The sequence below is a fragment of the Jeotgalibaca sp. A122 genome (assembly GCF_052266715.1).
In the GTDB taxonomy this organism is placed as follows: Bacteria; Bacillota; Bacilli; order Lactobacillales; family Aerococcaceae; genus Jeotgalibaca.
This window is the reverse complement of the sequence record NZ_JBQPRB010000002.1, coordinates 173,014-288,356: the sequence shown is the minus strand read 5'-3', so window position 1 is coordinate 288,356 and position 115,343 is coordinate 173,014. Positions and strand designations below refer to the sequence as shown.

Here is a 115,343-nt window from a genome sequence, read left to right as displayed (position 1 = left end):
CTAATTGGTCCACGATAATTGCTTGAATTTTTTCGAATGTCATAATAAATTCCTCCAAAGTTTTGTTTTTTATAGTTTTATTATTAGCGAACCCCATGTGAGGCCGCCACCAAACCCGGTTAAGAGAATGTTATCTCCTGGTTGGATTTGTTTTGATGCTATCATTTGGTCCAGCAAGATTGGAATACTTCCTGCTGAGGTGTTTCCTGTTTCAGAAATGTTCAACCCAAATTTTTCGAAAGGTATCTTGGTCTTTTTACTGATTGCTTCTAACAGCCTTTTATTTGCTTGGTGAGCAACCACCCATGAGATATCTTCTTTATTTAATTTGCCTTTTTCGATGACATGATTGATTGTGGTCGGTACACTTCTTATTGCAAAATCAAAGATTCCCCGTCCATCCATTTCCAAATAATATGATTGTTCCTCATTATTCGGAATAAAAGGATTTTGAGTATTTTTTTGATCAGCAACAAGTGCCATGTGACGCGTCCCATCGGAGTGCAAATCTTCTGCAATGAATGAGTCTTCTTCCGAATCCATTGCTTCCAATAAAACACCACCCGCACCATCACCGAATAAAACAGCTGTTGAACGGTCTTGCCAGTTAATGACCTTGGACATGGTTTCTGCCCCTAGCACAAGTCCTTTTTTATAGTTACCACTTTTCATAAGATGACTAGCAGTGGAAAGTGCGTATATAAATCCCGAGCAAGCTGCACTCACATCAAAGCAAAATGCATTTCCTGCACCAATCTTATCCTGCACTACGCAAGCTGTTGAAGGGGTCAAGGAATCCGGTGTCATCGTTGCAAGGATAATGAAATCCAACTCTTCTGCAGAAATGCCCCGTTTAGCCAAGATTCTCTTTGCAGCTTCACTTGCTAAATCAGAAGTATTTTCACCGGTTGATATGTGACGACTTTTAATTCCGGTTCGCTTCTGAATCCACTCATCACTTGTATCCATAAACTGAGCTAAATCATCATTTGAAACAGTGAATGCTGGTAAATAGTGACCTGTAGTGGTTATTTTAATTCCCATTGCCTCAATCCCGTTTATCGATATTTTCAACCAGTTCAAATAAGAAACTGTGAAGATTTTTCAAACCCTTTAGCAATACTTCTACCTCTTCATCTTCCATACCTACAATCGTTCTTTTAACCATTTCGCGATGAAACTTATCATGAAGTCGGTAGACAAGTTTTCCTTTTTTTGATAATCCTAGTCTGATGACACGCCGATCGTCTTCTCTCCTTAGACGGACTACATATCCTTTATTTACCAGTGTTCGAATCGCAACCGATAATGTTCCAGCTGTAATATTCAATTTTTTGGCAACTTCAGAAGACGTATGTTCTGCATAAAGACCGATAGCTTCGATAGTGTGCATCTCGCTGATAGATATGTCAGAAAAATTACTTACTTGCAATGCCTCCTCTTCAATATCCAGTACTTCGTTAAAAATGGAAACCAAATAATGATTGATTTGGTCTATGGAATGACTCAAAGAAAGGCCTCCCCTTAATAAAAGTATTTTTAATTAGTTCGATAACCAAATAGTTTGATACTCAAACCATTTGACTTACAAACTATAAATAAAATTCTGAAACTTGTCAAGAAAATTTGTAAAATCCATCCGAGCTTTACTTTTTTTTAATATTTAACCCCGCGAATACGTGGTTTTAGAATATTGTTTTTTATAGGTTCCGCGCTGAATAGACAAAAAACCGTTGAGAAATTTCACCCAACGGTTTTAATCTTTATTCCTGTAAATATGTTGTACTACTCCCGATTTATAAACATTCGTCTCAACCAATTTCAATTCCACTCGATTTTTAATTGCCACAAAAAGGGGCTTCCCGGCTCCCAAAATGACAGGATGAATGGATAAGCGATATTCGTCTATTAAACCTTCATTGACAAATGCAGTTATTAATTCTGAACCTCCATATAACCAAATCCCTTTTCCTGGACGTGCCTTAATCTCAGCCATTTTTTCACTTATAGCTCCACTTAAGTACTCCGCTCCATGGCGTGTACGTGAAAAAACTAATATCTCTTTTTTAGCCAATGATGTGTCATCCAGCTCACGATACACATCATAACTTTTTCGACCCATAATAACGGTTTCGATTTGATTCAAATATTCACCAAATGCCATTTCGTCATCCAAAATACACCAATCTATTTCACCGTTTTGTCCTTCGATAAAACCATCGAGTGTGACCGCTAAATCCAGACTTATCTTTCTATTGCTCATTTCCCCATCTCCCATAAAGATACTTTTTTGATGACGTGAAGAACTTACTGAATAGAGTATAACAAAAAAGGTCCACCCAATAAATGGATGGACCTTTCTTAAGACGTCTCAGGAGGGATTCGAACCCCCGACCGTTCGCTTAGAAGGCGAATGCTCTATCCTGCTGAGCTACTGAGACATTATTTTTAAACCAGAACATTGATTATTGTACGATATATTTCGAGAAGAGTCAATACTATTTTCAAAATAAATAAAAGAAAAATGACATGCCGTTTTTTGCCAGTGGAAAGCATTTATGTTTTCTTTTGAGATGCGACATAAGAAAAAAATTATCATTAGGTACCCAGTTCTTTCACCTGAATTTTGTAAAGACAGTTTGGCCAGAAAGCTTGTGAATCTCATTCAAGAGAAAAGTATGCTATAATAGATACAAATAGCAGGTTTTGGTTCTTGCTGATAAAGTGAGGAGACATCAAATGACGAAAAAGATTTCTAAAGAAACAAAGACTATGATTGAAACTCAGTTACGAAAAGGTACTAGTAATTCACGAATTGCAAATTTGTTAGGTGTATCGTACGAAGAAGCTTTAGAAGTAGTTGATAGAATTAAGGAATCCATTCGCCCTGATGTTGGTGATGAAATACGGTTTACTTTCCGTGAGCATAAAATGGTCGGAACAATTCAAAAACTACTTACTAATAGTGCGGTCGTTGAAATAAACTGGGATCAATCCTCAGAAATTATGCGCGATATCTGCGAAGATAAAACGATTGTAAACTTCAAAGATATTGATGAATTTATGAATATCGGTTAATAAAATACAAAATAAAAGAACCTTCCAAAAGTGGAAGGTTCTTTTTTATATTATAGTTTGGCGACGAAAACTTCTTCTACCGCTTGGGTTACTGCCAATTTGACATGTTCAAATGTCAGCCCACCTTGAATATACAATAAATAAGGGGGACGAATAGGTCCGTCTGCTGATAATTCAATACTTGCACCTTGAATGAACGTCCCTGCCGCCATAATGACTTGATCCTCATATCCCGGCATCGGTGCAGGTATGGGCGTAACATTTGAATCAACGGGAGAATATTTCTGTATCACTTGAGCAAATTGAATCATTTGCTCTTTAGCTGGTAAAGCAACCATTTGGATGAGGTCCGTACGTGGATCATCCCATTTAGGTGTCGATTCCACTCCAAATTTTTCGAGCATTGCAGCAGTATAAACTGCCCCTTTAACCGCCTCACCAACAACGTGAGGAGCCAAGAATAGCCCTTGGTACATTTCCAATAAGCTATATAATGAAGCACCCGCTTCACGCCCTATTCCTGGCGTTGTAAGGCGATAAGCACACTTCTCGATTAAGTCCTCATTACCCACTAGATAACCGCCCATTTTGACAATTCCACCGCCAGGATTCTTAATAAGTGAACCTGCTATCAAATCCGCCCCAACTTCCAAAGGTTCCCGTGTTTCCACGAATTCACCATAGCAATTATCAACGAAGAATATAGCATTTGGAACGTGAGGTTTAATTGTTGAAATTATATTTTCAATCTCATCAATGGTAAAAGACGGTCGATTGGCATAACCACGAGAACGCTGAATACCAATTATTTTAGTTTTATCAGAAACACGATCCAGAACAGTATTAAAGTCAACGCTGCCATCTTCCAATAAATCGATGTGTTGGTAACCGATATTAAATTCTTTTAAGGAGCCAATGCCATTTCCTGTGACGCCCACAATATCCAAGAGGGTGTCGTAAGGCTGACCTGTCACATACATCAATTCATCACCTGGTCGTAATACGCCTAATAAGGCAGTTGAAATAGCATGTGTCCCTGAAATGATTTGTGGCCGAACAATGGCGGCTTCTCCTTTAAATATATCCGCGTACAATTCTTCCAATGTGTCGCGCCCCATGTCATCGTATCCATAACCCGTACTAGGATTGAAATGATAATCGCTGACATTACATTTTCGGAAACCATCCAAAACTTTTTTTTGATTTTTAAGGGCTATTTTTTGAATCCGGTTAAAAATCGGTTGAATTTGCAAGTCTACTTTTTCTACTATTTCATCAATAAGACTAATTTCAGTACTACTCATTTAAACGTTTGTCTCCTAACCATTTTGAATTAGCTTTCGCATAACCTGTAACTACATATTCATTTGTTTCTTCATTCAAATCGATTGATTCAACGAATGTTTCTTGCTGAATTTGATTCAGCTTTGATCCGCCATCCAATAAAGAGACTGTTTTTGTATAGGGAACAAGTAATTTTTTAACTTCTTCCCATAAAAAACTTTTCAGGCGGTCAATATCTTCTGCATCCAATGCTGATATGACAATATTTGGTTGTAGATGCGGTATGAAGTCTGGATGCATAGCATCCTTTTTATTGTAGACAGTAATCACCGGAATTTCTTCCATATCAAGATCCCGGATTAGGCCCATTACTGTTTCTTCCTGCTGCTCTACAAACTCTTGTGAGCAATCGACCACATGCAACAACAAGTCAACACTCTTACTTTCCTCTAGCGTGGACCTAAACGCATGAACCAACTGTGTGGGCAAATTTTGGACAAACCCTACCGTATCTGTAAGTGTAGCCTGAAATTGATTGGGAAATGTCATTTTGCGTGTTAGTGGGTCCAAGGTAGCAAATAGCAAGTTTTCCTCAAAAGTATCGGCGTCAGTTAAACGATTTAGCAAGGTTGATTTACCTGCGTTCGTGTACCCTATTAAACCAATTTGGAAAACATGACCTTCTTTTCTTTTTTCACGTGAACGTTTACGGTGCTCCTCTGTTTCTGCGAGACTTTTCTTGATTTCGGTTATTTGACGATTGATATGACGACGGTCGGTCTCTAATTGCGTTTCACCAGGTCCTCTCGTGCCTATACCACCACCAAGACGGGACATATTAATCCCTTGCCCGGTTAAACGAGGTAACAAATAATTCAATTGCGCAAGGGAAACTTGTAACTTCCCTTCTTTACTTTTTGCCCGCATGGCAAAAATATCCAGTATTAATTGGATGCGGTCGATAACTTTACAGTCAATTACATCCTGGATATTACGCATATGTCTAGGAGAAAGCTCCTGTTCGAAGATGACCGTTGACGGTTGTAATTCTTCTACCAGGTGGCTTAGCTCCTCCATCTTTCCTTTACCAATGACAGTTTTTGAATCGATGCTGTCCTTTTTTTGAGTTAAAACAGCCACAACTTCCCCTTGAGCCGTTTCAGTCAATCTTTTTAATTCTTCTAATTCATACTCAAATAAATCATCACTTTGTCTTGTTTGAACACTCACTAAAATAACTTTTTCTCTTTCGTTTGCTGTTTCGATGGTGTTTCCTCCTTTCTAAATGCTTCAGTTAGTTGCTGTACTTCTTTTAAATAGCTTTGATCGGTCACGTCGAACCAGTGAACGTTTTTCATCCGATTGCGAAACCAAGTCAGCTGACGTTTGGCGTAACGACGGGAATTTTGTTTGACACTTGCTATTGCTTCTTCAAAAGCAATCCTGCCATCTAGATATGGGAACCATTCTTTATAGCCGATTCCTTTATGTGCTTGATTCATTTCTTTATCAGCCAATCCATGCAATAAACGGGCCTCATCGAGCACTCCAGCTTCAACCATCATGTCCACGCGTCTATTAATACGGTCATACAAGACTTCCCGTTCACAATTTAAAGCAATTAATAGCGCCTCAAATTTTGGTTCCTGAGAAATATCTTCCTGTTCAGAAAATAAAACCCCACTTACGTGGATGGCTTCCAACGCACGGATAACTCGTCTTGAATTATTAGGATGGATATTTTCAGCTGCTGTAGGGTCAACTTCGTTTAATTTCTGCCATAATGCTTGAGCACCAGCGTCTTTTAAATATTCCTCCAGCATGCCACGATACACTAAATCTTCACCCGCATTTCCAAAATGCATGTCATTTAACAATCCCTGTATATATAACCCTGATCCGCCTACAATAATCGGGAGCTTCCCTTTTTCCAAGATAAGCTGGATAGCTTGCTCAGCTGCTTTTTTAAAGTCACTCGCATTATAGGGTTCGTGGACATCAACGATATCTATTAAATGATGGGGAATACCCGCCATTTCTTCTTTTGTTACTTTCGCCGTACCAATATCCAATTGGCGGTATACCTGCAAGGAATCGCCATTAACGATTTCACCATTGAATTTTTTAGCCAGTGAAATACTAAGAGCTGTCTTACCAACGGCAGTTGGTCCCATGATTACAATAATTTTTGGTTTATTACTCACCTTGAATTTGTTTCCTCACTTTCATTGCCCTACCCGGATAATCGGTAATAATCGTATCCACATTTTTACTTAAGCAGTAACCCAAATCAAAAAGGCTATTAACTGTCCATAGACGCAAGGGGAAATTATCGGTATTGGAACGAATCATCCGGTTTATTAGCGTAAAACGACCATGCCAGGATTGAACAGGAATACCATTTGACAAGCGCTTGGCTTCCAAACCTTGCTTACCGAATAAAATGCCAAATTCTGCCTGGGGATTAATCGCTAAAAGCCTTTCTAATGTATCATAATTAAAACTGGAATAGATAATCTTGTACGTCGGCTGGATAGTCTCTACCAAATTTAACACAATAAGCTCTATGTCTTGATAATCAATCTGATCAGTCTTTAATTCTATATTCAATATTCCGTCAAAATGTTCATGTTTCAAAAAAAGTAATACTTCTTCGAGCGTGGGGATTTGTTCATCCGCGAATTTTTTCTTGAACCAGCGTCCCGCATCCAATTTTTTCAATTCTTCGACCGTGAATGATTGGACTAAGCCCTTCCCATTTGTCGTCCGATCAACAGATTCATCATGTATGACAACGGGAACTTTATCTTTGGATAGATGAACATCCAACTCGATACCGTCACATCCGGTTTCCAAGGCTTGTTTAAATGAAATCAAAGTGTTTTCAGGTGCCGTTCCCTTACTGCCGCGATGCCCCAAAATATGTGTCCGCATAATCACGCTCTCCTCACTTTTCCTTCTTTGCTAAATCCAGCAATTCTTCAGCGTGAGCAATAGACAAATCTGTAATCTCGGTCCCCGCTAACATTCTGGCGATTTCAGTCGTTCGTTTTTCGCCGGAAATTTTTTCAACATGCGTATATGTCCGTTCGTTGCTGACTTCTTTTTCAATGAAAAAGTGGTGGTCACTTATGGCTGCTACTTGGGCTAAATGTGTAATACAAAGAACTTGCGAGTGCTTGGATACAGCATGGATTTTATTAGCGATAGCTTGAGCAACTCTTCCGCTGACACCTGTATCCACCTCATCGAAAATAATGCTGGTAATACCTTGTGTTTGCGTGAAAATAGTTTTCATGGCTAACATCATACGGGACATTTCTCCCCCACTGGCTATTTTTGCCAATGGTTTTGGCGGTTCACCAACATTAGGCGCAATATAGAATTCCAGGGCATGGAGACCATGCGGTCGGATGTTTTGTTGGGAGTCAAACACAACTTGGAAAGTTGCTTTTTCCATATAGAGTGCTTTTAGCTGGTTTTGGACTTCCAACTCTAATTTACGGGCTATCTCTCGACGCTTTTCAGTTAATAACTGACCCGTCTCAACTAGTTGTGTATACGCAGTATCAAAGCGTTTCTGTAACTTTTCCAAATAACTTTCCTTATTTGAGATCATGTCCAGTTCCACTTGTATGGATTCATAATATGATTTTATCTCAGTAATTGATTCACCATATTTACGTCGCAATTGCTTCAATGTTTCCAGCCGCAGTTCAATCTCATTAAGACGACCTTCGTCATAACTCATTTCATCGATTTCATTACGGGTCGTGGTCGCAACATCCTGGAGTTGAAAATAGGCCTCAGATACACTGGTAGCCAATTCTTGGTAACTTTGTCCAAATGTTTCTATCCGTTGGATCGCTTCTAGACCTAATCCCACTTGATCGATAGCATTACCCTCTTCGCCTTGAAGGACTGCATATAAAGTAGTCAACCCCTGCAAAATTCTCTGGTAATTCGCCAATAATGTACGTTCTTCTAACAAGGTTGTTTCTTCATTATCATCTTGTAAATTTGCTTGTTCAATTTCATTTATCTGAAAGGTCAAAAGATCGATTCTTTGAATATTTTGTTGTTCATCCACCATTAAATTTGAACGTTCACTTTGGATTTGCTGGAATTCCCTGTACAAATTGTCATAATCATTCACTAGCTTTTGAAGTGATGCGTCTCCAAACTGATCCAGTAAATACAAATGTTTCTGCGGATTCATTAATTCTTGATGTTCATTTTGCCCATGTATATCAATGAGATAACCGGCAATTTCTCGTAAAACAGCAACAGTGACAATGGTCCCATTTACACGCGTAACATTTTTTCCGCTAACGCTGAGTTCTCGTTGGAGAATGACTTGGTCGGGGTCAGGGGTTATACCATATTCTTCCATCAAGCGAGCAAGTATGGGTGTTGAGGGCATTTCAAATAAGCCTTGCACAACTGTCTTATTCTCCCCATGACGTATTAAATCTGAACTTGCTCTTCCACCTGCCAATAAACCAACAGCATCAATAATAATGGATTTACCGGCACCCGTCTCACCTGTAAGTACGGTCATTCCACCATCAAAACTAATTGTTAGGTTATCGATAATTGCGAAATTTTTTATTGCTAGTTCTTGCAACATGTCAATTCTCCTTACGTATCAGTGAAGCCGAATGGTTTTATTTTTTAGTTGCTCATGCGCATCCTCGATAACAGCGTCTATAGAAACTTCTCCAGAGGTCGTCCCCAGAGCACTATCTTCTGTCGCTACTAAATGAGCCAAGAACTCTATATTCCCTGTTCCTCCGGTAATAGGAGAAAAATCCAGGCCAGCTACATCAAAGCCTGTCAAATTTGCAAATGCAAGTATTTCTTCCAGTACTTGTTTATGAACGCTCGGATCAGAAACAATCCCTTTTTTCCCGACTTTTTCTTTTCCAGCTTCAAATTGCGGTTTAATCAAAGCTACGGCTGAACCACCAGGTTTTAGAATTGTCTTTAAGACGGGAAGAATCAGTTTTAATGAAATGAAAGATACGTCCATACAGGCAAAGCCCGGTTGCCCTTCTTTAAAATCTTCCAGTTTACTATAGCGGAAATTAGTTTGTTCCATTGTTGTGACACGTTCATCATTTCTGATTTTCCAATCGAGTTGGTTTGTTCCTACATCAAGTGCATAACAATGAGAAGCGCCATTTTGTAGCGCTACATCAGTAAAACCGCCTGTAGACGAGCCAATATCCAATACGATGATTCCCTCTAGCGAGATATCAAAAACATCAAGTGCTTTTTCTAGTTTCAATCCCCCACGACTCACATACTTTAACGTTTCCCCTTTTATGTGCAGTTGGGTAATGACTGGTACCTTTTCACCGGGTTTATCATAACGTAAATTGTTTTGGTCATAAATTTGGCCTGCCATAATCATTCGCTTTGCTTTTTCGCGTGAATCAGTAAGTCCTTGTTGCACTACTAATAAATCAATCCGTTCTTTTTCCATCTTTTATGCTCCCATTTCAATCCTGACATAATCCATCATCTGGAGTAATATATTCAAACTTTCTAAATTGTATGTTCCAGATTCAAGCGAACGCGCTAAATTATTAATTTCTTTTTCTGCAGCCTCGATTTCGCCTTCCAATTGTTTTAGGGCAGGTTCCAACCCTAATAACGAAGGATACGTATTTTTCCCTAATTCAGCGTCTTGGCCTGCTTTTTTTCCGGATTGGTCAGAATCATAAACAACATCTTTTAAATCATTATGAATTTGATAGGCTAATCCTAAATGTTTTGCATAACTCAAAAGTGAGATGGATGCATTTACCGGTATATCCGCAATGAGGCTACCGGCAGAAATCGCATATTCAATCAAGGCACCCGTTTTTTGACGATGGATTGCTTGTAATTCTTCCAATGTTAACTCTTTGCTTTCGCCTTCGATATCCGCCATTTGTCCAGATACCATTCCTTTAGGACCAGCTGCGACCGCCAAATTTTTTGCAAGTTGGACCCTTTTATTGAGCGGCAACTCTTCATGATCCAAAATCATCGTGAAGGCGGTAGTCAGCATTGCATCACCCGCTAAAATAGCTATCGCTTCATTAAATTTTTTATGGGTCGTAAGCTTTCCTCTGCGATAGTCGTCATTATCCATCGCAGGTAAATCATCATGAATTAATGAATAAGTATGAATCCATTCTAATGCCGCTGCTACCGGAAAAGCTTGAGTCATATCCCCGTTACCGAATTGAACAACAGCCAAGAGCAACATAGGGCGGAACCTTTTTCCACCTGTAGAAAGTGCATAGGTCATGGCCGATTTGAGAGTATCAGAATCATTCGCATAGCGATTTAAATTTCCTTCCATATACTCTTCAAATTCCAGCATATATTTTTTTAATTCCTTTTCCATTATTTCACCCATTTCTGATTATTCCAAAGTCTCTAAATCCTGGATATCCCCGTCAGGAGAGATCATTTTAGTCAATGTCCGTTCAGCATTATTTAGGGTATCTTGACAATATTTGCTTAAGACCATTCCCTCTTGAAAATTTGATAACGCATCTTCTAACGGTACATCGCCAGATTCTAACTTTGTAACAATGGCTTCCAATTTCGCCATGGCATCTTCAAAAGTGAGTCCATTTAATTCTTTATCAGTCATGTTCATTCTCCTTGATTTCAATGATTTTAGCTTTCAAGTTTCCGTCGAGCAAGTGGATCTCTACAGTTTGATTTAATTTTGCATCATCAACGGATTTTAAAATACCATTCTCATCCTGGATGTATGCATATCCACGGTTCATGATTTTTAGGGGGCTTAACATATCAAGGGAAACCATTTTTTGGGAAAGCTCTTGTTTTTGTTTATCCATATAACGCAACATCGTTTCATGCAAATCCTCATCCGCATTTTTCCAGGTTTCTATTAAGATGCGAACTTGATTGAGTGGATTTACATTTCTCAATTGCAGTTCGAGACGGTGATGGTTATGGGTTTGCTGTTCCATCATTTTCATGGCAACTGTTTGAAGATTGGAAGTTAATTGATCTACCCTCATCAAATGCCCTTCATACAAACGCTTTGGTTGCCTGAAAACATAGGAGTGCATGAGGCGATTTAATTTTTCACTTCCGATGGCTACTTTATTACGCATCACTTGATAGAGGCGCTGTTCTTCTTTTTGAATAGATAAGAGCACTTCTGCCAATACGGGAACGGATAATTCTGCTGCAGCTGTCGGTGTCGCTGCTCGTACATCAGCCGCCAAGTCAGAAAGTGTTGTATCCGTTTCATGGCCAACTGAAGAAATAATTGGAATATTCATGGCAACTATTTGTCTGATGACCGCTTCTTCATTAAAAGACCATAAATCTTCAATGGAACCCCCACCACGTCCGATAATTGCCAAATCAAAATCTTCCGTTTCATTAATCCGTTTTAAGTTCGTAACAATGCTCTGGGCAGAGTCTTTTCCTTGAACAACTGTTGGATAAAGAACTAATTGGACAATGGGATAACGTCTTTTAATCGTAGTCATGATATCTTTAATGACTGCCCCACTCTGGCTTGTTACTATTGCTATTTTTTTTGGATATTTTGGTAAAGTTTTTTTCGGGCGACTGAACAATCCTTCTTTGGACAGTCTCTCTTTTAATTCTGAATAAGCTTGATATAAGGCGCCGATGCCATCGGGCTCCATATGTTCAACGACTATATTGTAGCTTCCGCTTGGTTCATAAACATTTACCCGACCGATGACCAAAACTTTCATGCCATCCTCAAGCTTGAACTTGAGTCGGTTAAATTCTCCCCGATACATGACTGCTGCTATAACAGAGTTATCATCTTTGATACTAAAATATTGGTGATTCGGCCGTTTTCTATAGTTAGAAACTTCACCCGTTAAAAAAACCCGTTCTAGATAGGGATCAGCATCAAATTTACGCTTTATGTATTTTGTTAGAGCTGTTACCGTTAAATATTGTTGGGTGCTCACTTAACCACCTCAGTCTGTTTCTACTTTATTTATTGTTTGGTCCAATAACATGGTAATGGTCATCGGTCCAACTCCCCCTGGTACGGGTGTTACGAAACTCGCAATACCCTTGACAGAGTCTGTATCTACGTCCCCAATAAGCTTACCCTCAGCACTTCGGTTCATTCCCACATCAACGACAACGGCACCTGGTTTAATAAATTCTCCCGTTATCATATGACCTCGCCCAATAGCCGCTACAAGGATATCCGCTTGTTGTGCCAATTCTTTCAGGTTTTCAGTTCTTGAATGGGCGATGGTGATGGTCGCATTTTTCTGCATTAACATCAACGCCATTGGTTTTCCAACAATGTTGCTCCTACCTATGATTAAAGCATTTTTACCTTCTATAGAGATATCATAAGCTTCCAGCAACTTCATTATTCCATAAGGCGTACATGGCAACGTACTGTCATTACCTAATAGAAAATTTCCCATATTCATCGGATGGAAACCATCGACATCTTTGGAATAATGAATGGTGCGTAGAACTTTTTGCTCATCGATATGTTTTGGAAGTGGTAATTGAACCAATATTCCGTGGACAGTCTCATCCCTATTTAATAACTCTATTTGATCGAGCAATTCTTGCTCGCCTATTGATTCGGGTAAGCGAATCACTTCTGATTTTATACCTACTGTATTAGCTTGCTTTTCCTTATTTCTTACATAAACTTGACTGGCTTTATCTTCACCAACTAAAATAACTGTTAACCCAGGAATTTTACCCTGCTCCCGTAAACGGTCCACGCGATTTTTCATATCAGCTTGCATTTGTTGTGCTAATTTTTTGCCATCTAATATTTTTGTTTCCATAAAGTTACCACATCCTGAGTTTTTTCTTTATTCTATCATAATGGGGAGAACTACCAAAGCACCTTAATCAAAAGAAAAACCCTAATGATTTTACTCATTAAGGGTTTTGGATTTCTTTAAGTAAATTTGAAAGAACTGCATTTATGAATTTACGTGAACTGTCATCGCAATACTGCTTAGCTAGTTCTATCGCTTCGTTCAAAGCAACTGTTTGTGGAACATCAGTGTTTTTGGAAAAAACCATTTCATAGGTCGCAATCTGTAAAATAATGACATCAGCTTTTGCCAGGCGGTTCATAGTCCATTTCTTTAAAAAGGGCTGAATTGCCTCATTAATCGCTGCTTCATTGTCTAATACACCGTTTACCAACTCATCTAAATAAGGATATTCTGGAATGACAAATTCATCGCTTGCTTCTTCTGAATCGCTAAGAAGTGCCATCGAAATTGCTTCTTCGCGGTCTAATTCCGCGTTTGATCGAATTTGGAAAATCGCCTGTAATGCTTTTTCTCTAATTTGGTGCCGATTTAATGAAGGAAAGCTCACGCTTGCTCCTCCAATCCTTTGGCTAGGGCCGCTTGATGTTTTTCAACTTCTCTAGGCGTAACCAGACCAACTACATGAACGTTGACAATCGCAATGTCTAAATCACTCATGAATAAGATTTGTTCTTTAATTTTTGTTTGCATTTCAAGAGCTACTTTTGGCACGGAGACCCCGTATTTTAAGTAGCAATACACATCAATGGACAATCCATCTTCAGTATTATTCAAATGAATGCCTTTATTGTGTGAGGAGCGTCCTAATAATTCGTTTACCCCACTCTTGAATGAACCTTGCATCGCATAGACACCGTCGATTTCATTTACCGTAATGCCAGAAATGATTTCCAGTACTTCAGGTGCAATTTCAATCGTACCAAGGCCTTTATTTTTTTCTTCTAAAAGAATGTTTACTTCTTCCACACTCTTCAACCCCTCTTCAGTCATTATTATCCACGTGATACGTATGAACCATCCTCAGTGTTGATAACAAGTTTGTCTCCTGCATTTACAAAGAAAGGGACGTTAACATATAATCCGGTTTCCATTTTAGCTGGTTTTGAACCACCTGAAGCTGTATCTCCTTTGATTCCTGGCTCAGTTTCTTCAACTGTCAATGTAACGGTATTAGGTAATGTCACACCTAATGTTTCTGTTTCATACATAATAATATGTACTTCCATGTTTTCCAACAAGTAGTTTAGTTCGTGCTCAAGTTGTGCGGCTTGCAATTCAACTTGTTCATAGTTTTCAGTATCCATGAAAACATAAGAACCGCCAGATTCGTATAAATATTGCATTTTACGGTTAGAAATGTGAGCACGCCCAACTTTTTCGCCAGCACGGAAAGTTTTTTCTTGAACAGCACCAGTACGTAGATTTTTTAATTTAGAACGTACAAAAGCTGCCCCTTTACCTGGCTTAACGTGTTGGAAGTCAACTACTTTCCAAAGGCCACCATCCATTTCGATTGTAAGACCGGTTTTAAAATCATTCACTGAAATCATATTGAATCCTCCTGAGACATCATTTTGCTTAATTTTACCACATTTTCGTTCTTTCTACCTACGAATTATACAATAATTAGCTCTTTGGGTGAAAATGTCAATACTTCATTCCCATTTTCGGTAATTAATAAGTCATCTTCGATACGAACCCCGCCCAAGCCTTCAATATAAATACCTGGTTCGTTGGTGATAATGTTGTTTGGAACTAATACTTTGGGTGATTTCTGTGACGTGTTTGGACCTTCGTGAATTTCCAATCCAATACCATGACCGTTAGAATGGCCGAAGTATTCACCGTAACCTTTTTCCGTAATATAATCACGCGCTACACTGTCTACTTCGATACCGCTCATACCTGCTTTTGCTTCCGCGTTTACTTTCAACTGTGCTTGAAGAACAATATCATAAATTTCTTTCAACTTAGGATCAGGTTCACCCACAGAAACTGTACGTGTCATATCAGAAACATATCCTTTGTAATAACAACCAAAGTCAAGGGTTACAAAATCACCTTGTTCAATTAATTTATCACTTGCCACACCATGGGGCATTGCAGAACGGTAACCACTCGCCACGATTGTTTCGAAAGATACGCCAGTCGCTCCTTTTTCACGCATAAAGAAATCTAATTTATTGGCAATTTCGATTTCTGAAACCCCAGGTTTGATGAAATCAAGAATATAAGTGAATGCTGCATCAGAAATAGCACAAGCCGCTTTAATAGTAGCAATTTCTTCTTCATCTTTAACTTCTCTGAGTTCTTCAATAATACCTGAAGCCGGAACTAAGTCACTGGACAGTAAAGATTCCAGTTCATCATAACTTCTGAATGAAACATAGGCATCCTCGAAGCCTAATGTTTCGATTTTGCAATCTTCAACAATTTTTGCAACTTCTTTAAATATTGGTCCAAGGTTGCGAACCACTTTAAATCCTCTTGCTTGATCTGCCGCTTGTTTTGTATAACGGAAATCCGTTACGAAATATGCTTCATCCTGGGTAACGACAGCCAGACCTGTAGTACCGGTAAAGTTGGAAACATACCGTAGGTTATATGGGCTGGTCACCAGTATTGCATCCATTTTTTCTTCTTTTAAAACTGCTTGTAATTTTGATAGTCTGCTCATAAACAGCAACTTCCTTTCTGCATTTCAGAAATCATTCTTATCTATTATAACAAAGAATTAAACGTTTCGGAGAAAAATACCGTTTGCCAACTGATTTTTTTCAGTTGGCAAACGGTTAGTTGATAATTATAGTTTTAATTTCAGTATAACCGGAAGGCAGATGGCAGGTTAGCAGGTAACTCTTATCACTGATTTTTTCAATTTGTACCCTACCGATATTAAATGCAATTAATTTTGCATGATCATTTTCACTTAATTCACTTTCCGTAATAGAAAGTAGAGTTTGGGCCTGGTAGTGTTGGGATAAGAGAATATAGGTTTCCATTTGATTCTCATATATTTCCATAACACTAAAAAAAGTAAGTTGGGTAATAACGAGTGCTACCAATACAATTGGGAGGACTGCGCCTCTATTGCCTTTTCTTTTCAATCGCCATCGACCCTCTCAAAATTTGACCATTTTTGAAATGAGATTCTATTGAAAGACCATTTTCAGTTTCCTGAAATTTTACATCCTTGACTTTATTTAACATGGGAACATAGCCAGTGCCGTTTCTCAGCCATTTAATTTTTGCAGCTGAAAGCGAGTAGGTGATTTTATCTTTTGTTTGATTTTCCTCTAGGGTCACTTCGTAAGGGACGACTTTTATCATTTTTTTATCAATAACATCATTTTCAACTTGATTTAGAAATATATGCCACTCAATATTTTGTTTTTGATCTTCCATAACGGTTTCTGTTTTCACCATTGTCTGCAGTGTCGTTCCCACCAATAGCAACACCAAACTGTTTACCATCAACGCAAACAAGCTTTCTAGGAGTGTGAATCCTTTGTTATTTCTGAATTCAAGGCAATATTTCCACATATAACACCTCTATTCCTTCGGGATAAGAAATCGTTATTTGCTGCTTGTTTTCTTGTCCACTCCATATCATCTGATAACCGTCACTAGTCCTACTGGAAATAACGCCACGGTCTTTATGAAGAATCACACTATCCTGGAAATAGCGCCATCCTTCCACTTCTCTTTGGATATTTTGAACTTTTTGCATCATTTGTGCGATTACAGGAATCATGGTCACAATCACGAGACTGATTATGCTCAAACTGACCAAACTCTCAACTAACATGAAACCACCTTCATTTTTTAGTTTCTTCAACTTCCATCCTCCCTAATCCAAATTGGAAAGATATTCTGATATTCAAATGATTGTTCCAAAAATTGACGGTGGAAGGAGGTATGTATCCCGTATGACTTTTAATCCAGAAGGAACTGAAATTAGTGGCTGTTACTGATGAAGGTAAAACAAGTCGTTTTTGAGTTCCCATTTTGATTGAGTCATCTTGGGAAAAATAATAAATAGTTTCTCCATTCTCTTTTTTTCTTTCAACAATGACTCCTCTTCCTGTGACGACCGCCTTATTTTGTGCATTTTCGATTTCACTCATAAATTCTTTAACAAAAAAACGTAGTTCGTAATTATCTGTTTGAATACTTTTAACTTGTATACCAACCATGAATATTATGGATGTAATCAAAAGCACAGTAAGAGTTTCGAGCAAAGTGAATCCTGCTTTTTTCACGGTATGGTAATTGCCCAAATCTCAGCTTTATCAACCTGTTCTTGCGTGAGGTATCCACCCTGTTCTAACTCTGCCAGCGTACTTGGGGCGGTTCCATTCTCTAACTTATATATGCTGGCTTGTGACTCAATAACCCGGGTTAAAGCATACTCAGCTTCCTCATCTACATTTTCGGTTGTTTTGGAAATATTTGGAACAATCAACAAACTCAGTACTGAAACAATTACCAGCACAATCAGCATTTCTATCAATGTAAAACCTCGTTTATTTTTAATTGCTTTCATTTTAATAGACTCCTCTCATCATGTTTAGCATCGGCAACATCAACGTTAAATAGATTAGTATAACCAGTAGCCCTATCCCCATAAAGATGACTGGCTGAACAATTTGAATCAATCTCTCAATCCGTTCAATTAATTCTTTAAAGCATGTCACAGAATAAAATTTTAGTTTGATAGCCACTTGACTAGTAAGTTCACCGTGGTGAATAATCCATGACATTTCTTGATTGAAAATTAGGGTATCTGATATAAAGTGAGGTAAGGTATCCCCTGAAAGAAGACTATTGGACATTTTATGTGCTAATTCTGCCATCAAAGGATCGGTTTTTAATTGTTTCATCATTTCAATCATTTGACTGACTGAAAGCCCATTCTCCAAAAAGCAGGAGAGTTCCCTGGCAAAATAAAAAGAATAATAAAGGCGCACGTAGTTACCAACTAGGGGGATTTGTGTCAAAAAGCACGCGCGATAATATACGTCTTTCTTTTTCCAATAAAATCCAAAACAACATAAGGTAATAAACAGGACGCTCGTCGTTCCCCATGCAATGTGAGGTAAGTATTTCAAATACCAAAGTACAAATCGCGTCAAGTTATTAGCATTCCCCCCTACTGACTGGAGGGTCGGCAGCATAAAACGTCTAACAATAAACAACATCGTAATGGCCATAAAAACAAGAAACAAGGGATAAATGGCAACTTTTTTTAACATCCGACGTTGTTTATCAATTGTTTGAATATATTCGGCACAAAAATTCAATGTTTCAACAAAGTTACCGTTTAGAACAGATAAATGAAGTTGGGTTAACATTCTATGGTTAAATCCTAATGGTTGGATAGCATCAACGAAAGAAAAACCTCGTTCTAATTGTTGTGAGACAGCGTTGATTGCTTTTTTTTGTGATCCCATTGTAATTTGTAAAAAATGAAGACCATCAATCAGAGGAAAACCTTCGTGTAACAATTCTGATAACTGCAATAAAAAATTCACCTGTATCTTAGAGGACCACTTTTTATGTAACATAGTGGTTTTTAAAGTCTTTTTCGCTAATATAACCACAACCATAGGCTTTTCGTAACTTTGCATTCATTTTTGCAAAGTCTCGATTCCCCTCCTTACATTTCAAAGTCGATTCTAAATTTTTTGAGGATAAAATTTCAAACATAACGGCTTTTTTCTCGGTCGTTTGATTATGACGACAGTATATTGAACAAGCGCCTTCGCATAATGGACAGAATTTATTAATCAGACGTTGCGATAACACCCCAATCAGGGACTGACGTAATTGCTCCATTGAAACCCCTAATTCCAATAAGCGTTCAATTACACCAACGCAGGATTTAGCATGAATGGTCGCTAATACTAAGTGCCCAGTTAATGCGCTACGGATAACCATTTTGGCAGTTTCGACATCCCTGATTTCTCCAATAACAAGAATATCGGGATGATGCCTGAGAGATTGTTTAATTAAAACCTCGTACGATAGACCTGCCTTTTCATTGACTTCCGCTTGTAAGAATTTGGGTTCCTTAATCTCAACGGGATCTTCCATAGTGATTACTTGCATGGGTTCACTCGCATACTTTTGCCTTAATAAATGATAGATGGTGGTAGTCTTCCCTGAACCAACAGGACCAGAAAATAAAATCAAGCCACTTTTGTGATTGAGTAGGCGTTCTAGTTCATCGTATTCACCTGGAAAAAATAATTGCATTTTTTCATTTGATTGTTGGTGATGGTCATACAGGATTCTTAAGACCATTGATTCCTGATACAAATAATTTGAAATAGTCGATATTCTCAATTCCAATACTTGACTATCAATCTGAATATGACAAGATCCAGATTGCGGTCTACGCCTTTCACCAATATCCATACTAGCTGAAAATTTAAAATGAGCCAGGTAACGCAATCCAGTGTCTAACGGCATTTGAAACATTCGCTGTAGTCCAGATGGAACACGAAAAAATACTTCGTACTGAGAGGGGCTTGGTAAGACATGAATATCCGAGATGCCGTTTCTCATGGCCAGGCGTAGCATTTCTTGAATCTGCTTTTCCAATGTTAAATTCCTCCTTTCATATATATATAAGCAAAAAAAGCTAAAAAGCTTTTTTTTAAAAATTAATTTTTTCTCATTAAGGGATTTGTTTTCTGAAAACTGATTGCTTCGGGCTATAATGGATTCATTCATGTAAGAAAGGAGTTTTGAAGAATGAAAAAAAATATATTTTATTCCCTTTTGTGGTGTACACTAGGAGCTTTCATTTTCTCAATTGCTATTAACACATTCTCGATTCCCAATAATCTGGGTGAAGGTGGCGTAACCGGAATTGGATTGATGATTTATTATTTAACGAGCTTGCCTGTTTCTGTCACCACGTTAATTTTAAACGGCATTATATTAATTATTGGCTACCGATTCTTGGATAGAATGACGATGAGACTAACAATTTTTTCTATGCTGATGACTTCTATCTTTCTCCAATTGACTTATGGCTGGTCCTATGAGATGGATTTAATCATTTTGGCACCGTTATGTTCCGGAGCTTTAGTGGGAGCTTCAGTTGGAATCATTATGCAAGCGGGAGGATCAACAGCAGGAACTGATATCATCGCTTTAATCATGAACAAGTATTTGGGTTGGAGTACAAGTATCGCCTTGGTAGTATTGGACATCATTATTGTGACACCTTCCATCTTTATAATTGGTTTGGAGAATGTGCTGCTGACGATAGTACATCTATATGTACAAACCAAAGTGCTAAACTTTATTCTAGAAGGGTTCAATCCCAAAAAATCTGTATTCATTGTGAGCGATAAGCACGAAGAAATTGCCAAAGAGATTGAACATATTATTGGTCGGGGCATGACCTTATTCTATGCAGAGGGATATTATCGTAAAGATAATAAAAAAGTCATTATGGTTGTGATTAACCGTCAACAACTGATGCCTCTGAATAAACTCATTACACACATTGATGACAAAGCTTTCGTTGTTATTAGCGAAGTACAAAATGTGGTTGGTGAAGGGTTCTCATACATTGTTTCAGACGAAGAATATCAAGTTAAAATGACAGAGTATATCGAAAATAAGGAATATGAGAGTTAATCTGTACAAAAAAAGGTTTGGCGAAAAAATTCGCCAAACCTTTTTGTTATTCTTCATCATCTAAATTTGCGTTGTGATAAACTTCTTGCACGTCATCGTCTTCTTCTAACTTTTCAAGCATTGTGCGGAACATTGTTTCTTTGTCAGCATCAATATCAACCATTGTCTGCGGGATCATTGTCGATTCGGCTTGCGCCAAAGTATAACCTTCAGACTCCAAAGCATCACGAACTGCATTCAATTCAGAAGGGGCAGTATAGATTTCGAATACATCTTCACTTGTTTCCAGTTCTTCACCACCTGCTTCCAATACACTCATTAACATTGTATCTTCATCAACGTCTAAACCTTCACGCTCGATTGCGATATACCCTTTGCGATCAAACATATAAGCTACTGAACCGGATTCTCCTAGAGCCCCACCATTTTTATTAAATGCAACACGAATATTTGTGGCTGTACGGTTACGGTTATCTGTTAAGGCTTCAACTAATACTGCAACACCGTTAGGCCCATAACCTTCATAATAGATTTCTTCATAGTTTTCACCTTCCCCAGAAGATGACGCTTTTTGAATTGCTCGATTGATATTATCATTTGGCATATTTGCCGCTTTTGCTTTTTCGATTTTCAAACGCAAAGCCGGATTAGATGAGGGATCAGGACCGCCTTCTTTCGCTGCAATATAGATTTCCTTAGAAAATTTTTGGAAAACTTTCCCTCTTTGTTGATCTGCTGCACCTTTAGAATTCTTGATCTTACTCCATTTTGAATGTCCTGCCATTCAAATCCCTCTTCTCTCATAGTTTATTTACTCACATATTCTATCAATGAATGATGATTCATGCAATTCCTTTTGCGTTTTAGAAAGTAATAGTCTAAAGTAAATAATAGTAATTAATGGAAGGAAGTTTTCAAATGAAATATGCATTGACATGGGACTTGGAAAGTATTTTCTCCGGAGGCAGTCACTCTGATGCCCTACAGAACAAGCTTAAAGAAATAAGCACCTTATTGGATGAATATACCCAACTAGCTGAAGAATGGAAGCCACTGAACGATAAACCTGATTATCATGGTCTTTCTGTTCTTATATCAAAAAGTGAAGTGATAACAAACGGTCTCGGCCAAGCTGGAAGCTATATTAATGCCGTTCAATCAGCAGACGTTTCTGATGCGCATGCAGGCACTGTACTTTTCCAAGTAGCTAAGCTTCGCGGAAACTATACCATCATACAAAATACAATCGTCAAAAAACTGGCAACCATTACTGACGAAGATTTTAAAACATTAATCAGTAATGATGCTTTTAGTGCATTATCCTTTGCTTTATCAGAAACGCGTGACGAAGGAAAGCGTCTTTTGAGTGAAAAGGAAGAAAACGTGATTTCCAAATTAAGCCAGGATGGATTCCAGGCCTGGAGTAATCATTACGATTCACTTGTATCTTTGATTAAAATATCTGTTAAAGATCAAGATGGAAATATACAAGAATTATCAGCTGGCCAAGCAATGAACCGGATGTATTCAGATCCAGACCCGCAAGTGCGTAAACAAATTTTTGTGGAATGGGAAAAAGCTTGGGGACATTTCGCACCCCTCTTCGCAGATACATTGAACCATTTGCAAGGATTCCGTCTGGAAAACTATAAATTACACGGTGAAACAGACTTTATGGTAGAGCCATTACGCTACAATCGCATTGAAAAAGCTTCTTTGGATGCAATGTGGAACGCCATCAGCAAAAATAAACACCCCTTCTTGGACTTCATGAACCGTAAGGCTGCTTTGATGGGCAAGGAAAAACTAGCTTGGTACGATGTTGATGCGCCAGTTTCCATCGGCGATTTCAAAGCTCGTACATTTAGCTATGATGAAGCCGTAGATTTTATTATCGAAAACTTTGCCAAATTCGGTCCTAAGTTGGCAGAATTCTCACAAAATTTAATTGAAAATCGTTGGGTTGAGGCAGAAGATAGATCGGGGAAACGGCCGGGTGGTTATTGTACAAGCTTACCCGAAACAAAAGAATCACGGATTTTTATGACCTTTACCGGTTCAGCAAGCGATATGAGCACGTTGGCTCATGAAATTGGTCATGCCTTCCATAGCTATACAATGTGGGATTTACCACGCATGAATACTCGCTATGCAATGAATGTGGCAGAAACAGCCTCAACTTTTGCTGAAACGCTTGTCGCTAGTGCAACGGTAGAAGCAGCTGAATCTGAAGAAGAAAAAATTTCATTATTGAACACAAAACTGGAAAATGCGACGGCAATGTTTATGAATATTCACGCGCGTTTCCTATTCGAAAATGCCTTCTATTCCGAACGTCAAAATGGACTGGTAACAGCCGATCGCTTATCAGAATTAATGGTAAATGCTCAAAAAGAAGCATTTGATAATCAGCTAAGTGAATATCATCCCCATTTTTGGGCCTCAAAACTTCATTTTTTCATTGATGATATTTCCTTCTATAATTTCCCTTACACTTTCGGCTTCTTATTCAGTTTAAGCATTTTTGCAGAATACAAAAAGAATCCTGAAGGTTTTGAGGATAAATATATTGCCTTGTTGAGAGATACAGCAGTAATGAGAACAGAAGACCTTGTCCAAAAACACTTAGGTAAAGATATCACCGTAGAAGATTTTTGGAAACAAGGCATTGATATTATGGCCGAAGATGCGAAAGCATTTCTGGAATTAACTGAAAAATATATGGACTAAAGTACAGGAGAGTGTGAAAAAAGGCGTTTAGCCCTGAACCACTGGAACGAATAAGCATAGGAAGGTCGCAGACCAGCTGAGCATTATTATGGGGGCACTGTCGGCTGACGCCCAAGTGTATCATGTTTGTAAGCTGCTGAAGCAGCAATAACCAGGACAAAGTGGCGTCGGGGCTGTCTTTTTGAGCACGTTTGTGTTGAATTATTCGTAATAGATAAGGAGCAGGGAGTTATCTCCCTGCTCCTCTTTATGTAGGTTAATTGGTGTTTGTTGAAGGAAATGCCTTACAGGATTCCCGAGAAGAATACTGGCCAACACCATAAATGATTGAATCTTTATTTTTTTACAATCACGGGTAAAACCTTGGGAAATATTTTAATAACCAGGCTACCTCCTTGCTCTTTTTCGCCATCAATGTTGATGCTCGAATTTTCTGGGACTTCGATTTTAGCCTCTGAAAACGAAAAAATATTTATTTGCGGATTCTGGTGAATTTTGCCCGCTAGTATTTGTGCGACAAAGAAACCGGCTTTTATTAGCTTAAAAATAGGAAAGAACATGATATGCAGCTTACCGTCATTGGGTTTTGAATCTTTAAAAAACTTCTCCATTCCAGCTACAGAATTTCGCAAAGATATGACTAATAAGGAGGTTTCCCCTTCAAATTCCTGATTATCCAACTGGATTTTATAGGGAAAACTTTGTTGTTTAAAAGCATACCGAACACCGTTCATAAAGTATGCTCCCCTTCCCCATTTATTTTTAGCCTGTGAAGTTACATCATGAATAGCCTGGGGAATGCCTCCAAGGGCAATCAACGAGATAAAGTAAGAAGTATTCACTGATCCGACATCAATTTTTTGAATACTATTCTGTCCTAATATGTTAATGGCTTCATTAGGATCTAGGGGAATATCCAAAGAACGAGCCAAGTCGTTAACAGTCCCAGCAGGTACAATACCTAAGGTAGCCATGTTCTCATTTTGCATCATGCCATTTACTACTTCTCGGACGGTCCCATCTCCACCAACTGACACAATAATATCTGCAGTGGTATCTTTCGCAAATTGGGTTGCATCTCCTTTTCCTTTTGTGTAAGCTATCTCGACCGGAAAATATTGTTGATTCAATTTTTCAGTTAAAATATTTAAAAATTTATGGAAGTCTGCTTTTCCGGATGATGGATTAATAATGACGAGACATTTTTTCACACTATCCCCCCTTTTGTTTAAAAGTCTAACATGTGAGCTTTTATGTAGCCACAAATAACTATTAGGACTATAATAAAGAGTAAAAGTAAAAATTATTGGAGGAATTATCATGGCAGGAGATTTTCGTGTCCTACTATTTTATAAATATGTAGAAATTGAAAATGCAGAAACATTTTCTAAAGAACATTTAGAAGTATGCAAAAAACTAGGTTTGAAAGGTCGTATTTTGGTATCAGAGGAAGGCATCAATGGGACTTTGTCAGGAACAATCGAACAAACAGATGCCTATATCGCCCTTATGAACGAAGATACACGATTTAATGACATTATGTGGAAAATTGATGAGGCAGATGGACATGCTTTCAAAAAAATGTTTGTCCGTTACCGTCCTGAAATTGTTTCTCTACAATTGGGAGAGGATGATTTAAATCCTAATCAAGTAACCGGCGATTACCTATCACCGCAAGAATTTAAAGAAGCAATCCTGGATGAAAACACAGTAGTTATCGATGCACGAAATGACTACGAATACGACTTAGGTCATTTCCGTGGAGCGGTTAGACCTGACATCCGTAATTTCCGTGAACTCCCACAATGGATTCGTGATAACAAAGAACAATTCATGGATAAACGTGTCGTAACCTATTGTACTGGAGGAATCCGTTGCGAGAAATTCTCCGGTTGGTTAGTTAAAGAAGGTTTTAATGATGTCGGCCAATTACATGGTGGGATTGCTACTTATGGAAAAGATCCAGAGGTTCAAGGCGAGCTTTGGGATGGCAAGATGTATGTTTTTGACGAGCGCATCGCTGTTGACATTAACCGCAAAGAACATGTTGTGGTAGGTAAAGATTGGTTTGATGGTTCTCCTTGCGAACGTTATGTTAACTGCGGAAACCCAGATTGTAATCGTCAATTCCTTTCTTCGGAGGAAAACGAACATAAATACTTACGGGGTTGTTCACACGAATGTCGCGTATCTCCTAGAAATAGATATGTTTTGGGTCATCATTTATCGGCAAGTGAAGTCGAAGACCGCTTAGCGAAAATTGGCGAGACAATTGAGAGTGTTGAACTTACAAATTAAATCGAAAAGAAACCAGTTATATTACAGTCTGGTTTCTTTTTTATATCTATCAAGCCACAAAATAGATACATGCTCCAATTTTTGGTATAATTGTTCGAGACTATGGATATTAGAGAGAGGGATAAAATGAATAATTCGAACGGGAACCAGTTTGACGCAATTTCAAAACAAGTTTCTGCATTCTCGAAAAAGTTATATGTCAGTACTTCGCTATTTTTAAAAGATACGTATAAGCAACTCAAGTCAAACAAGAATTTACATATGATTGCATCTAAAGGTGCATTTGGTTTTAATGTTACTTACGGTGTGGTAAAAACGATTATGATTTCAATTGCACTGATTATTGCACTTCTAGGTTTTCTGGGTGCCGGTGTGGGCTTGGGATTATTTGCCTCATTGGTTGATACAGAAACTCCGCCAGATCGCACAGTGATGTCACAGGCAATCGGAAACGTAGAATTAGTTTCAAGTCTTCATTACAGCAATGGTGACAGGATTTCTGAAGTGCGTACAGATATTCAACGTACGGTTATCCAACACGATCAAATTTCACCTTATATAATTGATGGGTTGATTTCGACGGAGGATGAATACTTTCATGAGCATAATGGGATTGTTCCCAAAGCTGTTCTAAGAGCTCTCATCACGGAAGTAACGGGTGTGGGTGCAACAACTGGTGGATCAACAATCACGCAACAACTCGTTAAGCAACAATTACTTACAAGCGAAGTCACCTTTTCGCGTAAGGTAAATGAAATGTTGTTGGCGATGCGATTGGAAAATTATTTTGATAAAGACGAAATTTTGACAGCCTACTTGAATGTTTCTCCTTTTGGACGTAATAGCGCCGGTTCAAACGTCGCTGGTATTGAAGAAGCAGCGCTCGGAATTTTTGGTGTTCATGCTAATGAGGTGAACTTACCACAAGCTGCCTTTCTAGTAGGTTTACCGCAGAATCCATATATCTATACCCCATACACAAATACCGGTGAATTATATGAAGATAATTCAGCTGGTATTGACCGGATGAAAACAGTTCTGACACGGATGTTTGAAGAGCAAACAATCACAAAAGAAGAATATGACTCTGCAATGACCTATGACATTGCAGCAGATTTCGTTCTCGAACAAGATAGCAATTTAGATAATCATAACTTCCTTTACCAACAAGTAGAGAAGCAAACGATTGAAACTTTAATGGCTGTCGAGGCTGAAAAAAATGGTTTGAGTTTTGAAGAAGTCGATGCAGATGTTGATTTATATAATGAGTACTATTTTAGAAATCAAGATTACCTAGAAACGGCTGGTTTGAAAGTCTATTCTACTATCGACAAAGACATTTATAATGCGATGCAAGAAGCAGCAGCTGAATATGCTCCGAATCTAGGAGAAGAATATATTGATACTTATGTAGATGAAGAAACAGGAGAAACGAAAGAGCAAATTGAATTGGCTCAATCAGGTAGTGTATTACTTGAAAACACAACGGGACGGGTGCTAGGGTTTATTGGCGGTGTTGACTTTTCAGTTGACCAAGTAGATCATGCCTTTGATGCCCCACGTTCCCCTGCTTCAACCATCAAACCTTTAGCTGTTTATGCTCCGGCCATTGAAATGAACTTAATTTCACCGGCTTCAATGCTGCCTGATACGCCAATGGGTGAAGAGGCGCGTGATTCTGAAGGGATATGGGAAGTTTCAAATATTGGTGAGAAAATTTCCAACAAATTGGTAACAGCCCGCGAGGCTCTGTATCAATCTATGAATAATCCGACAGCTAAACTTTATATTGAAATGTTATCCAAGGGAATGGAGCCCTATAAATACATGGATATGATGGATTATGAAACAATTGATAACGAAAAAGGATTGAGAGCTTTCTCTTTAGGTACGACAAACGTCACCGTAGCGGAACAAACAAATGGATTTGCTACTTTTGCTAATCATGGTGATTTTGTTCCCCATTATCTAATTGAAAGAATTGAAGATGTTGATGGGAATGTCATTTATGAACATGAACCCGAATCACGGGAAGTTTTTTCTGATCAAACTGCGTACTTAACACTAGATATTTTACGTGATGTTGTTGACCAAGGATTCTCCAAGCAAATCAAAAATTACCTGAATTTCAGTTCCGACTTGGCAGCTAAGACAGGTACATCTGATAAAAACACCGACTACTGGTTTATTGGAAGTACTCCTACTGTTACTTTAAGTTCATGGGTAGGGTATAATAATAAGTTTGAAACCCATATTTTCGATGACCCATATTTTACGGGGTGGCCATCGGTTAATAATATGAAATACTGGGCCTTAATAGCCAATAAAGTTAATGCTGTTAGTCCAGAAACTTTTGGTACAGACCAGGTACATCAACGTCCGGGTGGTATCGTAGAAAAATCCGTCGTCGCAAGTACGGGTACCCTTCCTGGAAAAGTAACTATCCCGGGAACAAATAAAACAGTTACTGTTGATGGAGCGAAACGAACAGATTTATTCAAGGAAACTAATCTACCAAAAGCTCCTACTTATAATTTCTCACCTGGTGCAACAGATGTTGACATCAGATTGGCTTTCTGGAACGCGGAAGAGAAAAGATTAAGTGATGCGGAAGCTGCAGCTAAGAAAAAAGCTGAAGAGGAAGCTAAGAAAAAAGTAGAACAAGTCGCATCTGCTGATAAGAAAAAACAGGATGAGGCGGCAAAGAAAAAGGCGGAAGAAGAAGCCAAGAAGAAGGCGGAAGAGGAAGCTAAGAAAAAAGAAGAGAAAGAAAAAACTGAAAATAACAACAATTAACAAAAAACCGTATCCCCAAAATTGGGGATACGGTTTTTTGTTATTCTTCTTCTGTAAGTGTTGTTCCACGATAAACAACTTTGTATGGTAATGTTATTGTTTTTTCGTCAATCTCTTCTTTGTTCATGATTTTTGTCAGTAGGCGCATTGCTACGGCACCGATATCATAAAGTGGTAACATGATAGAGCTCAATTTAGGACGCGCCATATCCGTGATTTTTGAATTGTTACTTGAAACAATTTCAAAATCCTCTGGTACTTTAACGCCTGCATTGATGATTCCATTTAACAAACCAATTGCTAATTCATCATCTGTCACATAAGCACTATCAATTCCTTTTTCAAGTAATTGGGTAGCCAAAGCTTCACCTGCATCCACTGAACCGTCACTTTCAAATACATTTCCTTCGTTAAAAGAAATCTCTGCTGAAAGAAGTGCATTTTTGTAACCTTTCAAGCGATATTGGGCATTGATAGGATTCGCTAAATGTGATGTTACAAATCCAATGTTTTTTCTTTCGCTTTCAATTAATTTTCCGATAACTTTTTCAGTCGCATCGATATAATCAATATTAACACTTCCTACTTGTTGGTCGGGATCAACTGTACCAGCCAATACAACTGGTGTTTTTGAGCGGGAAAATTCAGCACGAAGTTCATCCGTTATTTTATTTCCCATATAGATAATACCATCAACTTGTTTTGCAAGTAGCGTATTAAGAACTTGGATTTCTTTGCTTTCATTTTGATCTGAGTTTGCTAGGATGATGTTATACTTGTACATCGTAGCAATGTCATCAATCCCTCTTGCAAGTGATGCAAAGAACATGTTGGTAACATCTGGGATGATAACCCCTACTGTTGTTGTTTTCTTACTAGCCAATCCTCGTGCCACTGCGTTTGGACGGTAGTCTAGACGATCGATTACTTCCAGAACTTTTTTACGTGTTGATGGTTTAACGTTTGGATTGCCATTAACAACACGTGAGACAGTCGCCATAGAAACATTTGCTTCACGGGCAACGTCATAAATTGTAATAGTTTGTTTCTCCATACCCTTTTTCCCCTTTTTATAAATGTGTTTTTTAATTTAACTTCTGCATAAAGATATAATTACATTCCCAATGAAAACTTATCATTATTTTCATGTAAATGCAAGCGTTTTAATGTTTTTTTCATGAAAATGACAAGATTTATTTCACAATTTTGATTCCATGTTATAATATACCACAAAAAGGAGGAAAATAAATTGCATAATCACTTAAATATTATTACCGAAAAAATGAAAGAAGATCAAATAGACGTAGTATTTTTCAATGACCCAAGTACTATACATCTTTTGACCGGATATCTTAGTGAACCTCATGAAAGAATTCTCGCTCTTATGGTATTCAAAGAAGCATCCCCTATCCTTTTCACACCCGCTTTAGATAAAGAAGGTGCTGAACGAATAGTATCAAGTATGACTGTCCACAGTTATATGGATACTGAAAATCCATGGCAACTTATAAAACAAATAATTAAATCAATGCAGGTTGACGCCACACAATGGGCGATTGAAAAACAACAACTCTCTGTCTTTAAATTAGAAGCGCTCATGTCAGAATTTCCTTCCAGCCATTTTAATCATGACTATTCGCCCGTAATTGAAAACCTGCGAATTCAAAAAACTCCGGAAGAAATAGAAAAAATGCAGAAAGCAGGTTTTTGGGCAGATGAAGCAATTAAAATCGGAGCTCGTTCTCTAAAAATCGGAGTAACTGAGTTGGAAGTTGTGGCTGAAATTGAGTATCAATTAAAAAAACAAGGTATAAGTCACATGAGTTTTGATACTATGGTGTTATTCGGGGATAATGCCGCAAATCCTCATGGGACTCCAGGAAACCGACGCCTAGAGGAAAATCAGTTTGTTCTTTTTGACTTAGGCGTCATGTACAAAGGTTTTGCCAGTGATGTGACGCGGACGCTATTCTTTGGTGAAACACCTTCAGAACAGCAAATTGAAGTCTATCATACTGTCCTTCAAGCCCATGATGAAGCAATGAAGCAAGCTTCGCTTTCCATGACAGCTTCGGAGCTAGACGGGATTGCACGCAAGGTTATTAGTGATAAAGGATATGGAAAATATTTCAATCATCGCTTGGGTCATGGCTTAGGCCAAGGTGTCCATGAATTCCCCTCGATTATGGACGGAAATGATATGAAACTCATTAAAAATATGTGTTTTTCTATTGAACCAGGCATCTATATTCAAAATGAAGTCGGTGTTAGAATTGAGGATTGCGGTTATATCGACGAAGACGGATTTCATTCATTTACGTTCTTCCCAACAGAAATAAGTGCTTACGTAGATTTTATCAAATAATAGTAAAAGAGCTTGTGTGGCAGTGCCACTCAAGCTCTTTTATATATTATCCTAAATCATTTGTTGGATGTTTTTCATTCGCTGTTTTTTCTTTTGCTTCTCCAACAATTTCAGTGGCAACATCTTTCCCTACAGCAGCAGATTCTTTTACATCCGCAACTGATTTATCAACTTCGGTTTTTGCTTTACGGAAATCTTCTGATACTTTGTCTTTCGTTTCAGCATATTGCGTTTTCAAATGACTGGATGTATCTTTCAGACTCACCTTGATATCATCTGTCGTTTCTTTAGCAACTTCTACAAGCTCGCTGCCTTTTTCAACTGCGATATCTTTGTAGTCATACATTGTATCCATTAAATCATCAAATTCATTTGTGATATCCTGACGTAGTTCTTTTCCAGATTTTGGCGCAAACAACAAGGCTGTAATTGCTGCAGCAGCTCCCCCGATAATTGCTCCTAATACAAATCCGCCATCTCTTTTACCCATTTTTCATTCTCTCCTTCATTATTAAATTTATTGTTTAGTAGACATTAATATTGGTGCTTTCAGCATTCTTTTTCTCTTTGCGACGACGATTTAGCGTCGTTGCCGTTCTTCCCAGCTTGCTGACAGTAGACTCTTTTTTAAGCTTGTGTGCTTTTCCAGTGACCGATGTTGCCAAGTTCCGCGTAGATTGATTCACATCAGATACTGTCACTCCAAGATCACCAATCGCTGTGAATAGCGGATCGGTTTTGCTGATTTTACCATTCAAATCATCAACCAATGTATTCGCCTTGTTTAACAATCCTTCGACCTCTATGGAAAGATGGTCTACATCTTTAGTAATCACTGCAACACTCTTATTTGCTTCTTCAGCAATTTTTGAAACCTCGCCGAGAACAACTGTTGCTTTTCGGATTGCCAGGATTAAAAATATGACCAATGCTGCAAATGCTATTGCCGCAATAAGTCCTGCTATTTCACCCCAACTCATATAAATTCACGCTCCCTTGCTAATTATTTGGCTACAATAAAGTGTTAGATACTATACATTATTGCAACACTTAACTTAATGAAATAATATCATAAGATACTATTGAATGCTATTGAAAGCACTTCAGAACCGATTAAACATACTCCCTTTGACCAGGAAATGAAAACATGATAATCTTTTTGTTGAAGTATAAAATAAAGGATGTTAACGGATGAAAATATTAACTACACTTATAGAAGACAACCCTATCGATGAAACGCTTGATTCTGTTGTGGAGTCCTCCAATTACTTTATGCAGTGGTGGCAAAACATTAATTGGTCAAACATAATCTCCCAGTTTATGACTAAAGTGATTTATTTACTTTTTACAATTTTTGTATTTCTACTAATAAAGAAAATTGTGAAATTTCTGTTGAAGCGTACTTTTGAAACGAAACGAAATAAAATGGATATTTCAAGCAGTCGAAGAAATACTGTCTATAAAATGGTTGATAATACGGTCTCTTATGTACTAGCTTTCTTCTTGGTATACACCATTCTCTCTATTCTTGGTATTCCTATTTCAACATTATTAGCCAGTGCTGGAATCGCCGGCCTTGCAATAGGATTAGGTGCGCAATCATTTATTAACGATATCGTCAATGGGTTTTTTATTTTATTGGAAAATCAATTTGATGTTGGTGATTCAGTAATTATCGGGGAATATTCCGGAAAAGTGGTCTCAATCGGATTACGTTCCACGCAGATACAAGGCTTCGATGGCACCCACCACTTTTTACCTAATCACACCATTGATGTTATCAGCAACAATTCCCGCAACGATATGCGTGCGTTAATTGAGGTTAAACTTCCCGCTGATACTGATTTCGAAAAAGTACGTAATATTTTGGAAACTGTCAATGATCGCTTAGTGCCTAATTTTCCAGAAATCGTGAGTGGTCCAAGCTATATCGGGCCCAATAATAGTGTCAATGGTTTAATGGTAATGAAGGTTACTTTCTACACCTTAAATGGCCAGCAATTCAATGTTCATGATCATTTTTTGGCGAAATACTTGGAAGAATTGAGCAAAGCCGGTATTTCACTTCCCACTCAAACATTTATAAGCTAATAAAAAAAATCGCATACACCGAGTGTATGCGATTTTTTTAATGAATTCCGGAAATTGACTTTTCCTGTAAGTCGTATTGATTATGAATCTCATGAACGAGATGATTAACCCGACTGAGAATTTCTTTTCTTGTTACAATCCCTTTGAAGTATCCTTCTTGATTAACTAAACACAAAAAACTGTGATCAATTAATTTTCGTAGAATATCTTCCAATTCATCTGAAACTTCGACAATCGGAACATTTTTATCCATAACGTCTTGAACTTTCATAGTTTCAAGTTCTTCGAAACGGATTGCATCAATACCGATAATTGAATTAATGATCATAGACATTGAAACCAATCCTCGAATATGGGATTCGTTGTCCAATACCGGAATAGCATTGTAGCCAATTTTAGATAATACTAACATAGCATGATTAAGATTGTTGTTTATATTTAAGTTTGCGACATTTTCGCTAGATATGAAAATCTGGCCGTCATCATCTTGAAGGAGCATTCTTCTCACTTCTTCACTGATCATAGGTACCCTCCTCAAATTTTCTTATCTTAAGTATACGATGAATTCGTTTCCAATACAGTTATAATTTGATTAATTTATCGCTTTTAAAGGTTAAGGATTCTAGCTTTTCATGATTATGCCTGAACACTTCAATGACAAGTCGGTTTGATTCAACTGAGAGAATGCAATAAGTTCGTTCTCTCAAGTCTCCTCTGGGAGATTGGATACTGCCTGGATTAATAAAGTAGATGCCGTCTTTATAGTCGAATTTTAAAATATGTGAATGGCCATAAAAAACGATCGGGACTTCTGCTTTACGTGCCAAATCTTTCAGCGGTTCCAAGGACCATTTCACATCGTGACGATGTCCATGTACGATAGCATAATGTTGGCTGAGCTTACGACTTATGAATAATTCATCATAGCCGCCATCATAGTCACAATTGCCCCGAACGGTGTCCATCATTTCCCAAATAAGGTCATCCGAAGGTAACTCAGAATCCCCACAATGGACAAATGCATCCACTTCGTCTCCGTATTTTTCAGCAAGTTCATTCAGTATTTGTTTGTTTCCGTGGCTGTCACTGACAACTAAAATCCGCATGCCTTTCCCTCCAAATTCTTAAACAAACCACTCATCTATTTTTTCGTTCAATTTCATCAATGCCCGAGCACGATGACTAATGGTATTTTTCTCTTGGTCCGATAATTCAGCGAAAGTTTTTCCTAATTCCGGCAAGAAAAATAAGGGATCATAGCCAAATCCATTTTCGCCCTTAGGTATATTGGCAATTTGACCTGTGATGGTTCCATCTACCACCAAACTTTCCTTTTCAGGATGGGCCAATACCAAAGTACAATGGAAATGTGCTTGGCGATTGGACTCCCCCATTTCCCCTAGCATGGCTAAAACTTTTGCATTGTTGGCTGCATCACTTTTTGGTTCGCCAGCAAAGCGCGCAGAAAAAACGCCCGGTTGACCATCCAAGGCATCTATCATAATGCCAGAATCATCAGCCAAGACGGGGGCATTTAATAAAGAAGAGATAGTTTCAGCTTTTAAGCGCGCATTTTCTTCAAAAGTAAAGCCTGTTTCTTCCACCTCGGGGATTTCTGGATAATCCAGTAATGTCTTTATAGTAAAACCTTTTGGTTCAAGTAAGGTTTTAAAGTCTTTGGCTTTTCCAGCATTTTTAGTTGCAATAATAATTGTTTTCAATAATAACTCCCCTTTAAACTGTCACTTGTTCAACTTCTATATTATCTAACTCCAACCATTCTGTCGCAATTTCAGAAAATAGTCGTTCTGATCCGGTTGTGTAAAATTTATACTCCCGATCAGCTCGGTTTGAGTAATTTGCTGAAATTCCGTAGTAGTCCAATAACGTACTTACTTCAGATACTGTTTCAGCCCCCGAATCCACAAGAGTCACTTGTGGTCCCATTACATTCTGTATTTGATGTTTGAGTAAAGGATAGTGAGTACAGCCAAGTATCAAAGTATCCAGATTCGCTTTTGCCAAAGGCTCTAAGCTTTCATACACCACTTTTTTTGCGATGGAACTGTCTAATTGGTTGCTTTCAACTAATGGTACAAACTTTGGACAACTTAAACTCGTTACTTTTATAGTGGGATCCTTAGCTAAAAGCGTTGTTTCATAGACATTACTTTCAATAGTACCTTTTGTCCCAATAACACCGATTCGATTTTTTGTTGAATACTTGATTGCTGCACGACTACCTGGCAAAATAACACCAACCACAGGAATATCCACCCTACTTCTAATCTCATCAAGTGCAACTGCAGTCGCCGTATTACAGGCAATTACTAATAATTTAATTTCTTTTTCCATCAGGAACTCAACAAGCTCCCATGTAAATTGAACAATCTCTTCGGCGGGCCTAGGTCCATACGGACAACGTGCGTTATCACCGATATAGTAAATGGATTCATTGGGCAATTGTTTCATTGCTTGTTTGACTACTGTTAATCCACCCACGCCTGAATCAAGAAATCCTATTGCTTTTTCATTCATAATAAACGTCCCCATACTTTTAGTTACCGTAAATATTATAACAAATATTCGGCAGTTTAGCTTGGATATGATACAATTAAAGAAATATTAACTGGAGGTGGTTCTTTGAGTTATCAAGCAATTATAACGATCATGGACCGTGGAATTAGTGGCAAAGCTGTTGAGGCGGTCACGGAGACAGGCTCCCATTCAGGTACCCTGTTAAAGGGACGAGGCTCCGGTTTGCACGAAAAACAAAGAATCCTCAACGTAGCCCTTGAACCTGAAAAAGATATTCTATTGCTTGTCAGTAAAGAAGAAAATGTTGATGATATTATTCAGAATATCGATGAAAAAATAAAAATAACAGAGCCTGGCAATGGGCTCCTCGTCAGTATGCAAGTCAACCGCATCCACGGAATGCGTTAATCGTAGCGAGCATAGTAAGGGCTAGACACAACCTCGTGTCTAGCCTTTACCCTTTTGCTATATTCTTTTTGATTCTTCTTGCCAGTCCTGAATATATTTAATAACAGGAAGGATAAGCAAGATGAGACCAATCCACTTTCTCAAAGTTCTCATGCAAACAACCACCTTTCATATAGAACTCTTACAAATAAATTATGCATGAAATTTATGAGAAATGCCATTAATAACTACGAAAGAAGGATAAATATGTCTTCAAAAAATCGGGATGCCCTGATTGACTCCACACATTTCCCTTATATACTTATTAGAGATTTTCTGTTATCCAATATTTTGGGAGATGATAGGGATGAAATTTTATATTGGAGTGGGAAGGAGTTAGCGCGACAATTTCTCTTAACTGAAAAAGAAGATATCACAGAATCATTTTCTCATTGCGGATTTGGGGAGTTGGCAGTTTTAAAAAAAGATAAAAACAAACAAACATTCCAATTAATGGGTGATTTAATTGAAACGCGCCTCTTAAACCCGGCCGCTTCTTTTCAGTTGGAGGCTGGGTTTTTGGCTGAACAAATGACCCACTTAAGCGGCTACAGCTGTGAAACAAAAGTAGAAATCATGGATGGGAAAACCGTTAATTTAATTGTCATTAGAGATTAAAAAGGTTCTATTATTTATGGTGTTGGTAGGTATTCTTCTCGGAAATCCCGAAGGACGGTGGAATTGCTTGTGGCCGTGTCAAGGAGGCAATGCGAAAGTAGGGACCGTTGATGCTTCAGCGTCTACGGTCCCTTTGAGGCTTGTAAGCCCGGTGACTACAGGCTCAGGGCGGTCCCACGGCAGTACACAAGCAAACACGCAGGCCGAAGGGCATTTCCTTCACCAACTCCAGATAACCAAGAATCATTAAAAAAGAGAAACCGGAAAATATCTCCGGTTTCTCTTTTTGTAATTATGCGTATTGTTCCAGAACTTCTTCAAGTTTTTCTTTTGGTGTGTAACCCACTAATTTTTCAACGACTTGGCCATCTTTTTTAACCAACAACGTTGGAATTCCCATAATACCGAATTGTTGTGGTGTTTCTGGGTTAGCATCCACGTCCATTTTTGCGAATGTTACTTTATCGCCCATCTCTTCATCCAATTCATCGATAATTGGTGATTGCATCCGACATGGACCACACCATGTAGCCCAAAAATCTACCAAAACTAAGCCATCTTTTGTTTCTGTTTCAAAATTTGCATCTGTAATTTCTTTAACCATTATAATTACCCCTTTAGTTTGCTTTTTTGTATATATAGTATATCAAATTATTTTTTTGAAACCTACTTATCTGCCTACCCCTTGAATACCGCTATTGTTGCACCATCTCCACCTGAACTCGGTGGTGCGAACGCGAACGATTTAACCTGGGGATGCTTCTTAAGAGCCTCAGTCACACCCTTACGGATTGCGCCAGTCCCTTTACCATGCACAATTGTAACGTTTGGGTATCCGGCTAATAAAGAGGCATCCAGATAACGATCCAATTCTTGCATCGCCTCTTCATACCTTAAACCACGTAAATCAAGTTGGGTCGCAACATGGCTTTCTGCACTCGAGCGAATTGTGGCAATCTGACGTTTCTTTCTTTTGGTCTCTTTCTCAGGCTCAGGTTGAATTTTCCTTAAATCAGCTTCCGGGAGTTTCATTTTCATAATTCCCAATTGAACAACCCATTGATTTTTTCCTGCTTTTTCTACCAATATGCCGCGTTGGCCATAAGATTCTGTAATGACTTCGTCGCCTGGTTTAAGTTTCTTTTTCTCTTTTTCGCGACGGAGTACTTTATTATCTGGGATTGTTTCTTCTTGATGAAGTTTATCGAACTGACTGCGCAAGCCAATTAACTCATGTTCTTTGACTTGGGCATTTTTTGATACATTCATCTGCATTTCCCTGATTTCCTGCATAAGAAATTCGGCTTCTTCTTTGGTCTTATCAACTATTTGGTTCGCTTCTTTTTTTGCTTTCTCAATTTCTTTTGCTTTCGTTAATTCTAGCGTATCGGTGGCTTTTTTCAGTTCTTCCAACAACTTATCTGATTCTGCAATTTGTTGACGCAACCGATGTGATTCTTGTTCAGCTTTGCGTCTTTTCTGTTCTAAATCAGCAATCATTTCATTCAGTGACTGATTTTCTTCTTGAATGAAGCCGGAAGCTTGTTCAATTATTTGACTGGGGATTCCTAAACGACGAGAAATATCGAAGGCATTGCTTCGACCAGGTATACCAATCTGAAGACGATAGGTCGGTGCTAATGTCTCTCCGTTAAATTCCATACTCGCATTGATGGTTCCAGGACGATTGTAGGCATATACTTTCAGTTCAGGATAATGGGTTGTTGCCATCACATAACTGCCCTTACCTCCTATATAATCCAGAATGGAAATAGCTAGAGATGCCCCTTCTTGTGGGTCAGTCCCAGAGCCTAATTCATCAAACAAGAGTAAGGAATTTGCATCTGCTTGATCAAGAAAAGAAACGATATTTGTCATATGGGATGAAAAAGTACTCAAGCTTTGTTCAATGGATTGTTCATCACCGATATCAGCAAATATTTCAGTGAAAACACCGATTTGGCTGTTTTCTGCAGCTGGAATTTGCAATCCTGCCTGCCCCATTAATTGAATAAGACCAAGCGTTTTAAGAATAATTGTTTTACCACCTGTATTTGGACCCGTAATAATTAGCGCCTGATATTCTTCACCAATTAAAATGTCGTTTGCAACAACAGTATCTTGATCAATCAAAGGGTGCCTTGCTGCCCAAACGGCTATATGCTTATCCTTATTTAAATAAGGTTTGGTCGCATTGAGGCTGTCGGCATAACGCGCTTTAGCATTCATGATATCCAAATCAGTCAAGATAAGATGATTATAACGAAGCTCATTAATGTTCGGTTCCAGTAAAGCAGATAATTCGTAAAGAATACGTTCTTCTTCACGTGTCTCATCTGCCCGCAAAGTTCTAAGTTTGTTATTCAAATCAAGAACAGCTTGTGGTTCTATGAAGACTGTTTGTCCAGTGGAACTTTGGTCATGCATGATACCACCAAAAGCATTACGATATTCCTGTTTTACTGGCAAAACGAAACGATCATTTCTGATGGTTACCAAAGTGTCACTCAGATAATTAGACTTATTTCGAATTAAATCATCGAGTTTTGTCCGTATTGCTCCTTCGCTCGCTTTGATGGACTGACGAATGCGCCTAAGTTCTGGACTCGCATCACTTAAAATATCACCATCGTCTGAGACTGAAGCACTTATTCTTTTTCTTAATTCTGGTAAATCTACTAATTTTTCAACGATATCATAAAGATGGTAAAACGCAATTTCATGTTCGTGGAACCATTCAAAAAAATGCAAGACATCTTTAGTCGTACTGAGGACACGTCCAATTTGAGCGATTTCTTTACCGTTCAACGAACCACCAATTTGAAGACGTTTCAGAGGCATGCCTATATCCTTCAACCTAGGAACAGGAATGCCTCCTTTTAACCGAAGTACTTTTCGTCCATCATCAGATTCATCTTGTTTCCGTTGTACATCTTCAAAATTTGTATAAGGTTCCAATACCAATAAATCTTGCTTACCATTTTCCGTAGCAGCATACTGTGCTAATTGCTGCCTAATTTTATCAAACTCCAAAGTTTTAATAATCTTTGAATTCAACCCGTTCACCTCTCTTGCGGTTGATTCTTTTTTTTATTAACCTGCAATAACCCCGATCCACCAGTCATAAATTGTTTGAGATAAGAATGGTGTGTTTTGGATTATCCAATTAGCTAAACCACTTCCACTCAGTTGATTCTGAATAAAATCAAAAGGAATAAAAGTTAAAAATGTTAAAGAAAGGAAAATACCAATATACTGCATGATAAAACCTAAAACTCCTCCACCCAACGTGTTTACTTGTTTCAATACAGGTATAAAAGCTAAAGAATTCAACATGTATCCGATAATGCGAGTCACTAACCAACCTACTGCAATAATAAGTAAGAACGATAAAGCATTATAAAAAGCTATATCAAGATTTAATTTCTCGATAGTATTGTAATATATCATCTCGTCCCCGATTCCAGGTTGGGAGTAAGGTATCAACATTTCCAAATGTTCAGATAATTGTAAATAGTAATTTTTTGCTACGAAAAACGAAATGACATAGCCCACTGTATGGACAACTTGCAGAATCAGTCCCCGACGCATGCCGGCATAAATTCCGATAAATAAAATGAATAAAATTATTAGTGTTAACATAATATCACCTTTTTTCAGTTTCACCTGGTCTGTTCAATAGCTTTTCTTTTGACGCACTTGGCATCCCAGGGGTATTTGTTCTTTTTGTTGCAGTACGTTTTTTTGTTATCAATCTGTTCTCAGCCCGAACAGGTTTTTGTTGGGACTGCAATACTTTAGAAGCTTGAGTCGTAACTTTACTTACAGAACTCTTATTTTGTGTCGTTTTTCCCTTCTCCAATTCTGAAATACGTTGTTTCAATTCGTTTATTTCTACTTGCTTACTGATAGCATCTGAAATAGCATTCACTGCAACCAATACGGATCGTTGTTCAATATCCAATTCAGGCATGGCAGCTTTTATTTGGGTGATTTTATCATTTGCAATTTCCGAAACCGTTTTAAGATGCTCTTCAGGTTTATTAGCTAAAATTGTATAAGGTCTTCCGGCAATGATGGTTTTGAACCGACGCTTCTCTTCGCTCATTCTCGTTCCTCCTTTGGCTACATCTTTTATATTTTAACATGTTTCCTTCTTGTTTTCAGTAAATTAACAAGAAAAAGCCATCCAAACATGAGATGTTGTTCGGATGGCACTTGTTACTATCTTATTGTTGCATTTAGCTCTTCACTAAGCGCTAATTTTACTGTTTCAACTGCTGAAGTAACTTCCTCATCTACTAATGTAGCTGTTGGGTTCAGGAAGGCCAACGAATAAGCCATTGATTTCATACCCTCTTCAATACCTTTACCTTGATAGATATCAAATAACTGCACGTTTACCAAGTTTTTGCCAGCTTTAGCTTCAATTACAGCTTTGATTTCTTCATGCGTTACCGTTTCAGAAACCAAAATGGCCAAGTCGCGACTTATTCCTGGGAATTTAGGAATTGGTTGTTGAGAAACCATTGTTTTATCAACATTCAGAACAGCATCTAAATTAAATTCAAAAACGTAAGTATCTTTTAAATCATATTCAGATGCAATGCCTGGATAAACTTGTCCGACATAACCAATAACTTCATTATTCAAGATAATATTTGCTGTACGACCTGGGTGCATCCAATCAATATCACGGTTTGCTTCAAAACGAATTGCTTTAAGAACGCCCATCGACTCGAAGTAAGCTTCTAAAATGCCTTTAACGTGGTAGAAATCAACCGCAACAGATTCTTGTTGCCAATTTTTACTTGCCACATTCCCCGTCAAGATCCCAGCTACTTGTTCTGCTTCAATTGGAAGAACATCCGCTTCGTTAGGTAGGAAGATCTTACCTATTTCATAAAACTGGATATCGGAATTTTTTCTCGCCACATTATATGTGGCATTTTCTAATAAACTAGCTAGTAAATTCATACGAAGTGTTGAACGATCTTCACTCATCGGCCAGGCTAGACGAATAGGTTCGCCTGTTTCAAGTGTGAAAGCCTTCGCTTTATCTTGGGTTGTTAAAACATAACTGATATTTTGTGTAAGTCCTGCAGCTTCCAAATAATTACGTGACTGACGAACAACTTTTTGTTTATTCGTCAACTTACCTGGAGTACCTGCTGTAACTGGAAGTGTTGCCGGCAGACGATCATAGCCATAAATACGCGCAACTTCTTCAATAATATCAGCTTCGATACTGATATCCCATCTTCTAGGAGGAACAGAAACGGTAATTAAATCACCAGTAACTGAATGCCCGAAACCTAACTGTTCAAAGATAGCTTCTACTTCAGTTAGTGGAATTTCGGTTCCTAAAGTACGATTTATCTTTTCCAATGTAATGGCCACAGTCACATCAGTAGATTTTATAGTATCTACAGAAGCTGTACCCGCAACGATAGTACCTCCAGCCAATTCACTCATTAATTGAGCAGCATAGTGGCCCGCTTCCTGAATGGTTGCAACATTGATACCTTTTTCAAATCGTGCACTTGACTCACTACGCAAATTGAATTTTGTACCTGTTTTACGGATTGATAAAGCATCAAATAGTGCAGCTTCTAAAGCAACGTTTACCGTTTTATCAGTTATTTCTGAATCTAAACCGCCCATTACGCCAGCCAAAGCAATCGGTTCGGAACCATTTGTAATCACGATATTAGATTGATCAAGTGTACGTTCAACACCATCCAGTGTTGTGAATAGTTCGCCTTCATTGGCACGACGCACTTTGATTTGTCTAGATCCGATTTCATCGTAATCAAAAGCATGTAGAGGTTGTCCATACTCAATTAAAATGTAATTTGTAATATCCACCACATTATTTATTGGACGAATTCCAGCATTCATTAATTTGGTTTGTAACCAAAGCGGACTCTCAGCAATTTTCACATCTTTTATGACTTGGATATGGTAAGCTGGCGCATCTTTGGTATCGCTCACTTCAACACTTATATAGTCATTAATGTCCCCTGTTTGCTCTGGCAATTGTGGCACTTGGAAAGTCGCTTTTTTATTGTAAATAGCAGCTACTTCATGGGCAACACCACGCATACTGAGAGCATCGGCTCGGTTAGGAGTGATATCAATATCAAGGATTTGATCATCCATATTCAGGACTGTTGTTACATCCAGTCCAATTTCTGTGTCTTCTGGCAGCACGAAAATGCCATCTGCATATTTCTTCGGAATAACACTTTCCGGATAACCTAGCTCATCTAATGAACAAATCATCCCGTTGGAAACTTCACCACGGATTTTACCTTTTTTGATTTTATAATTGCCCGCAATGCGCGCCCCATGTAAGGCAACGATTACCTTTTGTCCTGCCGCGATATTTGGCGCACCACAAACGATTTGGATAGGTTCGTCCGCTCCAACATCAACTTGGCAAATATGGAGGTGATCTGAATCCGGGTGATCAACGACTTCTAATGTTAATCCCACAACAATTTTTGACAAACCTTCACTAGGTTTAATCACACCATCTACTTCAACCCCGGTACGGGACATTTTTTCAGCTAATTCATCAGCAGTAATATCATTTATATCAAGATATTCCTGTAACCATTTATAAGAAACTTTCATCGATTATTGCTCCTTCGCTTTGAATTGATCTAAGAACCGTTTGTCATTTTGATAGAAATGACGGATATCATCAATTCCATATTTCAACATAGCCACACGCTCTGCTCCTACACCGAAAGCGAAGCCGGTATATTTATTAGAATCTACGCCTGACATTTCTAAAACATCCGGATGAACTTGTCCGGAACCTAAGATTTCGATCCAGCCGCTGCCCTTACATACATTACAACCATTGCCACCACATTTAAAGCAACTTACGTCTACCTCAACGGAAGGTTCAGTAAATGGAAAATAACTTGGACGGAGACGGATTTCGCGTTCCTCACCAAATAGCTTTTTGGCAAATACATCCAAGGTACCTTTTAAATCACTTAAAGTAACATTTTCCGCCACTACTAAACCTTCAATTTGAGTAAATTGATGGGAGTGTGTCGCATCGTCACTATCTCGGCGATAAACTTTACCCGGACTGATCATTTTCAAAGGCCCTTTTTCAAAGTCATGTTTTTCCATTGTCCGCGCTTGAACAGGTGAAGTATGTGTACGCATTAATATTTCATCGGTAATGTAGAATGTATCTTGCATATCACGAGCTGGATGATCTTTAGGCAAATTCATTTTTTCAAAGTTATACGAGTCCAATTCCACTTCCGGGCCGTCAATAACTTGATAACCCATACCAAGGAAAAAGTCTTCTATTTCTTCCATAATTTGCGTCAGAACATGCTTCGTTCCAATGGTTACTTTTTTACCAGGTAACGTAACATCAATCGTTTCTGATTCGATTTGTGCTGTTAATGCTTGTTCTTCTAAAACGACTTTAACACCTTCAATTGCTTGTGCGATATCATCACGAACGTTATTGGCAATTCCACCAATGACGGGACGCTCTTCAGCAGCCACATCCTTCATCCCGCGCAAAGCCTCGGTGATAGGTCCTTTTTTACCTAAATATGCGACACGATAACTATTTAATTCATTCAAGTTCTTTGAAGCTTTAATCTTGTTTAAAGCTTCTAAACGGAGTGTTTCTAGTTGCTCTTTCAATCCCATTAACTTTCCCTCACAGTCTATAATTTTGCACAAAAAAATACCTCATCCCCAAAAAGGGACGAGATATCGCGGTACCACCCTTGTTTTGCCCGAAAAACCGGAACAACACTTCATTCGTTAACGACAAAACTGCCGGGTCTTTATTCATTGCAGTTGCAAATCCCAAAGCCTGCTCCAGGAGTGAAAATCTTGCCGTCCACGTCCATTTGCTCTCAGTCACGGCAAATTTTCCTGTAGTTCGTTTTTCTGGCAGATGGTTCCCATCAGTGCATTTATACTATTTCATTCAATTTATCAGTAAATCGGTTCAACGTCAAGATTAGATTGTAATCCATTTATTTGACCAATCCTGAATTTCAATCATGACCTTCTCTAAATTTTTCCCTTTTTCGGTCAAGCCATATAAAATTCTTATTGGACCATCTGTCAATTCTTTACGGACAACAATTTCTTCGTCTTCAAGTTCTTTCAATCGTTCCACTAAAACGCGATCACTCACGCCTGGGATTTCCTCAGCAATTTCTTTAAACCGGTGATCACCCGTTAGCAAGACTTCGATAATTAGACCTGACCATTTTTTTCCAAATATCATGAACGTCTTTTCGAATTTCGGACAAATGCATGAATGCATCTCCATTGTTTCTTCCATAGCGTTCACCTCTTTTCCTTGAATAATATTTATTAAAAAAGTAGGCAGTTTAGCCTACTTTTCGCGTTTTTAGAAAGAAATCGAATTTGCAACAATCGTTTGCTTAACCAAATTCCATTTTTCTGAAAGCGATAGTTTCGCTTTAGCAATAACTGGAGAAATTGCTTCATCGCAAGCACAATACTTATCAACTAAAGTGACAACGAAGCTTTCTTTATATTTTGGCATGGCAACCGTCGCACCCCACATATGTTTGAGGATGATGTCTTTTTCTAAATCTGAGAGCTCCGTGAGCTTTTCGGCATTCGCACAAGCAATCCGTGGGTGAACGTAAGCATGTGAACCCTCGTCAAATTTAGTTGTGCGCCAGTCATAATAAAAAAGATCGTGTAAAAGACCTGCTCGGGCAATAGCGCGCGTATTACAGTTAAATTTTTTGCCAATACAGAAGCTACGATAAGCGACAGAAATAGAGTGATCTAAACGAGTGCTATGGTAATGTTGCGTAATACCTTTAAGTTGTTGGACTTCTTCATACGCTAGTAAATCACTGATATGCGATACAAATTCTTCGTCCAATTCCCATTTCTGTAATTCCATTCATCATGCTCCTTTTATTTGTTCGAAGTTTATTATACATGAAAATGTTACTTTGAAAAGACTTTTTACTTACTTTTAGTCAAATTGTAACATTATTCACAATTATACAAAGTGGTACATGAGTATACCGCCAGCAATTGCTACGTTCAAAGACTCTGCTTTACCGACAATTGGTATATAAAGGTTACGGGTAGTTTTACTCAACACTTCAGAAGAAACACCGTTTCCTTCGTTTCCTAGCACGATGGCAACATTATCTGTTTTTGAAACGGAACGAAAATCTTTCGCATTTTCATCTAGAGCAGTCCCATAAACATATTCAAAATGATCCATTATGGATGCAATACTTCCTCGGTATATGGGGATATGAAATTGACTTCCTTGCATCGAGCGCACCACTTTATCGTTATAAGGGTCCACACTTCCATTCCCAAAAATGACACCATCGAAACCTGCGGCATCCGCAGTTCTTACAATAGTCCCCCCATTCCCGGGATCTTGGACTCCATCCAGAATGACATATTTTCCATCGAAAGAATCTGGCAATTCTAGTCTAGGTATGTCAAGGATACAGAATATACCTTGCGAAGTCTCTGTTTGTGACAAAGACTTCATGATGTCTTCGGTTACGAGGATTGCCTCGTCTCTTTGGTCAGCAGATAGTTTGTCAACAAATTTATCGGTCACAATAATGGTATTGAGCTTGACATTACTTTTAATGGCTTCTAGATATAAATGTTCCCCTTCGATTACGTATTGATTCGATTCTTTTCTTCCTTTGGTAGTATGTAATTTTTTCCACTGTTTAATTTTTTGATTTTTTACAGAGGTAATATTCTCCATTTTAGGATCCCCCTCATTAATTAGAAAAGAGTCATTGTTCCTAATGGAAAACAATGACTCTTCATATTATGCATTATAGTGAAAAATAATTCAACGGGTTAATGCGAACACCATTTTCGTAAACTTCAAGATGCAAGTGGACACCGGTAGATTCGCCAGTAGTCCCCATGATTCCGACTTGTTGTCCTTGGCTGACATACTGCCCTGGAGCAACCATCAATGACGGAGTCATATGTGCATACAATGTTTTAACGTTATTACCATTAATGGTACCGTGGTTTACAACTACGTAATAACCCCATGAAGGGCTGTAAGTTGCCACTTCCACAGTTCCTTCGCGGGCTGCAACGATTGCACCACTACCTGCGAAGTCAATACCATTGTGTGAATGGTATGTTCCAGAAATCGGATGGAATCTCATTCCGTAAGGTGAAGAGATATACCCGGATGCTGGACGAATGAAACCACCTGATCCAGAATTAGAAGATGCCGGTGCTGCTGCTACTTGTTCAGTAGAGGCAACCATATTTGCTGCTGCTTCGGATTCTGCAGCTGCTGCTGCGGCTGCTGCTTCAGCTTGTTCACGAGCCAATCTATCGGCTTCAGCTTTTTCACGGGCGATACGCTCTTGTTCGATACGTTTTTCTTCTGCTGCAATTTCTGAACTGATTTCACTTGTTTGTGCGGCTAAATCAGATTTTGTAGATTGCAATTTCTTTTTCTCGTTTTCGGTCAACTTAACGTTTTCCAATACAAGCGTGATTTGATGATTCAATTCATTTTGTTGTGAAACAACATTATTTTTGCTGACAATAATTTGTTGTTTCATCGCTTCAGCAGCAACTTTTTCGTCTTCAACTGCCGATTTTGTATTTTCAACTTCTTTTTTATCATTTTCTTGCTGTGTAACAATATCTTTATTGGCTGTAATCAAACGGTTTACAGTAGATATTTTCCCTACCATATCAGTTAAAGATTCAGAATTCATGACAATAGATACCATATCCGTCATACTAGCTTCTGTTTGAATAACACGAGCTTGATTGTTCAACTTCTCTGTACGTTGTTCAATAATGTTTTGAAGTTCTTCAATCTTGGCTTGTAATTCAGTAATCTTTTGTTCGATTTTTTGTAGTTCAGCTTCTTGTTTTTCAAGTTGCAATAATAATTCATCTATACTCTTTTGTAGTTCCGCGACGCGGCTTTCCAAATTAGCTTTTTCGTCTTCTAAGTTCTTTAAAGAAGATTCTTTTTCATTGATTTTATTTTGAACATCCTGAGACTTTTGTTCTAATTGGCTTTTTTCTTTGTTAAGTTCATCTAATGTTCCTGCTTGTACTTGCATCCCGCCTACTAGTGGTGATAACAAGACCATTGAAGATAACAATGCTATATACTTTTTATTCAATGTTTACTCTCCTTTGTCATTTCTCACAATGAGCAGTATAACATTGATGGCATCGTAATTCTGTAAAGGGAATATGACATTTTGATTGCATCAACCCTGAAAAGGTGGTAGCTAGGCTTGTTTTATATTTTTAAAATAAACCTATATAACGAAATCGAAATGTTCATTTATGAACACAATGGCTGATTATAAATCACTATATTATCTATTAATTGTTGTTTCACAAAATTATATTTATAGTTTTCAAAGTTTGTTCATATTTCGATTGTAACATTTGTAATCTTTCTGTAATGATTTTCGCATTTTTATTCACTAACTCAAAAAAAAGAGCCGCAATTAGCGACTCTTTCAACATTATTTAATTAATTCATAGATAGCATCAGCATAAATGGCCGTAGCGCGGAACAAATCGTCCAAAGCCAGGAATTCATTCGCTTGGTGCATGGTGTCAATGCTATCCGGGAATAAAGCGCCATAAGCAACACCGCGTTTCAATAGACGACCGTATGTGCCGCCTCCAATAGAACGCTCTTTGCCTTTTAACCCCGTATGTTTTTCATAAACAGCCAGAAGTGTCTTAACTAGCGGATCATCTGCCGGGACATAATGCGGCTCTTTGCCTAATCCACCTTTTGCAATTGTAATGCCGTATTGACTTAAAGCTGCTTCAAGATTAATTTCCAGACCTTCCGCTGAAACACCCGTTGGATATCGGAAATTCAAGGCGATTTGGCCACCCTCTTCAGCTGTAAAAGTGAAGATACCCGCATTCATTGTTAGTTCGCCCATGATTTCATCGGTATGAGCCAGACCAATTTTTTCTGCCGTGAATTCAAGATGGATATAATCAGTAATTAGACTAAAGAATTTTGCTGCTTCTCCGCCAAAGTTGAACTGATTCAAGAAAACAGCCAAATAAGTACCGGCGTTAATACCAGCTGCTGGGTTCATCCCGTGTGCAGATTTACCAACTACTTCAATTGTGACAGTATCGCCTTCAACAGTAACGGTCCCTTTAACAGGGTTGTTTTCAACGAAATTATCCCAAGCCGTCTTAATGTTTGCTGTTTCAGAACTTGTAAATACGACAGTCGCATCTTGCGGAACCATGTTTTCTCTTAAACCAGCATCAAAGCTGGTTAATTGATTCTTTCCGCCTGCTACCTCATTTCGGAAGCGAACGTATAGAGATTGATTCCCTTTTTCACCGTTGATGATTGGGAAATCAGCGTCTGGAGAGAAACCAAAAGCTGGGGTTTCTTCGTGCTTAAGGTAATGTGTCATACATTGCCAGCCACTTTCCTCATCTGTGCCGATAATCATGCGGACGCGTTTAGAAACTGGTAAACCTAAATCACGAATAATTTTGATGGCATAGTAAGCTGCCATCGATGGGCCCTTGTCATCACTTGATCCCCGTGCATAAATACGATCGTTCTTGATAATAGGTTCAAAGGGATTTGTTTCCCAACCCGTTCCTGTAGGAACCACATCAACGTGACCAAAAACGCCCATCAATTCTTCGCCAACACCATACTCAATATGGCCTGCTAAATTATCAACATTTTTTGTAATAAATCCATCCCGTTCACCAATTTCAAGGAAAGCTTCTAATGCTTCTTTTGGTCCAGGACCAACAGGCATTTCCGGTGTCGCCTTTGAATCATCTCGCACACTATCAACTCGTAAAATTGTAAATAAATCTTCTAGAAGTGCTTCTTTTCGCATTTCTACTTCTTTTGTCCAGTTAATTTCCATAGAGACACATCCTTTTTTAAAATCATGTATATAGTTTAACACTTTTAGCGGTTTTCGGGCAGAAATTCCTTCAAGTCATTCAATTCTTGTTCCGTAAGTGGACGGAATTTTCCTTGTTTCAATGTGTCATCCAGTTTCAGGCTACCCATAGTCAAACGCTTCAAGTAAGTCACTTCTTTCCCACATGCCAAAACCATGCGCTTCACCTGATGAAATTTACCTTCTTCAATGGTAATTTTCACTTGGGAAGATTCATCTGTACTGCTGATAATTTCTAAAGAAGCTGGTAGGCATTTATATCCGTCCTCCAAAATAATCCCTGCTTCAAAAGCAGCAATATCCTTTTCATCCATGACACCTTTAACCTCAGCGTAATACGTTTTCTTCACATGTTTTTTAGGTGATAAAAGAAAATGAGCTAATTCCCCATCATTGGTAATTAATAACAGTCCTTCTGTATCTTTATCCAGCCTTCCTACCGGAAAAGGCTCAAATCGTCGGGATTCATCATCTAATAAATCAATAACCGTTTTTTGTACATTGTCTTCCGTTGCACTCAAGTAACCTGCTGGTTTATGCAACATTAAGTAAATGTACTTTTGATAATGTACAGTTTCCCCATCAACTGATACAACATCTTTTTTCACGTCCAGGATAAAGTCTCCTTTGGTGGCAACCGTTCCATTAATCTGAACAACTTTCTTTTTCAGTAATTGTTTAACATCTTTACGACTTCCAAAACCTGTATGAGACAAAAATTTATCTAACCGCATCAAATATTCACCTCATTAACTAATTCGCAATTTTTCTCTTAAAGACCCAACGCGTGAGCCAAGAACAGCGTCGGCTACTCGCAGTTTTAGCAATAAGTACACATAAATCGCACCACCGATACCCGCAATGATCAATACCATGAGCAATGCGATCAGTTTGCGTTCTGGGACCATAAACAAACCCATAATACGACTTACAAAGTGAGCAATCAAGAACATATAACCGGTAGACAAACTAATCAGACCGATGATTTTACCGGTCCCTTTAACATTAAACGGCACCAATTTGTATATCTTCACGAGTGATAATGCGGACGTTACAATAAATCCTAACGCTGTCGCATACAAAGCTCCCGCTGTTCCAAATAATGCTATAAATGGATATTGAACCAGTAATTTAATTAACATCCCTATTACCAAGTAAATGATTGCTTCCTTGTGCTTGCCGAAAGATTGCAGTATCGAAGATACAATCGTAAAAGCACCAAGAATAATACTCATCAAAGAGGAAATAGCTAACAAGCGAATCCCTACTGGTGTCAATTCTGTAATTGGATAAAATAAATTATATATTGGTGCAGCCACTACCATCATTCCAAAGGCAGCGGGGAACATGGCAAAAGCAAACAATTCAAAAATCTGTCTAATTTGATTCCCGAGTTGTTGAATATTTCCCTTGATGTAATTTTCAACCAAAAGTGGGATTGAAGTTGCAGCCATTCCCACCGCTAAGGAAATGATAATCATAATCAACTTATCCGCATTAAAACTAAACAAGCCATAAAGAGTACTGATCATTTCTGAATCAAATTCTGTCGTCATCTCCATAATAGGTTTAAACGTAAACTGATCGACTAACTTGGCAAAGGTGATTCCTGAACCAATAATGATAAAGGGAATGGATTCTTTCACCATTTCTTTAATTGCACTGGCGACGTTTAACTGTGATCCGTTTTCACTACTGGCCTCAATCGCCTCCCCATAAACGCGCATATGTTTCTGGTAATACCACATTAACATCACTAATGAAGCAACCGCCCCAACAAATGCCGCAAAGGTAGAATGGGCTACAGCTGTTGAGAAATCGCCATTGAATACATTCATAACGATAAAAGTCGCTAAAAGAATGTAAATCACCCGAATCACTTGTTCAATCACCTGGGTGATTGCGGAGGGAACCATATTTTGATAGCCCTGGAAGTAGCCTCGAATCAAACTCATGATGGGTACAATCAGCAATGCGGGTGCCAAAGATCGAATTACTAAGGTATTCGCTTCTACCGATACGCCAGGACTATTTGCGCCAATCATCGGTGCTAAGACATACATCAAAATAGCACTAACAAGTCCGGTTGCAATCATAAACAAGGAACTCTTTTTAAATAGTTCCTGTCCTTGACTGTATTGACCTTTGGCATTATACTGGGCGATTTGTTTCGACATCGCCGAGGGGAAACCCGCAATCCCGATTGAAAGAAATAACTGGTAGGGTGTATAGCCGACCGCAAACAAAGCATTTCCCATTTCAGCACTTACTCCCATCATGGCATTCCAGGGAATAATATACAAAGCGCCTAACAACCGTGAAAAAATACTACCAAACGTCATCCAGAAAGTTCCCTGGACCATCTTATCTTCGCCCGTTGCTACCGGTTGGGCAACTTCTGCTGGCATAGGCGCTACTTCTTCCTTTTCAAAATCCTGGATTTTGTCGAGTATTTCTTTCTCTACTCTTTTTCTTTCTTTTCTACTGTTATAATTTGGCATTATTCAACCCTCAATTTTTTTACTTTTTTTACACTTTAATCATTTTACCAAACTGTAGCCTGTTTTCAAATTGCAAATCCAGACTCTTATCTATTTTATAATTTTTAGCAATGTTTTTTGGCGTACATTTGTTTAAGGAGTGTATTAAATACGTGTAAAGTGGTATAATTAGGTTAGTTAAAAGAACAAATATCCCATTGGCAATCGCCCTTTTATAAGAGTACATACAGGAAAGAGGGATTAAGATGAAAAGGTTCAAGCATGTTTCCATGCGGCGCCTAATGACAACTATCTTCTCATTGCTTACATTCCTATTCTTACTCGGTCCCCCTGCTCAGGCAGCCACCTCACAATTCATCATAAAGGGCAATACATCCGAAAAAGTAATTGCCTTGACATTTGACGATGGTTCGGACGGAACCAACTTCAGCAAAATACTCTCGGTACTTTCCAAACACAATGTTAAAGCTACCTTCTTCTTAACTGGTTCAGGAACCAATAACCATCCCTCTGTTGTAAAAACTGCCGTAAATAATGGCCATGATATTGGGAACCATTCTTTCAACCATCCCGACTTCACCACTCTTTCGACAACCCAAATGCTAAGTCAACTTTCCCAAACAGAAACGATCATCAAAAACACCACCGGTAAAAGCACAAAACCATTCTTCCGTGCTCCTTATGGTGCTACGAATGCGACGGTCTTGAATACAGTTGGAAATGCTGGTTATACCTATACACTCCACTGGACTATTGATAGTTTGGATTGGACAGGTAATAGTGCAGCGACTATTATAAATCTGGTTATGACAAGGGTTCAACCCGGAACCATCGTGTTGATGCATACCGGAGATGGAGCATCAGGCACATCTACTGCTCTTGAAACCATTATTCCTCAACTTAAAAATCAAGGCTATCGTTTTGTGACCATTTCTCAGTTACTCGGACTTCAATCTGTACCACCATCTGGCGGCACAACCTATACCGTAAAAGCTGGGGATACCCTTTATGCGATTGCCCTTCGCTATGGCGTGACGGTTGCCCAATTAACTTCTGCTAATAATATTACGAATGCAAATCTCATAAGTGTCGGTCAAGTATTGCGAATACCTGGAACGGGAACGACTACCCCACCACCGACTGGAACGACCAATTATACAGTCAAGGCGGGTGACACACTTTCTGGGATTGCAGCTCGTTATGGCGTAACGGTTGCACAGCTGGCCTCCGCCAACAATATAACGAATGTTAACCTCATTCGTGTCGGACAAGTGCTGCGTATTCCAGGAACCACAGGTGGACCAGTCACACCACCGCCTGCGACTGGAACGACCAATTATACGGTTAAATCCGGAGATACTCTTTCCGGAATTGCAGTTCGTTATGGAGTGACGGTTGCGCAAATTGCTTCTGCCAATAACATTACAAACACGAACCTGATTCGGGTAGGACAAGTGCTGAAAATACCTGGCACCACTCCTCCACCCGCCACAACAGTTCGTTATACGGTCAAATCTGGGGATACCTTATATGCCATCGCAATCCGTTACAACACAACAGTCCAACGTCTCGTTACTGCTAACAACCTTTCAAATGCAAACTTGCTGAGCATCGGCCAAGTGTTGATCATTAAATAAAAATAGAGGCAGACCGATTGGTCTGCCTCTATTTTTATTGATTTAAAGAGAATCAATTACTTCTTTAAGGGATTTTAATGCGTCTGCTGGTAGTTGATCGTTCACATTATCCTGATTATATTTCTCCAGGAAATCAACCCGCATTTGCATTCTTTCTTTTACTAGTGCTAGATACTCATCCGTAACTTCGGGATTAAAACCTGGAACATCCAAGTAACTCAGTCCAGAAACGGAACCAAATGGCTTAAATTCACCTGTTTTATCCACTACACTCTCAATGACACCAATCGTCACTTCTTTTGGTATTTTCTTACCCATAAAGAAACCGGTATTGATAATATAACAACTCATATCTTCACGTTGAAGCAGTTCTTTGAAGTCATTGAAATCTTCGCTTAATGGGTAAACACGGAAAGGATTGGCATACGGCTCAATAACAAGCTTGTCAGTGGACTCACCTTTTTTGATATTCTCAGCAGTGGACCGCTTCGTTGCTAATGTAGCTCCAAACGCAGATCCCAAAACTGGGTCAGCAATTTTAACTAAAGGCGGTAAAGCATCGTCTTTCATAATCCAGTATACAGCATTGATAGGCTCAGAGAATTTATCAACGCGATTAGGTGTCGAATAACGGGACTTGACTGTCCGTCCATTCCCATTACGGATATCTTCAGTGACAAGTACTTTTTTTCCATCTGTATCAAGAGAGACGCCCACATTCTGTACAGTCACAAAATAATCTTGCTCAGGATGGTCAGCAGGATAATCCTGTGTCTTATCAAAGTAGGCAGGTTCTAATGCAATAGAAGAGCCATCTTGCAGATTAATAATAAAAGCATCATCATGTAAAACCTTGACATCATATTTATTTTCATGTTTTGCGTGCGTCAATGTCGATTTCCCGGATCCTGAAAGACCAAAGAAAGACGCTACGTATGAACTGCCATCATCCAGATAAAATGCTTTTTGACCTCCATGACAAGCGACATATTCATTGCGGTGCGCAGTACCCCAGGCCAATGTCAATGTCCCTTTTTTAAATTCCCCGAAATATTGCATTCCTAAAATACATGCCACATTTTTATCCGGTTCAAAATATGCCAATCCAACAGGATAATCTGGATGACTCCAATCCGGATCAGTGTAAATAAAAATATCGCCTTCTTCATATTTTTTTGAATCTTTATACACTTCATCGTATTCATCATTCGCGGGCTGGAAATTCAACAACCATGAATAAAGGTTGTTTTCTTGTCCCTCTGGAAAGGCAATATGGGCTTTAATCATAAAGTCCTTATCCAACCCCACGTATCCAGTTGTTTTATAATAAAGGCTGTCTCGATTTGCATAGATTACATCGCGAACAATACCCTCTATTTTTTCGTCAACTTCTTTGTTATCACCGCGTATCACTTTTGCCCGGGCAGTACGGCCAACTATTTTGCCACCATTTTCTACCAGAATCTTTGCATCATCTGGTAAACCTAATTCAGAGGTGTGCTTAACCGGAAGATCGGTTACGATTGTGCTGCCGGATTCTTTTGCAAGTTGATATGCTTCTGCGATGTCAGTGACTTCAACCATATTATTACCGTAAAACGCTGTTTCCACAGTCGTACGAAAACGGGATAATAGCGGATTGTGCTTCTTTAAATCTGATTTTTCGTATCTGCCTACAGTTGCCATGTACTACCACTCCTTTAATATTGATAACTCTATTATAAACTTCTTTTCACAAAATGTAACCCTTTTCATTTTTTGGCATAAAAAAGGAATCAACAATTAGTCATGTTGATTCCTTTTTATATTATTTTTTGAATGCATCTCGCATTTTATCGAAGAAACCGCCTGTTTCATCAGAAACTGAATCTCCTGATGCTTCAGCGAATGCACGTAATGCATCTTTCTGTTCGTCGTTCAAACTTTTTGGTGTTACTAACGTTACTTTAACGTGCTGATCACCATTGGTTGTACCTCTCAAGCGAGGGGCACCTTTACCTTTTAGACGGAATGTTGTTCCGGTTTGGGTACCCGCTGGAATTTTCAGTTTTACGTTACCGTGAACAGTAGGTACTTCGACCTCTGTGCCTAATGCAGCTTGGACAAACGAAATCGGTAATACGTAGAAAATTTCTGCCCCATCACGATCAAATATGTCACTTTCTTCAACAGAAAAGACAACATACAAATCGCCATAAGGTCCACCATTCTTACCTACTTCACCTTGTCCGGCTAAACGCAATTGCTGACCATCCTCTACACCAGCTGGAATTGTTACATTAACAGAGTGTGTGTTTTCTACATGACCAGAACCGTGACAATCGCCACACTTGTTAATGATTTCTTTACCCGTGCCGTTACAGACATCACAGGTTGCTTGGGTCATAACGCGACCGAAAGGCGTATTACGTTCAACTTGGACGGCACCCGCACCATGACATTTTGAACATGTTCTTGGTTCAGTACCAGGTTTCGCCCCAGAACCATGACACGTTTCACATTCTTCCTCACGTGAGTAACGAATCGTTTCCTTTTTACCGAAAATAGCTTCTTCAAACTTCAAATGGACACGGTATTGTAAATCCGCACCTTGACGTGGAGCATTCGCATTACGCGATCTGCCACCGCCCCCAAAGAAGGTATCAAAAATATCATCAAATCCACCCGTAAATCCACCGAAGCCACCGCCACCAAAGCCGCCGCCTGCTCCGAAGTTTGGATCAGTACTTGCATGACCATATTGGTCATAAGCTGCACGTTTTTGGGAGTCACTCAATACTTCATAAGCTTCCGCAACTTCTTTGAATTTTACATCGGCATCATCCGCTTTATTAATATCGGGATGGTATGTTTTTGAAAGTTTTCGGTAAGCTTTTTTTATTTCATCATCTGAAGCGTCTTTGGAAACACCCAATACTTCATAATAGTCTCTTTTCGCCATTTAATTTCCTCCATTTGATCACTATGACACGGATGTTTTCCGCTCATGATGTCGAAAGGGATATTATTTATCCATCCGCATGCGATAGTTGCTCTAGAGTTTCGGCAACCGTTCAGGAAAACACGTACAGTCTGTTAACAGAGCCCTGTACGTGTTTAATCCTTATTAGTTGATTAGTCTACTTCTTCGAAGTCAGCGTCAACGACACCGTCATCAGAACCACCGTCAGATGATTGACCGTCTTGAGCTTGTTGTTGTGCAGCTGCTTGTTCATAAAGTTTTACAGTCAAGTTTTGAACAAGTTCATTCAAAGCATCACGTTTTGTCTTCATTGCTTCTAAATCGTTAGCTTCAACAGCAGCCTTCAATTCATCGCGTGCTTCTTCAGCTTTTTTCACTTCTTCAGCGTCAACTTTTCCTTCCAAGTCTTTCAATGTTTTGTCAGTTTGGAAAATTAGTTGGTCAACTTCATTGCGAAGTTCAACTTCTTCTTTACGTGCTTTATCCGCTTCAGCATTTGCTTCCGCATCTTTAACCATTTTTTCAATTTCTTCATCTGTTAAACCGGAAGATGATTTAATAGTGATTTGTTGTTCTTTTTGAGTTCCCAAATCTTTAGCACTTACGTTTACAATACCGTTCTTATCAATATCAAATGTTACTTCGATTTGAGGAACGCCCCGTGGTGCTGCAGGGATATCTGTCAATTGGAAACGACCCAATGTTTTATTGTCGGCAGCCATTGGACGCTCACCTTGTAATACATGTACATCTACGGCTGGTTGGTTATCAGCTGCTGTAGAGAATACTTGTGATTTACTTGTAGGAATTGTTGTATTACGGTCGATTAATTTAGTAAATACGCCACCCATTGTTTCGATACCAAGAGAAAGTGGTGTAACGTCAAGAAGGACAATATCTTTAACATCTCCAGAGATAACGCCACCTTGGATAGCAGCACCCATTGCTACTACTTCATCTGGGTTTACTGATTTGTTAGGTTCTTTACCTGATTCACGACGAACTGCTTCGATAACCGCTGGAATACGTGTGGAACCACCAACCAAGATAACTTGGTCAATTTCAGATTGTTTGATGCCAGCATCTTCGATTGCACGACGTACAGGAATTTTAGTCCGTTCTACAAGATCAAGTGTTAGTTCATCAAATTTTGCACGCGTTAATGTCATTTCCAAATGCAATGGACCAGCTGCTCCAGCAGTAATAAATGGCAAGCTGATTTGTGTTGAAGTTACACCTGACAAGTCTTTCTTAGCTTTTTCAGCTGCATCTTTCAAACGTTGTTTAGCCATTTTGTCGTTGGAAAGGTCAATGCCATTTTCCTTTTTGAACTCTGCTACCATGTAGTCGATGATTTTGTTATCGAAATCATCCCCACCAAGTTCGTTATCACCAGCAGTACTTAGTACATCAAATACGCCGTCTCCTAATTCTAGAACAGAAACGTCGAATGTACCACCACCAAGGTCAAATACCAATATTTTTTCGTCTGTATCAGTTTTATCCAATCCGTATGCCAAAGCTGCAGCAGTCGGCTCGTTAACGATACGTTCCACTTCCAAACCAGCAATTTTACCAGCATCTTTAGTTGCTTGACGCTGTGCATCGTTGAAGTACGCTGGTACAGTAATAACTGCTTTATCTACTGTGTCTCCTAGATAAGCTTCTGCATAGCTTTTCAAATATTGTAGGATCATTGCAGAAATTTCTTGTGGTGTATAGGATTTTCCTTCTGCTTCAACTTTGAAGCCTGGTTGACCCATGTGACGTTTAATAGATGCAATTGTGTGTGGGTTTGTAATCGCTTGACGCTTAGCAACTTCCCCTACTTGAATTTCACCATTTTTGAAAGAAACAACTGAAGGTGTTGTACGGTTTCCTTCTGGGTTAGGAATAATTTTTGCTTCTCCACCCTCTAAAACAGCAACTGCTGAGTTTGTAGTTCCTAAGTCGATACCAATAATTTTACTCATAATCAAATTTCCCCTCTGTGTGTCATTTTTAGAATAAATCGATTAACTAAATTTATTGTGCCACGATAACCATGGCCGGTCTTAATACACGTTCATCTAACTTGTAACCTTTTTGAACAACATTGATGACTGTATCAGCTTCTTGCCCTTCTTCTGCTTCTTGAACTTGGATGGACATATGATAATTCGGATCGAATGGTTCGTTAATTGGGTTGATCGCTTCGATTTTTTCATTTTTCAAAGCTTCTAACATAAGATTATAAACCATCTCTACACCTTTTTTAAAGTTAACTGCTTTTTCATCTTCCACTTCAATTTCCAAAGCGCGTTCGATGTTATCAATAACGGGCAGTAATTCAGTAGCCAGGTTTTGTGAACGGTATTTAGCAGCGTCTTGTCTTTCTTTGGCGTTACGTTTTTGGATATTAGCCAACTCTGCTTGAACGCGTAAATAGCGATCTTGTAACTCCTCTACTTGTTGTTGCAACTGTTCAACTTCTGTCGCTTCAACCATTTCTGTGTTTTCATTTTGCACATTGTTTTCTTCTGTCACGTCAATTCCCCTTTACTCATCTTGATAAAAATCATGCATGCTATCGGATAATTCGTCTCTCGTGATACGCATAATATTAATGATTTGATCGTATGGCATATTGGTTGGACCCAACAAAGCAATGAGACCCTTCGAATTTTGCCCGACATCATATGTTGCGGTAATGAGACTAAAATTGGATAACAAGTCATTTTTCATTTCTGGTCCAATTTGAATATTGAGATCTTCCTGTCCTTTTGTAAGCAAACCTAAAAGGTCCTTAGATTCATGGATTAAGCTGATAATAGCCTTCATTTGTTCTCTTTCATGAATACGTTCAAGATTAAAATGATTCAGCAAATTCATTTCCCCGCCTACATAAATACGGTCACTACTCATTTTTGAAATAACCTCGTGAAAGATAGCCTGTAAATTAATTTCTTTCCCGATATATTTTCTGATCATGTCGGGTATTTCCATCTGTAATTTTCGATGGACATCAATTAATCTCAAACCCACGAGTTCTTCATTGAAAATATTAACCATCGTTTGAATTTTGGCTGCATCGACATCCTTTGATACAGTAAAGATTTTGTTCTCGACGTATCCCTTATCAGTCACCAATATTGCCATATAATGCCCACTGGTAATAGGGACGAGTTGGAAATTCGATAAGCGACTATCCATTTTTTCAGGTCCGATACTCAAAGCTGTATAGTTAGTCATAAATGATAACATTTCAGCTGACGTTTCCAGAATTTCTTCTGCCTCTTTATAAGGAGCCCGGATAGATTCTTGAACTTTTCTACGCAAGCCATCTTGTTTTTGTTTCTGGTTACTCTTCAAAAGAAGGTCAACATAATGTCGATAACCGAGATTTGAAGGAATTCTTCCTGAAGACGAATGCATTTTTTCTAAAAAACCTAATTCCTCAATATGCATCATTTCGTTACGAATCGTTGCTGGAGAAACGGATAAATTAGTTTCTTTCAGTAAGGTCTTTGACCCCATTGGCTCACCATGCTGAATATAGTGCTTGATGATTGAATTCAAGATCAAGAGTTGTCTTTCTGTTAACATCTTTTCACCTCGCTTTAGCACTTGGCATTCATGAGTGCTAACCCATGAAATAACTTATCACGATGGTATATTTTTGTCAACAGGATTACCTTGATTTTTTAATTAAAAAGAAATTCCTGGAACACTTCGTTGCCTAGAAACTTGCCTTTTCTGGTTAATCTCAAATGGTCATCTTCAATTTTCAAGAGTTCTTTGGTCATTAAACCATTAATTTCATTTGCATAAAAGTTTTCGATTGGTTCACCAAATTTTTGCTGGAATCCAGAACGACTGACCCCATTCATAGTACGCAATCCCAGCATCAATTCTTCTTCTATTACATTGGCTCTCGTCAATTCTTTTTGGTAGAGAATTGGCGATTCGCCAGCGCGTAACGGCTCCAAATAATGTTGGATCGGACCATTATTATTGTAACGTATGCCATCAATGTAACCATGGGCCCCCGCCCCGAACCCAAAATAGTTTTCGTTCCGCCAGTAAGCAAGATTATGTTGCGATTGGAAACCCGGTTTGGCATAATTGGAAATTTCATAATGCTCTCTACCGAACTTGGCCATCGTGTCCATGGCTAATGCATACATATCCGCTTCTTCATCTTCTGAAGGCAAAGGAAGCTTTCCTTGTCTCATCAAATTAAAGAAAATCGTTTTATTCTCCAGAATAAGTGAATAAATCGAGTAATGCGGTAAATCCAGCTCCATAGCTTTTTCCAAAGTATTAGCAAAATCAGAAAGGGTCTGGGTAGGCAAGCGAAAGATTAAATCAATACTCATGTTGTCAAAACCGGCTTTTTGCGCTAGTTTTACACATTCATATACCTGATCTGAAGTATGTATCCGCCCAATCTTCTTTAAGATCGCATCATTAAAGGATTGGACACCCATGCTTATCCGATTAACCCCGTACTCTTTCATAACTTTAAATTTATCCATAGTAATGCTTTCGGGATTTGCTTCAACTGTAAATTCTGCTTCTTTAGACATTGGAAAATACGTTTGAACACCAACCAGTAATTTTTCCATTTGTGGAGCTGTTAACGTCGTTGGTGTCCCTCCACCGATATAAAATGTTTCTACTTTTTCATCAGGATGCCGTTCCTTCATGATGGCCATTTCTCTCACGACCAAATCAACATACTCGTCAACCGGCTGCCCTTCCAAAAAAACTTTGTTGAAATCGCAATAAAAACAAATATGATCACAAAAAGGAATATGTAAATAAGCTGCTGTCATAACTCTCTCCCCATGTCCTTTGGTTCCAGGGCTTCAGGGTTTTTCTTAAAATAGTTTTCTGTATCAACTTGGTCTTGTTTTAATTGCTCGATTAAAGCTTCCATTCCAGAGTATTTTACTTCATCCCGCAGAAAATGATGCCATCGAACGATGACTTCTTCACCATAAATCATTTTATTGAAATCTAAAATATTTACTTCAATGGTTTTTTCTCTATTCTCTTCAAACGTGATGTTATAACCGATTGAAGCCATCCCTTTGTACCATTTACCTTGGACTTGGATACTGACAACATAAACACCAACTTTCGGTAACCTTACATTTTTAGCTACTTTAATGTTGGCAGTTGGAAAGCCCATTTCGCGTCCCCTGGCATCCCCATGCATCACATGGCCACTGAACTGATAGGTATACCCCAACATGCTGTTCGCTTTTTGTAAATCCCCTGTGTCCAGTGCCTCCCGAATACGCGTCGAACTTATTTTTTCCTTATCTTCTGCCACTTGAGCTGGAATTTCCAAAATATCAAATCGCTTTTTCGCATATATTGGCAAATGCGCCATATCCGCAATAGTCTTTGGTCCATAGGTATAATCAAAGCCTGCCACAACAGCACAAGCGTTTAATCCTGCAATATATTGGTCAACGAATTCCTGTGGCTTCAATGTTCCAAAATCATAAGTAAATTCGATTACATAGAAGTAATCGACACCCAGTTGTTCCATTAATTCAATTTTCCGATTCATTACAGATAAGTAACGCATTGTTTCAACATTCAATTTCTTAAAAACAATACTTGGATGATGATTAAAAGACATAACAGCTAATTTAGCATTGCGTTTTTCTGCTTCTTTTTTTGCTTCCAAAATTACCCTTTGATGGCCTTTATGGACACCATCAAAAAAACCGAGCGCTAATACAACCGGTTCATTTGGAATTATTTCTTTTTGATATGGATGGTGTATATTTATAATCTCCATTTATCCTTCAACACTCTTTCATTGACCATTAGACGAAAGAAACATCTTTCTTGGCTTTTTCATAGTTGGTTTGTTGGGATGATTCTCATATAAGGCTACCAGATTACCTTCAAAATAGACAGCAATTAAAGGCTCATCTTCCAGTCCGCCAAAAGTCTGAGATGGCAAAACTGCCCCATTTTTTATTTTATCCCAGGTTTCTGTTTCTGCATCAAATCTAGGAAAATCAGCAAATACTGATTCAATGGGGAGGAAAATTGAAGCGATGGCCCCTGCTTCCATTAAGGCCCTTACTTCATCCAAGGTTACACAGTCAGCTTTCTCAAATGGGCCGCTTGCGGTTCGTGTTAGACGTGACATGTGTGCTGGATAACCCAGAGCTTCCCCCAAATCGACTGCTAACGTCCGGATATATGTTCCTTTCCCACAGCTTACTGAAAAATCCCAAGAAACTGTTTTTTCAGTTTCATTATAACGAAGCTCACTTGTACGAATAAAAGAGTAAATTTCTGCTTTCCGTTCGGGACGTTCTACAGATTCTCCTTTTCTTGCATACTCGTAGAGCCTTCTACCATTAACCTTTACCGCAGAATACATGGGTGGAATCTGGGTAATCGTTCCCACAAATTTTGTCATAAGGTCATCAACGGTTTCTAAATCAGGCATTTCTATGATGGCAACCCGTTCCACAACGGGCCCATGGGCATCTTCCGTTTCTGTGGAATAGCCAATGGTTATTTCTCCTTCATATGCCTTACCCATATCTGTCATAAACTCGGCAGCTTTGGTTGCTGAGCCAACACAAATGGGCAAGACACCGTCTACCTCAGGATCCAATGTTCCAGTGTGGCCTATTTTTCTAGTTTTTAATATTTTTCTTAAGTGAAAGATGCAATCATGACTAGTCATGCCGCGCTCTTTCCACAATGGCAAGATACCATTCATCGCTTCTTCCCCCTTTTTCAACTTGCTTATTATATCATAGAAGGCGTAAATAAGGCTGCTTCTGATTTGAAAAGCAGCCTTACTCCTATTAAATTAACCGATACGTTATCCAAGCCCACATCCCTAAACTTGCAGCATATACAAGATAAAAATAGCGATGTTTCGTTTTATGCCGGAACAGATTCATCCCTAACAGTCCACCAACCGGTCCGCCAAAAAATCCCAAAGATAGAAGTAGCTTCTCAGGTATACGTTGTTTTCTTTTACGTGATTGCTGTTTATCAAAACGCATTAAGGCAAACAATAAAATATTAATCACAAAAAGCCAAACAAAAAGCATTTTTAGTAACAATTCGCTATTCATCATGCTATGCGTTAGTTAATCCGCTTTGACGAACAATTTCAATGATTACGGCTGTTGCTTTTTCCATTGCTTCAATTGAAACATATTCATAGCGACCATGGAAATTTTCTCCGCCGGCAAAGATATTTGGTGTCGGCAAGCCCATGTAAGTAAGCTTGGAACCGTCTGTTCCACCACGAATCGGTTCAATAGTAGGTTCAATTCCCAATTCACGCATTGCTTTTTCAGCTAATTCAACCGAACGCATATCATCTTTCAAGATTTCGCCCATATTATAATATTGATCGTTCATCCCAACTTTAATACGTGGTTCTGTGAATTTTGCATTCATCTTATCTGCGATTGCCAACATATTTTCTTTTTTGGCTTCGAACAATTCACGATCATGATCACGGATTATATAAACCATCTTGCTATCTTCCACTGTTCCTTCAATACCCAACAAGTGGTAGAATCCTTCTCTATGTTCGGTTCTTTCCGGAACTTCATCAGCTGGTAAATAACTATCATATTCAAGGGCTAATTTGATTGCATTAACCATGGTATCTTTCGCTGTTCCGGGGTGAACATTTTTACCTTGGATTGTAATGACTGCTTGAGCGGCATTAAAGCTTTCAAACTGTAATTCACCGACTGGACCACCATCCATCGTATAGGCGAAATCTGCCGCAAAGTCCTCCACATCGAACAAATCAGCACCTTTTCCAATTTCTTCATCCGGACCAAAAGCAACTTTGATATCACCATGGCGAATGGCATTATCTTGTTTGATTGTTTCCATCGCTGACATAATTTCGGCAATACCAGATTTATCGTCTGCTCCCAGTAATGTATGACCATCTGTAGTTATTAAAGTTTGGCCAACATAATTTTTTAGGTTAGGAAAATCTTCCGGTGAAAGAACGATGTTTTTCGCTTCATCCAAAACAATTGCCTGACCATCATAATTTTCATGAATTTGTGGGTTAACGTTCCTTGATTCAAAGTCTGCTGTATCCATATGGGCAATAAAACCAATGGTCGGCAAACCTTCCGTATTCGCAGGTAAGGTTGCGGTCACAAAACCATTAGCAGGGTTGAATTTAATTTCAGAAAGTCCGATTTCTTCTAAATGAGGCATAATAATCTCTTTGGCAAAATTCACTTGAGAGGATGTTGAAGGTACTGTTTCGCTGTTCTCATCAGAACGCGTATCATATTTTACGTAGGTTAAAAAACGGGATAATAATTTTTCATTCATTGGTAGGACTTCCTTTCAAAATTAAAATTCATGATCGAAAATAAATGGATTTGTATCAATCCCGGACTGGATAATTTCCAAATTCCATTGCTCTGTTTGTTTCCAATCAGTCAGCATATCTGCTAATTTAGGTATACAGATTTTTTCAATAATATGGCCGGGATCAACAACCATCATGCCATCAGCCTGCATATCATGTGCAGTGTGGTAATAAACATCTCCAGTTATATAGACATCCGCCTTTTTATTAAGGGCATGGTGATAATATTTTCCGGCATCCCCACCACAAAGCGCTACACGCTTAATAGAGGTAATTTTTCTGGATGGCGGTACAACAACACGGAGTCCCTTCACTTTAAATGACTCCTTAACATAAGGAATAAATTCTTCCAAAGTCATTTCTTGTGACAGATTACCTACACGACCCAAACCATATTTTTCGCTTTGCAATTGATCGATTGAGTACATTTCATAAACCGGTTCTTCATAAGGATGTGACTCAAGCAAAGCTTCCATAACGGTACTCACATCATCTTCTTCCAGTATAACTTCGATACGTTCTTCATTAACCAGCTCTGATTTGCCTATCTCCCCTATTGTAGGATTCGCTTGGCCTACCGGCGTGAAACGGCCTACTCCTTTTACGGAATAGGAACAGTCTTTATAATCACTTGTAATTCGACCCGCTCCTGCAGCTGTGATGGCCTTACGGACGGCATCAGCTTGTTCTTCCGGCACATAGACGTTTAATCTTTTAAGCTGCTTGGTGTGTGAGGGTGCCATAATTTCTACATCACTTAAATCCAGGGCAGCTGCCAGCCAATCGTTCATGCCACCATTGGCATTATCAAGATTAGTATGGGCAGCATACACTGTAATGTCATGTTTAATCAAGTCCGCATACATACGCGTTTGTGGATCCGTTAAATCAATACGTGCTAAAGGTTTATAGATAGGTGGATGATGGGCTAAGATAAAATCAACGTTATTTTCAATCGCTTCTTGGACTACTTCTGGCCTCACATCTAAAGTCACCATCACTTTAGTAACGGGCAGACTCAAATCACCGACATGCAAGCCCACCGGATCACCTTTTTCGGCTAACCAAAGGGGTATTTTCTTTTCGAAATACTCTACAAAGTCATAACCAGAAATTTTTTTCATTGTATTTCCTCCTTTATGATTTGCATCATCCGTAAAACTTCTGCTTTTTTTTCTGTTATGTCGCGCTGTGATTGCTCGAGACTATCAAGAATATATTCATACTTATGTATTTCAGACTGCCATTTCTTGATGAACGCCTCATTTTTATTTGACCGCAGGAATTTACCAAAAAGATAATCTTCGAAAGTATAATCCGAAACTTGTTTCGCTGGCTCTGCAATAATTATTTCATATATTTTCTCATTTTCTTCAATGATGGTCTCTTCGATAATTTCAAAACCATTTTCTATTAACCAGCGTCTTAACTTCATCTCTGCATTGTTCGGCTGAAGAATCAAACGTTTAACAGTATCCAATTTTTGGTCCTCATAACCAGCATCCAGAATACGAGCGATGAGATCGCCACCCATTCCGCATATAGTAATCGTATCGATTAAATCATTTGATTGAATAACTTCCAGGCCGTTGCCTAAGCGTGCCTCCACGATACCTTCTAAACGAGAAGCTGTAATTTGTTTTTTGGCTGATGTGAATGGGCCGATGACTACTTCTCCGGCAATCCCAAACTCTATAATACCTTGTTGCGCCATATTGCATGGTAAATAAGCGTGATCCGATCCGATATCAGCTAATCGCGCTCCTTTTTGGATATAAGATGCAGCAGTTTCCAATCGTTTTGACAATTGATTTTCATTCATTTCTGCTCCTCCTTTCATATTTCTTTTAACTTATTAATCTTATCAGTTTAAGAGAAAAATGTGAACTACTGACAAGCGTTCTTCTAGCAAGAAAATCCCAAGCTAATCAAATTATTATACTGTCCCCTGAGATATATCTTCCCCACCCTACACAGAAGACAAAAAAGGGCTCTATAATAAATGGTGTTGGTAGGTATTCTTCTCGGAAATCCCGAAGGACGGTGGAGTTGCTTGTGACCGTGTCAAGGATGCAATGCGAAAGTAGGGACCGTTGATGCTTGCAAGCCCGGAGACTACAGGCTCCGGGCGGTCCCACGGCAGTACACAAGCAAACACGCAGGCCGAAGGGCATTTCCTTCACCAACACCAGATAACCAAGAACCCAAAAAAAGCAGGAACCTATCGAGGGTTCCTGCTTTTCAATCTATTTTATTCTAAAAAGTCTTTCAATTGTTTTGAACGACTTGGATGACGAAGTTTACGTAAAGCTTTAGCTTCAATTTGACGAATCCGTTCTCTCGTAACACCAAATACTTTACCTACCTGTTCAAGCGTACGAACATTTCCATCGTCCAAACCAAAGCGAAGACGTAATACGTTCTCTTCACGATCTGTTAAAGTATCCAGAACTTCTTCCAATTGTTCTTTCAACAATGTTTGGGCAGTATGTTCTGCAGGACTGGTTACATCTTGGTCTTCAATGAAATCTCCTAAGTGGGAATCATCTTCTTCCCCAATTGGTGTTTCCAAAGATACTGGTTCTTGCGCAATTTTAAGAATTTCACGTACTTTTTCAGTTGGCAAGTCCATTTCCGCCCCAATTTCTTCCGGTGTCGGTTCGCGGCCTAAATCTTGCAATAACTGTCTTTGAATACGGACTAATTTATTGATGGTTTCAACCATGTGTACCGGAATACGAATTGTGCGGGCTTGGTCAGCAATGGCACGTGTAATTGCTTGACGAATCCACCAAGTCGCATATGTAGAGAATTTGAACCCTTTTTCGTGGTCGAATTTTTCTACAGCTTTCATAAGCCCCATGTTTCCCTCTTGAATCAAATCCAAGAATTGCATCCCACGACCAACGTAGCGTTTTGCAATCGAAACTACCAATCGCAAGTTTGCTTCAGCTAACTCTTGTTTGGCTTCAGGATCGCCGTGTTGAATACGAATTGCCAATTCTTTTTCTTCATCTGCCGTTAATAAAGAAACACGACCAATTTCTTTTAAGTACATTCTTACCGGATCATTGATCTTAACGCCAGCGGGTGCTTTTGTATCATCTTCGATTTCTTCTGGTTTCTTTTTGTCTGAATCTTTATCTGCGTCAGTCGTCTTCAATTGACGCGCTGTTGGGCCTCCGTCAGCGTCTACAACACTAACCCCGCTATCTTCCATTTTTTGGATTAGTTTATCCATTTCATCTGCATTGAGCTGGAATGGCGTGGCGATTTTATCTGTAAGGTCATCATAAAATATCGACCCCAACAACTTTTGCTCTTTAACTACCTGGTTCGTCACCTGTGTTAATGTTTTACCTTGTTCATTTTTTTCTATTGCCATAAAATGATTCCTCCATCCCGGTATGGATTATTTCTTTGTCATTTTCAGTTGCCTATTGAGATAAATAATATCAGCTAATAAACTCTTTGCCTTTTCTTTATCACTGCTACGGGCAGCTGCCTTCATTTCCTGGTTCTTTTGTTTCAATTGTTCCTGTAGTGTGGAATGGTTTAAGCTGATAATGATGTCACTGATTTCCTGTCTAGAAACTTCTGCCTGAATCTCATTCATGTTGATTGCAGATACGATTTCGATTTGCTTTTGGTTTCTAAGGCGATCCAAAAAGTGATCAATATGTCCAACCGACTGTAGCTCTTCACGAAAAGCACTATAAAGGAAATAAATTGTTTGATGTTCTTCATTGGAAAAATGGAACTCAGGTGAAAGTTCATTGAGATAATGCCAAGCTTCTTCATGATGGAAAAGACGGTTCAGTAATTGTCGTTCCGTTAAATCTGCTTTAGTTAATTGTTGTTTAACCGGCATCTCCATTGTGGTCACAGTTGCATGTTGCTGCTTCGATGTTTCTTCTTGTCGCTTGGTTTTCATGTGAACTTGTTGATATTCCTGCAACTGTTTTTTCAAAACAGCTAAATCAATATCAAAATCTTCAGAAAGTTCGTTTAAATAAAGCTCTCTTTCAATAAGCGATTCAACTTGAACCAACTTCCGCAACATACTTTCCAGATACTCAACTCTGTTTTTCTCGGAATCTAAATCCAATTGCGATTTTAAGAAACGCGCATGGAACTGAAAAGTAGATTCGCGATGGCCTGTGATGCCTTCCTGAAACGCCTTGGGTCCTTTTGATTGAATATAGTCATCCGGATCCATCCCTGGTTCCATTGGGAAAACAGACACATCAAAACGGTGATTGCTATCCAGCAAATCAATAGCTTTTTTTGTTGCTTCCAAACCGGCACGGTCACCATCATAGCATAACACGACTGAGTCTACGGTTTTATTAAGTATGCGTGTTTGTTCGTCCGTGAGTGCTGTCCCCATCGAAGCAACACCATTTTTTATGCCTGCCTGCCACGCGGATATGACATCCATGTAGCCTTCAAATAATACCACTTCAGATGATTTCCGCATGTGTGCACGTGCTTTGTCCAAGTTAAACAAGAAATTCCGTTTCGAAAATAAAAGTGTTTCAGGACTGTTAAGGTATTTAGCCTCATGAAAGTCCGATTCAATTCCATCTTGTGTGGGCACCAATCTACCCGAAAAAGCAATTGTTGCTCCTTTTTCATTTCGAAGCGGAAAAATAATTCTACCGGCAAAGCGATCAAGTAATTCCGACGTGTCTTGTCGATCCGAAAAAATTCCCGTTTCTTTTAGAAGTGAGAGTGGGTAATTCTGTTTGGCCAATATTTGCTGGGTTGCGGTCTTATCAGGTGGTGAAAAGCCAATCTGATATTCTTGTAGCAACTCCTGCGTAAAACCTCTTTTTATTAAATAGTCCAAAGCTGCTTCGCCCGTCACGGTATTCATCAGCACTTGATGATAAAAAGCGGTAGCTGCTTCATGAACAGCGATTAATTTATCTTTTTTATTTTGCAACTCACTGCGCGGTTGGTTATCATCCAAATCGATGTTAACACTTATATCGCTCATTTCAGCTGCTTTTTTTACTGACTCAACAAAACTAATTCCGTCAACTTCCATTAAAAAAGTAAACAAATTTCCACCACGCCCGCAGCTGAAGCAATGGAATATTTGCTTTTCGTCGGTTACAGAAAAAGATGGTGTACGTTCGTCGTGGAATGGACAAAAACCAAAGTAGTTTTTCCCTCTTTTCTTTAATTGCACATATTGGCTGACAATATCGACGATATTTGTTTCCGATCTAATTTTATTGATTGTTTCTTCTGGAATTCTGGTTGCCAAAAAATCCACCTCGTTAATGCAAATCATTCTCAAAATGTGCATAAAGATACAACTTAAATTATACCAAAATCATCTCGAAATAGCAATTACTTACATTGGGCAAAAACATCTAGCTCCGCCTGGCCTATTAGCCACGCGGAGCTGGTGATGCTCTTCTACTCACTTATGCTTTCAGGAATTTTTACAAAAGTTAAAAGGATTCCACCAATAACGAACAGCACAATCAGCGCGAACACCCCATCCAATGAATTACCTGTAGCTTGTGCAATAAGTCCTACCAGAAGCGGCCCCACAACAGCTGCGAATTTTCCGAAAATGTTATAGAAACCGAAATATTCATTTGAACGCCCTTCTGGAATCAACTGCCCAAACAGCGAACGGCTAAGGGATTGGATTCCTCCTTGTGCAGTTCCCACCAACAAAGCTAAAATGATAAACGTCCGCAATGAATCGAGTTGCAGTGCATAAACACAAATAAAAGTATAAGTAATAATCCCCACAAAAATCATGTTTTTTGCCCCGAAACGTTTAGCCAGCACACCGTACAATATGGAGAAAGGAAAGGCAACAAATTGGACCACCAGCATAACCACTATCAGATCATTTGCAGAAAGACCAATATCACTCCCAATGGCTGTAGCCATTTTAAATATCGTTCCAACGCCATCAATGTAAAAGAAATAAGCTAGTAAAAATAGAAAAGCTTGCTTATGTTGGCGGATACCTCTAACTGTCTCCCACAGTCTTTTGAAACTATTCTTTACGATATGGGGTTCTCGTTTAATAAATGATTTTTGCTTAACATTTTTCCAATAGGGAATGGTAAAAGCAAACCACCATATTGCCGTTAAAACAAATCCCAGCTTAATGAGTGCCACTTGGGAAATAGGTAATAGACCGGTTAGCTGAAAAATAATAAAGATAATAAAAGGAATTGAACTTCCAATATATCCCCAACCAAAACCGGCTGCAGAAATCCTGTGCATACGGGTCTTCGTTGTCACATCAACGAGAGAACCGTCGTAAAAAATATTAGCACCGGAAAAACCAATGGCTGAAATAATATAGAAGAAAAATAAAAATTGCCAGTTTCCCCCTGGAGCGAAAGCAAATGCAAGTGTTGCCAAAATCCCACCGATTGTAAACCAGGAAAACATGGGCATCCGTTGGTCTTTGTAATCTGCCAAAGCCCCCAAAACGGGTGCTAAAACTGAAATAATTAACGTGGCTATCGAATTCGCATATCCCCAATACGCAGTCGAAGTAACCTCATTCAATCCGCCTGATTCAGCGACTGCCTTAAAAAACAAAGGAAAAACAGCAGTTGTTATCATAATGGAATAAGCTGAGTTAGCCCAATCCTGTAAAATCCAACTTCGTTCTTCTTTTGTATATTTAAAACGTCCCTTTTTCACTTGCTCCATTACAGAACCCCCTCATTTTTCAATTCATACTTGAATCTTATCGGATGGCTTTCATTTGAGCAATATAGATTTAAAATTTTACCTTAAATTTACACTGTCTCATTATTCAAATAGGGTTCTATAACTGCCCAAGCTTTGTCTTTTCCTTCGCCTGTTTCAGATGAAAAGACAATTAAGGATTCCATGCTAGGTAAATTCATTGCTTTTTTTATAACGGAAGCATGTTGGTTCCATTTACCCCGTGGGATTTTGTCGCATTTTGTAGCTACAACGGTATAAGGTAAGCCGTAATATTCAACAAATTCCTTCATCTGAATGTCATCAGCAGTCGGCGGATGACGGAAGTCAACCATCAACAATACGTGACACAGTGTATCGCGTTGAGTGAAGTACGTTTCTAACATCTGGCCCCATTTGGCGCGTTCTGTTTTGGATACTTTTGCATAACCATACCCCGGAACATCGACAAAATAAAAAGCCTTATTAATCAAATAATAATTTAAGGTTTGCGTTTTTCCAGGTTTACTGGAAGTCCGTGCTAAAGCTTTCCGGTTGATCAGCTTGTTTATGAAAGAAGATTTTCCGACATTGGAACGTCCGGCCAAAGCAAATTCAGGTAAACCTGTATTTGGATACTGTTTTGGATCAACAGCACTTATGATAATTTCCGCATCTTGTACATGCATATTTTTTTCACTTCCTCAAGATATTTTTCTATATTATACATGAAAAAACCAATGTTTGGGGCATTACCCAAACATTGGTTTCAATCATGAGATTAACTAATCAAACGTTGATCTTCATCATACAATAAAGGTTTTCCTTCACCATCGATAATGTCTTTCGTAATTACTACTTTTGTTATTTCATCACGGCTTGGGATTTCATACATGATATCCAGCATAACATTTTCGATAATGGATCTTAAGCCACGAGCGCCAGTATTACGCTCAATGGCGCGTTTGGCAATTGCTTTTAAGGCATCCTCTTCAAATTCCAATACAACATTGTCCAATTCCAATAGTTTTTGGTACTGTTTAACAAGTGCATTTTTGGGTTCTGTCAAAATACGGACTAAATCTTCTTCCGTCAATTTATCCAGCGCCGCCATAATTGGCAATCGCCCAATAAACTCCGGAATAAGTCCGAATTTTAGCAAATCCTCAGGAATGATTTGTTGCATCAAGCTCTTGTCGTTCTCATCTTTCGACTGAGTTTTACCAAAACCAATTACTTTTTCACCCAAACGCTCTTTAACGATTGACTCGATCCCATCAAAGGCACCGCCGACAATGAAAAGAATATTGGTCGTATCAAACTGGATAAATTCTTGTTGGGGATGCTTACGTCCGCCTTGTGGTGGAACATTTGCAACTGTACCTTCAAGAATTTTTAGAAGTGCTTGTTGAACCCCTTCTCCACTTACATCGCGTGTAATAGATACATTCTCGCTCTTACGAGCAATTTTATCGATTTCATCGACGTAGATAATACCACGTTGCGCGCGTTCCAAGTCATAATCCGCTGCTTGTAAAAGCTTCAGTAGAATATTTTCAACGTCTTCTCCAACATAACCAGCTTCTGTTAAACTTGTCGCGTCCGCAATAGCAAAAGGCACATCAAGAATTCGTGCTAATGTTTGACCCAAGAAAGTTTTTCCTGATCCTGTAGGACCAATTAAACAGATATTACTTTTTTGTAGTTCAATATCATCATCATTTTGTGCATCCATTTGACCAATACGTTTGTAATGGTTGTATACCGCAACAGAAAGAGTTTTCTTTGCTTTATCTTGTCCTATTACATAATCACTCAAAATTTTACGGATTTCTTGTGGCTTCGGAACATCACCAAAATCTACTGTTTCCCCACTGTAAATCTCTTCATCAATTATTTCTTTACACAAATCAATACATTCATTACAAATATACACATCTGGTCCAGCAATAATTTTTTTTACTTGATCAGAAGATTTTCCACAAAAGGAACAGTGAATGCTTGTACCATCATCTCGGAACATAGGCATTTTCCTTTCTTTACATAAATTTCAAAAATCGACTGGCTGTTAGTCCTTTTTTATAACGCATATAATCTTAACATATTTTGACCAAATCACAACAGTTAAGCTCATACTTAAACAAAAGGGGCAACTGCTGAATGCAATGCCCCTTTCCTTAACATTATTGATGTAATGAATTAAGCTTCAACAGCTGAATCAGTGATTAGAGCCATAGCTTTCTTCATTTGGATGTCGTTGGTAACCATTTCTTGGCTAACTAGACCGCGAACGCGCTCAACATCCATGTTGTATTGTCCTGCAAGTGTTGCAATTTCTTCATTGATTTCTTCTTCAGAAACTTCAATGTTTTCTTCTTTGATGATTTGCTCAAGAACAAGTGTCGTTTTTGTACGGATATCCGCATCAACTTCCATTTGTTTGTGCAAGTCTTGTTCTGTTGTACCAGTAATTTGGTAGTACAATTCAGGATTAATCCCTTGACGTTGCATATCATTCAAGAATAGATCCATTTGACGGTGAACTTCGTCATGAACCATTACGTGCGGCAATTCAACAACTTCTGCATTTTCAACTGCTTGACGGATAGCTGCATCTTGTACAATTTCGTCAGCGGCAGCTGTTTTGCTGTCTTCAAGTTCTTTACGGATTTTAGCTTTCAATTCGTCCAAAGTTTCAACATCTTCTTCTAAATCTTTAGCAAATTCGTCATCTAGAGCTGGCAATTCTTTTGTTTTAACTTCGTGAACAACAACTTTGAAAGTTGCTTCTTTACCAGCTAAATCAGCAGCTTGGTATTCTTCAGGGAATGTAACAACAACATCTTTTTCGTCCCCTGCTTTAGTTCCAACCAATTGCTCTTCAAAGCCTGGAATGAATGAGTTTGATCCCAATTCCAAAGAATGGTTTTGGTCTTTTCCGCCTTCAAAAGCTTCTTCTCCCAAGAACCCTTCATAGTCAATTACTACTGTATCACCTTCAGCAGCAGCATCTTCTTTAATAACTAATTCTGCATGACGTTCTTGGCGTTGTTTCAATGCATCCTCAACGTCAGCATCTGTTACTTCGCGGTCTTGTTTTTCAACAGTCAAGTTTTTGTATTCACCCAATTTAACTTCAGGTTTAACTGTTACATCAGCAGTCAATACCCAAGGTTGACCTTTTTCCATGCTCTTGATGTCAATGTTTGGTTGAGAAACAGGGTTAATTCCTGCTTCTTTAACAGCAGCATCATAAGCTGTAGGCAATGCTTGGTTCAATGCATCTTCATACAATGATGCTTCGCCGTAAGTTTTGTTAAAGATATGACGCGGAACTTTTCCTTTTCTGAATCCAGGAGCGGTAATGTTTTTTCTAACTTTCTTAAAAACTTTATCCATCTCAGCTTGCATTGTTGCTTCAGGTATTTCGAATGTTAAGACACCTTCGTTAGTGCCCGTTTTTTCCCAATTTACAGTCATTATCTTTCCTCCAAAAATGTATCATTTTCGCAATAGTTATACCATTGCATACCCATTTAGTTTACACTAGAAGTATTGCAAAGTAAACAAAAACCGCCAGTTCTACAAGCAACAAACTTGAAAAAATCTCTAAGGGTGATAAAATCTTACAGATGTGATGAGTATGATGAGCATTATTTTTAGTGATTTTATTATAAACTTAAAACTAATTCCATGTTTTTTTCAAATATAATTGCTAAAATTTATCAAAGGGAGTGATAACAAGATGATGAATTACCCAAACGGAAAAGTCTATCGCGCCCCTATGCGAAAAAATGTAGAAAAACGTCCAAAAACATCCGTCAGTCACGCAAAGCGTGGAATGGCATTGGAGGAGCAAATTTCAGAATCAAATCAATATTACCTGCAAAAAGGAATAGCAGTTATTCACAAAAAACCTACCCCCATCCAGGTGGTTAAAGTGGATTATCCAAAACGAAGCGCTGCTGTCATTAAAGAGGCTTATTATCGACACTCATCCACAACTGACTTTAACGGCATTTATCAAGGAAAATACCTTGATTTTGAAGCGAAAGAAACACAAAACAAACAATCTTTTCCATTAAAAAATTTCCATGAACATCAAATCAACCATATGGAACAATGTCGCCAGTTAGGAGGCATAACATTTGTTTTAATACGTTTTTCCGTTCTCGATAGAGTCTTCCTTTTAGAAAGTTCCCACCTTTCCCTTTTCTGGGAAAATCAAAAGCAAGCTGACAAACGTAAGTCCATTCCCCTTACCTACATTGAGGAGCATGGCTATGAGATAACGTACGGGTTTCGCCCTACTCTAGATTATCTTAAAGTAATAGATATTATCATCAATGAACAAAATATATAAGAGGTGAAGGTTATGCCGAATCAGTCACAATCAAGGCAACAGAGAAAAAAAGTAACAAACAAAAGCAAAAGTAGTAAAGGAAAGAAAAAGAAAACTGATCTATGGAAAAAAGTAATCATTGCAATTTTAATCATTGGATTTACAGGTCTATTAGCTGGTGGTGGCCTCTTTGCATATTACGCCAGCAACGCACCGGAAGTTAACCGCGAAGCATTGGTGGATGCTGTTCCATCAAAATTATTAGATATTAACGACGAAGTAGCGATGGAAGTTGGAGCCGGCGCACAAAACCGTGAGCTCGCTGGAACAGAAGAAATCCCTGAATTGCTTCAACAAGCTGTTGTTTCAATTGAAGATCAACGTTTCTATGACCATATTGGCGTGGATCCCATCCGCATCCTTGGAGCAGTTGTAGCAAACTTCCGTGATGGTGGTATTTCTCAAGGTGGGAGTACAATCACCCAACAGTTAATTAAGTTGTCTTTCTTCTCCACTTCTGAAGAAGATCAAACACTAGAAAGAAAAGCACAAGAAGCATGGATGGCTCTGAAATTAGAACGTGAAATTTCCAAAGATGAAATTTTAGCACTCTATATCAATAAAGTTTATATGGGAAACAATGTATATGGAATGGCAACTGCTGCAGAATACTACTATGGCAAAGAATTAGCAGATTTAACCTTGTCCGAAGCAGCTACTTTAGCCGGTATGCCGCAAGCCCCTTCTTATTACGATCCATATTTGAACCCAGCCGAAACAGAAGAACGTCGAAATATCGTATTGATGATGATGGTCGACCACGGCGCCATTTCCGAAGAACAGCGTGCCGAAGCAACAGCAGTACCTGTAACCGAAAACTTAGTCGATCATTCCAACGATGTTGATAATTCACTCGTTATGGATTCTTACTTACAACTTGTCATGGAAGAAGTTTATGAAAAAACTGGTCTTGAAGTCGAAATGGGTGGATTGACCATCGAAACTAATTTAGACATGGATGCCCAACAACATTTGTACGATATCGTTAACTCTGAAGATTATATCCTTTTCCCGGATGACGAAGTACAAACCGCTGTTACACTTGTTGATGTAGATACGGGTGCGTTGAATGCCGTGGTCGGAAACAGAAAAAAAACTAATTTACTTGCGATAAACTATGCGGATCAAAATACGCGTAGTGTCGCCTCTACAATCAAACCATTGATCGATTATGCGCCTGCGATTGAGTATAATTCATTGTCAACGGGTTCTTTAATCGTCGATGAAGAAATGAACTACCCTGATGGCACCCCCATCAGGAACTATGATCTGCTTTATCGTGGCGATTTAACCATTCGCGAAGCTTTAGTGGATTCTCGAAATGTACCGGCGGTTAAACTTTTAACTGATGTTGTTGGCATTGACAATGCAGCTGCCTTCTTGAGTAAGCTGGGAATAGACAGCGTCCAAAAAGACGGTGGCGACGAAATATACCCTTCTAATGCCCTTCAAGGATCTATTTCTAACATCCAAATGGCAGCAGCCTATGCTGCTTTTGCAAATGGCGGAACTTATTACAAACCCTATACTGTTCAATCCGTTACAGACTCTAAAGGGAATGTATATGAATTTAAACCTGACGGAACAGTAGCCATGAAAGACTCTACAGCCTATATGATGACTGACATGATGAAAGACGTTGTCACCGTATCTGCTCCTAACGCACTGGTTCCAGGTGTTCCTGTTGCTGGGAAAACGGGTACTGAAGAATTTTCCGATTCAGATTTAGCGCTTGTAGAAGCAACCCATGAAATGAATGTGGCTAAAGATTCCTGGTTCGTCGGTTACTCACCTAATTATTCGGTTGCCGTGTGGATGGGATATGAAGAAATATTACCAGGGAATTATCTGGAATTTCAAACGCGTGAAATTACACGTTACATCTTCCAAGAGTTAATGAGTTATGTTTCGCAAGACATTGATAACCCAGATTGGGTCAAACCCGATTCGGTAGTGGAAGCAACAATGGAAAAGTTCAGCAATCCAGTCGCTAAGCCTGGTCCGAATACGCCAAGCAATATGCAGATTAACGAATTATTTGTCAAAGGGACCGAACCTACTGCAATTTCACGTAAATACGGTGAAGAACTGAAAGCTCCAACAGGTTTGAAAGCATCCTATAACAAAGATACAAACAAATTAACAATTTCCTGGGATGCATATAAATTAGCAAGTGGCGACAATCGCACACCGCAGTTTGATGTTACCGTTGGTTCAAATTCCCAACCCACAACTGCCACGCAGTTAGTGGTTGATAATCCTGCAAAAGGAAATATCCAAATTTCAATACGTGCCAAACTGGGATCTGCTACTTCACCGCCTGCTTCTATCCAAATAACGATAGAAGAACCGAAAGAACCGGAAAAAGAAGAAAGTAGCGAACCGGAAAGCTCCTCTTCTAGTTCAGAAAGCAGTGAAGAAGTTTCAAGTTCCTCGAGCGAGGAACAATCCTCGAGTGAGTCAAGCGAGACTGAGGCGGTAACTCCATCTCAAGAAAGCAAACCAGAAGAGTCGAGTGAAGCTCCTCAAACGGAATCAGAAGAGTCAGAAAACACTGATAATAACGAATAAAATACGCTCCTGTTCAAGCTCTTAGCTTGAACAGGAGCGTATTTTTTATTCTGAAGAATCCAACCAGTTGAAAAGCGGAACGTGCTCAGTTGGTTCATTACTTTCCGTTTTATCCCCCTGATTTTGAAATTGAGAATAGCGTTTTGTTTCTTCTTTCGCTTGATTCGAAGTTCGAATGTTTTTCTTTTCCCAAGACATCAATATCCGATCAATATAGCGCAGACTGTATTTTTGGTTTAGAACCGCTTCTCGTAAGCCCTCTAAAATAAGCTCTTTAGAATACCGGTCTCTATCCAGCCAATCTCCCACCGTTTGAATTTCAATTGGTGTCAGCAGTCTCCCAAACTCTTGTTGGAAAATTTCAAGTAAATCAATGTCATTGGAGGACGTTTGATTGCTAACCTGTTTCTTATCCAAAAACATTGCTAATTTTTTATAGAGAGGCATTAAGGAATAGCGATCTGAGTCTTTTCCCGCCCCATCTTTTTCGGTTTGAATAATAACAATTTTCCTTTGAATTAAGTCATGTAAGATGGCAAAAACTTTTGATTCCGTTAACCCCATTCGTTCGGAGATATTTGCCATATTGGGGAAATAGTGTTTCTGATCTAAATAGCTCTTCAATTGAATGACGAATATGAGTTCCTCACTACTAAGTCCCAAAGCTTGATAATGCTCTAAAAGACCATTTTCAATGACCGTTTGCCCTTGGTTTAACCAATTTTCCAATAAATCACTCATTTCTTCATACTCCTATTAAAAAGAGAGCAATACAGATAAACTGTTGCTCCCTCATTATTGTATTAATTATGGGTAAAGACGGTTTAACAAACGCGGGAAAGCACTTGCTTCACGAATATGTTCTGTTCCCGTAATCCATGTAACAGCTCTTTCCAAGCCTAAACCAAAACCGGAATGTGGAACGGAACCATATTTACGCAAATCTAAATACCAACCGTAATCTTCGAGAGATAGACCAAATTTTTCGATTTGTTGACTTAGTTTGTCGTAATCAACTTCACGTTCACTACCACCAATAATTTCTCCGTATCCTTCTGGAGCAATCAAATCCGCACACAAAACAACATCATCACGATCAGGATGCTCTTTCATATAGAACGGCTTAATCGCTTTAGGATAATTCAAGATAAATACCGGCCCTTCAGATTGTTGCGCAATGAAGGTTTCGTGAGGCGAACCGAAGTCGTCTCCCCATGTAATGTCTTCAAAACCATTCTTCTGCAACAATTCAATTGCATCATCATAAGAAATGCGTTCGTATGGCAATTGTGTATACTTTTTAAGTAATTCTTTGTCGCGTTCCAATACATCCAAATAATAATCACAATTATCTAAAACGGATTGTACTAAATAAGCCACATATTGTTCTTGCACTTCCAGACTTTCATCTTGATGCATGAATGCCATTTCTGGCTCCATCATCCAAAATTCAATCAAGTGACGACGTGTTTTAGATTTTTCGGCACGGAAAGTTGGCCCAAACGAGAAAACTTTACCGAATGCCATTGCTGCTGCTTCCAAATACAATTGACCTGATTGAGACAAGAAAGCTTCTTGATCAAAATATTTTGTATGGAATAATTCTGTCGTCCCTTCCGGCGCGCTACCTGTTAACACAGGTGGATCAACTTTAATAAATCCTTCTTTGTTGAAGAATTCATATGTAGCACGAATAATTTCGTTACGAATTTTGAGAATAGCGTGTTGCTTAGACGAACGCAACCACAAATGACGGTGGTCCATCAAGAACTCTGTTCCATGTTCTTTTGGTGTGATTGGATAGTCATGGCTCTCGCCCAAAACTTCAATATCCTTTACTAACAGTTCATAACCAAGTTTTGAACGTGTATCTTCTTGGACAACACCAGTTACCATGATAGAAGATTCTTGTGACAAGCCCTTGGCTATTTCAAAAACTTCTGGTTCAACTTCATTTTTCAGGACAATCCCCTGGAAGTAATAATCGCCATCACGTAATTGCAGGAATGCAATTTTCCCACTGCTGCGTTTGTTTGTAACCCAGGCACCAATTTTTACTTCTTTACCTAAATTTTCCTTTGCTTGTCTCATTGTAATTCTTTCCAAGATCACTAACTCCTTTGTTTATGCATTTGCCTTATTAGTAATAAATTCCTTTATTCTATCTACCGCTTCAGTCAAAGTTTCCTCGTTCAATGTATAACTGATACGAATATAATCTGGGAATCCGAAACCATCCCCACTGATAACAGCCACTTTAGCTTCTTCAATCAAGTCAAGTGCAAAGTCACTGACTGATTCATAACCCGTCATTTCGGCAGCTTCTTTTACATTAGCAAAAACATAAAATGCACCGCGTGGTTTAACCAATTTAAATCCGGGAATAGTCTCAAGCAATGGGTATAGATGATTCAAACGTCGCTCAAATTTCAGACGCATCTCTTCGATAACGTCTTGGGGACCATTTAATGCGGCTAGTGCAGCATATTGGCTGACTGCTGCCGGATTTGCTGAGTGACTCGCAAATTCAGTCATTTTGCTGATAACTGCTTTATTTCCCATCGCATATCCGATTCTCCAACCAGTCATAGCGTATGACTTGGAGACACCATTGATAACGATTGTTTGGTTCTTAATTGCTTCCGAAATAGAAGCCAAGGAACAAGCGTCGTTACCATTGTAGCATAGGTTGTAATAAATCTCGTCAGAAACAAGGATAATGTCATTTTCAACAGCCCAGTTCCCAATACTCTCTAACTCTTCCTTAGAATAGATGGTTCCCGTAGGATTATTAGGAGAATTTAAAATCAAGGCAACGGTTTTATCAGTACGCCTAGCTTCAAGGTCTTGAACGGTCACTTTGAATTCACGTTCCGGGGTTGTGTCAATAATGACATTCATACCACCGGCTAGTTTGACTTGTTCTGTATAACTCACCCAATAAGGTGCTGGAATAAGAACTTCATCACCTGGGTTGAGGATTGTTTGGAATAAGCCGTATAAAGCATCTTTTGCACCTGTTGTAACGATGACTTCATTTGTTTCATAAGTAACGCCGTCATGTTTTTTGTGATAAGCAACGATTGCTTGTCTTAAGGGTAGAATTCCAGAAGTCGCAACATAATGATTTACTTTGTTTTGCTGAATTGCCTCAATTGCTGCATCACGAATATGCTGGGGAGTCTCGAAGTCTGGTTCCCCAACTGTCAAACTAATAATGTCCATCCCTTGTGCTTTGAGATTTTGCACCTTATTGGAAGTTCCTAATGTAGGAGACTCCTCTACTTGGAGCATACGGTCTGAAATTTTCACCATATAACATCACCATCCCTAGATATTCTTAAATTCCTTGATTTTTTCGCCAGATTTTGCCGACAACTGATAGTAACCAAGATTGCCTTTTTCGTCTTTATATGCCACTTCCCAAAATGGTTCATCATCAATAATACCGATTCGTGCTTCCAAAAGACTAGCGGGATTTACTGATGCTTGAACAATAGCTTTTGCTTCATCCGCAGTCACAATCTCTTTGGCATCAAAAATCCACTGTTGTCCACCATCTTGTTTGATTACCACATACACATAATCTTCATTTTCTGTAAAGCCAGCTACTGCAAAATACGTCTCATCAGCACCATTATACCAAAAAAAATCTTCAACCTTTTGCACACCTGCAACTTGCTCGGCAATGGCAGTCGCTTCGCTTTCCGCTTGAACAATTGGTCGTTGGGACTGATAAAAAATAGAATAGGAACCAACAATTAAAACAAACAATAAAACGATTAGCCCCATTACAATATTTCGTTTCAAATACTTAACCCTCTTCCTCTACTGCCAAGCCAATACTATATTCTAATATCATACTCAAAAATCGCTAAAAAAGGAATCACTATTTGATTCTTGCTGGATTTTTTCCTAAAATATTAAATCTTCAAAGTTTTTTTCATGAATGGTTATTCCTTCAGGTAAACTATCCTTAATTTTTTTTGCATACGGACTATATAAGAGACGATTATCAAGACAATACAGAATACCTGAATGCCCTTCTTTTCTGGAAATACGTCCCATTCCTTGAATTAAACGCATAATCATTTTGGGAAGGGATTCTGTCCTGAATGAATTTCCGCCACCAAAATCCCTGTAGTAAGTGTCAATCGCCCTATTTTCCGGTGTTTCTGGTGGATCAAACGGTAAACGTGTCATGACAACGATTTCCACTGGTTGATCCGGGAAATCTACGCCTTCCCAATAGGAACCACTCCCTAATAACACAGCTTGTTCCGCTTCTAAAAAACGTCTATGCACGCGTCGTTGGCTCCCAGAAAAGCCCTGGGCCAGAAACTCGATGCCAGTTTTTCCTCTTTCATCCCTGACTCGCAACTTATTTAATACTTCTTCCAGAACTTGATTTGAATTAAATAATACCAGTATTTTCTTATTCGTTTCTGACACTAACTGAAAGATAAAATTCGTTAGCATATTTGTCCAATCATGGTGTCCCATTTTTGTTACCGCGGGAATATCATTAGGAACGTAAATGTCTAATTTGCTTTTTACATCTTCGTATTTTGAAGTGTAAGAAATCGTTTCTAAATCCTCGATACCAATCTTACGCGAAAAATAGTTTGTCTCATCCGTTAACAGAAGCGTCGCACTGATATATAACATTTTGGAAAAAGTGGCGTTTAGTTCCTTCTGAAGTTTTTCCCCAATATCCCAGTGGTTTTTTTCCAGCCCTATCCTATCTCCGCCAAGACGATTTCCTTTTTTGATAGCGTAATAACCAAAATGATCTTTTTTCATAATTTCCGAGAAGTTATGAATGTGTTCACTCATGGCACCTATAAATATTCTCAGGCGACTGGCAAATTGCCCTTCTCCAGCGTGATGATCCAGTTCCAAATAACGTGCACCAGTTAATCTGAGTTCCTCATAATGGAGGATCAATTTACGAGCATACCGTTTAAACCAATTACTTTCCAAAAATTCACTACTTAAATAGTAACTGTCAGTATTTTTTTGCGTTTCCTTTTCATCCAAAAATTCATTTTCGAATTTTGTTTCGAGCTCCATTATGGTATTTATTAATTGGTCCATTGCGAATTCAAGGTTAATCAATTCATAATGCGGAAAGGCTGTTTTCGCATGTTGTTCCAAGTGCTCACGATAACCTCTGACTACACTAGAAAATTTATACACTTTTCTACGAATGGCCGAGAGCTGAAAAGTCACTTTTTCTTTTTCTTTGTACATTTGGGCAAATCGGTGCGCTTCGTCAACTACCAGACTAATGTCTCCGTTTTCGGACATCCCTTTAATATCTTGCATATGATGACTTAAATAAGCGTGGTTGGTCAGCAAAATACTTGCCTTTCTAGCTTTTTCCTGATGAAAGAAAAAGAAATCGAACTCCCGCCACTTTGAGTCTATTTCGTTCTCCTCAAATTTATAGGACAAAGATTCGATTAAAGAACCTATTTTATGGCTAGAACTTAATTCGGACAAGTTTCCCGTTTCCGTTTCTGTTAGCCATACATAAATACTCATCATTATTAATGCGTCTGTTCCAAATAACTCAGAAATTTTAATTTTTTCTACTTTTTCTAAATTTATTAAGTGGTTACGACTGCTAAGTTGAGAAAATAAAAGAGAAAACGGTAGCATCATTTGTACTTTTTTCATTACAGTCTCTAGCTGTTCTTGCAGTAGTAATGTTGAAGTTGAGATAACCACTTTAGATTCAGGCGAAGCTTGTAAAATAACCGGAAATAGGTATGCCAATGTTTTACCAAAACCCGCCGGTGCTTCAATAGCAAAACTATGTCGATCTGAATCTTGAAAAAATGCTTCGATTTGGTTCATCATGTCCAACTGACCTTCTCTCGTTTTGAAGGCCGTTCCCTCAGTGGCTGTTCTCCACAAATTCCTCGTATCAAAGCTATCCTTCATGCGATGACCGGTTTGTTCAACCAGAATTTCTTTTTTTCGTAATGCTATCCCACTTACTATAATAATATCTTCTGAAAGTGGTACTCTTTGTTCTCTGCTGATTTCCAGACACATTTCAAAAAAATCTTGATTATTCCTCTGAGTCTGATGACTAAGCTGATTTAATTTTTCGAGCGTTACAATGGGCAAGGAGACTGCTCTTTCTTGAAGAAAAATGAATAATTCAGCTGTCGCTCTCGCATCACCTGCAGCGTCATGAACTTTATCATGGGCGAAATTAAATTGATTAGATAAATCGGAAAGGCGATAGCTATCCAGTGTCGGGAATAATATCTTCACAAGTTCTACTGTATCTAACCCGAGAATGTTCAGTTCAGGGAGACCAGCCTCTATGAACGATTTACTTAAAAACCGATAATCAAATTCGATATTATGGGCGACAAAGACACAACCCTCAAGTAAATTGAAAACATAATCAGCAATATCTTCAAAATAAGGTGCATTTTTAACATCCTTGTTTGAAATACCGGTGAGGTTTTCAATCATGCTAGGTATTTTTTTTCCAGGATTGACCTTAAAATCATACTCTTGAATAATAGTATTATTTTGAACGAAGGTCATGCCAATCTGAATGATACGATCGCCATTCTTATAGCTTGATCCCGTTGTTTCCAAGTCGACAACGGCAAAAATCTTATCTTTAAATCCCATTTTGAATATTACCCCGATTCTACATTACATTCCTGTTGCTCTTTTTATTTTACTAGAAAACAGCCCATAATAGTAGTGATTCCCAGAAGATAGTGCCAACAAAAAAGACACAATACCCTTGTAGGCACTGTGTCTTTTCAGGTTTATAGATTGGAGTAAATATCGTCTACAGTATGATTGGGATCAACAACGATATATAATTTATCATCTACTACTTTAGAAGTTTGATACTCATTATCATTGCCGTCTGTATCCAACGCTTTGTATGGGAAGTAAATACGATCACTCTGAACAATTGTATCTGATTTTGGATGATCTTCATCAAGATACAAGATATCCATCATTTCAATGTCTTGATATTTTGCAACACGGTCAAACATTCCTGTTTCAATACCGCCTAAGTTGATATCATCAGACTTGACGTGATCAGCTTCTTGAAGGACCTCGATACGCAACGACTCACAAGGGTGGATTTCTTGGAACTCACTGTTGCCAATACGACCATAACTTGTTGAAACCTGTTTTATCCATAAATCCCCGATATGTTCCCGGTTTATTGTCCAGGTTTCGCCATTTCGGAAAATTAATTTTAAATGTGCCATTACTTTTTTCATGTTATCACTCCTATTTCAAATCTTGTGAATATTTTATCATACAACACATACAAAAGGAAAGGGAAAACAAAAAAATATTAATCTCGCAACATTGAAAAGGTTTTCTAAAGCCTTGGTTAACTTGTAATTTTTTTCATAAACTTTTCAGAATCGACTACCGCTCTCGTGTGTTCCCCGATTGCTATTATTTCTTCGCCATCTCTAGCGACGACTGAGAACGAATACTTACTTCCACTTAATTCTTTAATCCGCGCTTCAACAATAATTGTTGCGCCGATTTTTGATGGTGCACTATGTTTCATACTGATAAATGTCCCGACCGTGGTTTGCCCGTTCTCCACTAAACCAGCCATCATTTCTTTACAACAATTTTCCATAAAAGCAATAAGACTTGGAGATGAAAGAACTGTCAAGTCTCCCGAACCCATTTTTTCAGCGGTATCATTTTCAGTTACTGTATATGATTTTGTATGGACTTCATCCAAATAAATAAATCTCCTTTTTTCGATAAAAGTTTTGATGATTTCTTTATCATTCTCAAGGCGTTGCGAGAGGATTCTATTTTTTACATCTGAAAGAATCGTCCCCAAATAAGGGCCCCCTCTCTTAGAACCGAGTAATGCCATCACTTCTTTACCATTTATAGACATATCCTGGATGGAGTGAATCGGCATTGTTTTGTCTAGAGCGAGTAAGCGATTCACATCATTAGTCAGCCCAAAACCAGTAATTAATTCTTCCACTTCAAGGGCTATTGCGATCCCGGTCTCAAACAAGAGATGGAAATCCCAGAATTCATTCAACCTCGATTTCAAGGCATGATATGCTTTTCGAATTTGATTAATTTCCTTATTGGAGAGTTTCCATCCCCGTAGGAATTCATCAACTTCCTCTTTTTCTACATCTAAAAAGTAAAGTAAAGTGGTCCAAGCTGCTAAAGATGTTTTGAACTGCAAAGGAAACAAGGCCAAATCAATCAGTTCGTCTTGTTTGTTTTGCAGACCTGGACACATATGGTACAGTCGTGTTTCAACGAAAAACTTAATGCCACCTTTGCGGTTTCGCCCCAACAACAACTTGGTCCATTCTTCGCGAACACGCTCAATCGCTATTTTGGATAATAGGGGATGATAATCGACGACTGCAGCCTTTGTTTCAGGCTCGATGTTGAAACCGAGTTGACTCATAAAACGTGCAGCACGCATCATTCGTAAGGCATCCTCTCTAAAACGTTCGATAGGGTTGCCAACAGCTCTAATTAATTTGACGTCAATATCTTTTTGCCCATCAAAAGGATCCTTGATTTGTCCCATACGATTCAATGCAATTGCATTTATTGTAAAGTCGCGACGCTTCAAGTCTTCCTCCAGGCTTCGAACATAATCAACCTTTTCAGGCCGGCGGAATTTTTCATATTTCGACTCGGTTCTGAAGGTTGTTATTTCATAGGTCTCTTTATCATAAAGGACCATGACTGTCCCGTGTTTGATTCCCACATCAAAAGTTATTGGAAAAATGCGCTGGATTTCATCAGGTGTCGCGCTACTGGCGATATCCACATCCGAAATAGGTAGATGCAGCAGCGTGTCCCTGACACCCCCGCCTACAAAATAAGCTTCGAAACCAGCTTCCTCAATCTTTTCAATGATAGGAATTGCTTTATTAAATTCTGGTATTTGCTTTACATTAATCATTTTAATCCAATCCATTACCAATAGGATGGTAATTCAAATCATATTTTTTTCGTCGATTTCTCTCAGTTCTTCAGTATATTTTTTGAATTTATCTTCATCTTGATCTACAAGAGCCTGGTCGATTAGTATTAGCAAGTGACGCTTACGTTCTTGCCACGCTAAACGAACCAATGAAACTTCTACTGCTTGTTGTGTTTCTTTTGTTATGCTAACTTCATCCGTTTCATTAGGATTATTTTCCAGGATGCCATAGGCACTTAAAGTTTGATAAGCTCCTTCAAAAAATAGTTCCAAATAAAAGTCTTCTTTCCAATTCAACCGTAAATCATGAAATGCTTGCTCTGGATCCTCGAAACGTTTGCCTTCTTTAAAATAAACAAACGGTTCCTCTTCACTTTCAATGGTTGAAAGACCCATTCCACGGTTAGTCAGTGCAATATTTTCAACAAAATGCACATTTTTTAGCAGGAGCTCATGGTTGAGCAAGTAATTCAAAATCCATAAAGATTCTCTTCTTTTCAATTGGTAATTTTGAATGAACCAAGTTAAAAATTTTTTCTTGTCTTCTAGTGAAGGCCGAATCATGTTCCCACCCCCTAAACAATTTCAACTATGATAAGTGATTTAACATCATATCCAAAAAGTATGGATGATTTGGTTCAATGGTTAATGCATGTCTTACTACTGTTGCTAATTTCTCCAAATTACCTTCTTCTTGTAGGTAAGTACTGTAGTCTTCCAAGAAATCCAAGTTATCATCGAAATAGCGATGTGCTTTTTCGAAATAAGCACTCGCAACATCGTAATCCTCCAACTTATCATGAGCAAGTGCCAACTTCCATTGGAAATGTGGTTGATTTGCGTTGTCTGGATTAGACTCCAGATACGTCACCACATCTTCATAGCGTTCATCATCCAAAGCGAGATCTACTTTTAGCAGGATAGCCTCAATGAACTCTGGTTCTAGTTCAATAGCTTTATCCAGCAATTTTTCTGCTTCTTCCGTTCTTTTTTGTTTGCGCTGCAGATTCGCTGCGGCTAAATAAAATTCCGCTTGGAATGGATTTTCCTCAATGCCTTTCAACATGGCTTCTAAAGCTTCTGGTAAACGTTGATCAGCTTCCAATGCTTGGGCAAGATAGAGGTACACACTCAAATAATCAGGATCTTTTTCTAGCAATTCCTCAAAAATTTGTATCGAGCGTCCATAAGCCTTCATTTGAAGATAGCCGAATCCTAATTGAAACAGGCTATCTGAAGAATGTTCCTCAGAGTGAAGTTGTTCCAAATACTGGATGCCTTCTTCAAATTGCCCAATAGCATGATGGCACTCCGCCAATTGCATTAATATATTATCTTCCCAAGGCATTTCATCATTTAATTCCAATAGTTCTTCATATAATGGAATTGCTTTTTTAAAACTACCGATAGAATAAAATAATTTAGCTAAGGCATACTTCAAGACCGGTTCATCCGGTAATATTTTTATTGCTTCCAATATTTTTTGTTCGCTAACCTCGTAAAGGCCTAGACTTTGATAAGCATCCGCCAAAACCAGTAAAACGTTTGGATAGAGTTCGCTGGATTCATCAAATTGTAATAAGATATCAATTCCATCGGATACTTGATCGTTATCAATTGCTAACTCAGCCAAATATAAATCCCACTCTTCAAATTGCGGCGCCAATTGCTTTAATAATCGATACGTCCTGGTTGCTTCATCCACAAACCCAGCATGGTGTAACTCTTCTGCAAAGTCAGCAAGACCATCTATATCACTTTCTTGAATCGATTGCTCAAGAGACTCGTTGAAATAAACCTGAGCTATTTCAACCTCATTTTCCCTAATTGCTTCAAACATTTTTTCTGCTTTACTATTCACTTGCTACCACCTACTTATTATATCTGTCTTCATTTTAACATAATCTTATAATCCTGGCTCTTTATATTCTTTTAAGTTGCAATTTTAAACAAAAAAACCGCAGACAGGAGTCTACGGTTCTTTTATTATTAGTTCTTAACTGCATCTTTCAATGCTTTACCTGGTTTGAAGGCTGGAACTTTACTTGCTTCGATTTGGATTTCTTCCCCAGTTTGAGGGTTACGTCCTTTACGAGCAGCGCGCTCACGAACTTCAAAGTTACCAAATCCGATAACTTGAACTTTTTCACCGCTTGCTAAAGTTTCTTGAATCACTTCAAACAATGCATCTACAGTAGCTGTAACTTCCTTTTTTGTAAGGTTTGTTTTTCCAGCAACTTTTTCGATCAATTCTGCTTTATTTGCCATATTGTCTTTTCACCTCCTGCCAAAAAAAGAAGATTCCATGTTCTTACTTCATAACAACATGTTAACTACTTTTGAGTGGTCCAAAAATAGTGAAGTGAAATACCATGTTTGTTAGGTGATTTCTTATAAAGAATATCATAGAAAACCTATCACTGCAACGATTATCGGCCTTTTTCCTCGATTTTGACTGCTTTATTTTTTCTGGCGGGCAATCACTCGGAATGGTGTTCCTTCAAATTCAAAGTTTTTCCGAATTTGGTTCTCGATATAACGTTCGTAAGAAAAATGCAACAATTCAGGTTCGTTCACAAACAGAACAAAAGTAGGTGGTTTCACTGCTACTTGAGTCGCATAGTAAATCTTTAATCTTCTACCTTTGTCGGTAGGTGTAGGATTGCGTGCGATAGAATCCATTAGAACATCATTCAATAATGACGAAGAAATACGACGTGTTTGTGACTCATTGATTGCCTTGATTTTCTCAGGAATTTGCACAAGACGTTGTTTCGTTATAGCTGAAACATATAATATCGGAGCATAAGATAGATATTGGAATTCGTCCCTGATTTCTGTTTCGAATTCTTTCATTGTGTGGTTATCTTTTTCGATTTTATCCCACTTGTTAACAATAATTATGATTCCTTTGCCTGCTTCATGCGCGTAGCCAGCAACTTTCTTGTCTTGCTCCTGGATACCTTCTTCCGCATTCAAAACCATCAAAACGACATCCGAACGATCAATCGCTCGCAATGAACGCATCACGCTGAATTTTTCTGTGCTCTCGCTGATTTTACCTTTTTTACGAATTCCAGCAGTATCAATCATCCGGAAGCGTGTCCCTTCATCATCCACAAAAGAAGTATCTATGGCATCACGGGTTGTTCCGGCAATATCAGATACAATAACACGCTCTTCTCCTAAAATGGCATTGACCAATGAGGATTTACCAACATTAGGACGACCAATCAAGCAAAAGTTAATAACATCTTCTTCTGCTGCTAATTCTTCATCAGAAGGAAATTCGGCAATGACCGCATCCAACATATCCCCTAAGCCAAGACCATGACTACCTGAAATAGGATATGGTTCTCCAAGTCCTAAACTATAAAATTCAAAAACTTCTGCCCGCATTTCCGGATTATCCGCTTTGTTAACTGCTAAAATAACAGGTTTTCCGGATCGATACAAAATCCGAGCCACGTTTTCATCAGCATCTGTAATCCCTTCTCTTACACTTGTAATAAACAGGATAACGTCCGCTTCTTCCATGGCTACTTGTGCTTGCAGTTTAATTTGGGACATAAAAGGTTCATCTTTTATATCGATACCGCCTGTATCAATAATGTCAAATGTTCTTCCCATCCACTCACCTTGGGCATAAATGCGGTCACGCGTAACTCCGGGAATATCTTCGACGATGGAAATCCGCTCTCCCGCCAATCGATTAAAAATGGTTGATTTTCCGACATTAGGTTTCCCTACGATTGCTAAAACAGGATTTGGCATTTTCATCACTCCCTAAAAATTTAATTATATTCATCAAAAAGGACAGAGACAAAAGTCCCCGCCCCTTTTGTAATATCATATGGTTATTCGTTATCTTGCAAATCTTTTAATTGATCACCTAGTACATCCCCAAGCGTGAAACCTGAATCGTCTTCGCTATCTGTTTGGTATGTTTCAGTGTATTCTTCTTCAGGAACATCTGTCCCTTTGTCTTGTAAAGCTTTAATACTTAGGGATAAACGATGTTCTTCCGGTTTTACATCCAAGACTTTCACTTCAATTTCTTGACCTTCTTGCAATACTTCATGTGGAGTTGCAATATGTTGGTGAGAAATTTGAGAAATGTGTACAAGTCCTTCAACACCTGGGAAAACTTCCACGAAAGCACCAAAACTAGTCAAACGTTTTACTGTACCTGTATGAACAGAATCGATTGGAGCTTTTTCCGCAACTGTTTCCCATGGTCCAGGAAGCGTATCTTTGATACTCAAGGAAACTCTTCCTTTTTCTTTGTCTACTGAAAGGATTTTTACATTAACTTTTTGACCAATTTCTAAAACGTCTCCTGGTGTACTTACATGTTCATGAGCAATTTGGGAAATATGAACCAAACCGTCCACGCCACCTAAATCGACGAATGCACCAAAATTCGTCAAACGAGCAACCGTTCCTTCAACTGTATCTCCTTCAACCAATGTTTCCATACGTTCTTCACTCATAGCCTCTTTTTCAGCCATTGCAACAGCTTTATGAGACAGAATCAAACGATTTTCACTTGGCTCAAGTTCCACGATCTTAAATTTCAAAGTTTTTCCTTTGTAGTCAGAGAAATCTTCAACAAAGTACTCTTCTACCATGGATGCTGGTACGAATCCGCGTACACCTACGTCTACTACAAGACCGCCTTTAACAACATCTTTAACTGGCGCTTCAATGTATTCATTATTTTCAAATTTTTGTTGGATATCTTTCCAGACTTTCTTAGCATCAATACGACGTTTTGAAAGTAGGAAACTTCCATTTTCTTTATCTTTAATTTGTTTAATAACGACTACCTCAACAACGTCTCCGACGTTCAAGATTTCCGTTACTTCATCGAAAGGTTTAGCAGATAACTCTTTGTAAGGAATAACTCCTTCAACTCCGCGTCCCTTAATACCAACGATGGCTTGGTTGTCTTCAATCGCTAGAACTTCGGCTTGAACTGTATCGCCCACTTCTAGTGGTGGATATGCATTTAACATATCATCCATTGTCATTTCACCATTTTCTTGTGATGATTCAACCTCTTCGTTCAATTCTGGATTTTCATTGTATTCTGACATCTGACTTTTCCTCCCCGGTATCTAAATTACTGGTAGTAGTAGATGATTACTTACTAAATCATCTTGAACTCCCACTTGTAAACGTATAACCATATACTACCATTTTAACATTTACTTCATATAACGTCCAGTAATCTTGATTTTTCAAAAGTTTAGCTGTCTAATTTTTATCTTTTTCAACCATTTCCAGGACGGTTTCAACAACTTCATCAATTGACAATTTCGTAGAATCCAGCTCCACTGCATCTTCTGCTTTTCTTAAAGGCGATGCTTCACGGTTCATATCATAATGATCACGGGCTTTCATATCTTCCGTTAACTTATCCAGTGAGACATCCATGCCTTTTTCGATGGATTCGCGATAACGTCTCAAAGCGCGTTCTTCCGCTGAGGCCACTAGGTAAATTTTTAAGTCAGCATTTGGTAAAACAACTGTCCCGATGTCACGGCCGTCCATCACAATACCGCCGTCCTGAGCGATTTTTTGTTGTCTTGCAACCATTTCAGCACGAACTTTTTCATGTGAGGAAACAAGGCTGACATTTTGCGTGACATCCAAAGAACGTATTGCCTCAGTCACGTCCTCTCCGTTCAGAAATACCTTTTGCTCCCCTTTACTTTGATCAAAACTGATTTGGGTTTCATTCAGAAGATCCAAAAGAGAAGACTCATTTTCAAGGTTAAGCTTACCCCTTATTCCAGCAAGCGTCAAAACGCGATACATGGCACCCGTATCAAGGTAAATGAGACCTAACCGTGCTGCAATTTTTTTCGCAATTGTACTTTTCCCAGCTGAAGCTGGTCCATCTATGGCTATATTATAGTGTTCCAAGTAATATCCTCCCGAATAAATAGAGCAAGGTCTGCGATTAACGCAGACCTTGAAGCTCCGTTTCTATACTATCTACTTAACTTTTAAGACCGAGCCAACCTCAATGCTATCAGCATAAATACCATTAATGGATTTCAAAACATCCAAATCCATGCCATGATTTAAAGCAATACGGTATAAATTATCACCAGTCTGGACAACGTATGTATTTGTATATTCTTCATCTGGTTGCGGTACGGACTCCGGTTCTTCTATACTTTCATCCGGTTTTGATTCTACTGATTCCTCAGAAGAGCTGCTAGATTCATCTTCTTCAGACTGCGTTGATTCGCTGCTTGAACTCTCAGCTGATTTTTCTTCACTACTTTCCACTTCGGAACTTTCGATTTCGCTACTGGTTTCTTCAGACTCAGAATCACTTTTTTGTTTATTTACCATTACCTGTTCAGGCGTTTGGGGATCTGGGGTAGTCCGCGTTCTTTCACTCCAATAATATGTTGCAAATGGAATAATGAGCAAGGCTAGAAAAAGAAACAAGAGCACTTTATATAATGGCGCTACTTCTTGATTTTTAGATTTCCGAGCTGAGCGGGAATATTTTCTGTTGTTGAAGTTTTCGTCTTCGCCAAATCGGCGTGACCATGGCTCTTCGTGATTGTTTTTCGTACTCATCTAACTTTTCCTCCTAAAGATTCATCGCATTTATTGTAGCATATTTTCTTTGCGAAAAAAGGACTTTTCAAAAAAGAAAAAGCCCTTTTATAATTTCTTTCCAATTATTCATATTTTCTCGTTCCGGTCCCTGTATTACTTTTGATGCTTCCATTTCATTTAGCAAGACAGCCGCGTCTTTTTGGCAGACTGAACAACACCATTCCGGCTTCTCATTTTCAGTTTGTTTAAAATAATTTGAAATTGTATCACGTTTACACTCTGGAGTGGTTATTAAATGACCCATTGCTGTAAACTTTGCTACCCTATCTTGAATTCTGTTTTCAACGAGCTGCATTGCCTCATTGGACCTTAGCTTATGAAAAGCGATGATTTTTACCATTGCTAAATCTGAATCCGATAACCCCATTTTCAGGATTTCTTCATTGTTGGATTTAGCTTTTAGAAATTGTTCCGTTAGTTTGGTTTCTCGAATAATTTTATATTTAAAAATAGCGTCTGATTTCGAGTAAAGTAAAGTGGCAATACTCTGCTTTCCGTCTCTTCCTGCTCGACCTATTTCCTGTAAGTACTCTTCTACTGAATTGGGCATGTGGTAGTGAATAACAAAGCGGATATTTTCTTTATTAATCCCCATGCCAAATGCTGATGTGGCACAGATAACATCTAATTCGCCATTTAAAAATTGTCTCTGAACAATCTGGCGATCCTCTGTAGTACGATCTGCATGATAAGTATCAATTCGTAAATGCGTTCTTTGTTTTAACAATTGACACACTTCTTCAGCACGTGGTTTACTGCTGAAGTAAATCACACCAGGAGGTACGTACTCGGACATCATTTCGAGTAATTTATCATCTTTTTCTTGTCTGTTGACTTCCAATATTTGGTAATAGATATTATCTCTATTTGGACTTGAAAGGTGGATGTCCGTATTTTCACTTTCTAGATGTAGCGCTTTGAGTATTTCATTCCTTACCATTTCTGGAGCAGTCGCTGTCAAGGCGAGAGTCAATGGGTTACCAAGCTTATTTCGTACTTCACCCAGAAAGAGGTAATCGGGCCTAAAATCTAACCCCCACTGTGAAATACAATGGGCTTCATCCACTACAAATAAAGCAATTTTCATATTCATGAATTTTTGCAACAACCATTTTGATTGTAGCATTTCAGGTGAAACAAAAAGAAATTTGTAGGTATCGATTCTACTTTCTACTAGGCGCCTTTCGGTCTGTGAAAGCATGCTGTTTAAAGCAGCCGCTCTTTTTTCACCGGCTTGATTCAATTGCATGACTTGATTGTCCATTAACGAGAGCAGTGGTGAAACAATAATAACCAAACCTTCTATGGAATAACCACAGTACTGATAAATAAGTGATTTCCCTGTTCCGGTTGGTAAAACCGATAAAGTGTGTTGGCCATTCAAAATACTTTGAATTGATTCCATTTGACCAGGTCGGAATGCATCATAAGCAAACCATTTTTTTAATTGATTCAAAAGATACTCATTTTCTTTCATGAGACGTTTCTCCTTTCACTTGCATGAGACGACTTTGAAAAAAAGGTATCCCCGGAAATTTTTCTTGCACATCATTATAATCAATTGCTTTTCCTGCGGTCACTTGGTTATTGACATAATCAATTTGCGAGGCGTCGAGGAACCTTTCAAAGGGAAACGCCTCGTAGAGAATTGCCATTTCAGTCAGGTGATCGTTGATAGTACTTCGTTTCAAAAATCTTTTTTCTGCGATTTGCTCAATCGCAAATCCTGCTTTCCATAATTGATAGGTTTCCTTAGCGCTTTCAGAGCATAGGCCGCCATCTCGTGTTAATTCCTTCAGCAGCGAGGCCAGTAAGGGATAGCCTGAATTACTCATTTCAATTGTCTCAATCAACTGAATCCAATCTTGTTGTAATTGTACGTATACTTCCGTTTCATCAAGGTTATATTTACTACCTATTTGATTATTGGTTAGCTTTGTTTTATGATAACCTTCAAACTGTTCCACGAACATTTCTGGTTTTGATATCTTTGCGTTAACAATTAAATCCATCCATTCTTGACCTAGTTTTTGACAATTCTCATTGGTATTCAAATTATGTTCCTTCAGATATTTTTTTAGCCACCATTGTTCGGATAGCCGTGGTTGAAGTGGTAAATAATTTTTATTGTTATGTATCCGTTCAGATAAAACTTGGGTTAAAAATAAACTACGCGCTTTAAAAGGCGCTAAAACAGCATGATATTTAATACGATTCTTTGTTGGACGAGTATGTGAATCGAAATAATTATCTTTTGCAGCCTTTCCCTCTTCTGTCAAGAACAGTTCAAATGTTAGTAAGTCCGAACGAATAAATTGATTGATTTTTTCTTCAAAAATTGTTGGTTGTAGCTTGGGGAATAAAGAAAAATAGGCTTCTAAGTCCATTCGCATCGCCTGCATCAGGACTGAAACTGTTCTCTTGCCTGTTAAAATGTGAAAAAGAGAATTCACCTTGCGCGCTTCTTCAGTTGAAAATAAATCCAAAAAAAGATAATCTAAATATGTCAGTTCCAATTCCAACACCTCAGTTAAATAATAATAGAAAGATGTGTTCTTTATGCATTATACCAAAATAGATCGTGAATCTTGTATAGCGTGTGGATTATGCCAACTAATTGCCCCAAATCTTTATGTGTACGATGAGAATGGCATTGCTTATACGGTAAAAGATAATAATGCTGGTACAACGCCGATATCAGAAGGAGATTTTGAAGTATTTAAAAAAGCTTATACGAATTGCCCCACAGGAGCTATTCTCCGTTCAAACAGTCCCTTCGAATAAGCTCTATACATATATATATGCAAAAAATGTCGATTTCAATTTAAATAATTTATTTCATCTATCACATACGAAATACCAATAAATAACAAAAAAGAAGCTGATTATCCAGCTTCTTTTTTGTTATTTAATAACCATTAATTTATGTTGTTTTTCTAACCAAGGTCTTAGCTTCGGCATTACTATCATGAAAGCGACACTAACGATAACTCCCTTGATGATATTGAATGGTGCCACACCTGCCACGATGTAATCACGTAAGTTTCCAACGCTAAAGTTTAATATGTTTAAGTACAGAGGCGTAATAATTACCCAATTAGCCAGCGTCATAATCACTGTCAAAGAGAGTGTCCCTGCTATCAAAGCTAATATGAAGCCATTTCTGGACTTTGCTCTTCTCCCAAAATAATAAATAGGAAAACAATAAGAAAGTGTAGCCAGAAAACTTGCAAAATCTCCTATTGGATAGCCCATATCTCCACCAGTTTGAATATAATGCAGAACGGACCGAATAAGAGCCGAAACACTTCCTCCAACTGGACCATACAAAATAAATGAAACCAAAATCGATAAATCGCTAAAATCTATTTTCAAATATGAAAATGCTGGCAATACGGGAAATGCAAAGAACATTAATACAAATGCCAATGCCCCGAATAACGAAATACCTACCAAACGATGTGTCTTTCCTTTTAACATATGAAATCCTCCTGTTGAAACCATCTCAGAGAAGTATTTCAATGATATGAAAAAGAACCCATTTCTCCTGTGTCCTCAAAAAAGAAACTGGGAGAAATGGGTTCATTGGATTATATACATACCAAAGAAACCTAATCTTCTTCCATCCAGACTTTACTGTCGGTACTGGAATTTCACCAGTTCAGCTCATTTTAATTTTAGTAAAAATGAGGTCGTGGACTTTACCACCGGTCGGGAATTACACCCTGCCCTGAAGACGTTTCGATATATTATTTATTTACAATTACTACTATAGCTTATCATTATATGATAGTCAACCATTTAATTCGAATTCTAGATATTTATTTTCAAACATCTTCCAATAAGGGCAAACGTATCATAAATGATGTTCCTTGATTTAATTTACTTTCCACTTCAATTTTTCCACCGTGTTCTTTCACGACAGTCTGAACGAGCGAAAGTCCAATCCCGGATCCATTATTTTTTGGTGAAGTTCTCGCTTTGTCATCTTTATAGAATCGTTCAAAAATGAATGGAATACTTTCCTGGCTAATTCCAATGCCATTATCTGAAATGATGAACAGCAAATCATCAACTAATTCATCCAAGCGTACTTCGATATGAATATACCGTTTTCGACGTGTGCCCTTTTCGGCTGAATAGCGGATGGCGTTGTCGATTAGATTGTAAATAGCATGGTGCATCTTATCTTCATCCATTTGGTAATAACCAATGCCTTCTTCAATTACTAAATCACACGTGATTTCCTCGCGCTGGAGGCTTTCATAAAAACGATTTAACACCTTTTGAAAAAATTCAGGTAGATAGACGAGTTCTTTGGACAGTTTTGAATAACCCGCTTTAATCCGGGATAAGGCTAGTAGACTTGAAATCATATTGCTCATTTGTGTCGCTTCTTCATGAATAATTTTGGCCATTTCATTTTTTTCTTCCAAAGTTTCAGCAATGTCATCTTTTATGGCTTCACTATAACCCTGAATTGTAGCCAACGGTGTCCGCAAATCATGGGAAACATTCGTGATCAAATCTTCCCTGATTGACATCAGTTGCTTATCAGTCGTAATATCTTTTACCAAGAGCAAAATACCATGCGTATCAGCTGATTCATTCAGCTCAACCAGAATAAAGCGTATATCAAAAATCATTTGATTTTGTTGAATCTCCACTTGTTTCATTTCTTTAGAATGACACGTTTCCATAATCAAATCTTCATAAAATTGTTCAATTCCATACCTTCCTTCATCATTTTTGATAAAAGAAGTAAAAAAACGTTGTCCAAGTGTATTTAATTCATGGATTGTGAAATCTTCTTCTACATAAATGACTCCTGTTTCCATAAAATCATAGACATGTTCCAAGAGCTTTCTTTCCTGCGTATTAATTAAGTTACTTGCTTCCAATGTTTTACCTATTTTATTGATGGCAATAGCTAAATTGTCAATTTGATCATTGGACTTTATTTCTATGCTGTTACTGAACTTATTCTCTGAATACTCATAAGCGAGTTCTGTCATTTCCAAAATACGTGTAAAAATCCTTTTATCAAGGAAAAACAAGAGGACAAAAACAATTGTAAACAAAGAAAATACTAGACCAAAATCCAACATTTCCTTATTGTGTACATACACTTCAAATATACTGGCGTCCTTGGACACAAGTAGCGTTCCTGCATCGGTTTTCTTTGCTATCGCGAAAAATGAATAAGGGACATTTTTTTCGTTTTGATAAGAAAAATAAAGCGGCTCTACTTGAGGATTTCTCATAAATTCCAAGCCATCAGAGGAACGTAAGAAATCTGTTTGTATTAACTTCGATAAATCCGTAGAAGTTAACTCTTGATTCAATTCTTGGGATTGGTTTGCTTCAACTAAAATAACACTGACATCAGGAGCAACGTTCAAGTTTTTTTCAACCTGGGTTAATGAGTACCGCACAGAATCCATGTAATCTAATTTTATTGTGCTTTGATAATTCTGACGCTCTAACTGATTAAAAACATTGACAATCACCAGGGTAACGACCATTAGAATAAAAGCACTTCTCAAGATAAGGTTTTTTCTTTTCATTTTTCTCCTCATTCAATCAGACAAGAACCAAAGTTTCTTACTCCCCTTGGATAGGTGAAAATTTGTATCCCGTCCCCCAGACGGTTACAATCATTTTTGCCACTTGGGATGATTTTTTTTGAAGTTTCTCTCTTAGACGTTTAACATGCGTATCCACCGTTCGTAAATCACCAAAATAATCATAACGCCAAACTTCCTTTAGCAGCATTTCCCGAGTGAAAACACGTTCAGGATTACGCACAAAATAGAGGATTAATTCAAATTCTTTCGGTGTCAGGGTTATTGGTTCACCTGCAGCCAATACTAAACGTGATTCTGGATATATTTCTAACTCAGAATATGAGATTATTTCCGGCTCATGATTGTTGACTTTGGTTCGTTTTAATAGGGCACCTACGCGTAACATAACTTCCCTTGGACTAAACGGTTTAACAATATAATCGTCAGCCCCTGCCTGAAACCCTTCCACGCGATGATTTTCTTCTCCCCGGGCTGAAATCATGATAATGGGCGTTTCTTTTATTTTTCTTATCTCCTTGATGATTTGGATGCCATCGATACCTGGTAACATAATATCCAACAAGACCAAATCGTAATCATGTATCTTCATTAAATCCAAAGCGCTAATACCATCGGAAACTTCTTGCGTTTCATAGCCCTCTTTGTTCAAATATAAATTTAACAACTTTCTGATACGTTCTTCATCATCAACTACTAGTATCTTTGCTTTTGTGTTCACCAAATCAATCACCTTCCTTGACAGCAACACATTACTTCTGGGACTGTTGTTTAGCCAGATTCTTCATTTTTTCGACTTCGAAAGCTTTCAAAGGTCGATACATGCCTGGTTGGAGATTATCCAGCGATAAAAAGCCAAACCGCTCTCTTTTTAATTTCGTAACGGGACAGTCAATTGCCGCAAACATTTTCTTGACTTGATGGTTCCAGCCTTCGTGAATTGTAAGCTCAACGACTGCAGTCTTATTTTTTAAGTTTTGTGAAATCAGTCGCGCTTTTGCTTTAGACGTTTTTTTACCATCTATCACTACACCACGCTCTAATTTCAATAACTGCTCTTTGGTAGGGATGCCATTTACTTTAGCTACATACGTTTTCTCTACGTGGTATTTCGGATGCATTAATATATTAGCGAATTCTCCATCATTCGTCATTAATAAGAGACCTGTTGTATCATAATCCAATCTGCCAATCGGATAAATACGTTCTTTGATTCCTTTGAAATAATCATTTACAACGGTCCGATCTTTATCGTCTGAGACAGCTGAGAGTGTATTTTTAGGTTTATAAAACAAATAATAGACAGGCTCTTCACGATAGATAGGCAAGCCATTCACTTCTACTTGATCCCGATTTGAAACTTTGATTCCTAATTCTGTCACGCGTTTTCCATTTACAGTGACGCGCCCTTCTGTAATTAATTCTTCTGCTTTTCTACGCGATGCGATTCCTGCATGAGCGATTACCTTTTGTAGTCTTTCCATTATATCTTTTAACCCTCTTCCTCTGTTATGGGGAAATCTTCCTGATCAAATAAATCAAAAAATTCATCTTCAGCCATTTCAAATAAACCTTCAGCATTAGGTAAATCATCCAAATCTTTTAAGCCAAAATAGTTCATGAAATATTCTGATGTTCCGTAATTTATTGGTCTTCCCGGCGTTTCTGACCTTCCGAGGTCTTTAACCAACCCTCTCAATATTAGCCTTTGTAACATACTTGAGGATTGGACGCCACGAATTTCATCGATTTCAATTCTCGTAATCGGTTGTTTATAGGCTATGATTGCTAACGTTTCAAGAGCTGCTTGTGATAAGTGAGAGGTAAATGGAGAAACTGCATATTGCTTGATCAATTCTGAATATTGCCTTTTGGTGGCCAACTGATACCGATTTCTTGTTTCAATTATTGTTAGTCCGGAGCCCTGATTTTGCTCATAGGCTTGTTTTAGCAAGGATACCAAGTTGTGCGCCTCTAATGGAGTAATTTCTAACAAAGCAGTCATTTCCTCAAGCGTAAGTCCTTCATCACCCGCAACAAACAATAAACTCTCCAAAGAACCAATTTTTTCCTCCATTAATGCTGACCTCCTTCTATCCGTTCCAACAAAATTTCTCCATAAGTTAGCTCTTGCCTAAAAATTATTTTTCGCTCTTTTACCAATTCCAGCATGGCAAGAAAAGTATTGACGATAGCTGTCTTAGTTGGTATTTCGTAAAAAGACGAAAAAGGAATTTTCATTTTTTTGTTTGTTGAAAATTGTTCGAATCGACTTAAGATATGAATCATTGTTTGTTCAACAGATATCGCTTCTTGATTCATTTTTGCTTGTAATGGTTTCTTTTTTTGCAGACGTTGGTACATTTTTTGAAGGGCCTGCAACAAATCTTCACGAGAAACTTCTCCCGCTTCTAAAGGTATCGATTGACGGTAATTGTCCAAATCTGCTGGGAGCTTCGTGAAATATTCACCACGCTCTACTTCCATTTCCTTAAGGACTTTAGCCGCCTCCTGGATCCTTTTATACTCCAATAGCTGTTGAATTAATTCTTCACGCGGATCTTCACCTTCTTCGTAGAAGTCATCTTCAATCTCAATGACTTTCTTAGGTAAAAGCATTCTGCTTTTTATTTCAACTAGCGTAGCAGCCATTAACAAATAATCTCCAGCAATATCAAGACGTAGTTCTTGCATTGCATGAAGATATTGTAAGTATTGCTCTGTTATTTCAGCCATTGGAATATCAAGGATATCTACTTTCAGCTCCTTAATCAAATGCAACAATAGATCAAGCGGACCCTCAAAACTTTCGAGCTTAATAGTTAATGATTCTTGTTCATTCATCATTTTTGGTCCACCGAATCATCTATTTCGTTTAATTTTTGAGCCCATTTTGCAATTATAGGTGCCGTTTCCAACGTTCCATTTATCGCATGATTTGGAAAGAGAGATTGTAATTTATTTAATAATTTATAGACTATTCCTTCATTACGAAAAGAGGGATTTATAGCAACATGCCGGACCAAGGCCACAACATCATTGTATTCCACTCCGATAATACCAACAATATTATCCGTATCGGTATCTTTCCATAAAAACAATTGCTTGTCTTCCGATTGGATATAACTCTCCATTTCATCTTGAAGTCGATCGACCGATTTAAAATCCGCAATATATGAAAGTAGTCCCATCGCTATTTTTTCATAATTCTGGTTATAAGAAATTAACACACTTTTCTCCTCACATCTTTAAAAAATGATTATACAAGATTCCCACTCTGAAAACACAAACGTAACTTTAACACACAGCAATGGGAATCTCAAATAATCAATCAATTACTCTCTAAATAGCACGTAAAGTATTTTTTAGAAGTTCTTTGAATGTTTGATTTACTCTTGTTGTAACTTCTACTACTTCATCGTGGTTAAGGTTCGATTGCATACCTGCAGCCAAGTTTGTGATACATGAAATACCAAAGATACGTAAACCAGAATGACGAGCTACGATTGCTTCCGGAACAGTTGACATCCCAACAGCATCAGCACCAAATGTACGAGCCATAACTATTTCTGCAGGCGTTTCGTAAGTGGGTCCACTAAAGCCCATATATACGCCTTCCTTAAGAGAGACACCCATCTCGGTTGCTACCTCTTTAATTTTTTCTTGATACTCTTTGTCATATGTTTCGCTCATATCTGGGAAGCGCGGTCCCATTTCATCATCGTTTTTACCTATTAATGGGTTTTGTCCTGTGAAGTTAATGTGATCGGTAATAAGCATCAAATCTCCAGGTGTGAAATCAAAATTCGCCCCACCCGCAGCATTTGTCACCCCAATGGAATGTACACCTAACAACTTCATAACACGAACCGGCATAGTAACTTCTTGAATATGATAGCCTTCGTAGAAATGGAAACGTCCTTGCATAGCGATAACTTTTTTACCAGCAAGAGTACCGTAAACCAATTGGCCTTTATGACCTGAAACCGTGGAAGTTGGAAAATTAGGAATATCTTCGTAAGGGACTGCAATTGCATCCATAATTTCATCAGCTAAATCGCCAAGTCCGGATCCCAAAATCAAACCAACTTCAGGATTCAACAATCCTTTTTCTTTTAAAAATTCAGTTGTTTCATGTAATTGCTCAGTTGTTATATTCATTGTTTTATCTCCTACCTTTGAAATTATTTTAATTTGTCCAAGAAACTCTTTCCGTTTTCCGTTTCTTTAACTTCAAAATTGTCCACAATTGTTTGTGCGATGTCTGAGAAATATCCCTGTTCCAGCTTACCGGAAGCAACCATAGATTTACTATACGCCAGCATCGGGACATATTCACGTGTGTGATCGGTGCCAGGTGCCGTCGGGTCATTACCATGATCTGCTGTGATGATTAATAAATCATCTTCTTGGAGAGCATCTAAAATTTCCGGAATACGATTATCAAAATCCTCAATGGCTTGTCCATAACCCGCAACGTTACGACGGTGTCCATAAACGGCATCAAAATCAACCAAATTCAGGAAACTGATACCAGTAAACTCTCTTTTCATGACGTTCAATAGTTGGTCAACGCCATCCATGTTGCTCTTTGTACGCACAGAATCAGTAATGCCTTTTCCATTAAAGATGTCGCTGATTTTACCAATTGCGATAACATCATATCCACCATCTTTTAAATGATCCAAAGCTGTGTCATTAAAAGGACTTAGTGCATAATCATGGCGATTACTTGTACGCGTAAAGTTACCTGGCTCTCCTAAGTAAGGTCTAGCAATGATTCTACCGATCATGTATGGATCGTCCAAAGTAATCTTTCGTGCATATTCACAAATAGCATAAAGTTCTTCCAGAGGTATAATTTCTTCATGAGCCGCTATCTGTAAAACGGAGTCTGCAGAAGTATAAACAATCAAATCCCCGGTTTTCATTTGGTGCTCACCAAATTCGTCAAGAATTTCCGTGCCGCTGGCTGGTTTATTTCCGATAATTTTTCTTTTTGAAAAAGTTTCGATTTTTTCAATCAATTCATCAGGAAAGCCATCAGGGAAGACGCGGAAAGGTGTCTCAATATTCAATCCCATGATTTCCCAATGCCCGGTCATCGTATCTTTACCAACAGAAATTTCTTCTAATTTCGTATTGTAACCAATATAATCTTCAACCGGTTTGATTCCTTTAATATCGGCAACATGTCCCAGTCCCAACTTTTCGAGTTCGGGAATTTCTAATCCTACTGTTTTTGCAATGTTTCCCAGTGTATCAGCCCCTACATCTCCGAATGCTACTGCATCTGGTGCTTCTCCAATTCCTACTGAATCCATTACCACAATGTGAATACGTTTATACTTTTTCATGCGATTTTCTCCCTTCATGCTCTTGGATGGTGTTGTCGATAGGATTCCACCATCCGTTCCTTGCTAATATGGGTATAAATTTGCGTTGTTGAAATATCAGAATGCCCCAAAAGCTCTTGGACAATTCTTAAATCAGCACCATTTTCCAGAATGTGTGTGGCGAATGAATGCCGCAACATGTGTGGCGAGACATTCTTATGAATTCCTGCTTCTTGCACCAGTTTTTTTAAATTTTTCCAAATCCCCTGGCGGCTAAAACCTTTCCCGTGAAAATTAAGAAACAAGTGTGGCGTCTCGGCTCTGCCTTTTGCTAGACTTGGACGGCTTGTCGCGAGGTAAGCTTCCACCCAATAGGTTGCTTCCTCACCCAAAGGTACCAAACGTTCTTTGTCACCTTTACCTATTGTTTGAATGAAACCTAAATCAAGATGTAATTCGGACAAAGTCAAGGTAACCAATTCGCTGACACGTAATCCAGTAGCGTATAAAACTTCCAGAATTGCCCGATCCCTGAGTCCCAACACAGTCTTTGTATCAGGAGTTGACAATAAATGGTCAACCTCGTTCACACTCAAAGATTTCGGCAAGTTTTGCTTTTTTTTAGGCAACTTTAAATCGTCTAATGGATTAATTTTGATAACCTTTTCTTCAACCAAATACTTATGGAATTGACGCAATGCCGATATCATACGACTAATTGAACTCGTTGCGAGTTTTTCAGCGTTCAACATTGTCAAATATTCTTTAACATCTGCTTTAACAACCGCGTCGAAAGAGGCAATCTTTTTAGCGGCCAAGAATGAGGTATATTTATTTAAGTCTCTTTTGTAACTTTGCACGGTATTAACTGCCAGACCTTGTTCGATTCTTAAATGGTGCAAATACTCCTGAATAATATCATCCATTTAATCCACTGTCCCTCTCCAGCGATTGGCAAACTTTACATATCCCATGGAAGGCTAAGCGATGATCCAATATTTTAAACTGGTAATCCGCTTCAATGTTCTTTTCAATCTGACTTAACAAGTCTTCGAAAACTTCCTCAATGACCCCACATCTGGAACAAAGTAAATGATGATGAGAGTGTCCACTGTCTTTTCTTTTTAAATCATAGCGTGCAATACCATCTTCAAAAACGACCTTCTTGACGGCATTTAATTGCGTCAATATTTCCAGTGTTCGGTAGACTGTAGCAAGACCGATATCCGGATGAGTTTGCTTTAATAACATAAAAATTTCTTCTGCGCTAAGATGCGCCGTTTTATTGTCAATCAAAACCTGCACTAAAGCTTCTCTTTGAGGAGTCAATTTAAATCCTGCTCTTTGCAACTGGCTTTTGATATCTGGTAAAGATAGTTGCAACATGATATTCCTCCTCTTTCGATTACTTTTTATTTACAATTAGCTTCGTTTTACCATCTTCTTGAATGATGAGTCGTTCTTTCATTAAACGACCCAAAGCCCGTTTGAATTGTGCTTTGCTAATTCCGAAATAGTCCCGGATTTCATCTGGGTCACTCTTATCATGATACGGTAAGGTATTCGTTGGACTCTTTTGTAACAAAGTTAGAATCATCTGCGCGTCACCTTCCAAAGCCTCATGTACACGTGGTTTTAAGGAAAGATTCAACATACCATGTGGACTAACGCCAATAACACGTGCATTAACTCTTTCCCCTAAACGCGGTTCCATTTCCCGTTCAGTTGGATGGATGAAACCAATGTAATAGTCATCCGTTAAAATGAACGTCCCAACCATTTTGAGGCGATAAACAATTCCTGTTACATCCTTGTTCTTCCAGTCATCGCCTTGTGGTGTTCTCGCTATCGAACGCATAATGTCCTCGTCTGCAAGGACTCCCCATATACGATCTTTTTCATCCACTGATAAGCCGATCATTAATTGATCACCTTTTTTAGGCCATAAGCTTTTTATATCCGAAAGAAAATCCAAAGATAACACAATTTCTTTATCGGGTAAGCCAATATCAACAAAGACACCTAAATCTTTACGGACATCAACAACTTCACCCCATCCGAAATGCCCAACTTGACTCTTGGGAATATTTGTTGTCATTGATAATTCTTTTTTCATGGATTCATATGCAAATCCTTTGACAGTATCACCCAAGTTTAATTTTTCTTCAACAGCTGTTTTTGGCAAACGATAAGTGACCCCATTTTTTTGGACAAAATAATCTTTGTCATTCTCATCTGTTACCAGTGCTGTGATGACTGTACCTAAATCTTTATTCATGTCTTCCTCCATCTGGATTCTGCCTTCGAATCCGCTTTTATTTCGCTTCATTTATGTCTTGCAATGTCTGTTCTCATTTTATCATAATAGGAGGCATTTGTTACACGCTAGCGCATCTTATATAACCAAAAAAACTGGAAAGAATACACAAACCGTGTTTTCTCTCCAGTTCTGTTCACTTCATTATTGGTAATTAGATAGCTGTAGTTGCGCCACGATAGATGATTCCGCGACGAGCGTCAACAGTAATGATTTCACCGTCTTGAACTAGTGAAGTTACATCGTTAGCTCCAACAATTACAGGAATACCTTGTGCAATTGCAATAACAGCTGCGTGGCTTGTTAAGCCGCCAGTTTCAACAACGATTGCGTTTGCTTTTTCAATTGCTGGCATGTAGTCTTTGTCAGTTGTTTTAACAACTAAAATACAATCTTCGGTAGCATTTTTGTTTGCTTCTTCCGCAGAAAGAGCAACAACCGCTTTACCAACAACCGCTTTTTCACCAATCCCTTGACCATTAGCTAATTTTGAACCAATTAGTTGAATTTTCATCAAGTTTGTAGTTCCACGTTCACCAACTGGAACACCAGCAGTGATGATGATTAAATCACCTTCAGTTGCAAAACCACTCTCTTTAGCAGCAACTGTTGCAAGATCCATCATTTCGTCAGTTGAACCTGGTTTTTCTGTTACAAATGGGTAAACGCCATAAGATAACGCTAAACCACGTGCTTGACGGTCAGAGAATGTAACAGCAACGATATGTGCTTTTGGACGGTATTTAGAAATCATACGAGCTGTATGACCTGATTCAGTAGCAGCCACGATTGTTTGGATACCCAAGTTACGAGCTGTATGACCAACTGATTGACCAATTGCTTCAGCCATATCTGTGTTGGAGTATGCTTTCAATGTAAATGCATCACGGCCAACAAGTGCATCTTCTGTACGTTTAGCAATAGTAGCCATCATTGTAACAGCTTCAACTGGGTAATCCCCTGCTGCTGTTTCACCCGAAAGCATAACTGCGTCTGTACCATCGAAAATAGCGTTCGCCACGTCTCCCGCTTCCGCACGTGTAGGACGTGGGTTACGTTGCATGGAATCCAACATTTGTGTTGCAGTGATAACTGGCTTACCAAGACGATTACATTTTTCGATCAACATTTTTTGTGCGATTGGAACATCTTCAGTTGGGATTTCAACACCCAAGTCCCCACGAGCAACCATCAAACCTTGAGAAATTTTCAAGATTTCATCGATGTTATCCACACCTTCTTGGTTTTCGATTTTTGGAATGATTTGAATATGTGTTGCATTGTTTTCTTCCAAAATCTCTGTAATCGCTAGTACATCACTTGCGCGACGAACAAAACTTGCTGCGATAAAATCAACGTCATTCTCGATACCAAATTTAATATCAGAAGCATCTTTTTCTGTAATACCTGGTAAATTAGTGGAAACGCCAGGAACGTTAACACCTTTTTTATTTTTCAAAATTCCGGAGTTTTTAACAAGTGTGACAATTTCACCGTTTGCTTTATCGATTTCAGTTACTTCCAAGTCTACAAGACCGTCATCTAGCAAGATATGGTTACCAACAACAACATCATCAATCAAACCTGGGTAAGAAATTGAGAATTTCTCTTTTGTTCCTTGAACTTCTGTCATTGAGATACGCACTGTTTCGCCAGAAACTAATGATACGATACCATCTTCCATGTTATGTGTACGGATTTCTGGTCCTTTTGTATCAAGTAGGATACCTACCATCTTTCCTGTAATACGGGAAGCTTCGCGTATGTTTTTGATACGTGCTAAATGTTCTTCATGGTCACCATGAGAGAAATTTAAACGTGCCACATTCATACCTGCTTCGATTAATTGTACAAGTGTATCGATTGATTCACTTGCCGGACCAATTGTACATACAATCTTGGTTTTTTTCATAACTTAAAACTCCTCTTTGCAATTATAGTTAAAGAAATCAGAAAGAGATTTCTTTATTGATTTGGTAAAGAGAAAGATACGGAACATCGCGTTTTCTCTCTAATGTCTCTATTATATCATTAAAGACAACTTGAGAACCAACAATCCCGATGCATAGTCCGCCCTTTCCTTCCTCTAGTAATTGTACCGCATTATAACCAAATAAACTACCTAAAACTCGATCTCGTGCCGAAGGAGAGCCTCCTCTTTGAACGTGACCAAGAACTGTAACACGTGTATGGAAGTTTTTGTACTCTTGTAACTTTTCAGCGAATTCATTTCCATTCATTACACCTTCAGCAAGCATAATGATTGTATGTTTTTTACCACGTTTACGACCATCTTCGATTTCCCGGACAACCTCATCCATAGAGAAATCCATTTCTGGAATAATAATGCTCTCTGCACCACTACCGATACCAGACCAAAGTGCGATATCGCCAGCATTCCTACCCATAACCTCAATCACAAATGTGCGAACATGACTTGTTGCTGTATCACGAATTTTATCTACTGAATCAAGAACAGTATTGATGGCAGTATCAAAACCTAATGTATATTCTGTCCCTGGAATATCGTTGTCAATAGTACCTGGAATGCCAATTGTAGGAAAACCTAATTTAGTTAATGCGGCACCGCCACGGTAAGAACCATCTCCACCAATAACGATTAAACCATCAATTCCAAATTTTTTCAATTGCTCAATTCCTTTTTGTTGCCCTTCTATATCCTTGAACTCAGGATAACGTGCTGAGTAAAGCACTGTACCACCACGTGAAATCGTGTCTCCCACGTCATCAACGGTTAGGCGATGAATGTCTCCTGCGACCATTCCGGCATAACCATAATTAATTCCATATACTTCCAATCCATCATAAATCCCTTTACGAACAATTGCTCGAATAGCTGCGTTCATTCCTGGTGCATCTCCACCACTTGTTAAGACTGCAATGCGTTTCACAATATTCACCTCATTATGATTTTAAAAAAATAATTTAAAATAAGTAGTTCCCTTGTCTAGTCGGCAACTAACTTTCACCCTTTATATTACCACTGTTTCCGCTTAAAATCCTGGTATATATCTAAATAATGGCACAATTGTTAACGGTAACAGCGCCTGCATCATTTTACCACAACATTGTCAGAACCAAATAAAGTTTTTATTTTTTTTACCACATTTTCTGAAGCTTCAAATTGATAGCCTTGATCCATTAATATTTTACGATTATGGATGGTGTCCACTAATATAACAGGACTTTTTCCTGGATTTTCTTTTAATATAGTCTTAAGTTTTCCAAACAGCTCATCACCTTCAGAAGTTATCCGAATGTAACACGTCTCTGCTTTTGGAGACCTTTTGGAAAGGTATTCCTCAGGAGTAGTCATTTGTTGAATGATAATGGATTCCTTGTCTTTTCCACGTTTATTATCCAGTTTCCCTTTTAAGATGATTAACTGTCCCTCTTGCAAAAGTTTCAAATGCGCCCGATAGGTTTCGGGAAATAAAGTGGCATTCATCATTCCTGAACCATCAGTCAGTGTCAGAAAAGCCATGTTTTCACCTTTTTTAGTTTGGATTTTTTTTATTTCTCTCACTAATCCCATTGAAAAGTTTGTTTTATTGGGTTCCATCTCCATCAAATACTTAACGTTATCCTCTTTATAAAGAAATTTATATGCATCAATGGGATGCCCGACTAGAGAAATCCCTAAATATTCCTCTTCCATTTCTGCTAATTCAGAAGCTGGAAACTCCTGAACTTCAACATATTTAGGTTCCAGGACTTGAAACAAATCGATATTATTACCACTATAGGCAATACTGGCCATCATCCCTGGTAAGGACTGACTAAGCGTGGCTCGGTTGTATCCAAATGAATCGAGCGTTCCACTGCCGATCAGTGGCATAATCATTTCCGTCTTCAACCATTTTTCAGGTAAACGTCGTAGGAATTGAACGAAATGTTGGAATTTCCCGGCTTGATTTCGTTCAGCCAAGATAGCTTGAACGAAATCACGTCGCAATCCCTTTATACCACCAAGACCAAACTGAATTTTGTTATCAAGTAGAGAAAAACGCCAAGAACTTGAATTAATATTCGGGTAGGTAATTTCCAGGTTTTGCTTTTTAATATCCAGGATATAGTCCTCCATTTTATCCGAATGAGGGTTGACGGAGTTGAGCAAAGCCGCAAAGAAGGCGGCGGGATAATGAACTTTTATATAGGCCATTTGATAGGCGATAAAAGAATAAGCTACCGAATGAGAGCGGTTAAAGCCGTAATTGGCGAATCGTTCTATATAGTCATAGACTTGCTTCGCTGTTTCAATACTATAGTTATTTTTAAGTGCCCCCTCAACGAAATGGTTGCGCTCCCTGTCCAGTGCATCCTTTTGCTTTTTACCAATCGCTCGTCTTAATATATCTGCTTCTCCGAGGGTAAACCCTGCTAGCTCCGAAGCAACTTGCATGACTTGTTCCTGATAAACCATAACTCCATAAGTCACTTTCAAAATGGGCTCTAAATTAGGATGAGGGTACGCAATAACCTGCTTGCCTTTTTTTCGATTAATAAAGGTTTCAATCTGCTCCATTGGACCCGGACGATATAGCGCATTGACAGCTACTAAATCTTCCAAATTTTCCGGTCCCAAACGACGTAAAACATTGCGGATTCCTCTTGATTCAAATTGGAAAATCCCATTTGTATCTGCCTTCCTGAACAAACGCATTGTTTCTTCATCATCAACCGGAATTGAAAAAATGTCTATACTCGTATTCGTTTGCCGCTCCGCAAGTTGGACGGCATCATTTAAAATGGTTAGATTCTTCAATCCCAGAAAGTCCATCTTCAATAGACCGATTTCTTCAATATTTCCCATTGGATACTGGGTTAACAAAAGCTCACCTTCACGATGTTGCAAAGGAACCAAATCCATTAAAGGCTGTTCACAAATAACGATTCCAGCAGCATGGGTTGAAATATGGCGTGGAGAGCCTTCAATTTTTTTTGCAGTCTCAAATAGCAAAGCATTCTTTGTAGAGGCTTGCGTTAATTTTTGCAATGATTGAGACTGGTTCCAGGCATCTTCAAGGCGTATGCCAATTTGAGTTGGTATGGCAGCGGACCATTCGCTCGCTTCCTGGGTTGTTAATCCAAAGACACGAGCTGTATCACGTATAGCCATTTTGGCTGCCAACGTCCCAAAAGTAATAATTTGGGCAACGTGTTCATGACCATACTTATTATGAACATAACGGAGCACTTCATCCCGACGGTCATCTGGAAAGTCCAGATCGATATCCGGCAAGGTATATCTTTCTTTGTTGAGAAATCTTTCAAACAGTAAATTATATGCGATAGGGTCAACATGAGTAATTCGTAATACGAAAGCGACTAAGGAACCGGCTGCAGATCCTCTTCCTGCTCCCGGTAATATTTTGGCATGACGAGCATAATCCATTACATCCCACACGATTAAAAAGTAGTCATCAAAGCCCATTTCATGGATGATGGATAATTCGTAATCCAATCTTTCTTGATAGTGCTTATCAGCCGTTGGAACGCGTTGAGCTAATCCTTCATAGCAAAGTTTCCGTAGATACTCAGCCGTATCCGTCCCTTCTGGTATCGGATAGTGCGGCAATAAGTTTTGATTCAAGGGTAAGTCGATATTAATAGAATTTGCAATCGTTTGCGTTTGTTTGGCTTCATTTTCCAATCCTAATTCTGCAAAACGTTTTGCTGCGTCATGGGCTTCCGGCAAAAAGTATCCACCCACAAGATTTCCTTCTTGAATGTCAAGTTGTTCTCCTTTATCGATTGCCTGAAGAACTTTTGTACTGAAATAGTCACTGGGGTTTAGGTAACGGACATCATGCATCGCTGTAGTTGGGATACCTGTTTTCGCCGCTAAATTGGATAACGGTTTAATCAATGATTCCATCTGCTGATGTGCTTGTATACCCAAATAAAAATGCTGGTCAGCAAAAACTTGCTTCCAGTACAATGCAACCTCTTCCGCTTTTTGAAGTTCATTTTTTTTGATGAATGCTTCTATTTCACCTTTTTCTCCCGGTGTTATGGCAATTACGTCTTCCATACCCATCTCGAAATGTTCTTTCAAGGTAGCTTTATTCCCGGTTGAACGAATAGTTGATAGTGTCATCAACTTTTGGTATCCTCTCAGATTTTTGGCTAAAAGAACGAGCGAAAATTCCTGTTCGGTGTTAACAATACCGGGTATATCCAATTGAATCCCAATAAGTGGCTTCAGCTTGTGTTTAATGCATAATTTAAAAAAGTCTATTTGCCCGTACATGTAATTGATATCTGTTAGGGCAATAGAATTATAGCCTCTTTCTTTGGCTGATTTGACCAAATCTTCCAAAGAAGTGGTTGTTTGTAAAAGAGAATAATGACTGATTACTTGAAGTTGAACGAATGCCATAGCATATATCCCTCCTTCCTATCCGTATTCTATTATAAACGATTGCGAACATTTAAAGTAGCTCCCCTCATCAATAAATTCTTGTGTTATTTTCTAAAAGTGATAAAATTAGCGAGGAGAGAAGGTGCAATAATGAAATATTTGGTAACTTTATTCTGGGGTTTCATTTTAGGCCATGTAGCCTTCTATATCGGAAGTGCTTTGGAAGGAAACGGCTATGATTTTGTAAATGCCTCAATTCTTGGTCTATTCGCTGGCGTTGTGATTATCCTCCTTACAGCAATGTTCCCAAAACAGAAACATTCAGAAGTATAATAAAAGCAAGAGGAGATGAGGAATGTAACAATTCCTCATCTCCTCTTTTATTGTTGGTTATTTTTTTACGAACATTGCATCCCCAAAACTAAAGAAACGATAGCGTTCTTTAATTGCATGGTGATAGGCATGCAGTACATTTTCTCTCCCGGCAAATGCGCTAACCAACATAACAAGTGTTGATTTAGGCAAGTGGAAATTTGTAATGAAACCTTGTACAACCTTAAACGTATAACCGGGTGAAATGAAGATATTTGTCCAGCCACTATCTGCCTGGATATCACCATTGAATTTCGTTCCGATTGTTTCTAAAGTCCGTATCGAAGTGGTCCCTACTGCAATAATGCGTTTCCCTGCTTTTTTAACATCCCGTAGCGTTTGAGCGGATTCTTCAGATAACGAATAGAACTCAGAGTGCATTTCATGACTATCCAGATCTTCCACCGATACAGGCCTAAAGGTACCTAGGCCCACATGCAAGGTTAAATAAACAATGTGGACCCCCTTTTCTTCAGCTTGTTTCAATAATTCTTGCGTAAAATGCAATCCGGCTGTAGGAGCTGCCGCGGAACCATTTTCTTTGGCATAAACAGTTTGATAACGTTCCGCATCATCCAGTCTTTCTTTGATATAAGGTGGTAATGGCATTTCCCCTAGACTCTCTAAAATTTCAAGGAAAATACCCTCATACTGGAATTCAATGATACGACCTCCATGATCCAGCACTTTTTTAACTACAGCTTTCAACAGACCGTCGCCAAAAGAGATAACCGTTCCCACTTTAGCCCGTTTTGCTGGTTTCACCAATGTTTCCCATTCATCACCGTTTGTATTATTTAATAATAAAACTTCTAAGTGAGCACCC

At 38.5% G+C, this 115,343-nt stretch carries 110 protein-coding genes, 1 tRNA gene, 1 pseudogene and 1 riboswitch (2 of these 113 only partly in view); of the genes and pseudogenes, 14 read left to right on the top strand and 98 right to left on the bottom strand.

Features of this window, described 5'->3' with window-relative positions; genetic code table 11:
* The 5 genes from ACTU7M_RS04035 to ACTU7M_RS04015 all read right to left on the bottom strand — a co-directional run.
* Nucleotides 1-43 carry the beginning of an acyl carrier protein gene (locus tag ACTU7M_RS04035; protein ID WP_443473088.1) on the bottom strand. The gene continues 182 nt to the left of window position 1, outside the view, so 43 of the gene's 225 nt are visible here — the first part of the coding sequence; the start codon lies at nucleotides 41-43; its stop codon lies off the left edge, out of view.
* A gap of 26 nt (nucleotides 44-69) precedes the next feature.
* On the bottom strand, nucleotides 70-1,044 hold the full coding sequence (locus tag ACTU7M_RS04030) for a beta-ketoacyl-ACP synthase III (RefSeq protein ID WP_443473087.1): 975 nt from the start codon (nucleotides 1,042-1,044) through the stop codon (nucleotides 70-72).
* A gap of 4 nt (nucleotides 1,045-1,048) precedes the next feature.
* Nucleotides 1,049-1,510 (bottom strand): MarR family winged helix-turn-helix transcriptional regulator, encoded by a 462-nt coding sequence (locus tag ACTU7M_RS04025; RefSeq protein WP_443473086.1) that lies wholly within the window; start codon nucleotides 1,508-1,510, stop codon nucleotides 1,049-1,051.
* Between the two features lie 246 nt (nucleotides 1,511-1,756).
* Nucleotides 1,757-2,263 (bottom strand): dihydrofolate reductase family protein, encoded by a 507-nt coding sequence (locus ACTU7M_RS04020; protein WP_443473085.1) that lies wholly within the window; start codon nucleotides 2,261-2,263, stop codon nucleotides 1,757-1,759.
* A gap of 104 nt (nucleotides 2,264-2,367) precedes the next feature.
* A tRNA-Arg gene (locus ACTU7M_RS04015) sits at nucleotides 2,368-2,441 on the bottom strand.
* A 298-nt stretch (nucleotides 2,442-2,739) separates the two neighbouring features.
* On the opposite strand from ACTU7M_RS04015, the gene ACTU7M_RS04010 reads away from it, so the two are divergent.
* Entirely contained in the window at nucleotides 2,740-3,078 is a 339-nt protein-coding gene (locus ACTU7M_RS04010) for a DUF2187 domain-containing protein (RefSeq protein ID WP_443473084.1), read from the top strand.
* A 50-nt stretch (nucleotides 3,079-3,128) separates the two neighbouring features.
* Here ACTU7M_RS04010 and ACTU7M_RS04005 read toward each other — a convergent pair whose 3' ends face one another.
* The 21 genes from ACTU7M_RS04005 to comGA form a co-directional block, all read right to left on the bottom strand.
* Nucleotides 3,129-4,382, bottom strand: coding sequence for a methionine gamma-lyase family protein (locus ACTU7M_RS04005; RefSeq protein WP_443473083.1), 1,254 nt, complete (start codon nucleotides 4,380-4,382; stop codon nucleotides 3,129-3,131).
* Complete coding sequence (hflX, locus tag ACTU7M_RS04000) at nucleotides 4,375-5,592, bottom strand: GTPase HflX (protein ID WP_443473082.1); 1,218 nt, start codon at nucleotides 5,590-5,592, stop codon at nucleotides 4,375-4,377. The genes ACTU7M_RS04005 and hflX overlap by 8 nt, the downstream gene beginning before the upstream one ends.
* Nucleotides 5,592-6,566 (bottom strand): tRNA (adenosine(37)-N6)-dimethylallyltransferase MiaA, encoded by a 975-nt coding sequence (miaA, locus tag ACTU7M_RS03995; RefSeq protein WP_443473081.1) that lies wholly within the window; start codon nucleotides 6,564-6,566, stop codon nucleotides 5,592-5,594. Before miaA ends, hflX begins: the two co-directional genes overlap by 1 nt.
* Nucleotides 6,559-7,296, bottom strand: coding sequence for a glycerophosphodiester phosphodiesterase (locus ACTU7M_RS03990; RefSeq protein WP_443473080.1), 738 nt, complete (start codon nucleotides 7,294-7,296; stop codon nucleotides 6,559-6,561). The genes miaA and ACTU7M_RS03990 overlap by 8 nt, the downstream gene beginning before the upstream one ends.
* Before the next feature lie 13 nt (nucleotides 7,297-7,309).
* The gene (gene recN, locus ACTU7M_RS03985; protein WP_443473079.1) at nucleotides 7,310-8,992 is read right to left on the bottom strand and encodes a DNA repair protein RecN; all 1,683 of its coding nucleotides are present in this window, start codon (nucleotides 8,990-8,992) and stop codon (nucleotides 7,310-7,312) included.
* Nucleotides 8,993-9,010: 18 nt separating this feature from the next.
* Nucleotides 9,011-9,850 carry a TlyA family RNA methyltransferase gene (locus tag ACTU7M_RS03980; protein ID WP_443473078.1) on the bottom strand — a complete coding sequence of 280 codons (840 nt, stop codon included), beginning with the start codon at nucleotides 9,848-9,850 and terminating at the stop codon, nucleotides 9,011-9,013.
* Between the two features lie 3 nt (nucleotides 9,851-9,853).
* Nucleotides 9,854-10,762, bottom strand: coding sequence for a polyprenyl synthetase family protein (locus ACTU7M_RS03975; protein WP_443473077.1), 909 nt, complete (start codon nucleotides 10,760-10,762; stop codon nucleotides 9,854-9,856).
* Between the two features lie 18 nt (nucleotides 10,763-10,780).
* A complete protein-coding gene (locus tag ACTU7M_RS03970; protein ID WP_443473076.1) occupies nucleotides 10,781-11,014 on the bottom strand; it encodes an exodeoxyribonuclease VII small subunit in 234 nt (77 codons plus the stop codon).
* On the bottom strand, nucleotides 11,007-12,350 hold the full coding sequence (gene xseA / locus ACTU7M_RS03965) for an exodeoxyribonuclease VII large subunit (RefSeq protein ID WP_443473075.1): 1,344 nt from the start codon (nucleotides 12,348-12,350) through the stop codon (nucleotides 11,007-11,009). Before xseA ends, ACTU7M_RS03970 begins: the two co-directional genes overlap by 8 nt.
* 9 nt (nucleotides 12,351-12,359) lie before the next feature.
* Nucleotides 12,360-13,205: a bifunctional methylenetetrahydrofolate dehydrogenase/methenyltetrahydrofolate cyclohydrolase FolD gene (gene folD, locus ACTU7M_RS03960; protein ID WP_443473074.1), complete on the bottom strand. Its 846-nt coding sequence runs from the start codon at nucleotides 13,203-13,205 to the stop codon at nucleotides 12,360-12,362.
* Between the two features lie 97 nt (nucleotides 13,206-13,302).
* Nucleotides 13,303-13,752 carry a transcription antitermination factor NusB gene (nusB, locus tag ACTU7M_RS03955; protein WP_443473073.1) on the bottom strand — a complete coding sequence of 150 codons (450 nt, stop codon included), beginning with the start codon at nucleotides 13,750-13,752 and terminating at the stop codon, nucleotides 13,303-13,305.
* Nucleotides 13,749-14,171: an Asp23/Gls24 family envelope stress response protein gene (locus ACTU7M_RS03950; protein ID WP_443473072.1), complete on the bottom strand. Its 423-nt coding sequence runs from the start codon at nucleotides 14,169-14,171 to the stop codon at nucleotides 13,749-13,751. Before ACTU7M_RS03950 ends, nusB begins: the two co-directional genes overlap by 4 nt.
* A 26-nt stretch (nucleotides 14,172-14,197) precedes the next feature.
* Nucleotides 14,198-14,755, bottom strand: a complete 558-nt coding sequence (gene efp, locus ACTU7M_RS03945; RefSeq protein WP_443473071.1) for an elongation factor P — start codon at nucleotides 14,753-14,755, stop codon at nucleotides 14,198-14,200.
* 65 nt (nucleotides 14,756-14,820) lie between these two features.
* Nucleotides 14,821-15,882 (bottom strand): M24 family metallopeptidase, encoded by a 1,062-nt coding sequence (locus ACTU7M_RS03940; protein WP_443473070.1) that lies wholly within the window; start codon nucleotides 15,880-15,882, stop codon nucleotides 14,821-14,823.
* Between the two features lie 115 nt (nucleotides 15,883-15,997).
* Complete coding sequence (locus tag ACTU7M_RS03935; RefSeq protein WP_443473069.1) at nucleotides 15,998-16,312, bottom strand: hypothetical protein; 315 nt, start codon at nucleotides 16,310-16,312, stop codon at nucleotides 15,998-16,000.
* Nucleotides 16,293-16,748, bottom strand: a complete 456-nt coding sequence (gene comGF / locus ACTU7M_RS03930; RefSeq protein WP_443473068.1) for a competence type IV pilus minor pilin ComGF — start codon at nucleotides 16,746-16,748, stop codon at nucleotides 16,293-16,295. The genes ACTU7M_RS03935 and comGF overlap by 20 nt, the downstream gene beginning before the upstream one ends.
* Nucleotides 16,729-17,043 (bottom strand): hypothetical protein, encoded by a 315-nt coding sequence (locus tag ACTU7M_RS03925; protein WP_443473067.1) that lies wholly within the window; start codon nucleotides 17,041-17,043, stop codon nucleotides 16,729-16,731. The genes comGF and ACTU7M_RS03925 overlap by 20 nt, the downstream gene beginning before the upstream one ends.
* A complete protein-coding gene (locus ACTU7M_RS03920) occupies nucleotides 17,024-17,467 on the bottom strand; it encodes a prepilin-type N-terminal cleavage/methylation domain-containing protein (protein ID WP_443473066.1) in 444 nt (147 codons plus the stop codon). The genes ACTU7M_RS03925 and ACTU7M_RS03920 overlap by 20 nt, the downstream gene beginning before the upstream one ends.
* Entirely contained in the window at nucleotides 17,464-17,751 is a 288-nt protein-coding gene (gene comGC, locus ACTU7M_RS03915; protein ID WP_443473065.1) for a competence type IV pilus major pilin ComGC, read from the bottom strand. Before comGC ends, ACTU7M_RS03920 begins: the two co-directional genes overlap by 4 nt.
* A 1-nt stretch (nucleotide 17,752) precedes the next feature.
* A complete protein-coding gene (gene comGB / locus ACTU7M_RS03910) occupies nucleotides 17,753-18,808 on the bottom strand; it encodes a competence type IV pilus assembly protein ComGB (protein WP_443473064.1) in 1,056 nt (351 codons plus the stop codon).
* The gene (gene comGA / locus ACTU7M_RS03905; RefSeq protein ID WP_443473063.1) at nucleotides 18,762-19,811 is read right to left on the bottom strand and encodes a competence type IV pilus ATPase ComGA; all 1,050 of its coding nucleotides are present in this window, start codon (nucleotides 19,809-19,811) and stop codon (nucleotides 18,762-18,764) included. The genes comGB and comGA overlap by 47 nt, the downstream gene beginning before the upstream one ends.
* A gap of 153 nt (nucleotides 19,812-19,964) precedes the next feature.
* Between comGA and ACTU7M_RS03900 the strand changes: the two genes are divergently transcribed.
* Entirely contained in the window at nucleotides 19,965-20,861 is an 897-nt protein-coding gene (locus ACTU7M_RS03900; RefSeq protein ID WP_443473062.1) for a YitT family protein, read from the top strand.
* A 46-nt stretch (nucleotides 20,862-20,907) separates the two neighbouring features.
* On the opposite strand, the gene ACTU7M_RS03895 is transcribed toward ACTU7M_RS03900, so the two are convergent.
* A complete protein-coding gene (locus tag ACTU7M_RS03895; protein WP_443473061.1) occupies nucleotides 20,908-21,645 on the bottom strand; it encodes a YebC/PmpR family DNA-binding transcriptional regulator in 738 nt (245 codons plus the stop codon).
* A 134-nt stretch (nucleotides 21,646-21,779) separates the two neighbouring features.
* Between ACTU7M_RS03895 and ACTU7M_RS03890 the strand changes: the two genes are divergently transcribed.
* The gene (locus ACTU7M_RS03890) at nucleotides 21,780-23,591 is read left to right on the top strand and encodes a M3 family oligoendopeptidase (protein ID WP_443473060.1); all 1,812 of its coding nucleotides are present in this window, start codon (nucleotides 21,780-21,782) and stop codon (nucleotides 23,589-23,591) included.
* A gap of 335 nt (nucleotides 23,592-23,926) precedes the next feature.
* On the opposite strand, the gene ACTU7M_RS03885 is transcribed toward ACTU7M_RS03890, so the two are convergent.
* Nucleotides 23,927-24,802, bottom strand: a complete 876-nt coding sequence (locus ACTU7M_RS03885) for a diacylglycerol/lipid kinase family protein (RefSeq protein ID WP_443473059.1) — start codon at nucleotides 24,800-24,802, stop codon at nucleotides 23,927-23,929.
* Nucleotides 24,803-24,911: 109 nt separating this feature from the next.
* Between ACTU7M_RS03885 and trhO the strand changes: the two genes are divergently transcribed.
* Entirely contained in the window at nucleotides 24,912-25,889 is a 978-nt protein-coding gene (gene trhO, locus ACTU7M_RS03880) for an oxygen-dependent tRNA uridine(34) hydroxylase TrhO (RefSeq protein ID WP_443473058.1), read from the top strand.
* Nucleotides 25,890-26,015: 126 nt separating this feature from the next.
* The gene (locus ACTU7M_RS03875) at nucleotides 26,016-28,685 is read left to right on the top strand and encodes a transglycosylase domain-containing protein (RefSeq protein ID WP_443473057.1); all 2,670 of its coding nucleotides are present in this window, start codon (nucleotides 26,016-26,018) and stop codon (nucleotides 28,683-28,685) included.
* A 40-nt stretch (nucleotides 28,686-28,725) separates the two neighbouring features.
* On the opposite strand, the gene ccpA is transcribed toward ACTU7M_RS03875, so the two are convergent.
* Nucleotides 28,726-29,739, bottom strand: coding sequence for a catabolite control protein A (gene ccpA, locus ACTU7M_RS03870; protein ID WP_443473056.1), 1,014 nt, complete (start codon nucleotides 29,737-29,739; stop codon nucleotides 28,726-28,728).
* 228 nt (nucleotides 29,740-29,967) lie between these two features.
* Between ccpA and ACTU7M_RS03865 the strand changes: the two genes are divergently transcribed.
* On the top strand, nucleotides 29,968-31,050 hold the full coding sequence (locus tag ACTU7M_RS03865) for an aminopeptidase P family protein (RefSeq protein ID WP_443473137.1): 1,083 nt from the start codon (nucleotides 29,968-29,970) through the stop codon (nucleotides 31,048-31,050).
* Between the two features lie 46 nt (nucleotides 31,051-31,096).
* On the opposite strand, the gene ACTU7M_RS03860 is transcribed toward ACTU7M_RS03865, so the two are convergent.
* Entirely contained in the window at nucleotides 31,097-31,540 is a 444-nt protein-coding gene (locus ACTU7M_RS03860; protein ID WP_443473055.1) for a YtxH domain-containing protein, read from the bottom strand.
* 34 nt (nucleotides 31,541-31,574) lie between these two features.
* Entirely contained in the window at nucleotides 31,575-32,030 is a 456-nt protein-coding gene (locus ACTU7M_RS03855; RefSeq protein ID WP_443473054.1) for a DUF948 domain-containing protein, read from the bottom strand.
* Nucleotides 32,031-32,241: 211 nt separating this feature from the next.
* Here ACTU7M_RS03855 and ACTU7M_RS03850 point away from each other — a divergent pair, with 211 nt between their 5' ends.
* Nucleotides 32,242-33,141 (top strand): mechanosensitive ion channel family protein, encoded by a 900-nt coding sequence (locus ACTU7M_RS03850; protein ID WP_443473053.1) that lies wholly within the window; start codon nucleotides 32,242-32,244, stop codon nucleotides 33,139-33,141.
* A 37-nt stretch (nucleotides 33,142-33,178) separates the two neighbouring features.
* Here the strand turns inward: ACTU7M_RS03850 and cbpB are convergent, their stop codons facing one another.
* The 4 genes and pseudogenes from cbpB to racE all read right to left on the bottom strand — a co-directional run bounded on the left by cbpB (nucleotide 33,179) and on the right by racE (nucleotide 35,694).
* Nucleotides 33,179-33,664 carry a cyclic-di-AMP-binding protein CbpB gene (gene cbpB / locus ACTU7M_RS03845; protein ID WP_443473052.1) on the bottom strand — a complete coding sequence of 162 codons (486 nt, stop codon included), beginning with the start codon at nucleotides 33,662-33,664 and terminating at the stop codon, nucleotides 33,179-33,181.
* A 58-nt stretch (nucleotides 33,665-33,722) separates the two neighbouring features.
* Nucleotides 33,723-34,247, bottom strand: coding sequence for a YfcE family phosphodiesterase (locus ACTU7M_RS03840; RefSeq protein ID WP_443473051.1), 525 nt, complete (start codon nucleotides 34,245-34,247; stop codon nucleotides 33,723-33,725).
* An 18-nt stretch (nucleotides 34,248-34,265) separates the two neighbouring features.
* Nucleotides 34,266-34,859, bottom strand: a pseudogene (locus ACTU7M_RS03835) (XTP/dITP diphosphatase); the annotation flags it as partial.
* Nucleotides 34,860-34,875: 16 nt separating this feature from the next.
* The gene (gene racE / locus ACTU7M_RS03830; protein ID WP_443473050.1) at nucleotides 34,876-35,694 is read right to left on the bottom strand and encodes a glutamate racemase; all 819 of its coding nucleotides are present in this window, start codon (nucleotides 35,692-35,694) and stop codon (nucleotides 34,876-34,878) included.
* Between the two features lie 90 nt (nucleotides 35,695-35,784).
* Here racE and ACTU7M_RS03825 point away from each other — a divergent pair, with 90 nt between their 5' ends.
* Entirely contained in the window at nucleotides 35,785-36,087 is a 303-nt protein-coding gene (locus ACTU7M_RS03825) for a hypothetical protein (protein ID WP_443473049.1), read from the top strand.
* 246 nt (nucleotides 36,088-36,333) lie between these two features.
* Nucleotides 36,334-36,744 (top strand): DUF2507 domain-containing protein, encoded by a 411-nt coding sequence (locus tag ACTU7M_RS03820; RefSeq protein WP_443473048.1) that lies wholly within the window; start codon nucleotides 36,334-36,336, stop codon nucleotides 36,742-36,744.
* 292 nt (nucleotides 36,745-37,036) lie between these two features.
* Here ACTU7M_RS03820 and trxA read toward each other — a convergent pair whose 3' ends face one another.
* The 13 genes from trxA to ACTU7M_RS03755 all read right to left on the bottom strand — a co-directional run bounded on the left by trxA (nucleotide 37,037) and on the right by ACTU7M_RS03755 (nucleotide 52,234).
* Nucleotides 37,037-37,348 carry a thioredoxin gene (gene trxA / locus ACTU7M_RS03815; protein WP_443473047.1) on the bottom strand — a complete coding sequence of 104 codons (312 nt, stop codon included), beginning with the start codon at nucleotides 37,346-37,348 and terminating at the stop codon, nucleotides 37,037-37,039.
* Nucleotides 37,349-37,422: 74 nt separating this feature from the next.
* Nucleotides 37,423-39,801: an endonuclease MutS2 gene (locus ACTU7M_RS03810; RefSeq protein ID WP_443473046.1), complete on the bottom strand. Its 2,379-nt coding sequence runs from the start codon at nucleotides 39,799-39,801 to the stop codon at nucleotides 37,423-37,425.
* Nucleotides 39,802-39,837: 36 nt separating this feature from the next.
* Nucleotides 39,838-40,386: a CvpA family protein gene (locus ACTU7M_RS03805; RefSeq protein ID WP_443473045.1), complete on the bottom strand. Its 549-nt coding sequence runs from the start codon at nucleotides 40,384-40,386 to the stop codon at nucleotides 39,838-39,840.
* A gap of 4 nt (nucleotides 40,387-40,390) precedes the next feature.
* A complete protein-coding gene (locus tag ACTU7M_RS03800) occupies nucleotides 40,391-40,852 on the bottom strand; it encodes a cell division protein ZapA (RefSeq protein ID WP_443473044.1) in 462 nt (153 codons plus the stop codon).
* A 116-nt stretch (nucleotides 40,853-40,968) separates the two neighbouring features.
* Nucleotides 40,969-43,383: a phenylalanine--tRNA ligase subunit beta gene (pheT, locus tag ACTU7M_RS03795; protein ID WP_443473043.1), complete on the bottom strand. Its 2,415-nt coding sequence runs from the start codon at nucleotides 43,381-43,383 to the stop codon at nucleotides 40,969-40,971.
* A 3-nt stretch (nucleotides 43,384-43,386) separates the two neighbouring features.
* Nucleotides 43,387-44,436, bottom strand: coding sequence for a phenylalanine--tRNA ligase subunit alpha (pheS, locus tag ACTU7M_RS03790; RefSeq protein ID WP_443473042.1), 1,050 nt, complete (start codon nucleotides 44,434-44,436; stop codon nucleotides 43,387-43,389).
* Nucleotides 44,437-44,755: 319 nt separating this feature from the next.
* On the bottom strand, nucleotides 44,756-45,085 hold the full coding sequence (locus ACTU7M_RS03785; RefSeq protein WP_443473041.1) for a winged helix-turn-helix transcriptional regulator: 330 nt from the start codon (nucleotides 45,083-45,085) through the stop codon (nucleotides 44,756-44,758).
* 69 nt (nucleotides 45,086-45,154) lie between these two features.
* Complete coding sequence (locus ACTU7M_RS03780; RefSeq protein WP_443473040.1) at nucleotides 45,155-45,685, bottom strand: HD domain-containing protein; 531 nt, start codon at nucleotides 45,683-45,685, stop codon at nucleotides 45,155-45,157.
* Nucleotides 45,686-45,787: 102 nt separating this feature from the next.
* The gene (locus ACTU7M_RS03775; protein ID WP_443473039.1) at nucleotides 45,788-46,528 is read right to left on the bottom strand and encodes a TrmH family RNA methyltransferase; all 741 of its coding nucleotides are present in this window, start codon (nucleotides 46,526-46,528) and stop codon (nucleotides 45,788-45,790) included.
* A 73-nt stretch (nucleotides 46,529-46,601) separates the two neighbouring features.
* Nucleotides 46,602-47,936, bottom strand: coding sequence for a murein hydrolase activator EnvC family protein (locus ACTU7M_RS03770; RefSeq protein ID WP_443473038.1), 1,335 nt, complete (start codon nucleotides 47,934-47,936; stop codon nucleotides 46,602-46,604).
* A 354-nt stretch (nucleotides 47,937-48,290) separates the two neighbouring features.
* Complete coding sequence (gene pepV / locus ACTU7M_RS03765) at nucleotides 48,291-49,694, bottom strand: dipeptidase PepV (protein WP_443473037.1); 1,404 nt, start codon at nucleotides 49,692-49,694, stop codon at nucleotides 48,291-48,293.
* A gap of 44 nt (nucleotides 49,695-49,738) precedes the next feature.
* Nucleotides 49,739-50,467 (bottom strand): pseudouridine synthase, encoded by a 729-nt coding sequence (locus ACTU7M_RS03760; RefSeq protein WP_443473036.1) that lies wholly within the window; start codon nucleotides 50,465-50,467, stop codon nucleotides 49,739-49,741.
* Nucleotides 50,468-50,482: 15 nt separating this feature from the next.
* Nucleotides 50,483-52,234 carry a putative polysaccharide biosynthesis protein gene (locus ACTU7M_RS03755; protein WP_443473035.1) on the bottom strand — a complete coding sequence of 584 codons (1,752 nt, stop codon included), beginning with the start codon at nucleotides 52,232-52,234 and terminating at the stop codon, nucleotides 50,483-50,485.
* Nucleotides 52,235-52,479: 245 nt separating this feature from the next.
* Between ACTU7M_RS03755 and ACTU7M_RS03750 the strand changes: the two genes are divergently transcribed.
* Nucleotides 52,480-53,871 (top strand): LysM peptidoglycan-binding domain-containing protein, encoded by a 1,392-nt coding sequence (locus ACTU7M_RS03750; protein WP_443473034.1) that lies wholly within the window; start codon nucleotides 52,480-52,482, stop codon nucleotides 53,869-53,871.
* Nucleotides 53,872-53,913: 42 nt separating this feature from the next.
* On the opposite strand, the gene ACTU7M_RS03745 is transcribed toward ACTU7M_RS03750, so the two are convergent.
* From ACTU7M_RS03745 to tig, 18 genes are all read right to left on the bottom strand, one after another.
* On the bottom strand, nucleotides 53,914-55,557 hold the full coding sequence (locus tag ACTU7M_RS03745) for a phosphoenolpyruvate carboxykinase (ATP) (protein ID WP_443473033.1): 1,644 nt from the start codon (nucleotides 55,555-55,557) through the stop codon (nucleotides 53,914-53,916).
* A gap of 121 nt (nucleotides 55,558-55,678) precedes the next feature.
* Nucleotides 55,679-56,812 (bottom strand): molecular chaperone DnaJ, encoded by a 1,134-nt coding sequence (gene dnaJ, locus ACTU7M_RS03740; protein ID WP_443473032.1) that lies wholly within the window; start codon nucleotides 56,810-56,812, stop codon nucleotides 55,679-55,681.
* Nucleotides 56,813-56,985: 173 nt separating this feature from the next.
* Nucleotides 56,986-58,806, bottom strand: coding sequence for a molecular chaperone DnaK (gene dnaK / locus ACTU7M_RS03735; protein WP_443473031.1), 1,821 nt, complete (start codon nucleotides 58,804-58,806; stop codon nucleotides 56,986-56,988).
* 52 nt (nucleotides 58,807-58,858) lie between these two features.
* A complete protein-coding gene (grpE, locus tag ACTU7M_RS03730) occupies nucleotides 58,859-59,359 on the bottom strand; it encodes a nucleotide exchange factor GrpE (protein WP_443473030.1) in 501 nt (166 codons plus the stop codon).
* 12 nt (nucleotides 59,360-59,371) lie between these two features.
* Entirely contained in the window at nucleotides 59,372-60,418 is a 1,047-nt protein-coding gene (gene hrcA / locus ACTU7M_RS03725; protein WP_443473029.1) for a heat-inducible transcriptional repressor HrcA, read from the bottom strand.
* 98 nt (nucleotides 60,419-60,516) lie between these two features.
* A complete protein-coding gene (gene hemW / locus ACTU7M_RS03720) occupies nucleotides 60,517-61,650 on the bottom strand; it encodes a radical SAM family heme chaperone HemW (RefSeq protein ID WP_443473028.1) in 1,134 nt (377 codons plus the stop codon).
* A complete protein-coding gene (gene ribF / locus ACTU7M_RS03715) occupies nucleotides 61,647-62,630 on the bottom strand; it encodes a riboflavin biosynthesis protein RibF (RefSeq protein WP_443473027.1) in 984 nt (327 codons plus the stop codon). The genes hemW and ribF overlap by 4 nt, the downstream gene beginning before the upstream one ends.
* An 18-nt stretch (nucleotides 62,631-62,648) precedes the next feature.
* A complete protein-coding gene (gene truB / locus ACTU7M_RS03710; RefSeq protein WP_443473026.1) occupies nucleotides 62,649-63,575 on the bottom strand; it encodes a tRNA pseudouridine(55) synthase TruB in 927 nt (308 codons plus the stop codon).
* A gap of 88 nt (nucleotides 63,576-63,663) precedes the next feature.
* On the bottom strand, nucleotides 63,664-63,915 hold the full coding sequence (locus tag ACTU7M_RS03705) for a DUF1294 domain-containing protein (RefSeq protein WP_443473136.1): 252 nt from the start codon (nucleotides 63,913-63,915) through the stop codon (nucleotides 63,664-63,666).
* A gap of 28 nt (nucleotides 63,916-63,943) precedes the next feature.
* The gene (gene pepT / locus ACTU7M_RS03700; protein ID WP_443473025.1) at nucleotides 63,944-65,179 is read right to left on the bottom strand and encodes a peptidase T; all 1,236 of its coding nucleotides are present in this window, start codon (nucleotides 65,177-65,179) and stop codon (nucleotides 63,944-63,946) included.
* Nucleotides 65,180-65,200: 21 nt separating this feature from the next.
* Nucleotides 65,201-66,343 (bottom strand): Nif3-like dinuclear metal center hexameric protein, encoded by a 1,143-nt coding sequence (locus ACTU7M_RS03695; protein WP_443473024.1) that lies wholly within the window; start codon nucleotides 66,341-66,343, stop codon nucleotides 65,201-65,203.
* The gene (locus tag ACTU7M_RS03690) at nucleotides 66,340-67,041 is read right to left on the bottom strand and encodes a tRNA (adenine(22)-N(1))-methyltransferase (RefSeq protein ID WP_443473023.1); all 702 of its coding nucleotides are present in this window, start codon (nucleotides 67,039-67,041) and stop codon (nucleotides 66,340-66,342) included. Before ACTU7M_RS03690 ends, ACTU7M_RS03695 begins: the two co-directional genes overlap by 4 nt.
* 429 nt (nucleotides 67,042-67,470) lie before the next feature.
* Nucleotides 67,471-68,604, bottom strand: coding sequence for an RNA polymerase sigma factor RpoD (rpoD, locus tag ACTU7M_RS03685; RefSeq protein ID WP_443473022.1), 1,134 nt, complete (start codon nucleotides 68,602-68,604; stop codon nucleotides 67,471-67,473).
* A 27-nt stretch (nucleotides 68,605-68,631) separates the two neighbouring features.
* Nucleotides 68,632-70,494, bottom strand: a complete 1,863-nt coding sequence (dnaG, locus tag ACTU7M_RS03680; RefSeq protein ID WP_443473021.1) for a DNA primase — start codon at nucleotides 70,492-70,494, stop codon at nucleotides 68,632-68,634.
* A 155-nt stretch (nucleotides 70,495-70,649) separates the two neighbouring features.
* Complete coding sequence (locus ACTU7M_RS03675) at nucleotides 70,650-71,918, bottom strand: MFS transporter (RefSeq protein ID WP_443473020.1); 1,269 nt, start codon at nucleotides 71,916-71,918, stop codon at nucleotides 70,650-70,652.
* 89 nt (nucleotides 71,919-72,007) lie between these two features.
* Nucleotides 72,008-72,604, bottom strand: coding sequence for a ribosome biogenesis GTP-binding protein YihA/YsxC (gene yihA, locus ACTU7M_RS03670; RefSeq protein ID WP_443473019.1), 597 nt, complete (start codon nucleotides 72,602-72,604; stop codon nucleotides 72,008-72,010).
* Nucleotides 72,605-72,696: 92 nt separating this feature from the next.
* A complete protein-coding gene (gene clpX / locus ACTU7M_RS03665; protein ID WP_443473018.1) occupies nucleotides 72,697-73,938 on the bottom strand; it encodes an ATP-dependent Clp protease ATP-binding subunit ClpX in 1,242 nt (413 codons plus the stop codon).
* 176 nt (nucleotides 73,939-74,114) lie between these two features.
* Nucleotides 74,115-75,395: a trigger factor gene (gene tig / locus ACTU7M_RS03660; RefSeq protein WP_443473017.1), complete on the bottom strand. Its 1,281-nt coding sequence runs from the start codon at nucleotides 75,393-75,395 to the stop codon at nucleotides 74,115-74,117.
* Between the two features lie 265 nt (nucleotides 75,396-75,660).
* Here tig and recU point away from each other — a divergent pair, with 265 nt between their 5' ends.
* Both recU and ACTU7M_RS03650 read left to right on the top strand, forming a co-directional pair.
* The gene (recU, locus tag ACTU7M_RS03655) at nucleotides 75,661-76,278 is read left to right on the top strand and encodes a Holliday junction resolvase RecU (protein ID WP_443473016.1); all 618 of its coding nucleotides are present in this window, start codon (nucleotides 75,661-75,663) and stop codon (nucleotides 76,276-76,278) included.
* 12 nt (nucleotides 76,279-76,290) lie between these two features.
* Nucleotides 76,291-78,888 carry a PBP1A family penicillin-binding protein gene (locus ACTU7M_RS03650; RefSeq protein WP_443473015.1) on the top strand — a complete coding sequence of 866 codons (2,598 nt, stop codon included), beginning with the start codon at nucleotides 76,291-76,293 and terminating at the stop codon, nucleotides 78,886-78,888.
* Nucleotides 78,889-78,933: 45 nt separating this feature from the next.
* On the opposite strand, the gene ACTU7M_RS03645 is transcribed toward ACTU7M_RS03650, so the two are convergent.
* From ACTU7M_RS03645 to ACTU7M_RS03570, 16 genes are all read right to left on the bottom strand, one after another.
* A complete protein-coding gene (locus tag ACTU7M_RS03645; protein ID WP_443473014.1) occupies nucleotides 78,934-79,629 on the bottom strand; it encodes a DnaD domain protein in 696 nt (231 codons plus the stop codon).
* 66 nt (nucleotides 79,630-79,695) lie between these two features.
* Nucleotides 79,696-80,979, bottom strand: coding sequence for an asparagine--tRNA ligase (asnS, locus tag ACTU7M_RS03640; RefSeq protein WP_443473135.1), 1,284 nt, complete (start codon nucleotides 80,977-80,979; stop codon nucleotides 79,696-79,698).
* A gap of 33 nt (nucleotides 80,980-81,012) precedes the next feature.
* Nucleotides 81,013-82,200 carry a pyridoxal phosphate-dependent aminotransferase gene (locus tag ACTU7M_RS03635; RefSeq protein ID WP_443473134.1) on the bottom strand — a complete coding sequence of 396 codons (1,188 nt, stop codon included), beginning with the start codon at nucleotides 82,198-82,200 and terminating at the stop codon, nucleotides 81,013-81,015.
* 18 nt (nucleotides 82,201-82,218) lie between these two features.
* Nucleotides 82,219-82,698 carry a cell wall elongation regulator TseB-like domain-containing protein gene (locus ACTU7M_RS03630; protein ID WP_443473013.1) on the bottom strand — a complete coding sequence of 160 codons (480 nt, stop codon included), beginning with the start codon at nucleotides 82,696-82,698 and terminating at the stop codon, nucleotides 82,219-82,221.
* Nucleotides 82,699-82,803: 105 nt separating this feature from the next.
* Nucleotides 82,804-85,548, bottom strand: a complete 2,745-nt coding sequence (locus ACTU7M_RS03625) for a helicase C-terminal domain-containing protein (protein WP_443473012.1) — start codon at nucleotides 85,546-85,548, stop codon at nucleotides 82,804-82,806.
* A 143-nt stretch (nucleotides 85,549-85,691) separates the two neighbouring features.
* The gene (locus ACTU7M_RS03620; protein ID WP_443473011.1) at nucleotides 85,692-86,162 is read right to left on the bottom strand and encodes a hypothetical protein; all 471 of its coding nucleotides are present in this window, start codon (nucleotides 86,160-86,162) and stop codon (nucleotides 85,692-85,694) included.
* A 116-nt stretch (nucleotides 86,163-86,278) separates the two neighbouring features.
* Nucleotides 86,279-87,856, bottom strand: coding sequence for a CCA tRNA nucleotidyltransferase (locus ACTU7M_RS03615; protein ID WP_443473010.1), 1,578 nt, complete (start codon nucleotides 87,854-87,856; stop codon nucleotides 86,279-86,281).
* Between the two features lie 33 nt (nucleotides 87,857-87,889).
* The gene (locus ACTU7M_RS03610; protein ID WP_443473009.1) at nucleotides 87,890-88,441 is read right to left on the bottom strand and encodes a YpiB family protein; all 552 of its coding nucleotides are present in this window, start codon (nucleotides 88,439-88,441) and stop codon (nucleotides 87,890-87,892) included.
* A gap of 25 nt (nucleotides 88,442-88,466) precedes the next feature.
* Nucleotides 88,467-89,738, bottom strand: a complete 1,272-nt coding sequence (locus tag ACTU7M_RS03605) for a tetratricopeptide repeat protein (RefSeq protein ID WP_443473008.1) — start codon at nucleotides 89,736-89,738, stop codon at nucleotides 88,467-88,469.
* A 128-nt stretch (nucleotides 89,739-89,866) separates the two neighbouring features.
* Nucleotides 89,867-90,145 carry an HU family DNA-binding protein gene (locus ACTU7M_RS03600; protein WP_166063586.1) on the bottom strand — a complete coding sequence of 93 codons (279 nt, stop codon included), beginning with the start codon at nucleotides 90,143-90,145 and terminating at the stop codon, nucleotides 89,867-89,869.
* Between the two features lie 192 nt (nucleotides 90,146-90,337).
* The gene (gene der, locus ACTU7M_RS03595; protein ID WP_443473007.1) at nucleotides 90,338-91,651 is read right to left on the bottom strand and encodes a ribosome biogenesis GTPase Der; all 1,314 of its coding nucleotides are present in this window, start codon (nucleotides 91,649-91,651) and stop codon (nucleotides 90,338-90,340) included.
* A gap of 83 nt (nucleotides 91,652-91,734) precedes the next feature.
* Nucleotides 91,735-92,976, bottom strand: coding sequence for a 30S ribosomal protein S1 (gene rpsA / locus ACTU7M_RS03590; protein ID WP_443473006.1), 1,242 nt, complete (start codon nucleotides 92,974-92,976; stop codon nucleotides 91,735-91,737).
* Nucleotides 92,977-93,136: 160 nt separating this feature from the next.
* On the bottom strand, nucleotides 93,137-93,808 hold the full coding sequence (gene cmk, locus ACTU7M_RS03585; protein ID WP_443473005.1) for a (d)CMP kinase: 672 nt from the start codon (nucleotides 93,806-93,808) through the stop codon (nucleotides 93,137-93,139).
* Between the two features lie 72 nt (nucleotides 93,809-93,880).
* Nucleotides 93,881-94,480, bottom strand: coding sequence for a LysM peptidoglycan-binding domain-containing protein (locus ACTU7M_RS03580; protein WP_443473004.1), 600 nt, complete (start codon nucleotides 94,478-94,480; stop codon nucleotides 93,881-93,883).
* A 67-nt stretch (nucleotides 94,481-94,547) separates the two neighbouring features.
* Nucleotides 94,548-95,999: a RecQ family ATP-dependent DNA helicase gene (locus tag ACTU7M_RS03575; RefSeq protein ID WP_443473003.1), complete on the bottom strand. Its 1,452-nt coding sequence runs from the start codon at nucleotides 95,997-95,999 to the stop codon at nucleotides 94,548-94,550.
* Entirely contained in the window at nucleotides 95,986-97,038 is a 1,053-nt protein-coding gene (locus ACTU7M_RS03570) for a helix-turn-helix domain-containing protein (protein WP_443473002.1), read from the bottom strand. Before ACTU7M_RS03570 ends, ACTU7M_RS03575 begins: the two co-directional genes overlap by 14 nt.
* Before the next feature lie 43 nt (nucleotides 97,039-97,081).
* Here ACTU7M_RS03570 and ACTU7M_RS03565 point away from each other — a divergent pair, with 43 nt between their 5' ends.
* Nucleotides 97,082-97,306, top strand: coding sequence for a ferredoxin (locus ACTU7M_RS03565; protein WP_443473001.1), 225 nt, complete (start codon nucleotides 97,082-97,084; stop codon nucleotides 97,304-97,306).
* A 120-nt stretch (nucleotides 97,307-97,426) separates the two neighbouring features.
* Here ACTU7M_RS03565 and ACTU7M_RS03560 read toward each other — a convergent pair whose 3' ends face one another.
* The 15 genes from ACTU7M_RS03560 to dnaE all read right to left on the bottom strand — a co-directional run bounded on the left by ACTU7M_RS03560 (nucleotide 97,427) and on the right by dnaE (nucleotide 114,163).
* Nucleotides 97,427-98,002 carry an ECF transporter S component gene (locus ACTU7M_RS03560; RefSeq protein ID WP_443473000.1) on the bottom strand — a complete coding sequence of 192 codons (576 nt, stop codon included), beginning with the start codon at nucleotides 98,000-98,002 and terminating at the stop codon, nucleotides 97,427-97,429.
* A 130-nt stretch (nucleotides 98,003-98,132) separates the two neighbouring features.
* Nucleotides 98,133-98,264: riboswitch (FMN riboswitch) on the bottom strand.
* Nucleotides 98,265-98,349: 85 nt separating this feature from the next.
* Nucleotides 98,350-100,089, bottom strand: a complete 1,740-nt coding sequence (locus tag ACTU7M_RS03555; protein WP_443472999.1) for an ATP-binding protein — start codon at nucleotides 100,087-100,089, stop codon at nucleotides 98,350-98,352.
* Nucleotides 100,090-100,126: 37 nt separating this feature from the next.
* Nucleotides 100,127-100,828, bottom strand: coding sequence for a response regulator transcription factor (locus tag ACTU7M_RS03550; protein WP_443472998.1), 702 nt, complete (start codon nucleotides 100,826-100,828; stop codon nucleotides 100,127-100,129).
* Between the two features lie 31 nt (nucleotides 100,829-100,859).
* Nucleotides 100,860-101,591, bottom strand: a complete 732-nt coding sequence (locus ACTU7M_RS03545) for a pseudouridine synthase (protein ID WP_443472997.1) — start codon at nucleotides 101,589-101,591, stop codon at nucleotides 100,860-100,862.
* 8 nt (nucleotides 101,592-101,599) lie between these two features.
* Nucleotides 101,600-102,184, bottom strand: coding sequence for an SMC-Scp complex subunit ScpB (scpB, locus tag ACTU7M_RS03540; protein ID WP_443472996.1), 585 nt, complete (start codon nucleotides 102,182-102,184; stop codon nucleotides 101,600-101,602).
* Nucleotides 102,184-102,954, bottom strand: a complete 771-nt coding sequence (locus ACTU7M_RS03535) for a segregation and condensation protein A (RefSeq protein ID WP_443472995.1) — start codon at nucleotides 102,952-102,954, stop codon at nucleotides 102,184-102,186. The genes scpB and ACTU7M_RS03535 overlap by 1 nt, the downstream gene beginning before the upstream one ends.
* Nucleotides 102,951-103,337, bottom strand: coding sequence for a GNAT family N-acetyltransferase (locus ACTU7M_RS03530; protein ID WP_443472994.1), 387 nt, complete (start codon nucleotides 103,335-103,337; stop codon nucleotides 102,951-102,953). Before ACTU7M_RS03530 ends, ACTU7M_RS03535 begins: the two co-directional genes overlap by 4 nt.
* A gap of 112 nt (nucleotides 103,338-103,449) precedes the next feature.
* Nucleotides 103,450-104,268, bottom strand: a complete 819-nt coding sequence (locus ACTU7M_RS03525) for a purine-nucleoside phosphorylase (protein WP_443472993.1) — start codon at nucleotides 104,266-104,268, stop codon at nucleotides 103,450-103,452.
* Between the two features lie 23 nt (nucleotides 104,269-104,291).
* A complete protein-coding gene (gene deoB, locus ACTU7M_RS03520; protein WP_443472992.1) occupies nucleotides 104,292-105,464 on the bottom strand; it encodes a phosphopentomutase in 1,173 nt (390 codons plus the stop codon).
* Between the two features lie 14 nt (nucleotides 105,465-105,478).
* Complete coding sequence (gene xerD / locus ACTU7M_RS03515; RefSeq protein WP_443472991.1) at nucleotides 105,479-106,369, bottom strand: site-specific tyrosine recombinase XerD; 891 nt, start codon at nucleotides 106,367-106,369, stop codon at nucleotides 105,479-105,481.
* Complete coding sequence (gene fur / locus ACTU7M_RS03510; protein ID WP_443472990.1) at nucleotides 106,362-106,829, bottom strand: ferric iron uptake transcriptional regulator; 468 nt, start codon at nucleotides 106,827-106,829, stop codon at nucleotides 106,362-106,364. The genes xerD and fur overlap by 8 nt, the downstream gene beginning before the upstream one ends.
* A 19-nt stretch (nucleotides 106,830-106,848) precedes the next feature.
* A complete protein-coding gene (locus ACTU7M_RS03505) occupies nucleotides 106,849-107,721 on the bottom strand; it encodes a CvfB family protein (protein WP_443472989.1) in 873 nt (290 codons plus the stop codon).
* Nucleotides 107,722-107,914: 193 nt separating this feature from the next.
* Nucleotides 107,915-109,672, bottom strand: a complete 1,758-nt coding sequence (gene pyk / locus ACTU7M_RS03500; protein ID WP_443472988.1) for a pyruvate kinase — start codon at nucleotides 109,670-109,672, stop codon at nucleotides 107,915-107,917.
* Nucleotides 109,673-109,709: 37 nt separating this feature from the next.
* Complete coding sequence (gene pfkA, locus ACTU7M_RS03495; protein WP_443472987.1) at nucleotides 109,710-110,672, bottom strand: 6-phosphofructokinase; 963 nt, start codon at nucleotides 110,670-110,672, stop codon at nucleotides 109,710-109,712.
* A gap of 161 nt (nucleotides 110,673-110,833) precedes the next feature.
* Nucleotides 110,834-114,163 (bottom strand): DNA polymerase III subunit alpha, encoded by a 3,330-nt coding sequence (gene dnaE / locus ACTU7M_RS03490; protein ID WP_443472986.1) that lies wholly within the window; start codon nucleotides 114,161-114,163, stop codon nucleotides 110,834-110,836.
* Between the two features lie 132 nt (nucleotides 114,164-114,295).
* Between dnaE and ACTU7M_RS03485 the strand changes: the two genes are divergently transcribed.
* On the top strand, nucleotides 114,296-114,478 hold the full coding sequence (locus tag ACTU7M_RS03485) for a YjzD family protein (protein ID WP_443472985.1): 183 nt from the start codon (nucleotides 114,296-114,298) through the stop codon (nucleotides 114,476-114,478).
* Between the two features lie 57 nt (nucleotides 114,479-114,535).
* Here the strand turns inward: ACTU7M_RS03485 and queA are convergent, their stop codons facing one another.
* Nucleotides 114,536-115,343 carry the 3' portion of a tRNA preQ1(34) S-adenosylmethionine ribosyltransferase-isomerase QueA gene (gene queA / locus ACTU7M_RS03480; RefSeq protein WP_443472984.1) on the bottom strand. 224 nt of this gene lie beyond the right edge of the window, so 808 of the gene's 1,032 nt are visible here — the last part of the coding sequence; the start codon falls outside the window, past its right edge — the gene reads right to left on this strand; it ends in the stop codon at nucleotides 114,536-114,538.

Excerpts from the sequence above, each read along its gene's own strand:
- ACTU7M_RS04030 (WP_443473087.1), bottom strand. The coding sequence starts at position 1,044 with ATGGGAATTAAAATAACCACTACAGGTCACTATTTACCAGCATTCACT.
- ACTU7M_RS04020 (WP_443473085.1), bottom strand. The coding sequence starts at position 2,263 with ATGAGCAATAGAAAGATAAGTCTGGATTTAGCGGTCACACTCGATGGT.
- ACTU7M_RS04010 (WP_443473084.1), top strand. The coding sequence starts at position 2,740 with ATGACGAAAAAGATTTCTAAAGAAACAAAGACTATGATTGAAACTCAG.
- ACTU7M_RS04005 (WP_443473083.1), bottom strand. The coding sequence starts at position 4,382 with ATGAGTAGTACTGAAATTAGTCTTATTGATGAAATAGTAGAAAAAGTA.
- ACTU7M_RS03990 (WP_443473080.1), bottom strand. The coding sequence starts at position 7,296 with ATGCGGACACATATTTTGGGGCATCGCGGCAGTAAGGGAACGGCACCT.
- recN (WP_443473079.1), bottom strand. The coding sequence starts at position 8,992 with ATGTTGCAAGAACTAGCAATAAAAAATTTCGCAATTATCGATAACCTA.
- ACTU7M_RS03980 (WP_443473078.1), bottom strand. The coding sequence starts at position 9,850 with ATGGAAAAAGAACGGATTGATTTATTAGTAGTGCAACAAGGACTTACT.
- ACTU7M_RS03975 (WP_443473077.1), bottom strand. The coding sequence starts at position 10,762 with ATGGAAAAGGAATTAAAAAAATATATGCTGGAATTTGAAGAGTATATG.
- ACTU7M_RS03970 (WP_443473076.1), bottom strand. The coding sequence starts at position 11,014 with ATGACTGATAAAGAATTAAATGGACTCACTTTTGAAGATGCCATGGCG.
- folD (WP_443473074.1), bottom strand. The coding sequence starts at position 13,205 with ATGGAAACAAAAATATTAGATGGCAAAAAATTAGCACAACAAATGCAA.
- efp (WP_443473071.1), bottom strand. The coding sequence starts at position 14,755 with ATGATTTCAGTGAATGATTTTAAAACCGGTCTTACAATCGAAATGGAT.
- ACTU7M_RS03940 (WP_443473070.1), bottom strand. The coding sequence starts at position 15,882 with ATGAGCAGACTATCAAAATTACAAGCAGTTTTAAAAGAAGAAAAAATG.
- comGF (WP_443473068.1), bottom strand. The coding sequence starts at position 16,748 with ATGTGGAAATATTGCCTTGAATTCAGAAATAACAAAGGATTCACACTC.
- comGC (WP_443473065.1), bottom strand. The coding sequence starts at position 17,751 with ATGAAAGCAATTAAAAATAAACGAGGTTTTACATTGATAGAAATGCTG.
- ACTU7M_RS03900 (WP_443473062.1), top strand. The coding sequence starts at position 19,965 with ATGAAAAAAAATATATTTTATTCCCTTTTGTGGTGTACACTAGGAGCT.
- ACTU7M_RS03895 (WP_443473061.1), bottom strand. The coding sequence starts at position 21,645 with ATGGCAGGACATTCAAAATGGAGTAAGATCAAGAATTCTAAAGGTGCA.
- ACTU7M_RS03890 (WP_443473060.1), top strand. The coding sequence starts at position 21,780 with ATGAAATATGCATTGACATGGGACTTGGAAAGTATTTTCTCCGGAGGC.
- trhO (WP_443473058.1), top strand. The coding sequence starts at position 24,912 with ATGGCAGGAGATTTTCGTGTCCTACTATTTTATAAATATGTAGAAATT.
- ACTU7M_RS03875 (WP_443473057.1), top strand. The coding sequence starts at position 26,016 with ATGAATAATTCGAACGGGAACCAGTTTGACGCAATTTCAAAACAAGTT.
- ccpA (WP_443473056.1), bottom strand. The coding sequence starts at position 29,739 with ATGGAGAAACAAACTATTACAATTTATGACGTTGCCCGTGAAGCAAAT.
- ACTU7M_RS03865 (WP_443473137.1), top strand. The coding sequence starts at position 29,968 with ATGAAAGAAGATCAAATAGACGTAGTATTTTTCAATGACCCAAGTACT.
- ACTU7M_RS03860 (WP_443473055.1), bottom strand. The coding sequence starts at position 31,540 with ATGGGTAAAAGAGATGGCGGATTTGTATTAGGAGCAATTATCGGGGGA.
- ACTU7M_RS03855 (WP_443473054.1), bottom strand. The coding sequence starts at position 32,030 with ATGAGTTGGGGTGAAATAGCAGGACTTATTGCGGCAATAGCATTTGCA.
- ACTU7M_RS03850 (WP_443473053.1), top strand. The coding sequence starts at position 32,242 with ATGAAAATATTAACTACACTTATAGAAGACAACCCTATCGATGAAACG.
- cbpB (WP_443473052.1), bottom strand. The coding sequence starts at position 33,664 with ATGATCAGTGAAGAAGTGAGAAGAATGCTCCTTCAAGATGATGACGGC.
- ACTU7M_RS03840 (WP_443473051.1), bottom strand. The coding sequence starts at position 34,247 with ATGCGGATTTTAGTTGTCAGTGACAGCCACGGAAACAAACAAATACTG.
- racE (WP_443473050.1), bottom strand. The coding sequence starts at position 35,694 with ATGGGGACGTTTATTATGAATGAAAAAGCAATAGGATTTCTTGATTCA.
- ACTU7M_RS03820 (WP_443473048.1), top strand. The coding sequence starts at position 36,334 with ATGTCTTCAAAAAATCGGGATGCCCTGATTGACTCCACACATTTCCCT.
- trxA (WP_443473047.1), bottom strand. The coding sequence starts at position 37,348 with ATGGTTAAAGAAATTACAGATGCAAATTTTGAAACAGAAACAAAAGAT.
- ACTU7M_RS03805 (WP_443473045.1), bottom strand. The coding sequence starts at position 40,386 with ATGTTAACACTAATAATTTTATTCATTTTATTTATCGGAATTTATGCC.
- ACTU7M_RS03800 (WP_443473044.1), bottom strand. The coding sequence starts at position 40,852 with ATGAGCGAAGAGAAGCGTCGGTTCAAAACCATCATTGCCGGAAGACCT.
- pheT (WP_443473043.1), bottom strand. The coding sequence starts at position 43,383 with ATGAAAGTTTCTTATAAATGGTTACAGGAATATCTTGATATAAATGAT.
- pheS (WP_443473042.1), bottom strand. The coding sequence starts at position 44,436 with ATGGGATTGAAAGAGCAACTAGAAACACTCCGTTTAGAAGCTTTAAAC.
- ACTU7M_RS03785 (WP_443473041.1), bottom strand. The coding sequence starts at position 45,085 with ATGGAAGAAACAATGGAGATGCATTCATGCATTTGTCCGAAATTCGAA.
- ACTU7M_RS03780 (WP_443473040.1), bottom strand. The coding sequence starts at position 45,685 with ATGGAATTACAGAAATGGGAATTGGACGAAGAATTTGTATCGCATATC.
- ACTU7M_RS03775 (WP_443473039.1), bottom strand. The coding sequence starts at position 46,528 with ATGGAGAATATTACCTCTGTAAAAAATCAAAAAATTAAACAGTGGAAA.
- pepV (WP_443473037.1), bottom strand. The coding sequence starts at position 49,694 with ATGGAAATTAACTGGACAAAAGAAGTAGAAATGCGAAAAGAAGCACTT.
- ACTU7M_RS03760 (WP_443473036.1), bottom strand. The coding sequence starts at position 50,467 with ATGCGGTTAGATAAATTTTTGTCTCATACAGGTTTTGGAAGTCGTAAA.
- ACTU7M_RS03755 (WP_443473035.1), bottom strand. The coding sequence starts at position 52,234 with ATGCCAAATTATAACAGTAGAAAAGAAAGAAAAAGAGTAGAGAAAGAA.
- ACTU7M_RS03750 (WP_443473034.1), top strand. The coding sequence starts at position 52,480 with ATGAAAAGGTTCAAGCATGTTTCCATGCGGCGCCTAATGACAACTATC.
- ACTU7M_RS03745 (WP_443473033.1), bottom strand. The coding sequence starts at position 55,557 with ATGGCAACTGTAGGCAGATACGAAAAATCAGATTTAAAGAAGCACAAT.
- dnaJ (WP_443473032.1), bottom strand. The coding sequence starts at position 56,812 with ATGGCGAAAAGAGACTATTATGAAGTATTGGGTGTTTCCAAAGACGCT.
- dnaK (WP_443473031.1), bottom strand. The coding sequence starts at position 58,806 with ATGAGTAAAATTATTGGTATCGACTTAGGAACTACAAACTCAGCAGTT.
- hrcA (WP_443473029.1), bottom strand. The coding sequence starts at position 60,418 with ATGTTAACAGAAAGACAACTCTTGATCTTGAATTCAATCATCAAGCAC.
- hemW (WP_443473028.1), bottom strand. The coding sequence starts at position 61,650 with ATGACAGCAGCTTATTTACATATTCCTTTTTGTGATCATATTTGTTTT.
- ribF (WP_443473027.1), bottom strand. The coding sequence starts at position 62,630 with ATGGAGATTATAAATATACACCATCCATATCAAAAAGAAATAATTCCA.
- truB (WP_443473026.1), bottom strand. The coding sequence starts at position 63,575 with ATGAATGGTATCTTGCCATTGTGGAAAGAGCGCGGCATGACTAGTCAT.
- ACTU7M_RS03705 (WP_443473136.1), bottom strand. The coding sequence starts at position 63,915 with ATGCTTTTTGTTTGGCTTTTTGTGATTAATATTTTATTGTTTGCCTTA.
- pepT (WP_443473025.1), bottom strand. The coding sequence starts at position 65,179 with ATGAATGAAAAATTATTATCCCGTTTTTTAACCTACGTAAAATATGAT.
- ACTU7M_RS03695 (WP_443473024.1), bottom strand. The coding sequence starts at position 66,343 with ATGAAAAAAATTTCTGGTTATGACTTTGTAGAGTATTTCGAAAAGAAA.
- ACTU7M_RS03690 (WP_443473023.1), bottom strand. The coding sequence starts at position 67,041 with ATGAATGAAAATCAATTGTCAAAACGATTGGAAACTGCTGCATCTTAT.
- rpoD (WP_443473022.1), bottom strand. The coding sequence starts at position 68,604 with ATGGCAATAGAAAAAAATGAACAAGGTAAAACATTAACACAGGTGACG.
- ACTU7M_RS03675 (WP_443473020.1), bottom strand. The coding sequence starts at position 71,918 with ATGGAGCAAGTGAAAAAGGGACGTTTTAAATATACAAAAGAAGAACGA.
- yihA (WP_443473019.1), bottom strand. The coding sequence starts at position 72,604 with ATGCATGTACAAGATGCGGAAATTATCATAAGTGCTGTTGATCCAAAA.
- clpX (WP_443473018.1), bottom strand. The coding sequence starts at position 73,938 with ATGTTCCGAGATGATGGTACAAGCATTCACTGTTCCTTTTGTGGAAAA.
- tig (WP_443473017.1), bottom strand. The coding sequence starts at position 75,395 with ATGACTGTAAATTGGGAAAAAACGGGCACTAACGAAGGTGTCTTAACA.
- recU (WP_443473016.1), top strand. The coding sequence starts at position 75,661 with ATGATGAATTACCCAAACGGAAAAGTCTATCGCGCCCCTATGCGAAAA.
- ACTU7M_RS03650 (WP_443473015.1), top strand. The coding sequence starts at position 76,291 with ATGCCGAATCAGTCACAATCAAGGCAACAGAGAAAAAAAGTAACAAAC.
- ACTU7M_RS03645 (WP_443473014.1), bottom strand. The coding sequence starts at position 79,629 with ATGAGTGATTTATTGGAAAATTGGTTAAACCAAGGGCAAACGGTCATT.
- asnS (WP_443473135.1), bottom strand. The coding sequence starts at position 80,979 with ATGAGACAAGCAAAGGAAAATTTAGGTAAAGAAGTAAAAATTGGTGCC.
- ACTU7M_RS03625 (WP_443473012.1), bottom strand. The coding sequence starts at position 85,548 with ATGGGATTTAAAGATAAGATTTTTGCCGTTGTCGACTTGGAAACAACG.
- ACTU7M_RS03620 (WP_443473011.1), bottom strand. The coding sequence starts at position 86,162 with ATGAAAAAAGTAATGGCACATTTAAAATTAATTTTCCGAAATGGCGAA.
- ACTU7M_RS03615 (WP_443473010.1), bottom strand. The coding sequence starts at position 87,856 with ATGATTAATGTAAAGCAAATACCAGAATTTAATAAAGCAATTCCTATC.
- ACTU7M_RS03610 (WP_443473009.1), bottom strand. The coding sequence starts at position 88,441 with ATGATTCGGCCTTCACTAGAAGACAAGAAAAAATTTTTAACTTGGTTC.
- ACTU7M_RS03600 (WP_166063586.1), bottom strand. The coding sequence starts at position 90,145 with ATGGCAAATAAAGCAGAATTGATCGAAAAAGTTGCTGGAAAAACAAAC.
- der (WP_443473007.1), bottom strand. The coding sequence starts at position 91,651 with ATGCCAAATCCTGTTTTAGCAATCGTAGGGAAACCTAATGTCGGAAAA.
- rpsA (WP_443473006.1), bottom strand. The coding sequence starts at position 92,976 with ATGTCAGAATACAATGAAAATCCAGAATTGAACGAAGAGGTTGAATCA.
- ACTU7M_RS03580 (WP_443473004.1), bottom strand. The coding sequence starts at position 94,480 with ATGAGTACGAAAAACAATCACGAAGAGCCATGGTCACGCCGATTTGGC.
- ACTU7M_RS03575 (WP_443473003.1), bottom strand. The coding sequence starts at position 95,999 with ATGAAAGAAAATGAGTATCTTTTGAATCAATTAAAAAAATGGTTTGCT.
- ACTU7M_RS03565 (WP_443473001.1), top strand. The coding sequence starts at position 97,082 with ATGCATTATACCAAAATAGATCGTGAATCTTGTATAGCGTGTGGATTA.
- ACTU7M_RS03560 (WP_443473000.1), bottom strand. The coding sequence starts at position 98,002 with ATGTTAAAAGGAAAGACACATCGTTTGGTAGGTATTTCGTTATTCGGG.
- ACTU7M_RS03555 (WP_443472999.1), bottom strand. The coding sequence starts at position 100,089 with ATGAAAAGAAAAAACCTTATCTTGAGAAGTGCTTTTATTCTAATGGTC.
- ACTU7M_RS03545 (WP_443472997.1), bottom strand. The coding sequence starts at position 101,591 with ATGGAAAGACTACAAAAGGTAATCGCTCATGCAGGAATCGCATCGCGT.
- scpB (WP_443472996.1), bottom strand. The coding sequence starts at position 102,184 with ATGGAGGAAAAAATTGGTTCTTTGGAGAGTTTATTGTTTGTTGCGGGT.
- ACTU7M_RS03535 (WP_443472995.1), bottom strand. The coding sequence starts at position 102,954 with ATGATGAATGAACAAGAATCATTAACTATTAAGCTCGAAAGTTTTGAG.
- ACTU7M_RS03525 (WP_443472993.1), bottom strand. The coding sequence starts at position 104,268 with ATGAATATAACAACTGAGCAATTACATGAAACAACTGAATTTTTAAAA.
- deoB (WP_443472992.1), bottom strand. The coding sequence starts at position 105,464 with ATGAAAAAGTATAAACGTATTCACATTGTGGTAATGGATTCAGTAGGA.
- xerD (WP_443472991.1), bottom strand. The coding sequence starts at position 106,369 with ATGGATGATATTATTCAGGAGTATTTGCACCATTTAAGAATCGAACAA.
- fur (WP_443472990.1), bottom strand. The coding sequence starts at position 106,829 with ATGTTGCAACTATCTTTACCAGATATCAAAAGCCAGTTGCAAAGAGCA.
- ACTU7M_RS03505 (WP_443472989.1), bottom strand. The coding sequence starts at position 107,721 with ATGAATAAAGATTTAGGTACAGTCATCACAGCACTGGTAACAGATGAG.
- pyk (WP_443472988.1), bottom strand. The coding sequence starts at position 109,672 with ATGAAAAAAACCAAGATTGTATGTACAATTGGTCCGGCAAGTGAATCA.
- dnaE (WP_443472986.1), bottom strand. The coding sequence starts at position 114,163 with ATGGCATTCGTTCAACTTCAAGTAATCAGTCATTATTCTCTTTTACAA.
- ACTU7M_RS03485 (WP_443472985.1), top strand. The coding sequence starts at position 114,296 with ATGAAATATTTGGTAACTTTATTCTGGGGTTTCATTTTAGGCCATGTA.